We start from the raw sequence: 113509 nt of genomic DNA on the forward strand, positions 1-113509 counted from the left end.
GGAGTAATGGTCATGACCAATCCCAACAAAGACGCTGTTTCGGTACTCAACGACCTGATCGAATTCAGCAAGGATGGCGAGAAGGGTTTTAAAACCTCGGCCGAAGATGTGAGCAATCCTGAGCTGAAAACCTTCTTCCTCAAGCTCGCCAGCGATTGCGGCACCGCGGCTTCCGAACTGCAGCATCAGGTGCGAGCCCTGGGCGGCGATCCAGAGACTTCCACCAGCATCAGCGGTGATCTGCACCGCAAATGGGTCGACCTCAAGTCGAAGCTCACCGGCAAGGATGAAGAAGCCGTGCTCAATGAGGTGGAGCGCGGTGAAGACCACGCCCTGAAGGCCTACAAGCATGCGCTGGAGAAACTCACCAAGCTGACCCTGGCACCAGGTAGTGAGGTCTATGCCTTGGTCGAGCGTCAGTACCATGGCGTGCAGCGCAACCATGATCAGGTCAAGGTCTTGCGTAACAACGCGCGGGCGCGCTCTTAAACCGCCGTTTCCACCCGGTTGCGGCCGTTGCGTTTGGCGCAGTACAGCGCTTCGTCAGCATTGCCCAGCAAGGTCGCCAGGTCTTGCTGGGTATCGGGGGTGTAGCAGCCAATGCCAATGCTGACGGTCACCGGGGCGGTGTCATCACCGAACAGCGGCAAGGCTTCGATACTGCGACGAATACGCTCAGCCAGGATCTGCGCGCCCTGGCGTTCGGTCTCTGGCAATACCACCAGAAACTCTTCGCCGCCGTAACGCGCGGCCAGGTCGGCCGGGCGGCGGATGCTGCGAGCGATGGCGCTGGCCACCTGACGCAAGGCGTCGTCACCGCCCTGATGGCCATGACGTTCGTTGAACGCTTTGAAGTGATCGACATCCACCATCAACACTGCCAGCGGTCGCTGGTTGCGTTGTGCCCGTGACCATTCGCGGCGCAGCACCTGGTCGAGTTGGCGACGGTTGGCAAGGCCGGTAAGGCTATCGGTGGCGGCCAGTTCTGCCAGGTCTTGCTCAGCGCAATGGCGACGACGCAGCTCGCGGCCCAGCAGCAAGGTCAGCCAGAGAATGCCCACGCACAGCACCCCCGTGGCACCGCCCACCAGCAAGGCGGTGCGCCGCCATGCCTCGAACACTTCGTCACTGGAGCGCGCCACCACCACGATCAGCGGCAGGTCGGCGACCCGGGCAAAAGTGTAGAGCCGGGGCTTGCCGGTACTCCCGGAGAAACCGGCAAAGCTGCCGCTACCATCGGCGATCAGGCGTTTGAAGTTGGGGCGGTCGGCGAAGTTGGCGCCGACCCGTGCTTCTTCGGGGATGTTCGATTGCCGTGCCAGCAGCACCCCGTCGGTGTTCATCAGGTTGATGCTGCTCTCATTACCGATGTCCAGGCGTTTGAACAAGTCGGTGAAGTACGACAGGCGCAGGGCGCCTGCAGCCACCCCGGCAAAGTCGCCGTTGGCATCGGAAATGCGCCGGCTGAAGCTGATGCACCAGTCCAAATCGCCCAGGCGTGCCTTGAACGGTGGGCTGATCACCATGCCCAGGTCGGCATGTTGGCGATGCGCCTGAAAGACTTTGCTGTCGGCAAAGTTGGCCTGGCGCGGCGTCATGCTGGTGGAGTCGGCCACCACATTACCTTGCGCATCCAGCCAGAGCATGTCGCCACGCACCGGCATGGCGAAGGCCTGATTGAACAACAGATTTTGTCGCAGCGCAGGCGACAGGGTATTCAGGTCGGGCTGTTGCACCGCCCAGATCAGGCCGCGGAGTGACAGGTCGTAGAGTTCGACATTGCGCTGAATGTCGCTCTCGATCAGTTGCACGATGTTGCTCGCCGAACGGCTGGCGCTTTGTTCAACGTTGATCCGCTCGCGCATCAGCAGGTAGCTGACGATGGCGACAATGGCGAGCACCGCAAGGCAACTGCCCAGGTTCAGGATCAGCTCCGGATGAGACTTGTAAAGTGCCGATCGCTGGGATCGAGAGGGCAAAGTCATGGTCGCTGCAGCGGAAAACCCCGAAAAGAGTGGCGGCGCAGGTGCGCGGCGGCGGTATTTTAGGGGGCACAGGATTGTCGGACAAGGACTTTGGTCGGCGGGAGGATAGAGCTGGCGAGATCGCCAGCTCTGGTACGGCAAGGATCAGAAAATGTTCAGCGGGTAATCGATGATCACCCGGTACTCGTCAACATCGTTGTCGATCTGCGAGTAACCCTGGCTGCCACGGTGGCTGGCCCAGCGCAGCAACACCGAGAGGTCTTTGAGCTGGCCTTCCTGGAAGACGTACTGCAGGTCGAAGTCGCGTTCCCAGTGCTGGGCGTTTTCGCCTTCGGGGTTATACCAGTGCTCGCCGTAGCCGACGCTGTTGGGATCGACCTTGGTCAGGTCCAGCTCACCGCGGGAGTAGGAAATGATCGAGGTCAGGCCGGGAATGCCCTGACCGGCGAAGTCGTAGGCGTATTTAAGCTTCCACGAGCGCTCGTTGGGGCCGTTGAAGTCCGAATACATCTGCGAGTTGTCCAGGTACACGCTGTCGCCCTGGTTGATGTAGTCGAATGGCGTGTTGCCGTTGACCCGCTGGTACACCGCGGTCAGGCTGTTGTAGCCGACGTTGACGGTGAAGTGCAGGCTGTAGGTGTTGTTGTCGATGTTGCCCAGCAGCGCCTGGCCGGTGTCCTGGGTGTGGTAGAAGTGCAGGCCCGGGTTGAGGCTGACCAGGTCGTTGACCTTGTAGGTGTAGTCGAGGTCGAAGTAGTACTGGTTCCAGATGTCCTTGAGCTCGGAGGCGTACAGGCTCGAGGTCAGGTTCGGCGTGCCGCTCCAGGCCATGCCGGCCCAGCTCAGGTGGCTGCTCTCACGGTCGTCCGGCAGGGCGCCGTAGAACGTATCGATACGGCGGTGGCCGCTCTGGTTGTACGGCTTGGTGAAGCTGGCTTGACCGCCTTCAAGCATCAGGCCCTCGATGCTGTTGTTGGTCAGGCTCACGCCGCGGAAGGTTTGCGGCAGCATGCGCGACTCACCACCGGCGATCACCGGGTTGGTCAGAAACAGGTCGCCAGCCTTGAGTTCGGTGTCGAACGCTTTGAGTTTGACCGCTGCACCCGCCGTCGAGAACGAATCGGGGGCTTTGCCCGGTTCGCCATCGCCCTGGGTGTTGATCGGCAGGATGCTGCTACCGGAAGTGCCTGCGCCGCCGTCGAGTTTCAAACCGAGCATGCCATGCACATCCAGGCCGAAGCCGACGGTGCCTTGGGTATAACCCGATTCAAATTTACCGAGAAAGCCCTGTCCCCATTCCCGATTGTCATTCACGCCACGGTTCAACTGGTTACGGTTGAGGTAGTAGTTGCGTGCATGCACGTTCAGGCTGGACCCTTCGATAAAACCGTCGGCCTTTTCCTCTTCGGCCTGTACGTTGAAGGGGATCGTTGCAGCCAGTGCAACGAACAGGGGGGTGAAGCGTAAAGCAGTGTTCACCGGGTGGTACTCCTTGAGGTGAAAGTAAGGCAGTTTTTATTGTGCGAAAGGTGATCTTGTTTTGAACAAACGAACCCGCAGACCGGTACTTTTCGACACACGAAAAAAAGCCGCTAATAAATAGCGGCTTTGAAAGACAACCGTACTGGCGCTCAAGTCACCTGTGCGATCACCAAAGGAGTCGAAGGGTACAACGGCGTGTCGCTCAGCTCTCGGCGGCGTCACGCGAGGAAGCCTTGGAAACGGTCTGTTCTGCGGTCTCGGAGGCTTGCTCGGACTGGGCGGCAAAGGCCTCGCGCGCTTGTTCGTGAACAGCGGCCAGTTCAGCATTGCGAGCAACGAACGCCTGGGATTCCTCGGCCATGGCCAGAGGCGACAATAACAGGGAAGACAGGACGAAAACGCTGGCAACACCCATACTGTTGGACATTTGAAACAACCTTCTTGCGGTGTAAGTGTTAAGTAGGTCCGAGTAAATTAGTCGGAAACACCGGCAAGAAAAAGTTACTTTTTCGAGAAGTACTATTGCGTTTAGGGTAATAGTCGATCATCTGGTGGGAGCGGGCTTGCCCCGCGATGCATTTTGCCTGACACACCGCAATCGCGGGGCAAGCCCGCTCCCACAGGGGTTCAGGTCGGCAGCACAATTCCGAAGGTGTTGGCCCCCGCCTGGCTACGCACGAACACGCTGCCACCATGCATCAGCGCAATGGCCTTGACGATCGCCAGCCCCAGGCCGTGGTTGCCACTGCCGCTGCTGCGCGCCGCATCTACTCGGTAGAAGCGTTCGAACAGCATCGGCAAATGTTCCTGATCGATAGCCGGTCCCGGATTGCTCACGGCAATGCTGATCTGCCCGTCTTGCTGCTCGATCCGTACCTGTATCACCTGCTGTGGCGCGGTGTGTTGCACGGCGTTGTTCAGCAGGTTGATCAACGCCCGGCGCAGTTGCGCCTTCTCGATATGCGCCTGGGCATCGCCACTGACCTCAACCCGTACCTGGGCATCCTCAAGGATGTAATCCAGGTAATCGAGGGTTGCCGCCACTTCGTCAGCCAGCGAACTGCAGGTCAGTGCGGTGGCTTTGCTGCCCTGGTCGGCGCTGGCCAGGAACAGCATGTCGTTGATGATGGTGCGCAGGCGTTCCAGTTCTTCCAGGTTCGATTGCAGCACCTCGAAGTAATGCTCGGCACTGCGTCCCCGGGTCAGCGCTACTTGGGTCTGGCCAATCAGGTTGGTCAGCGGCGAGCGCAGTTCGTGGGCCACGTCGGCGTTGAACGCTTCAAGGCGTGTATAGGCTTGATCGACGCGCTCCAGTGTGGAGTTGAAGGCGCTGGCGAACTGCGCCACTTCCGGCGGCAGGTCGGCTAGCTGCAGGCGCCCGCTCAGGCGTGGTGGCGCCAGTTTCTGCGCTTCGGCCGAAAGGCTGCGCAGCGGCCTCAGGCCGATCCGTGCCACCCAGTAGCCAAGCAAGGAGGCCAGCAACACACCGAACACCGACAGGCTGATAATCGCCACCAGCAGGGTGTGTTGGGTTTGCCAGAAGGTCTCGGTGTCGATGGCAATCAGAAAGCGAAGCGCTGGGCGCACACCCATCGGCGGCAGTTCACTGACCAGCACTTTGTACGGGTAGGGGCTGTCGGCCAGGCGCAGGTCGCGCATGCCCAGCGAGCCTTGGGCGAAGTCACGGAGGCTGGCGTCGGGTTGGCCGAACTCGTACGGGCTGTGCCCACTGACCACCCAGAAACGGATGCGGCGGTCTTCTTCACCCAGCAGGTTGAGCTTGTTGGTGATCTTGGCCCAATGCTCGGGTGTGTCGTAGCGGGTCAGCGATGATTCCAACACGCTGAAGCGCGCTTCCAGTTCGGCAGCCGGCAACAGGTCGAGGCTGCGGTCTACCTGTTTGTACAACGCGCTGCCGATCAGCAGGAATACACCTAGCGCCACCAAGGTGAACAACGCGCTCAGGCGCAGGGCGATGGAGTTAGTCGGCACGGCTTTCCAGAACATAACCCATGCCTCGGATGGTGTGCAGCAGCTTGGTCTCGAACGGGCCGTCGAGCTTGGCCCGCAGGCGTTTGATCGCCACTTCGACAACGTTGGCGTCACTGTCGAAATTGATGTCCCAGACCAGCTCGGCGATGGCGGTCTTGGAAAGAATTTCGCCCTGGCGCCGGGCCAGGACGCTGAGCAGCGAGAACTCTTTGGCGGTCAGTTCCAGGCGTTGCCCGGCACGGCTGGCCTTGCGGCTGATCAAGTCTACCCAGAGGTCGGCGACCTGGATCTGTACCGGCTCGTGGCTACCGCTGCGGCGGGTCAGGGCTTGCAGGCGGGCGACCAGTTCGAGGAACGAGAACGGCTTGCCGAGGTAGTCATCGGCGCCTTCGCGCAGGCCGTGAATGCGGTCTTCCACGCGTTCGCGGGCGGTGAGCATGATCACCGGGGTTTGCTTGCGCGCACGCAGGGCACGCAGCACGCCGTAACCGTCCAGGCCGGGAAGCATGACGTCGAGGACGATCACCGCATAGTCACCTTCCAGCGCCAGGTGCAGGCCATCGATACCGTCGCGGGCCAGGTCGACGGTAAAGCCTTGTTCAGTCAGACCGCGGTGCAGGTAATCGGCGGTCTTTTCTTCATCTTCAATAATCAGCACACGCATAGTCGTTTCTCAACTGGCAGTGGCCTGCGCCACTTTTTCAGGCGCCTGACGCCGGTGGAACAGCCGTTCCAGGGCCAAGTATATGATCGGTGTGGTGAACAGTGTCAGCGCTTGGCTCACCAACAAACCGCCGACCACGGCGATGCCCAGCGGCTGGCGCAGCTCCGCCCCGGCACCCACGCCGAACATCAGCGGCACCGCGCCGAGCAGCGCGGCGAGGGTGGTCATCATGATCGGCCGGAAGCGGGTCAGGCAGGCTTGATGGATGGCCTGCTCGGGGCTCATGCCCAGGGTGCGTTGAGCATCGAGGGCAAAGTCGATGAGCAGGATGCCGTTTTTCTTGACGATCCCAATCAGCAGGACGATGCCGATCAGGCCCATGATGCTGAAGTCCTGGCCGCTCAGCCAGAGCAACGCCAAGGCGCCGAGCCCGGCGGAGGGCAGGGTGGAGATGATGGTCAGCGGGTGCACGAAGCTTTCGTACAGCACGCCAAGGATGATGTACACCGCCACCAGCGCCGCGAGGATCAGCCAGGGTTGGCTCGACAGCGAACTCTGGAAGGCCTGCGCTGCGCCCTGGAAGTTGCCAATGATCGAGTCGGGCATGCCCAGCTCGCGCTGGGTGCGTTCGAGGATCTGCACCGCATCGCCCAGCGCCACGCCGGGGGCCAGGTTGAACGACAGGTTGGCCGCCGGGAACAGGCCGTCATGGCTGATCGACAACGGCCCGGTGCTCGGTGGTGCGACTTTGGCCAGCACCGACAGCGGCACCATTTCGCCGCTCAGCGGTGAGCGCAGGTAGAAATAGTTCAGGCTTTCCGCTTTGCCGCGCTGGCGGGCGTCGAGTTCAAGGATCACCTTGTACTGGTTGGTCTCGGTCTGGAACTCGCTGATCTGGCGTTGGCCAAAGGCGTCGTAGAGTGCCTGGTCGATGTCGGTGGTGGTCAGGCCGAAGCGCGCAGCGGCGCGGCGGTCGATATCGATGCGGGTGACGCTGGCGCCCAGTTGCAGGTCGTTGGACAGGTCGCGAAAGGCCGGATTGGCCTTCAGGCGTTCGGTCAGACGTTGGGTCCACAGGTTCAGGGCGGCACCGTCGTTGCTCTTGAGCACGTACTGGTATTGACTGCGAGTGGGCCCGGAACTGAGGTTGATGTCCTGACCGGCGCGCAGGTACAGCACCACGCCCGGCACCTTGGCCAGTTTCGGGCGCAGGCGATCGATGAACTCGCTGGCGGAAACATCGCGGTCGCCCCGGTCTTTGAGGGCGATCCAGAAGCGGCCGTTGGCGATGGTCTGGTTGCTGCCGGTGACCCCGACCGCATGGGAGAAGGCTTTTACCGCCGGGTCGGCCTCGATGACTTTGGCCAGTGCCTGGTGTTTTTTGATCATGTCCGGGTAGGAGATGTCGGCAGCGCCTTCGGAAGTGCCGAGGATGAACCCGGTGTCTTGCACCGGAAAGAAGCCTTTGGGTATCGCCACATAACCCACCACCGCCAGCGCCAGGGTCACGGCGAAGATCCCCATCATCAGTCGTTGGTGCGCCAGGGCCTTGATCAGCACCCGCTCGTACCAGGCCAGCAGGCGCTCGCCGAAGCTGGCCTTCTGCTGCGCGCGGTGTTGCGGGCGCTCCATGAACAGGGCGCAGAGGGTCGGTGCCAGGGTCAGTGACACCACCACTGAAATCAGGATGGTCGAGGTGGCGGTGAGGGCGAATTCCTTGAACAGACGCCCGACCACACCGCCCATGAACAGCAATGGAATGAACGCCGCCACCAGCGAAAAGCTGATCGAGACCACGGTGAAACCGATCTCTCCGGCCCCCTTGATCGCCGCCTCGCGTTTGCTGTCGCCCGCCTCCAGATGACGGTGGATGTTCTCCACCACCACGATCGCATCGTCGACCACAAAGCCTACGGCAATAACGATGGCCACCAGGGTCAGGTTGTTCAAGCTGAAGCCGAACAGGTACATCAGGGCGAAGCTGGCGGTCAGCGAGACACCGAGCACGCTGGAGACAATCAAGGTTGCCGACCATTGCCGCAGGAACAGCGCCATCACGCCGATCACCAGGGCAACGGCGATCAGCAGGGTGATTTCCACTTCGTGCAGCGAGGCGCGAATGGTCTGGGTGCGGTCGTTGAGCACGGAAACCTGGACCGAGGCGGGCAGCATTTGCTCAAGCCGTGGCAACGCCTCCATCACGCCGTCCACGGTTTCGACAATGTTGGCGCCCGGCTGGCGGAACACCACTAGGTTCAGGCCCTGCTGCTCGCCGGACCAGGCTTTGACGTAGGCGTTTTCCGCGCCGCTGATAACCTTGGCGACATCCTTCAGGTGCACTGGCGCGCCGTCGCGGTAAGAGACGATCAGCTGGGCATATTCATCCGGGTGGAACAGTTGATCGTTGGTGGCCAGGGTCGAGACGCTGCTGTCGCCATACAGCGCACCTTTGGCCAGGTTCAGGCTGGTCTGCTGGATGGCCTGGCGCAGATCGGCGAGGGTCAGGCCGAGGGCGGCGAGTTTTTCCGGCTGCGCTTGCACGCGGATCGCCGGGCGCAATTGGCCGGTAATGTTGATCAGGCCGACCCCTTCGATCTGGCTGAGCTGCCTGGCCAACAGGGTTTCGGCGTAGTCACTCAATTCGTTGGCGGGCATTTGCGCGGAACTGACGGTGAGGATCAGCACCGGGCTGTCGGCCGGGTTGACCTTGCGCCAGGTTGGCGGGCTGGGCATGTCCTGAGGCAGGCGGGCGGTGGCGGTATTGATTGCCGCCTGAACTTCCTGGGCGGCAGTGTCGATGCTTTTTTCCAGGCTGAACTGCAGGATCAGGTTGGTCGAGCCCAGCGCGCTGCTGGAGGTCATCTGGGTCATGCCGGGAATGGCACTGAATTGCACCTCCAGCGGGGTGGCCACTGACGAGGCCATGGTCTCGGGACTGGCGCCGGGTAATTGCGCGGTCACCTGAATGGTCGGGAAGTCGGCCTCGGGCAAGGGCGCGACCGGCAGACGCGGGAAGGCGATAACCCCGAGCAGTACCAGGGCGAAGGTCAGCAGCAGCGTGGCAATCGGGCGGTCGATACACCAGGCCGAAATCGAGCCACGGCTGTTCATGGCTGCTCCCGGCGATTGACCACTTCTTCGGTGGCAGCGTTGTCGGCAGCCACCTCCACCGTGGCGCCCGGCTTGAGCCGTGACTGGCCATCGGAGACCAGCGTGTCACCTTTGCCGATCCCGGCGATGATGTTCAGTGTGCTGTCTTGATACAGCACTTTGACCGGCACACTTTCGACCTTGTTGCCAACCAAGCGGTAAACGAAGTGGCCGTCGATTCCGCGTTGCACCACTTGCGGGGGTACCACCAGGGCATCCTGGTCCAACGCGGTCTGCAGTTTCAGGGTCACCAGTTGCCCGGGCCACAGGTGTGCATCGGGGTTGGCGAACTCGGCTTTGACCCGAATGGTCCCGGTGTTGGCAGCCACCTGATTGTCGATCAGGGTCAGGTGCCCTTCAGCCAGCAACGTGCCGCTGCTGTCGCCATCGCCCTCCAGATAGGCCTGCACAACGGCCGGCGGTTGCGCATGCAGCAGCCCCTGCAAGGTCGGCAGCATGGCTTGTGGCAGGGAAAACTCGACACCGATCGGGTCGATCTGGGTGACGCTGAACAGGCCTTGGGTATCGGTCACCCGTAGGAAGTTACCTTCATCGACGTTGCGGATACCGACCCGGCCGGTCACCGGCGACGCAATCTGCGTGTAAGACAACTGCACCTGGGCTGCAGCAATCGCCGCCTGATTGCCCAGCACCGTGGCTTGCAACTGATTGAACAGGGCTTGCTGTTGATCCAGGGTCTGGCGCGATACGCCATTGTCGGTGCTGAGCAGCTTGTAGCGTTTCAGATCGACACCGGCCACCTGCAACTGCGCCTGGCTCTGGCCTAACTGGGCCTTGGCCTGCTCCAGACTGGCGCGTATGGCGCGGTCATCGATGGTTGCCAGCAGGTCCCCCTGCTTGACCCACTGCCCCTCCTTGACCAGCAAGCGGGTCAGCACCCCTTCAACTTGCGGGCGGATGACCACACTGTGCAGCGACAGCACCGAGCCAATGCCGCTGACATAGCGCGGCACATCCTGCTGCTTGACCGCGACGACCCGCACCGGCACGGCGGGGTTGTGCGCGACTTTCTCATCCCGCGCGCCACCGAACCACCACAAGGCGGCCCCGGCCAGCGCAAACAAGGCAGCACAGATCACAACAGAGCGGGTCTTGATACGCATACAAAAAGTCTCAGGGCGATCCTTACTGTATAGCGGCTGGATCGGGTCAGCAGCGTGACCGCTAACTGACAGCGCTGACAGAAACCCGGTAGGAGCGGGCTTGCCCCGCGATTGCGGTGTGCCAGCCAAATCGCTTCGCGGGGCAAGCCCGCTCCTACAGGAAACGGTGGTGGCAAAGTGCCAAAATCCTGCGCTGGATCAAGGAATCGCGCTTATTTGTCACTAGAGTCGTATGCCCTGCCGATTCTCCCAAAAAACAACGAGTGCCTCCGATGAAGTGCAATATGCCTGTGACCGGTCGCAATGTGGATTATCCCGGTGACGCCAACATCCTTTCTACTACCGACCTCTCCAGTGGGATCACCTATGCCAACGACGACTTCGTCAAGGTCAGTGGTTTCAGCCGTGAAGAGTTGATGGGCAGCGCCCACAACATCGTGCGTCATCCGGATATGCCGCCTCAGGCATTCGAACAGATGTGGCAAACCCTCAAGCGTGGCCAGTCATGGATGGGGCTGGTGAAAAACCGTTGCAAGAACGGTGACCACTATTGGGTCAGTGCCTTTGTTTCGCCGATCGCCAGCCAGGGCCAGACCGTGGAGTACCAGTCGGTGCGCACCAAGCCCAGTGCCGAGCAGATCGAAGCCGCCGAGCGTTGTTATGCACAGCTGCGCAGCGGCAAACGGCCTTGGTGGCAGCGCTTGCCGGTGCTGGGGCTTGGCTGGCAATTATGGGCGGGGGTGACGCTCGGGGTGATGCTGGCCACCGTGCTCAGCCGTTTTCTCCTGCCGGTGTTGCCCTGGCAAGGCCTGGTGGAAGTGCTGCTGGCCAGTGGCTTGAGCGCGCTGGTGATCCTGGCCGTGCTCAAGCCGTTCCAGCGTTTGTGTGCCGAGGCCCTGAGCATCGCTGACAACCCGCTGAGTCAGCAGTTGTACACCGGCAGGCGCGACGGCATCGGCCAGATCGATTTTGCCTTGCGCATGCTCAAGGGCCAGCTCGGCGCGGTGGTCGGGCGGATTGGCGATACTTCCCGGCGCCTGGCCGGGCATACCGGTTCGCTGGCGCAGTCACTGCACAGCAGCCATAGCAGCCATCTGGAGCAGCAGGGCGAAGCGGATCAGATCGCCACGGCGATCCATCAGATGGCGGCCAGCGTCGCCCAGGTGGCCAACAACGCCCAACAAGCCTCGCAAGCAGCCGATCAGGCTGAAGACGAAACCCGCGCCGGCCACCAGTTGGTCGACCTCAATCGCAGCGCCATCCAGAACCTGGCCGACTCGCTGGGCGCCGCCACCGAGGTTATCCACAACCTGCAAAATCACAGCAGCGAGATTACCGGGGTGGTCGAAGTGATTCGCGGGATTGCCGAGCAAACCAACCTGTTGGCGCTCAACGCCGCCATCGAAGCGGCCCGCGCCGGTGATCAGGGCCGTGGTTTTGCCGTGGTCGCCGATGAAGTACGCGGCCTGGCGCAGCGCACGGCGCAATCGACCCATGAGATACAGCGGATGATCAGCGTGTTGCAGGGGGTGGCGCGCGATGCGGTGCAGGTGATGCAGCAGAGCAGCGAGCATGCCGATCACAGTGTCGATCAGGCCCGGCAGGCCGCCAGTGCGCTGGATGGCATCAGCCTGCGGGTCAACCAGATCAGCGAGATGAGTGTGCAGATCGCCGCGGCGGTGGAGCAGCAGAGCCAGGTCAGCGAAAGCATCAACCGCAACATCATCAGTATTCGTCAGGCCAGCGAGTCAACCGTGCAGGTCGGTCAGCAAAGCCACCTCAGTGCCAGTGACGTCGCGGCGCTGGCCGAGGATTTGCGCCGCCTGGCTGCGGAGTTCTGGCGGCGCTGTCACTGAGGTTTTTCAGAAACCGATAAAGGCGTAGTGCCCGGCGGCTTCGCTGTACACCTGGGCACCGTTGGCCTGCAGTTGTTCGCACAGTGCCGGGTCAATCACATGCAAGGTCCAGGGCGTGATCGGCGCTTGTGTGTCTACTTGCTGCAGTGCCTGATCCAAGGCTTGGGTGTCGGGCAGGTAGGCGGTGAAACCGTTGCCTTTCAGGGCACTGGTGTCGATACCCAGGGCCTGGCAGATGGCGACTTTACTGCGGATATCGTCGCGGTCGGCCTGGCGTGAGCGTTCAATCAATTCGGCCAGGCGCCGGTCGACCAGCTGTTGGCCATGTATCAGCACCGGGCCGCTTTGCCAGGCTTCACTGGGGCAGTCTTTGCCTTCAGGGCGCAAGGGAATATGCGGGTTGATTTCCATTGGGTAAATGCGGCACACCAGCGGCCGGCTGTCGTAGATGGTGCACAGGTCGTTGGCGTCCAGGTTGCGGCAACGCTCGGGGTTGAAGGCCGCGAAGGTGATCGCCACCTGCACCTCGGTGCTGCCACAAGGTACCGGCCAGGAGCGGCGCAAGGCGTGTTCGCGTTGATCGGCAGGCAAGCCCAGGCCGTTGGCCAGGAAGGCTTCGATCAGGACGATGACCTGGCCACCCGAGCCCGTCCACTGGCGCGCTTCGCTCAAGGTCAGGGGCACATGGTGGCCAGTGCAGCACTTGCCACAGCCGGTGCAGTCGAAGCGGATATCAGCGGTTTGTGCGGTATTCACGGTTTGGCGGGGGCCCATTCAGTCACGAAGGCCAGGTTGCGCTGGCGCTCGTACAGGCACAGTTCGGTGCCTTTGCGGTTGTTCATGTGTTTTTGCGGGTAACGGCCTTCCAGCAGCAGTGCGCTGTAGCCGACGCGGTCGTCGAATTCGGCAGGCTCGCCCAGCACCTTGACGTTTTTCAGGGTGCTGGCGGCGATGCAGCGCTCGCTCATCTGTGCGTTGTGGTCGTTCCAGGCTTGATCGCTGGAGGCGTGGGCCAGGGAGGTCAAGGCGCTGCAGGCAAGCAGCAGGCTAACAAAGGCTTTCATGAGCGGTACCCCGGTAGGCGATGGGCTCAATTGTGCCTGAGGTTCAGGCACATTCAAGCACGCCGCTCATGAGGTGTGTTTCAGCTTTCTTCGAAGGCAACCGCGCGCGCCGCGACGATCAGGCAGTCGGTCAGTTCCGGTGAGGAGAACTTGGTCAGCACGGCGTTGGCTCCGGCGAGCCGCGCCTTCTCACTGTTCATGGCGCTGTCCAGCGAAGTGTGCAGCAGCACGTAGAGGTGTTTGAAGTCCGGGGTTTCGCGCAGGGTACGGGTGAAGGCAAAGCCGTCCATCTCGGACATTTCGATATCCGAGACCACCACGTTGATCTCCTGGTCAGTGCCTTGCAGCTCCAGCAGGGTGTTGATCGCATCCTTGGCACTGCGTGCAGTGTGGCATTCGATCCCCAGGCCGCGCAGGGTGTGCACCGATTGCTGCAGGGCCACCTGGCTGTCATCGACCACCAAAATGTTGGTGGCAGCCAGCACGGCGGCATCATCGGCGCTCAGTTCGCTGCTGATGGGGTCATGGGCAGGCGGGGAGATGCCATGAATGACTTTCTCGATGTCCAGCACCTGCACCAGGGTGTTGTCGACCCGGGTCACGCCGGTGATAAACGACTTGTTGCCCGAGCCATAGGGCGGCGGTTTGATGTCGGTGCTCAGGCAGTGAACGATCTTGCTCACCGCCTGCACATGCAGGCCCTGCTTGGAGCGGCTGATATCGGTGACGATCAGGCAGCCGCCCTGTGGGTCGAGCAGCGGCTGTTCGCCGATGGCGCGAGACAGGTCGATCACCGACAGCGAGTTGCCGCGCAAGGTCGCCACGCCTTTGACGTGCGGGTGCGACTCCGGCAGTTTGGTCAGCGGCGGGCAGGGGATGATTTCACTGACCTTGAGCAGGTTGATCGCCATCAGCTTGCCGCTGCGCAGGGTGAACAGCAGCAGCGACAGCGAATCGGCGCGGGCATTGTGCGAGGCCATAGGCACCTTCAGGACAGATTCAAAGGGGGGATATGCCGGGTTATCGACCCGCCAGCCCGTGGCTTTAATCGGTTGGCCAAATCAGCGTAGACCCAGACGTTTGGCCAGGCGACCGAGGTTGGCCCGGTCCAGGCCCAACTCGCGGGCGGCGCTGGCCCAGTTGTGCTGATGGCGTTCCAGGCAGCCCTGAATGAGCTGGCGTTGGTAGTCGTCGAGGGCCTGGCGCAGGTCACCCATAGGCAACGAGGTGATTGCCGGCCCCGCCTGCGGTTCAGGGCTGGCCTGCGCTTCGACCGGCTTGAGGTCCAGGTCAGCGGCGTCCAGCGTCAGAATTTTCGGGCGCTGGCGGTGTTGGCCCAGGGCTTTGAGCGCCGAGCGGCCGATCAGGTGCTCCAGTTCGCGCACGTTGCCGGGCCAGTCATAGGCCAGCAATGCCGCCTGTGCTTCTGCGCTCAGGCGCAAACTGCCCAGGCCCATGCGTGAGCGGTTCTGTTCGAGGAAGTAACCGCTGAGCAGCAACACATCGCGCCCGCGTTCACGCAGGGCTGGAACCAGCAGCGGGTAGACACTCAGGCGGTGATAGAAGTCGGCACGGTAGCGCCCGGCGCGCACTTCGTCTGCCAGGTCACGGTTGGTCGCGGCGATCAGGCGCACATCGACGCGGTGCTCCTGGTCCGAGCCCAGGCGTTGCAGCTGACCACTTTGCAGCACGCGCAGCAGCTTGGCTTGCACGGTCAGCGACAGTTCACCGACTTCATCGAGAAACAGCGTACCGCCGTTGGCCAGTTCGAACTTGCCACGGCGTTCACCGACCGCGCCGGTGAAGGCACCGCGCACATGGCCGAACAGCTCGCTTTCCACCAGGGTGTCGGGCAAGGCGGCGCAGTTGAGGCTGATCATCGGTTTGTCGGCACGGCTTGAAGCCTGGTGGATGGCCTGCGCTACCAGCTCCTTGCCGACGCCGGTTTCGCCGTTGATCAAGACGGTCAGGTCACTGCTGCCAACCAGTTGGATTTCTTCAAGCAGGCGCTTTTGCGCTTTACTCTGGCCGATCAGTTCTTTGTATTGCTGGCCGCTGGCCTGGCGATAGACCTCCGCACGCTCATGTTCATCTTCGGCGCGTAACGCCAGGCGTTCGATGCGCTCGGCCACATTGACCGTGGCGGCGGCGAGGCTGGCAAAGGCTTGCAGGGCATCGAGTTCGACCTGCTGAAACTGCTCAGGGTCCAGCGCATCGAGGGTGATCAGGCCCCAGGGTTGCTCATCGACGAACAGCGGGCAGCCCATGCAGTCGTGGACTTCCAGGTGCTGGTGCAGGCCTTCGACCAGCCCGTCATACGGGTCGGGCAGCTCGCTGTCGCTGGCAAAGCGGGTGGGGGCGCTGTGGCTGAGAATGGCCTGGAAGCGCGGGTGTTCGTTGACCTTGAAGCGGCGCCCGAGGGTGTCGGTACTCAAGCCATCGACCGCCAGCGGCACCAGCCACTCGCCATCCAGACGCAGCAGGGCGGCCGCGTCGCAAGGCAGCAGGCTGCGCATGGCTTCCAGCAAACGCCGGTAGCGCTCGCGCTCGGGCAGGTCGCGGGCCAGATCGCTGACCAATGGCAGTAAGGCGGTGAGTAGGGATTTTGCAGTCATAAAGACTCCTGTTGGTCTTATTGACTATATATCAGGGCTAGTCTTTATGACTCATATATTTTTAAGCCATTGATTTTAAACAATAAAAAAGTTGGCACAGAATCTGAATTAGCTCAGGCATTCATCAGAAGCCACAGGCTCAGGAGTCATCCATGCTCAATGCCCAGGATCGTGCAATCGTTAAAGCCACTGTTCCCCTGCTGGAAAGCGGCGGTGAAGCGCTGACGACTCACTTCTACAAAATGATGCTCAGCGAATACCCGCAGGTGCGTCCACTGTTCAACCAGGCTCACCAGGCCAGCGGTGATCAACCGCGCGCCCTGGCCAACGGCGTACTGATGTATGCCCGGCACATCGACCAGCTGGAACAGCTGGGTGGCCTGGTGGGGCAGATTATCAACAAGCATGTGGCCTTGCAGATCCTGCCGGAGCATTACCCGATTGTCGGTAGCTGCCTGTTGCGCGCCATTGAAGAAGTGCTTGGTAAAGAAGTTGCCACCCCTGAAGTCATCGCCGCGTGGGGCGCTGCTTACCAGCAACTGGCCGATATCCTGATTGGTGCCGAGGCCGAGGTTTACGCCCAAAAAGAGGCCGCACCGGGCGGCTGGCGCGGTGCGCGTGAGTTCAAGCTGGCGCAGCGAGTGGAAGAAAGCAGCGAGATCGTGTCCTTCTACTTCGCCCCGGCGGATGGCGGCGCGATTCTCAAGGCCGAACCGGGCCAGTACATCGGCCTGCAGTTGATCATCGATGGCCAGGAACAGCGTCGCAACTATTCGCTGTCGGCGCTGAGCGATGCCGGTCAGTACCGGATCAGCGTCAAGCGCGAAGCCGGTGGCAAGGTGTCGAACTACCTGCACGAGCAACTGGCCGTGGGCGACAGCATCAAACTGTTCCCGCCATCAGGCGAGTTCACCCTGAGCGCCAGCGACAAACCACTGGTGCTGATCAGCGGTGGCGTCGGTATCACCCCGACCTTGCCGATGCTCGAAGCTGCACTGGAAAGTGGCCGGGTGGTGCACTTTATCCACTGCGCACGCAACGGTGCGGTACATGCCTTCCGTGATTGGGTCGACGGCCTGGCGGCGCGTCATCCGCAGGTGAAGCGCTTCTACTGCTACGCCGAAGACGATGGTGTCAGCGAGCCGGCAGATGCCCTGGGCCTGCTCAGTGCAGAACAGCTCAACGCCTGGCTGCCTGCGGAGCGTGACCTGGACGCCTATTTCCTTGGCCCTAAAGGCTTCATGGCGACCATCAAGCGTCATCTCAAAGGCCTCGGTGTGCCTGAACAGCAGAGCCGTTACGAGTTCTTCGGCCCGGCGTCGGCGCTGGAATAAACCGGTTTTCGCACTTTACGCTTGAAAGGACAAGGCACAGCCAGCGATGGCTGTGCCTTGCGGCATTTGGCCGCCTTCTCAAACAGGGCGTCTGGCCTTTTAACTGCATGCAGATAAACCGTCATGCGTGTGGCGCATCATCCTTTCAGCCGTATCAAGGAAACCGAAATCGTGAGCAATAACTGGGCAGATAAAACGCGCAAGGGCTTGCATAGCTCGGCTGATTCGTTGGGCAATTTGTGCGTTGAAGCATTCCACTACCTGGCGCTGTTCGGCATTGGTGCGATTACGGCCTATGCTGCGGTGGCGACCTTCATCGACATGCTCAGCAAAGGGGGCGTGAGTGTCGATGACATTCTCTTGCTGTTTATCTACCTCGAGTTGGGGGCGATGGTTGGGATTTACTTCAAGACCAACCACATGCCGATCCGCTTTCTGTTGTATGTGGCGATTACTGCATTGACTCGCCTGCTGATCGGCGATGTTTCGCACCACAAGGCGCCGGATGTTGGGCTGCTGTATGTGTGTGGCGGTATCTTGCTGTTGGCATTTGCGATTCTGGTGGTGCGCTATGCCTCGTACCAGTACCCCTCGACCAAAGCGATTGATGCCAGCGGCAAAGAGATCGAAGAAAGCAAATAAAACTGTCTTGCACCCTCGGTGGGAGCGGGCTTGCCCCGCGAGGCGATGTGGCTGGTAAACCGCAATCGCGGGGCAAGCCCGCTCCTACCGGCCATAAAAAAGGCGAGCCCAGTGGGCTCGCCTTTTTACCGTCTGCGTCAGGTTGTTCAGCTAATGCTGCGAGCTTGTTCGTTCTCCAGGAATTCTTCCTGCAACAGCCCGTCGTTCTGGGCGCCGTTAACGCTTTGTTGGGCAACCGCACGTTTGCTGCGCAGTTTGCCGTAGAAGTGCTCCAGGGCATGGTTGAGCTTGGTCGCAGCACCCTCGACAGCCTGGTCGAGCGATGCGCAGGTGTGGCTCACGGAAATCGGTTGATGGCCTTTTGGGCGTGCCTCCATCTGGCAGCGTTTGTCGTGCGGACCTGGCTTGGCGCCATTCTCGTCGCGCAGGTGAACCTCAATGCGGGTGAGGTCTTCATCAAATCGTTCGAGCGTGCTTTCTACGGTGCTACGGACCCACTCTTCCAGTCGAATGTTGCCTTGAATATGGTTGTCGCTATTGACTTGGATTTGCATAGTTCAATCCCTTATTCAGCTAGCTCGCAAGAGAATCGATGGGGCCTTTGCGGCCTGTGGAAACCATCGCCTCTTGACTACAAGGTCAGGCACTTGGCGCAACATTTCAAGTCCTTTTGAAAGATAAATTTCTTGTTGCAAAAAGCCCGGCGTCGGCCGGGCTTTTGCATGCGCTGGATCAAAACGCGACGGAAGTCTGCAGGTATACCGTACGAGGCTCACCGACATACTTGCCCTTGTTGTTGTCGTCAAAGGAGCGTGTGTAGTACTGGTGATTGAAGATGTTCTTCACCCCAACGGCGACGTTCAGGTTCGACAGTTGCGGGCCAAAATCATAGCCCGCGCGGCTGCTGAACAGCATGTAGCCGGGGATGCGTCCGGTGCTGCCGTCGGCACTTTCGCTCGAGGTGTTGGCGTTGTCGGCGTACTGGTCGCTCTGGTAGGTGCTGTCCAGATTCAGCTGCCATGGGCCCTCGGTGTAACCGATGCCCAAGGTGCCTTTGTGGCGTGAGGAGAACGGCACACGATTGCCCTTGTTCGGCCCGTCTTCGCGGATTTTCGCATCGACAAAGGCATAGGTCGCATACACGTCGAATCCGGCCAGGGCCGGGTTCAGGCCTTCGAGTGCGTACTTGACGCTGGTCTCGATACCCTGGTGGCGGGTTTCGCCACGGGCAATCACCGAATCGTTGGTCTGGTTGCTTTCGTACTGGTTGTCGAAGTTGATCAGGAACGCGCCGATTTCGGCCTGCAACACCCCATCGTCATAGCGTGTACCCAGTTCCCAGGTGCGCGCTTTTTCCGGTTTGACTTCGCCGCTGCTGACCCGGTTGGGCATCTGGCTGTACTGCACGCTGCCGAACGAGCCTTCGGTATTGGCGTACAGGTTCCAGCTGTCGGTCAGGTGGTACATCACGTTCAGCGCAGGCAGTGCGGTGTTGTAGTCGCCCTGGTAGCGCACGCCGCTGATTTTATTGGCCTGCTCGGAGTCGATCATTTCGTAGCGGATGCCCGGGGTGATGGTCCACTGGCCAATGTCGATGCGGTCATCGAGGAAGATCGCGTGAGCATCGGTGCTGCCCCGGGTGTCTCGGTCTTTGCGGCTGGCGGTGGTAGGCAGTTGATCGGCGCTGATCGGCTCACGGTAGCGCAGTTCGTGGCTGGCTTCGTTGACGTAGCGGTAGCCGACACCCACTTCGTGCCAGCTTTCACCGAGGGCGAAACCTTGCGAAAAGCGTGTCTCGATGCCACGTACCCAGTACTCGCGTGGCGACAGCGAAATGAAGCTGCCCTGGTCCAGGTAGCCGCTGCGCAGGGTCTTGGTGAAGAAGCTGTTGACGCTGAACTGGCGGGCGTCTTCCTTGTAGTCGTAACCGAAGTTGAACATGGTCCGGCGGCCCCAGAACTTGTCTGACAGACGCGTCGACTGATACGGGTCGGCATCGTAGTCGGCGACGCTCAGGCCACCGGGCATCTGCGCTTCACCTTCGTAGTACTGGGCCATGGCGTGCAGGCTGTTGGCTTCGTCGAGTTGCAGCTTGCCTTTGAGGATCAGGTCGTCGATCTGTGTGTCGCTGTGTTCGCGCCAGTCGCCGCCACGGGTGCCGGAGTAGAGCAGGGCGCCGCCCAGGCCGTTGTCGTTGGTGCCGCCAGCGAGCAGGTTGGCGCTGGTCTTGAAGCCGTCATGGCTGGACGACGGGCTGGTCTGGGTCTGGAAACCGGCCTTGACGGTCGGCTCATCAGGAATCGCCCGGGTCACGAAGTTGACGATGCCGCCGACGTTCTGTGGGCCGTAGCGGACCGCACCGCCACCGCGTACCACGTCCACGGCGTCCATGTTGCCCATGCTGATCGGCGCGAACGACAGCTGTGGCTGGCCGTAAGGGGCGAAGGGCACCGGGATGCCGTCCATCAACACCGTGGAGCGCGAGGCCAGGCGCGGGTTGAGGCCGCGAATACCGAAGTTCAGCGCCATGTCGTGGCTGCCGGTGCCGTTGTTGTCGGGGGCGTTGACCCCGGGAATACGGTTGAGCACTTCGCGGGCGGTGGTGGCGCCCTGGCGCTCGAACTCTTCGCGACGAATCACATCGCGGGCGCCGGGGTGTTCGAAGACGTTGTCTTGCTGAGCAACGCCCAGCCAGTCACCGACTACGGTCGAGGTTCCCAGCTCTACCGGGGCATTGGCCGCCGTTGCCGGTTGCAGGCTGAAGGCGTTTTCACCTTCGGCGCGCGCTTGCAGGCCTGTGCCTTGCAGCAATGCATCCAGCCCCTGCTGCGGGCTGTATTGACCCTGCAGGCCGGGGCTTTGCACACCGCTGGTCAACTGCGAGCCAAACGAAATCAGCACGCCACTTTCTCGCCCGAACTGGTTCAGCGCGTTTTCCAGCGACATTGGTGCAATCTGGTAGCTGCGTGCGGCGGCCTGTTCAGCCATGGCGGGAACGGCGGCAACGCTCAGGCCGATACCGAACAGCAGTGTGCGAAGGGCCTGGGCCAACGGGCTTGGTCGAAGGGGCATGCAAGGTGTCCTTGAGAAGGTCAAAGCAAAGGGTTCTGCCTTCTCTGTCACGCGAGATGAAAAAACAGCTCAGCGGATTTGAATTTTTTTCAGGCCCGGGCTTCGACCGTCACCCAGTAGCGGGTAAAGCGTCGCACCCGTACTGGCAGGGCGACTTCCAGCAGGTCGAGAATGCGCTCGCTGTCGGCCAGCGGGTAGCTACCGGAAATCAGTAGTTCGGCCACCTCGGGGGCGCAGTTGAGCTGGCCGCGTCGATAGCGGCCCAGCTCGTCGAGGAAGTCGCCAAGGCGCATGTGCGCGGCCACCAGCATGCCATCGACCCAGGCTCCGGCATTGCTGTCGATTAACTGCGTAGCCTGCCATTGCGGGCCGTTGAAGCGGGCCTGACGACCGGCGCCCAAGGGCTGACCGGCAAGGCTGGCGCTGCCCTGGTGCACACTGAGCTGGCTGTACTGCGGGTACTGGCGCAGGTTGTAGCGGCCCTGCTCGAGCTGCAGCAAGCCGAAGTCAGTCAACAAGCGAAGCGGGCGGGCATCGTCGGCGACGGTCAGTTGAATTTCACCCTCAAGCAGGTGCACCAGGCGTTGCATTGCGTCGAAGCGCACGTCGGCGGCACTGCGGGTATTGAGGTGCAACAGGCTGCCATCGTCGAGTGGCTGGCGACGTCGCTCACCCACCGGGCTGCGGTAGTCGGCGAGCAGGGTTGGCAGCGCGTTGTGCTGCTGCAAGGTCAGGCCCAGGCTGCCGCCCACACCGAGAATCAGCAGGGTCTTGAGCGCCCGGCGGCGGCTGGCCGAATGCGGCGCCTGCAACGCGGCATGGGCCAGCGGTGACGACAACCCGCGCAAGCGCTGGTTGACGTGCTGGATATGCTCCCAGGCCCGGCGGTGTTCTTCATGGGCTTGCAGCCACTGCTGCATGGCCTGCTGCTGACGCGGGTCGAGGGCACCGCTCTGCAGTTCGATCAGCCAGTGCACGGCTTGCTCGGCCACCTGCGGCGAGAACGTCTGTTGGGCGTTGTTCACAGGGCAAAGTAACAGCGCATGGCTGCCTTGTTCAGGTAACGCTTGACCGTGGCCAGCGAGATGTTGAGCTGTGCGGCAATCTCGCCATAACTCAGGCCGTCGACCTGGGCCAGCAGGAAGGCGCGCTTGACCAGCGGCGCCAGGCCATCGAGCAGACGGTCAAGCTCCAGCAAGGTCTCGAAAATGATCGCCCGGTGTTCCTCCGAGGGCGCCAGTTCTTCTGGCAATTGCGCCAGCGCCTGGTAGTAGGCGCGCTCCAGGTCCTGACGGCGGTAGTGGTTGAACAGCACGCGCTTGGCCACGGTGGTGAGGAACGCCCGTGGCTCGTTGAGTACCGGCGTTTCGCGGGCCTGCAGCAGGCGCATGAAGGTGTCTTGTGCCAGATCCGCTGCATTGTCCGGGCAGCCCAGGCGCTGACGCAGCCAGCCGGTCAGCCAGTTGTGATGGGCGTGGTAAAGGCCTTCGAGCAAGGAAGAAGGGGAGGCACTGGGCACCGTGAACACTCCGGCGCCAGGATGCGCAACAGAATAAGAATTGTTCGCATTGTAGTGTTTTCGCTGCCGGTTCGGCAATCAGACGCTGACTGGCGGCAAAACCGGAGGGCTGAAAATGTAAATAACGTAAATAAGCTGTACTCTCATTTGAGAATAAATAGCATTCGCTCCCTGAGAACCTTTACCCAATCTTTACACACTCAGGGAGAGCTCTACGTGTACCCGCTTTTTACCCGATCCTGTCTCGCGCTCACCCTTTGCTCGCTGTACACCAGCCACGCCAGTGCCGATCAGCAGAAACCGATGGAACTGGACAACGTGGTGGTCACCGCCTCCGGTTTCTCCCAGCAGATCAAGGACGCGCCGGCGTCGATTTCGGTAATTACCCGCGAGCAGATCGAGAACAAGTCCTACCGTGATGTCACCGATGCCCTGAAAGATGTACCGGGCGTGGTGGTTACCGGTGGCGCCAGTTCCAGCGATATCAGCATCCGTGGCATGGCCTCCAAGTACACGTTGATGCTGGTCGATGGCAAACGCCAGGACTCGCGGGCCACCCGTCCGAACAGTGACGGAGCCGGGATCGAACAAGGCTGGATGCCGCCCCTTGAGGCGATCGAGCGTATTGAAGTGGTGCGCGGGCCGATGTCGTCGCTGTACGGCTCCGACGCCATGGGCGGGGTGATCAACATCATCACCCGTAAAGTCACGCCGAACTGGTATGGAGGCGTGCGCAGCGAAGCCACCTTCCAGGACCGCTCCGATTCAGGCGACTACAACAGCACCAGCGCGTTCGTCTCCGGGCCGTTGATCGAGAACCTGGTCGGTTTGCAGCTTTATGGGCAAACCTCGAACCGTGACGAAGACGACTTTGCCAACGGCTTCAACGAGCAGAGCACCGACAGCGGTACCGCCAAACTGTCGTTCACTCCTGATGAACATAACGACATCACCTTCGAGGCGGGCAAGTCCGAGCAGGAACGTAATGCGCACAAAGGAAAGTCGGCGCGTTCTTCCGACAGTTTCAGTGACTACGAGCGCACCAACTTCGCGATCAGCCACTCCGGGCGTTGGGACAGCATCACCACCGACAGCTACCTGCAACGCGAGAAGATCGAGAACCCGGGTCGGCGCATGGAGTTGGAGAACACCGTGCTCAATTCGCAGGTGTCATTCTTCAGTGATTCGCACATCACCACCTTTGGCGGCTCGTACAAATACGAAGACCTGAGCGATGAAGGTAACCAGCTGGCCGCGGCCTCCGACGTCAACCAGCTGACCCGTTGGTCCTGGGCATTGTTTGCCGAAGATGAATGGCGTCTGACCGAAACCTTCGCCTTGACCGGCGGCATTCGCATGGACAAAGACGAAAACTACGGTACGCACTGGTCACCACGTTTGTACGGGGTGTATCACCCGACCGAGCACTGGACCGTCAAGGGCGGCGTCTCCAGCGGCTATCGCTCGCCGGATATCCGCGCGGCAGTGGATGACTGGGGGCAGATCACCGGCGGCGGTGGCGATCCGGCAATCATCGTCGGCAACTCCAACCTCAAGCCAGAGAAAAGCCTGAGCCAGGAGATCGGCGTGATCTGGGACAGCCTGGAAGGCTTCTCCACCGGCTTGACCGTGTTCAACACCGACTTCAAAGACAAGATCACCGAAACCCGGCGCTGCACCGACAGCACCGGCGGTGCCTCGGGTCAGTGCCAGATCGGCGGCACCTCGTACAAGTTCATCAGCGACCGGGTGAACGTCGATGAGGCGCAAATGCGTGGTATCGAAGCGACCCTGGACTGGGAAATCACCCAGGCGCTGAAACTCGCCACCAACTACACCTTCACCGACTCCGAGCAGAAGAGCGGCCCGCAGAAGGGCAAGGCCCTGAACCAGATGCCGCGGCACATGGTCAACGCCACCCTCGACTGGCAGACCACCGATCAGCTGGGGACCTGGGCGCGCCTGAACTATCGCGGCAAAACCTCCGACTACCTGGGGCGCACCACCATGTCCGATGGCACACCGTCGTACACCTTCGTTGACCTCGGTGGCACCTATCGGCTGACCAAGAACGTCAAGCTGCTGGCTGGCGTGTACAACGTGTTCAACAAGGAAGTCGACTACGAGAACTACCAGACCGTGCTCGATGGTCGTCGCTACACCGTAGGTATCGACCTGTCGTTCTGACGTAGTGGGCTGCGGCTTTGCTTGTGAGAATATAAATCATTATTATTGGTGACTCTTCACAAGGAATGGATGCCATGAAAAGCAAAGCCGCCGGCTTGCCCCTGAGTTATCGCCTGGCTGTGACTTCACGCTGCCTGGCCGCCGTATTCGGTGGTTATCTGCTGGCGGCCATGGCCAGTGTCTGCGTCACCTTGCTGGCACCGATGCCGAAAGCTGAAGCGGTGCTCAGCGGCATGATGCTGTCATTCCTGTTCTACCTGGTGGCGTTTCTCTGGTGCTTTGCCAGTCGCAGCGCCTGGCAGGCCTGGCAGGGGGTGTTGCTGCCGAGCCTGGTGCTCGGGGTGATCAACGGCCTGGCCTACTGGATGAAGAGCTGATGAAAGAGGGCTTTCGCCAGGCGATGTCCTGGCTGCATACCTGGACCGGACTGATTTTCGGCTGGCTGCTGTTTGCGATTTTCCTGACCGGGACCATGTCTTACTTCAAGGAAGAGATCAATCACTGGGCCAAGCCCGAGGTCAAAGCGCGGGCGCTGGAGCCAATGACCAGCCTGGCCTTGGCGCAAGACTACCTGCAGCAGCACGCACCCAACGCGCGCAGCTGGTTTATCCGCCTGCCCGAGGCGCGTGAACCGGGCTTGAGTGTCGGCTGGAGCGCCGCAGGGGCCGGGCCGCGCGGCTTCATCGACAAAACCCTCGACCCGGCCACCGGCGCTGAGGTGCAGGCGCGGGAAACCCGCGGCGGTGAGTTCTTCTATCGCTTCCACTTCCAGCTGGAAATGCCACACCCCTGGGGCCGCTGGTTGTCGACCTTTGCCGCGCTGATCATGTTCATCGGGCTGGTCACCGGGATCATCATCCACAAGAAGATCTTCAAGGAGTTCTTCACCTTCCGTCCCGGCAAGGGCCAGCGCTCCTGGCTGGACGGGCATAACGCGATTGGCGTTCTGGCGTTGCCGTTTCACTTGATGATCAGCTACAGCAGCCTGGTGATCTTCATGTCGCTGGTGATGCCAGCGAGCATCATTGCCAGCTATGGCGACAACACCCGCGGCTTTTTCAATGACCTGTTCGGCGCGCCTGAACAGCTCAAGGCAGCTGGCACTGCCGCGCCGCTGTTGCCATTGCCGACGCTGTATCAGCAAGTCCAGGAGCAGGCGCCCGGCACTCGCGTGGGCTGGATTGAAGTGCAAAACCCCGGTGATCAGCACGCTCGCGTGCGCTTCTCGTACCATGGCGGTGATCGTATTGCCTACAAGCGTGGCGGTGGCTGGACCTTCGATGGCGTCAACGGCAACCTGCTCGGCGGTAGCAAAGCCGAATCTGCGCCGGTGCTGATCGTCGGCGGCATGTACGGTTTGCACATGGGCAAGTTCGCCGAGCCCTGGCTGCGCTGGTTGTACTTCTTCTTTGGCGTGCTCGGCACGGCAGTCATCGGCACCGGCCTGGTGATGTGGCTGGGCAAGCGTCAGCTCAAACATGCCAAGAGCGGTACGCAGCCGTTCGAGTTGCGTCTGGTGGAAGTGTTGAACATCGCCAGCATGAGTGGCTTGTTGCTGGGCGTGGCGGCGTTCTTCTGGGCCAACCGTTTACTGCCGGTTGGCCTTGAAGGCCGGGCGGGTTGGGAGGTCAACAGCTTCTTCCTGCTGTGGCTGCTGGCGCTGGTACACGCCAGTGTGCGCCCGGGCCGTCGCGCCTGGGCTGAACAACTGTGGCTGGCGGCGCTGCTGTGGGCTGGCTTGCCGCTGCTCAATCAGTTGACCACCGATCAAGGCCTGATGCAGTCGATTCCAGCCGGTGACTGGGCCATGGCCGGCTTCGATCTGACCGCACTGGGCTGCGGCCTGTTCTTTGCCTGGGGCGCGCGCACGATGCAGCGCCCGCCGGTGGTCGCCGCTAAGCGCGCGCCTAAGGCGGCAAAAGCCGCCAACGCCACCCTGATCGAAAGTGAGGCCAGTTGATGCTCGCCGTTACCCTGTTCGGTTTTGCCGGCTTTGCCTGCCTGTGCCTGGCCATGGAAAAGCACTACAAGGAGCTGCTGGGCAGCACACCCAGCGTTATGCGCCTGCGTGTGCTGCGGGTCGGCGGCTGGTTGTTGCAACTGCTGGCCCTGTCTTTGGCGGTGCATTACAGCGGTTGGGCCATGGGCCTGGTTGAATGGTCTGCGGTGTTGATGGCTGGCGTCACCTTGTGGGTGTTCCTGCTGCCGTATCAACCACGGCTGTTGCTCGGGCTGCTTGGCCTGAGTCTGGTGCTGGGGCCGGTGTTGTTGATACTGCCCCAGTAACTTATGGCCGGAAGGCTGCCCGGTACTCACCGGGCGTCGCGCCTAGCGCCTGGCGAAAGCGGTTACTGAAATGGCTGGCACTGGCGAAGCCGCAGCGCAGGGCGATGTCGCCCAGGGCCAGGTCGCCGAAGCGCAACAACTGCCGTGCCGTGGCCAGGCGCCGCGCCAACAGGTATTGGTGCGGCGGCAGGCCGAAGCTGGCACGGAACATCCGCGCGAAGTGGTATTCGGATAGGTTGCACAGTGCCGCCAGCTCACCCAGGCTCAGCGGCTGGTCGAGATGCGCTTCCACGTAATCACTCAGTAGACGGCGTTGATGCGCGGCCAGGCCACCTTTGAGGCGCAAGCCCTGACGCAGGCCAACCTGGCTGAGCACGGCATGGTCGAGAATCTCGTGGGCCAGGGTGCTGGTCAGCAGGCGTTCGCCCGGTTCGTCCCATTCCATGGCAATCAAGTCACGAAAACGCTGCGCCTGCGCGGGGTCGTCGAGGAAGGTCGCTTCCTGCAATTGCAATTCGCGCGGTTCGCGGTCGAGCAGGCGGATGCAACCGAGGGCGAACTGTTCCTGGCTGATGTACAGGTGGGCCAGGCGGATCGAGCCATTGACCACCCAATGCGACGCCGAGCCTGCGGGCATGATGCACAGCTTGTCTGGCGCGCCTTTGTGGCTGGGCTGATCGCGGCGGAAGGTGCCGGTGCCGTCGGCGATATAGCACGACAAGGTGTGGTGCGTCGGCGCTTCGTAGTCGCGGGCATCGTGGCGGTTGTTCCACAGGGCTGCGGCCAGGCCATCGCCCAGTTGCGCGCTGTGTTCCAGACGGGCGTGGGGCGAGTCGTGCATGGCTTTGAAAACTTGCAGTTGATCCAATGCGTTCATCAGCGACTCCTCTGACCGCCATCCTACGCTGGCGGGCAACGTCTGACAGCAGTGGTACATGTAAAAGCGCAAGAATCTGCAAGCGCGCACGCTGCTGACGGCAGGAGACTTAAGGCCTGAAGTCGAGGAGTGTGGCCATGAACCTGTCGTTGTATCTGCTCACCGTATTGATCTGGGGTACCACCTGGATCGCCCTGAAACTGCAGTTGGGCGTGGTCGCCATTCCGGTGTCGATTGTTTATCGCTTCGCCCTGGCGGGGCTGATTCTGTTTGCCATCCTGCTGCTCAGCCGGCGTCTGCAGCCGATGAACCGGCGTGGCCACGGGATCTGCTTGGCGCAGGGCTTTTGCCTGTTCTGCGTGAATTTCATGTGCTTTCTCACCGCCAGCCAGTGGATTCCCAGTGGCCTGATTGCCGTGGTGTTCTCCACCGCCACCTTGTGGAATGCGCTGAACGCGCGGGTATTTTTCGGCCAGAAGATTGCCGCTAATGTCCTGGGTGGCGGGGCGTTGGGTTTGATCGGCTTGGGCCTGTTGTTCTGGCCGGAGCTGGCGGGCCATACCGCCAGCCGTGAAACCGTGATTGGCCTGGCCCTGGCCTTGCTCGGCACCTTGTGTTTTTCGGCCGGCAACATGCTCTCGAGCTTGCAGCAGAAGGCCGGTTTGCGGCCGATGACCACCAACGCCTGGGGCATGCTGTACGGGGCCGGGATGCTGGCGGCGTACTGCCTGGTTAGCGGCATTCCGTTCGATATGGAATGGAACACGCGCTACATCGGCTCGTTGCTGTACCTGGTGATTCCGGGGTCGGTGATCGGTTTTACCGCCTACCTGACGTTGGTCGGGCGCATGGGGCCGGAGCGTGCGGCGTATTGCACCGTGCTGTTCCCGCTGGTGGCGTTGAATGTATCGGCGTTGTATGAGGGCTATCAGTGGACAGCCCCGGCCTTAGCGGGGTTGGTGCTGGTGATGTTGGGCAATGTGCTGGTGTTCAGAAAACCCAAGCCTGTAGGAGCGGGCTTGCCCCGCGAGGCGATGTGACAGACAGACCGCAATCGCAGGGCAAGCCCGCTCCTACAGCGCGAGGCGACGTGACAGACAGATCGCGATCGCGGGGCAAGCCCGCTCCTACAAGGCTATTACTTCCAGACCTGCGGGTTAACCAAATCCCGCGGCCGCTCACCCAGCAGGGCGCTGCGCAGGTTGTCGATGGCGCGGTTGGCCATGGCGTCACGGGTTTCGGCGGTGGCCGAGCCCACGTGCGGCAAGGTCAGGGCATTGGGCAGCTGGAACAGCGGCGATTCGGCCAGCGGCTCTTTCTCGTACACGTCCAGGCCAGCGCCGCGAATGGTGCCGTTGCGCAGGGCTTCCACCAGTGCCGCTTCGTCAACCACCGGGCCACGGGACACGTTGATCAGGAACGCGCTGGGTTTCATCAGTTGCAGTTCGCGGCTGCTGATCAGGTGCTTGGTCTGCGCGCCCAGTGGCACCACCAGGCACACGAAATCGGCTTCGGCCAGCAACTCGTCGAGGCTGCGGAACTGGGCGCCGAGTTCCTGTTCCAGCGCGGTCTTGCGTGAATTGCCGCTGTAGATGATCGGCATGTTGAAGCCAAAGCGGCCACGGCGAGCGATGGCCGCACCGATATTACCCAGGCCGACAATACCAAGGGTTTTGCCATGCACATCGCTGCCGAACTGCGCCGGGCCTACGGTGCCCTGCCATTGCCCGGCCTTGGTCCAGGCGTCGAGTTCGGCGACGCGCCGGGCGCTGCCCATGAGCAGGGCAAAGCCCAGGTCGGCGGTGCTTTCGGTGAGTACGTCGGGGGTGTTGGTCAGGGCAATGCCGCGTGCATTGAGGTAGTTCAGGTCGTAGTTGTCGTAGCCCACCGAAACACTCGACACCACTTCCAGCTTGGCGGCAGCGGCCAATTGCGCTTCACCGAGCTTGCGGCCCACACCGATCAGACCGTGCGCTTCGGGCAAGGCTTCATTGAACTGCGCGCTGATATCGCCGAGCTTGGGGTTGGGGACGATTACGTTGAAATCTTGCTGCAGGCGTTCGACCATCGCCGGGGTGATGCGGCTGAAGGCAAGTACGGTCTTTTTCATCGACGAAATCTCTGCTGGCGGGGGAGAATGGGTAGCACGCTATCATTCTCCACTGCCTCTGTGCAGCAAGATTTCTGTACTGACCCCTGGTAGGAGCGGGCTTGACCCGCGAAGCAGTTTCAATGACACACCGCAATCGCGGGGCAAGCCCGCTCCCACCGAGGGCAGCCCGGCCAGATGTCAGTTGGCGATCAGCAACTCGTGGGTCTTGAGGTCGGCCTCGTGGGCGGCGAGGATTTCCGGCAATGAGTTGCGCAGGTACTCAACCCAGGTTTTGATCTTGGCATCCAGGTACTGGCGCGACGGGTAGATCGCATACAGGTTCAGCTCCTGCAGGCGGTAGTCCGGCATGACCCGTACCAGCGAGCCGTCACGCAGCCCGTCTATGGCCGAATAAATCGGCAATACGCCAACGCCCATGCCACTGCGGATCGCGGTTTTCATCGCGTCGGCCGAATTCACCTGGAATGGCGCCTGGGTGATGTTGACCATCTCCTGGCCTTCCGGGCCGTCGAACAGCCATTTCTCCAGAGGGATCACCGGGCTGACCATGCGCAAGCAGGCGTGCTTGAGCAAGTCGCTGGGTTTATGCGCGACGCCGTGCTGTTTCACGTAGTCGGGCGAGGCGCAGACGATGCTGTAGGTAATGCCCAGGCGCTGGGAGACAAAGCCCGAGTCCGGCAGCTCGCTGGCCAGTACGATGGACACGTCGTAGCCTTCGTCGAGCAGGTCCGGCACACGGTTGGCCATGGTCAGGTCGAAGGTTACGTCCGGGTGGGTTTCGCGGTAGCGGGCAATCGCATCGATGACGAAATGCTGGCCAACGCCCGTCATTGAATGCACCTTCAACTGCCCGGCCGGACGGGCATGGGCGTCGCTGGCCTCGGCCTCGGCTTCTTCGACATAGGTAAGAATCTGTTCACAACGCATCAGGTAACGCTTGCCCGCTTCGGTCAGGGCGATACGTCGGGTGGTGCGGTTGAGCAGGCGCGTTTGCAGATGGGCTTCAAGATTGGAGACCGCCCGCGAGACGTTGGCGGTGGTCGTATCCAGTTGCACGGCTGCGGCAGTGAAGCTGCCGACTTGCGCTACGCAACTAAAAGCACGCATGTTTTGCAGGGTGTCCATGGGTCGCTCTCAAAGTAGACGACAAATTGTGACATGAAGTAACCGAGGCGGTCTTCAGACTAAAGCCGGATTATCGCTGTTTTCGTAACAAAGATTCGCAGTAATACACGCTTATCGCCAGTGCAGCGGCCCCCTAGAATTGCGTCTCCAAGCGTCATCCACCTATTACGTCAGGAATTCGCAGCTGTGCCGCGTCGCATCATCAGAGCGCTCAATGCGCTCAGTGTCTGTGCCTTTAGCTTGACCTTGAGCGGCTGTATCGGAACCTGGGGCATTGCCCCGCAAAGCAAGACGCTGCAAGCCAATACCCTGACCACCTCCGAGGCGATCCGTGAGGCCGGCAAGGATGCCCACTGGCCTGACCAGCAGTGGTGGCGCGCCTATGGCGACCCACAACTGGACCGCTGGATCGCCTTGGCCGTGGACAACAGCCCGAGCCTGGCCATGGCCGCCGCCCGGGTGCGTGAGGCCAAGGCCATGGCCGGCGTGGTCGAGTCGGCCGAAAAACTGCAGGTTAATGGCGAGTCGACCCTCAAGCGCCATAACTGGCCGGAAGATCAGTTCTATGGCCCGGGCGCCTTGTCGGGCGCCAACACCTGGGACAACAACGCCGCGCTGGGCTTCAGCTACGCCCTCGACCTCTGGGGCCGTGAGCGCAATGCCAGTGAGCAGGCCGTGGACATGGCCCACATGAGTGCGGCGCAGCTACGCCAGGCGCAGCTTGAGCTGCAGAACAACATCGTCAAGGTGTACATCCAGCTGTCGCTGCACTTTGCCCAGCGCGATATCGTCAAAGCCGAACTGGCGCAGCAAGAGCAGATTCTGGCCCTGGCCGAACGGCGTCTGGCTGGTGGCATCGGTACCCATTTCGAAGTCAGTCAGGCGCAAACCCCGCTGCCGGAAACCCATCGTCAGCTCGATGCCTTGAATGAAGAAATCGCCCTGGCGCGTAACCAGCTGGCCGCATTGGCCGGTAAAGGGCCGGGCGAGGGCGCACAATTGCAGCGTCCGCAACTGGCCCTTGGCGCGCCTTTGAAACTGCCCTCGGCGTTGCCTGCAGAATTGGTCGGCCAGCGTCCGGACGTGGTCGCCAGCCGTTGGCAAGTGGCGGCGCAGGCGCGCGGTATCGATGTCGCCCACGCCGGTTTCTTCCCCAACGTCGACTTGGTCGGTGGCCTCGGCTTCATGGCCACCGGCGGGGGGGCGCTGGAGTTTCTCACCGGACGCAAGTTCAACTACAACGTCGGCCCGGCCATCAGCCTGCCGGTATTCGATGGCGGCAGGCTGCGTTCGCAATTGGGTGTGGCCTCGGCCGGTTATGACATCGCGGTGGCGCAGTACAACCAGACCGTGGTGAACGCCCTCAAGGGCATTGCCGACCAGTTGATTCGCCGTGAGTCGATGAACGAGCAGCAGCACTTTGCTGCCGAGTCGGTGGCTTCTGCGCAGAAGACTTACGACATCGCCTTGATCGCCTTCCAGCGTGGCCTGACCGACTACCTCAATGTACTTAACGCGCAGACCTTGCTGTTCCGTCAGCAGCAGATCCAGCAGCAGGTCCAGGCCGCGCGCCTGAGTGCGCACGCCGAGTTGGTTACCGCGCTGGGCGGTGGCTTGGGCGCCGGTAATGATGTGCCGGACGAAGACAAGCAACAGGCGCCGAAAACCCCGGCTACCCTGGCGATTTTCGATAAGCCGGACCACGCCGAATGAGCGCACTGACACTGCCTTGGCGCTGGTTGGCAAGCCTGGAATGGCGCCGCGGCTTCTTCGAGTGGGCACGCACCGACGGCGTGACCTGGGTGTACATCTTCAAGGTGCTCAGCGCGGCGTTCCTGACCCTGTGGCTGGCCATGCGCCTGGAATTGCCGCAGCCGCGCACGGCGATGATCACCGTGTTCATCGTCATGCAGCCGCAGAGCGGGCATGTGTTTGCCAAGAGCTTCTGGCGCTTGCTCGGCACCTTGGCCGGCTCGTCGATGATGGTGCTGTTGATTGCCTTGTTTCCGCAGAACACCGAGTTGTTCCTGCCGAGCCTGGCGATCTGGGTGGGCCTGTGCTCGGCCGGAGCCATGCGCTACCGGACCTTCCAGGCCTATGGTTTCGTACTCGCCGGTTACACCGCGGCCATGGTCGGCCTGCCGGCCTTGCAACACCCCGACGGCGCGTTCATGGCGGCGGTCTGGCGGGTGCTGGAAATCTCTTTGGGGATTCTGGTCTCGACCCTGGTCAGCGCTGCGATCCTGCCGCAGTCGGCCAGTGCCGCCATGCGTAATGCCCTGTATCAGCGCTTTGGTGTGTTCGCCGGTTTCGTTGTCGAGGGGCTGCGCGGCGACAGCCAGCGCGACCGCTTTGAAAGCAGCAACGTGCGCTTTATCGCCGAGGCGGTCGGGCTGGAGAGCCTGCGTAATGTCACTGCCTTCGAAGACCCGCACATGCGCCGGCGCAATGGCCGTCTGGGGCGGATGAACAGCGAGTTCATGGCCATCACCACACGCTTCAACGCCTTGCACCAGTTGCTTGAGCGCTTGCGCCTGCGTGGCCCGCTGCAGATCGTCACGGCAATTGAACCCGGCCTTGCGGCCCTGGCCGAACTGCTCGACGCCTACTCAGGGCGGGCCCTGACCAGCCCGGACGCGGCACGCCTGGCCGAGCAACTGGCAGCTTACAAGGAAGGCTTGCCGGAGCGGGTACGCAGCCTGCGTGCGGCTTATGTCGAAACCGGGCCGAGCGATGCCGATTTGCTCGATTTCCATACGGCTTATGAGCTGCTCTATCGCTTTGTCGATGACCTGCACAACTACGCCCTGACCCACGCCTCGCTGGCCGAGCACAACCATGCCCGTGAGCAGTGGGACGAGCCTTATGTGGCGCAAACCAACTGGATGGTGTCGCTGGCCGCCGGGTTGCGGGCATCGTTTATCTTGCTGGTGCTGGGCAGCTTCTGGATCCTCACCGCCTGGCCGAGCGGGGCGATGATGACCTTGATCGCTGCCGCTACCGTCGGCTTGTCAGCAGCGTCGCCGAACCCCAAGCGCATGTCATTCCAGATGGCCTGCGGCACCTTGCTCGGCGCCTTCATCGGCTTTTTCGAAACCTTTTTCGTGTTCCCCTGGATCGACGGCTTTCCGTTGCTGTGCCTGGTGCTGGCGCCGGTGTTCGTGCTCGGTGCATTTCTGGCGTCGCGCCCGGCCTATGCCGGGGTTGGTCTGGGCCTGCTGATCTTTTTCGCCACCGGTTCGGTGCCAGACAACCTCACGGTGTACAACCCGTACAACTTCATCAACGACTACATCGCCATGGTCATCGGCATGCTGGTGTGCGCTGCCGCTGGCGCGATCATCCTGCCGCCGAACAGCCGCTGGTTGTGGAGCCGCCTGGAGCATGACTTGCGTAGCCAGGTGCTGTTCGCTATTACCGGGCGCCTGCGCGGCCTGGGCTCGGCGTTTGAAAGCCGTACCCGCGACCTGCTGCACCAGGCCTATGGCCTGGCCGCCGGTAAACCGCAGGTGCAGAGCAGCCTGCTGCGCTGGATGTTCCTGGTGCTTGAGGTTGGGCACGCGATCATCGAGCTGCGCAAAGAGCAAGCGATCCTGCCGGTGCACCCGTGTTATGCCGAGTCGCAACCCTGGCGCCAGGCCATCCGGGTCATGGGCCGGGCGCTGGCGCGGTTGTTCCTGCAACCGAGCGCGAGCAACCACGAACGTGCCCTGGTTGCGGTAGACCACGCCATCAGCCGCGTGCTGGCCACCGACGAACCGTTCGCCCGCCACTTCGACACCTCGGCCCTGCGCCGGGTGCAGAGTTACCTGCATTTCATCCGTACCTCGTTGCTCGACCCCCAGTCGCCGCTGGCTGCATTGGCCCCGGCCCAAGGACTGCCCCATGCCTCGTGAAATCGCCTTCCACGGCGTCTACATGCCGACCATGACCCTGATGTTCCTGTTCGCCGCCGGGCTGGCCTGGGGCCTTGACCGGTTCATTGCCAGCTATGACGGCTACCGCTTTTTCTGGCACCCGGCGTTGCTGCGCCTGTGCTTGTTTATTTGCTTGTTCGGATCCATCGCCCTGACTCTCTACCGTTGAGACCCCTGTTGATGAAAAAGTTTTTCAGCCTGATCGCCACCTTGCTTGTACTGGCTGCTGCCGTGGTGATCGGCCGCCAGCTCTGGGTGCATTACATGAACACCCCCTGGACCCGCGACGGGCGGGTGCGCGCCGATATCATCAACGTTGCCGCAGACGTGCCGGGGTATGTGGTCGATGTGCCGGTGCGCGACAACCAGTTGGTGAAGAAGGGCGACCTGCTGATGCAGATCGACCCCGAGCACTACGAAGTGGCGGTGAAACAGGCGCAGGCGCTGGTGGCCTCACGCAAGGCCACCTGGGAGATGCGCAAGGTCAACGCGAACCGACGTGCCGACCTCGACAACCTGGTGATCTCCCGCGAGAACCGTGACGACGCCAGCAACATCGCCAACTCGGCCCTGGCTGACTACCAGCATGCCCAGGCGCAGCTAGCCGCGGCTGAGCTGGACCTCAAGCGTACAAAAATCCTTGCCACCGTCGACGGCTACGTCACCAACCTCAACGTGCACCGCGGCGACTATGCGCGCACCGGCGAGCCGAAAATGGCGGTGGTCGATAAAGACTCGTTCTGGGTGTATGGCTTCTTTGAAGAAACTAAACTGCCGCGGGTGAAGGTTGGGGATCAGGCTGAACTGCAAATGATGAGCGGCGAAGTGCTCAAGGGTCATGTCGAGAGTATCTCGCGGGGTATTTATGACCGCGACAACCCGGAGAGCCGTGAACTGATCGCCGACGTCAACCCGACCTTCAACTGGGTGCGCCTGGCCCAGCGGGTGCCGGTGCGCATCCATATCGACGAAGTGCCGGAGGGCTTTTTGCTGGCTGCCGGTACCACCTGTACGGTGGTGGTGAAGCCGTCGCAGGGCAAGCCAGCTCCCACAGAAGGATGACATCCAACCCCGTGGGAGCGGGTTTGCCCCGCGATAAGTTGTTCAGACAGACCGCGAATCGACCAGCACCGGGCACGCCACCTGATCAATCACCTTGTTGCTGATCGACGGATCAAGCAAGCGCCCCAGGCGGCTCAGGTGGCGGTGGCCCATGATGATCAAGGCGCAGCCGAGCCGCTGTGCTTCACTGACAATGACCGTCACCGGCTCGCCCTGAACCAGACTGCCGTCACTGTCGAAGCCCATGTCCCGCAGTTGTTGTGCTACCGACTGCACGGCAAGGTTGGCATGCCGCTGTTCGTCGCTGGCCGCCGGGTATTCTTGCTGTTCGTACGCGCCGATGGCGCCCACGGCAAACGCTGCGTCGATGGCCAACACAACATGCAGACGGTGACGAGCGGGCTGGCAGTACTGTTGCGCAAGGTCCAGCAAAGTCTGCGAGGCACTGGAGCCATCGATGGCGATCAACACGGGACTGAGCATGCGCGGCTCCACTGGCCAATGGTTAGCCGGGTATTGTTGGTCAGGTGGCGCTGCGGATAAATGCCCCGGCATGCATTGTGTAGTTGTGTGCGGCGCAACTCGGTGGCTGCTGTCGAGCTGTTAACATCACGGTTTATTAGCCCAAGGAAAATCGCCCATGCAGATTCCGGATATGAACCTGTTGGTTGCCCTCGACGCCTTGCTCGATGAGGGCAGTGTGGTGGGTGCGGCACGGCGCATGAACCTGAGCCCGGCGGCGATGAGCCGCACCCTTGGGCGTATCCGCGAGGCCATCGGCGACCCGATTCTGGTCCGCGCCGGGCGCGGGCTGGTGCCGACGCCACGGGCATTGGCCCTGCACGATCAGGTGCGGGCGCTGGTCGAGCAGGCCGGGCTGGTGTTCCGCAGCCGTGAGGAAGTTGACCTGGCGACCCTGGATCGGGCGTTCAACATCCGCACCAACGATTTGTTCATTGCCCTGTACGGCGCGCAGTTGCTGCGCACCATGCACGAACAGGCACCGCATACGGTGCTGCGCTTTGTACCGGAAGGCGGTGGTGACGACGACTCGGTGCTGCGCGACGGGCGCACCGACCTGCTGGTCAGCTCGACCATCGACCTCGGCCCCGAGATCAAGGTGCAGAGCCTGTTCAACACCATCTACGTGGGCCTTGCCCGTCAGGACCACCCGATCTTCGACGGCGAAATCACCCCCGAGCGATTTGCCGCCTATCCGCAGATCAGTGTCTCGCGGCGTGGCCGCGCCAACGGCCCGATCGATCTGGAGCTTGCCAACTACAAGGTGCAACGACGGGTGGCGCTGATCACTCCGAGTTTTCATTCGGCGATGTTCTCCCTGCCCGAGTCCGACCTGTTGCTGCCGATGCCGGCCAATATCCTCTCCAGTGTGACCAAGCTCGGCCTGCCACTGCGTTCGTTCCGCATCCCGCTGCCGATGGAGCGGGTGACGGTGATGCAAGCCTGGCATCCACGCTTCGATAACGACCCGGCCCATCGCTGGTTGCGCCAGACCCTCAAAGCCTGTTGCAGCGAGAGCCCGTAACGCGCGGAATGCGTTTGCTGCACTAGTAAACTGCCGATATGTCAGTTTTCGACAACATTGACCCTTCAATAGACTTCTCCCGGTAGTTGTTACCCCCCGGAGATGTCTTACATGAGTTCGTTGACTGCGCTGCCCAGCGTTGCCGCGCCTGTGGCCAGCCCTGCCGCGCCGAGTGCGTTTGGCCCGCGCATCGTGGTCGGGCTGCTGGGTGTGTTGCTGGCGGTGTTGTGTGCTGGCCTCAACGAGATGGTCACCAAGGCCTCTCTGGCCGACATCCGTGGTGGCCTGTTTATCGGTGCCGATGAAGGTGCCTGGCTGATCGCGGTGTATGCCGCTGCGTCGGTGTCGGCGATGGCCTTTTCTCCGTGGCTGGCGGCGACGTTTTCCCTGCGCCGTTTTACCCTTTGTGCCATCAGCGCGTTTGCCTTGTTGGGGCTGTTGCAGCCCTATGCCCCGACTCTTTCCAGCCTGATGCTGTTGCGTACTTTGCAGGGTCTGGCATCAGGGGCTTTGCCTCCGATGCTGATGAGCGTTGCCCTGCGTTTTCTGCCGCCGGGTATCAAGGTCTATGGCCTTGCCGGTTATGCCCTGACCGCCACGTTTGGCCCGAACCTCGGCACACCGCTGGCCGGTTTATGGACTGAATACGTCGGCTGGCAGTGGGCGTTCTGGCAGATCGTGCTTCCGTCGCTGCTGGCCATGGCCTGCGTTGCCTGGGGCCTGCCGCAGGACCCGCTGCGCCTGGAGCGTTTCAAGCAATTCGACTGGCGCGGCGTGCTGCTGGGGTTACCGGCGATCTGTTCGCTGGTGATCGGCCTGACCCTCGGTGACCGTATGGGCTGGTTCAATTCCCCGCTGATCTGCTGGTTGCTGGGTGGCGGCCTGCTGTTGCTGGTGTTGTTTCTGTACAACGAGTGGTCCGAGCCGTTGCCGTTCTTCAAGCTGCAGATGCTTAAGACCCGCAACCTCACGCATGCACTGGTGACCTTGTTCGGCGTGTTGATCGTGCTGACCGCGGCGATCCTGATTCCTTCCAGTTACCTGGCGCAGATCCAGGGCTACCGCCCGGCGCAGACTGCCCCGGTGATGCTGCTGGTGGCCGTGCCACAGTTGCTGGCGCTGCCATTGACTGCAGCCTTGTGCAACCTGCGCGCGGTGGACTGTCGCTGGGTGTTGGCCTGCGGCCTGGGCATGCTGGCGCTGTCGAGCCTGCTGGGCAGCCAGCTCACCAGCGCGTGGATTCGCGACAACTTTTACCTGCTGCAGATGCTGCACATCTTCGGCCAGCCGATGGCGGTATTGCCGCTGCTGATGCTCGCCACCGGCGGCATGACCCCGCAGGACGGCCCCTTCGCATCGGCCTGGTTCAACACCGTCAAAGGCCTGGCCTCGGTGGTCGCCGCCGCGCTGATCGAGGCGCTGACCACAGTGCGCCGACATTTTCACTCCAACCACCTGGTCGACAGCCTGGGCAATTCGCCGCTGGCCGACAGCCAGGTGCCGGGCTTGGCCAAACGCATTCATGAGCAGGCGCTGGTGCTGACGTCTGCCGACCTCTACCTGTGCATGGCCGTGCTCGCCGTTGCCTTGATTGCGCTGATTCCTTTTGTGCCTACACGAATCTATCCACCGCGTACCGTGGCTTAGGCTATGTACGAAAAGTATGGTCATCCATCGTTGTGGGAGCGGGCTTGCCCCGCGATCTGCCGCAACGCGGCAGCAAAGCCTGAATTCGCGGGGCAAGCCCGCTCCCACAAAACTTTTCGTACAGAGCTTAGGTTGCTGTTCTGAGAGAACCCCATGACGACAATAACGACCCACCGAAAAACCGCCTTGATCGTTGCCACGCTGGTGCTGGCTGGCCTGCTCGGCGCAGGCGTGCCGCTGCTGCTGGGCGGTGATGAACAGAGCACCAACGATGCCTATGTGTCTGCCGACTACACCGTGGTCGCGCCGAAAGTGGCCGGTTTCATCACCCAGGTGCTGGTTGAGGACAACCAGCAGGTCAAGGCCGGGCAAGTGCTGGCGCTGATCGATGACCGCGATTATCAGGCGGCGCTGGCGGCGGCGCAGGCGCAACTGCTGGTGTCTACTGCGCAGCAGCACAATGCCCGGGCGACCCTGGAACGCCAGGCCTCGCTGATCGCCCAGGCGCAAGCAGCGGTCAGCGCGGATCAGGCCGAGATGGCCTTCGCCAACCATGAGCTGACGCGCTACAGCCGCCTTGCCGAACAAGGCGCCGGTACCGTGCAGAACGCCCAGCAGGCGCGCAGCCGGGTTGACCAGGCCAGCGCACGCCTGAACAACTCGCAAGCGGCGTTGGCAGCGGCACGCAAACAGGTCGATATCCTCCGCGCGCAAATGGACAGCGCCGAGGGCAGCCTCAAGCATGCCCAGGCCAGCCTGGAACGGGCGCAACTGGATGTCTCTTACACCCGCATCGTTGCGCCCATCGACGGCATGGTCGGTGAGCGGGCGGTGCGCGTTGGCGCCTACGTCAATCCCGGGGCGCGGCTGCTGTCGGTGGTGCCGCTCGAGCATGCCTACATCGTCGGCAACTTTCAGGAAACCCAACTGACCCATGTGCAGCCGGGGCAACCGGTACAGATCCGCGTCGATACCTTCGCCGATCAATACCTGCACGGTCGGGTCGAAAGCATCGCCCCGGCCACTGGCGTGACCTTTGCCGCGGTCAAACCCGACAATGCCACCGGCAACTTCACCAAGGTGGTGCAGCGTATCCCGGTGAAGATCGTCTTCGATGCCGATCAACCCTTGCTGCAGCGCTTGCGCGTCGGCATGTCGGTGGTGGCGACCATCGATACCCGCGCCACCCTCAGCAGTGGTAATGAGGTCAGCGCACGATGAAAGCTGCCTTCGCCGCAAGTCCCTTGCTGCTCAGCCTGTTGGCCGGTTGTACCTTAGGGCCGGATTTTCAAACTCCGGCAAATCAGGCCCCGGCCAACTGGGCGCCGTTGCAGGAAACGCCAGCGCCGAGTCAGGCCTTGGCCGAACCGATGGCGCAACGCTGGTGGGAGCAGTTTGACGATGCCAGGCTCAGTGCCCTGATCGAGCGCGCCAGCCAGCGCAACCTCGACCTGCAGATCGCCAGCGCGCGCCTGCTGCAGAGTCGCGCGCTGCGCACCAGCATCGCTGCCGAGCAAACCCCTGGCGTCGATCTCAACGCCGGTTACAGCCGTGCCCGCAACAGCGCTGAAGGCCTGAGCGATCCGTCCGGCAAGGGCGGCAAGTCGGCGTTCAATCTCTGGCAAGGCGATCTGGTCGCCAGCTGGGAACTGGACTTATGGGGGCGTGTGCGGCGTCAGGTCGAAGCCGCCGATGCGGTGGTTGAAGTGGCCGAAAACGACCGTCGTGGTGTGTTGCTGGCGTTGTTGGCGGAAACCGCCGGTAACTACATCCAGTTGCGTGCGGTGCAGAGCACCCTGGCGGTGACCCGAGAGAACCTGGAGGTCTCGCAGCACAGTTTGCGTCTGTCGCAGATGCGCCTGCGCGACGGGGTTGCGACCGCCCTGGATGTGGCCCAGGCCAGCGCTCAGGTGGCCTCGATCGAGGCACGCTTGCCCTCCCTGGAAGAACGTCAGGCGCAACTGATCAACGCCTTGAGCCTGTTGCTGGCCGAGCCGCCACGCAGCTTGCAGGCCGAATTGCTCGCACCGGCAGCGATGCCCGCGCCGCAGCAACGCTTTGCGATTGGCGTGCCTTCCGAGTTGGCCGAGCGCCGCCCGGACATTCTCCAGGCTGCTGCCCAGTTGCATGCAGCCACTGCCAGCATCGGTGTGGCCAAGGCGGATTTTTATCCGAGCATTCGTTTGTCGGGCAATGTCGGTTTTCAATCGATGCAACTGTCTGACTTTGGCGGTTGGGATTCACGTCGTTTCGGCATCGGGCCGCAATTGAGCCTGCCGATTTTCGAAGGCGGGCGGCTGCGCGGCGTGCTGCAGTTACGCGAGGCACAACAGCAAGAGGCCGCCTTGCACTACCAGCAAGTGGTGTTGCGCGCCTGGCACGAGATTGATGATGTGCTGCGCCTGTACAACGCCAGCCAGCTACGCCGCGACCTCCTGGCCGAAGCGGTGCGCCAGAACCGGATTGCCTTGCAGACGGCGCAACAGCAGTACGTGGAAGGGGCCGTGGACTTTCTCAATGTGCTGAGTGTTCAGGGCGCCTTGCTCGCCAGTGAAGAGCAGTGGGTCGAGAGTTCGGCGGCGGTGTCGCAGTCGTTGGTGGGCTTGTACAAGGCGCTGGGCGGAGGCTGGCAGGCGTTCGACCCTGCCAGCTTGAGCGCTGTCGTTACAACGGGCGGTTAAGGCCGAAACGCTTTTTCAGCACCGCATCCAGCAGCGCCTGCGGCAGCAGGCGCGCCATCAATGGCAGCGCGCGGCTGCCGTTACCCAGACGCACCAGGCTTGGCGTCGGTGTTTTTGCCACGGCCGCCAGCAGGCCTTGGGCAAAGTCGCTGGCTGAGGTCGGGTGATCCTGCGAGGCGCGGGCGCGTGCATGAATCTGCTCGCGCAACGGCCACCACGGCGAATCGGCAGCCAGCACCTGTTCCGCCTGGCTCTGGGCGTTGTCGGCAAACTGCGTGGCGATGGCGCCCGGCTGTACCTCCATGACCCGCACGCCCATCGGCGCCAGTTCCAGGCGCAGCGCATCGCACAAGGCATGCACGGCGGCTTTCGACGCGCAGTAGGCTCCGGCAAACGGTGTGACCAGTACCCCGGAAACGCTGCCGATGTTAACCACCAGCCCTTTGTTGCGGCGCAAGGCCGGGAACAGCGCGCGGGTGACGCCGACCAGGGCAAACACGTTGGTCTCGAACTGGCGCTGCATGGCCTCGACACCGCCATCGAGCAGCGGCCCCATGGCGCCGTAACCGGCATTGTTGATGAGGATGTCGAGGCCGCCATGGGCCGTTTCGATCTCAGCGCTCAGGTGTTGCAAGGCCTGCGCATCGTTGACGTCCAGCTGGCGGCCGGTAAAACCTGCGGCCTGCAGGCGCGCGACATCGTCGGTTTTGCGTGCGGTAGCCCAAACCTCATAGCCGGCCTGTTTGAAGCACTCTGCCAGGGCGCGGCCGATACCGCTGGAGCAACCGGTGATGAGAACGATGGGCATGGACGATCCTTCGCGAGGCGGGGGAGGGAAGCCCGATCATACGCAGCTCGCCCGTCGACGCAAATGCCAGCGGTGCTGTGGGAGCGGGCTTGCCCCGCGATTGCGGTGTGTCAGTGGAATTGCATCGCGGGGCAAGCCCGCTCCTACGGCTAATTGCTGAAGCTGCCGCGCAGTTGTTCCGCGTGAAACTCCACCGATTGCGGGCGATAACCAGAGCGCAGCGGTGGCAATGGCAGGCAGTCGCTCCACTCGGCGCCTGGCTGCAGTTCGCCGGGGCCGCGGTAGCGCGGTGCGCTGTAGGTGTTTTCGCTGAGGTTGACGCTGTCGCCCGGTGCATAGGCGGCGACGCGCCAGCGCAAGGTTTGCAGCGGCACATCGTTGCCGTTTTTCAGGTGCACGCGCAGTGGGCGGTCAGCCGGGCATTGCTCGGGGGCGTAGGTCAGGCGCAGGTCCAGGCGCGCCAGTTGGCGGGTTTCGCGGTTGTCCTGCCAGACTACCCAGAGGGCCACCATTGCCAGGCCGAAAACGGCCGCCAGGGAAATCGGCAGGGCTTTGGCGGGGTAGCGCAGCAACAGCACCAGCCAGGTGAGGATGAGTAGGGCACCGATGATCATGGACACGGCCTTGTGGTCGGAAATGCTTTTATCCTAACCAAAAAGCATCGCGGGGCAAGCCCGCTCCCACCGGTTCAGACACAACCGGTGGGAGCGGGCTTGCCCCGCGATAAAGCGCTTACTGCGCGATGGACTTGATCGATACCCCACGCTCAATCGGCGTCGAGCGCCCGTAGATATCTTCGAAACGCTCGATATCGTCCTCACCCAGGTAGCTGCCCGACTGCACCTCGATGATCTCCAGCGGGATCTTGCCCGGGTTGCGCAGGCGGTGCACCGAGGCAATCGGGATGTAGGTGGACTGGTTCTCGGTCAGCAGGAAGACGTTTTCGTCACAGGTCACTTCAGCGGTGCCCGACACCACGATCCAGTGTTCGGCGCGGTGGTGGTGCATCTGCAGCGACAGGCTGGCACCCGGTTTGACCGTGATGTGCTTGACCTGGAAACGTCCGCCCATGTCCACCGAGTCATACGAGCCCCACGGCCGATACACTTCGCAATGATTTTGCGTTTCGCTACGGCCCTGTTCGTTGAGGGTGTTGACCAGTTGCTTGACGCCTTGCACCTTATCTTTGTGAGCAATCATCATGGCGTCTTTGGTCTCGACCACGACGATGTTCTCCAGGCCGATCACTGAGACCAGTTTGCCGTTGCCGTGGATCATGCAGTTGCGGCTGTCTTGTACCACCACATCGCCTTTGGTGACGTTGCCGTTGCTGTCTTTGTCATGCACCTCCCACAGCGACGACCAGCAACCCACATCGCTCCAGCCGGCACTGAGCGGTACCACGCAGGCGCGCTGGGTTTTTTCCATCACCGCGTAGTCGATGGAGTTATCCGGGCAGCAGGCGAAGGTGGCGTCGTCGATGCTCAGGTTATCGCCGTCTTCTTCACTGCGCTCAAGGGTCAGCAGGCAGGTGTCGTAAATGTCCGGGTCGTGCTTTTTCAGCTCTTCGAGGAAGCGGCTGGCACGGAACAGGAACATGCCGCTGTTCCAGAAGTAGCCACCGGCCCGGACGAATTCAGTGGCGCGTTTCTCGTCGGGCTTTTCCACGAACTGGGCGACCCGGCTGACGCCTTCGGGCAGCAGCGCGTCCTGGCTCGATTTGATATAGCCGTAGCCGGTTTCCGGTTTGCTTGCCGGTACGCCGAACAGCACCATCTCGCCACGCTCGGCGGCCACGGTGGCCAGGGCCAGGGCGCGTTGCAGGGCTTTCTGGTCGTCGATGACGTGATCCGCTGGCAGCACCAGCATCAACTCGTCACGCCCTTCATTGAGCAGCTTCATCGCCGCCAGCGCGACGGCCGGTGCGGTGTTGCGGCCAAAGGGTTCGAGCAGAATCGCCTGGGTTTGCAGCTTCAGGTTCTGCAATTGCTCGGTGACGATGAATTTATGGTCCTTGTTGCAGACCACAATCGGTGTGTCCATGCCTTCGAACACCAGGCGCGACAGGGTTTGCTGGAACAGCGTGTGCTCGCCGGTCAGGGCCAGGAACTGCTTGGGGAATTGTTTGCGCGACAGGGGCCACAGACGCGAACCGCTACCACCGGACAGGATGACTGGAATCATGAGTGTTCTCCGAAGTTTGAAAAAGGCAGTTGATTAACGGGTCGATACCGGGCGCTTGACCCAGACCGGCGACAGCGAGTCGCCGGAACCGGTGACGTAGAGCACCGCTGCTTCGCCGCGCTCCAGCGCCACTGGCTTCAGGTCGCTGACTTTTTTGTCGCCTTCGTACAAGGCCAGGCTGACCTTGACCGGATTGATTTCACGCTCGCCGCGGGACTTGGCTGCCACCGGCTTGACCACCTCGGTCTTGCCGTCGGCGGTTTTCAGGGTCAGGGCCTGGTTGCTGAGGTTCTGCACGCGTACCAGGGATTTCTGTTTGTTCTTGAACGGCGGTTCTTCAACCAACTGCGGCGCGCCGGCCGCGTTGTTGACCAGTGTGTAGTAGTGGTCGGCGGCAAGCTTGACCGGCAGGCTCTGGCTACCGAGCTTGGCGCTGTAGTCGCCTTGCGGCATGAAGCTGAAGTCGCTGCTGGCCTGCGCTGCGACGTCATTGATCTGGGTGTTGCCGACGCTGGCGCTGACCGCCTGGTTGCCGGCGTTGTAGATGCGCACGAAGGTTGAACCCTTCGGCGCGCTCGGGCCGTACAGGGCGGCATCGGCGCCGGCCCAGGCCTGCAGCGAGAGCAGGCTCATGCCGGCAGTCAGGGCAAAGGCTTTGGCAATACGGTGCTTGGTGGTCATGTGCGTTACCTCTCAGTGTTCCGTCCGATTGGACGACAGGGCCAGATCGTGATTGGCATTACGGGTTTTCTTCAGCTGGGCGATCCACTGTGGATCGAAGTCGCTGAGGTCGTTCTTCATTGGCAGATAGCGTTCCGGGAACTCCCAGATCAGCACTTGCGGGGCGCTGTCTTTGAAGGCCGCGCTTTGCAGGTACTTGAGCATCGGTAGCAGCGGGCCATGGCCGTCTTCGGCGTAATTGACCACGTCACTGCGCAGGGCTTGCTGCAAGGCGCCGAGGAAGTTCCAGTTGGGGTTAGCGCTGTAGCTGGTGCCTACCAGAGCCACCGGGATTTGGTTGTCAGCAAACAGCGCGTCAGGGTTTTGTGCTGCGCTCTGCGCCGGGCGGGTGCTGCGTGCCTGCAGGGTGTCCGGTGGCGGCAGCAGGTTGCTGAACAGCGGGTCGAGCGGCAGGAAGTTGGTCAGGTCGCCTTTGTACGGCGCGCCGGGGCGCTGTTCGGTAATGAACTGCTGCGGTTCGCCGCTGAGCAGGTTCTGGCGGCTGACCGCTTCAGCCAGGTGCTGGGCGGCCACTTCGGCGCCCAGCGGCGTCCAGTGCGTATCGGTGCGCAGGAACACCTGGCCACGATTTTTCGCGGTGGTCAGCGGCGCCAGCAGGTCCGGGGCAAACACGCCGGCCTGACGGGCCTGGGCATGGAACTCGTTGTACAGGTCGTCGTGCAGGCTGGCCGGAGTTTGTTCACCCAGGTACTCGCTGTACAAGCGCGCCTTGGCCGGAACGATCGCCAGCACCAGTTGCACGCCGCGCTGTTGCAGGGTGTCGCGCACACCACGGATCAGGGCGAGGTTTTCCTGTTCGAAATGATCGCTGTTGGCGACCGGTTTGAACTCCTCGTCGCTGAACAGCCACTGCTCGCGGCCCAGTACCACGCCAGGGCGACCTTCGTTGAACAGCTTGAAGTCCAGCGCTGCCCACAGGTTGGTGCCGATGCGTTTGAGCGGAAACTGCTCGTCGTAGTGGGTTTCGGCGGCTTTTGCCAGCTTGCCGTCGAGCACACTCATTTGCGCGGTGCGCTGGAAGCTACCCAAGCCGCCCAGCGACCACAGGCCCAGGCCCAACAGCAGGGCGAGGAACAGCACGGAATAGAGTTTGCGTAATGATCGGGTCATGGTCGCCTCACTCAGAACTGGAAGTAGAGAAACGGTGAGTAGCTTTGCGCCGAGAGCTTGAGGATCGAGGCGACAAACAGCAGCAGCACCAGGGCACGGGTGGCGTACAGCCCCCAGTCCAGGCTCAGGCTGCCGTCAGCATGCACGGCCACCGGCTGCGCCTTGGGTTCGGGCTTGGCGTTGCGATAGAAGTCGCGCAGGCCGAAGAACGCCAGGCTCGCGTAGGCCACCAGCAGGGTGGCGACTTGCAGGCCGGTGAGGTTGGCGCGATTGAGTTCCGACAGCTGCCAGTCGGCGAAGCTGAACATGGCGCCGTACATGCGCGCAGCGACATCGAGGTTCTCGGCGCGGAAGATCACCCAGCCGATCACCACCAGCAGGAAGGTGAAGGCCCATTTGACCGGATTGAAGCGCTGCGGGTTGGTGTCCAGGCCCAGGGCGCGCTCGATGGCCAGCCACATGCCATGCCAGGCACCCCAGATGATGTAGGTGAAGTTGGCGCCATGCCACAGGCCGCCCAGCAGCATGGTCAGGAACAGGTTGCGGTAGGTGGCGAAGGTGCCGCCACGGTTGCCGCCCAGGGTGATGTACAGGTAGTCGCGCAGCCAGGTCGACAGGCTGATGTGCCAGCGCCGCCAGAACTCGGTGATCGACTGGCTGATGTAAGGCTGCTTGAAGTTTTCCATGAAGCGGAAACCCATCATCAAGCCCAGGCCGATGGCCATGTCGCTGTAGCCGGAGAAGTCGAAATACAGCTGCGCGGTGTACGCCAGGGCGCCCAGCCAGGCGTCGCCGGTGCTCGGGTTCTGCAGGGCGAAGCAGTGGTCGGCGACCACCGCCAGGGTGTCGGCGATGAATACCTTTTTGATAAAACCCTGCATGAACCGCGTGCAGCCCTCGGAGAACTTGTCGAGGGTATGGGTGCGGTGATTGAACTGATCGGCCAGGTCGCGAAAGCGCAGCACGGGGCCGGCGATCAGGTGCGGGAAGATCGCCACGAAGGCCGCGAAGTCGATCAGGTTGCGCGTGGCTGGGGTGTCGCCGCGGTACACGTCGATGATGTAGCTGATCGATTCGAAAATGTAGAACGAGATACCGATCGGCAGCAGCACGTGGGTGAGGATGAACGGCTCAAGCCCGAACGAAGTCATGATCGCGTTGAGGCTGTCGACCCCGAAGTTGGCGTATTTGAAGTAGCCGAGGATGCCCAGATCGACGGCCACCCCGAGCAACAGCCAGCGCTGCGCCGATTGGGTACGCACACCGGCGGCACCGACTTTCAGGCCGATCCAGTAGTTCCACAGGGTAACCCCGGCGAACAGCGCCAGGAAGTCCACGCGCCACCAGGCGTAGAACAGGTAGCTGGCCAGCAGCAACAGGGCGTTGCGATAGCGTTGCCCGCTCAAGTAGTACAAGCCGAGAAAGATCGGCAGGAACAGGAACAGGAACACATTGGACGAAAACACCATCCCGATCTCTCCTTGTCGTTATCCATATAGGGGCAGCAGCCCCCCAAACCCCCCGTGAACAATCACCGGGGAAACCGTTGCGGTGGGAGCGGGCTTGCCCCGCGATTGCGGTGTGTCAGCGACATCGCATCGCGGGGCAAGCCCGCTCCTACCGGTGTTCGTAAACTCGGGTCAGGTCGCCGCCCAGGCGGAAGTTTCTGAACGGCTGCATGTCGTGCTTTTTCTCCAGGGCATCGGCACTGCAGCGGTAGAGGCTGCACCAGGGTTCGAGCCAGGCGTATTTGCTCTCGACTTTCAGGTCGTTCATGTTCTGTTTTTCGCCGCTCTTGGCCTTGAACGGGCCAGGATCCTTGGCCCCGGACAGCACCCGATCACCCAGGCGTTTCAGGGCGCCATGGTTTTCGGGGCGCACATCGACGCCATTGGCCTGGGCGAAGCTGGCGATCATTGCCAGCGGTGGCAGGGCATAGTTGTGGTAGGCCAGGGCACGTTGCTTACGCTTGAGCTCGTTGGGTAAGAAGCCCTGGTCATCGACCTGGTTGGCGGCGACCCGGTACTCTTTCACCGACCAATCGAACAGGTCGCGGCGGTCGGTGGCGACGGCGGTGGCCATCACCGACCAGGCAGCCCAGTAGGAGTGATTGTTGATCTTCTCCAGGGGCAGGTTGCTCCAGTCGTTGACCACTTGATCGGCCAGGCGGGCAAACCATTTTTCGATCAGTTCGGCTTCTTGCTGGTGCGCCGCCAGCGGCTGGGAATTGGAGAACTTCAGGTGCAGCCACGAACCGCTGAGGCTGCCTAGCGCCCATTTGCGCATGGACTTGCCGGTGTGGTTGTAGTCGTTCGACATCAACGCATCGGCACGCGCCCAGGTACCCAGCCATTTCAGGGTGCAATCGAGTTGCTGCGGGCGGCCGTCGCGCATGTACTGCATCACCTGTTTGCTGACCCCGCGCTCCAGCGTGGTGATGCTGGCGGTGGAGTCGCGGAAGGCTTTTTCCGAAGCCTTGTTCAGGGTCGCACGGGCGCTGTCCGAGCCTTCGTACTTGCTGCGAAATTGCAGCTTGCCGGTGTAGGGCTTGGGCACAGCTTCGCAGGTGTAGTTGCCAGGGCCGGTTTTGAGTTTCTCGATGCCGGCGTAGTAACCCGGTGGCGGGACCAGCCCGGCGGCGTGTGCAGCCGGACCAAACAGGGCCAATGCCAATCCAAGTGCCTTGAGGTGTGAACAGGCACTGTGGGAGCGGGCTTGCCCCGCGATAGCTGTTCCGGCTTTTTCGCGGGGCAAGCCCGCTCCCACAGAGGTGGGTAGGATATTGAGCATGTTCATTAGTGGCTCACTTTCGTTGGCACAGCGTGGCTTCGACGTTCTGGGTGCCGCTTTGCGGGCCCTGGACTTCCACTGCGAGCAAGGTCTGGCTGGCCCAGTCCTCGTCTTCGCGCAACTGGAAGGCGAAGCGGCCATCGGTGTCGGCGGTTTCCGGCTTTTCGATTTTCAGGTCTTCGTGACGGCCATTGAGGTACCAGAGGGTAGCCTGCAGGACCTTGACCGAGGTGTCTTCGAAGCGGATATCCAGCTGGTGACGCTTGTTGGTCAGGTCTTTGATCACCCCACCTTTGCCGTTGACCATCAGCTCGTTCTTGCCCGACTTTAGGGCAGTCTTGGCGTGCATCAGCGCCGGTTTGCCCTCGCAGCCGTTATCGAGCAGGGCGAGCATCTGCCGCCAGATGGTTTCCTGGTCCAGGCGATACAGTGGTGAGAATTCCCAGATGAGGATCTTCGGCGGATTGTTCTTGAAGTCGTCGCTGCCCAGGTACTGGATCATCGAGCCTTCAAGGCCGCCACCGGGGAAGGCGACGTTGAGCACGTCGGCGCCGATGTACTGTTCAAGGAAGCCGGAGAAGTTGTAGTTCTTGCCGCTGTGGCTGGTGCCGACCAGGGTGATTTTTGGGTTACCGGAGTCGCCGAACAGGTCGTCACTGCCACTTTCGCCTTTCGGTTCGGTGACGAACTGGTCCATGTACTGCACCGCATAGCTGGTGCCGCACAGCTGCCCGGCAACGTTGTGCAGGGTGCCGGTTTTACCCATGCGTCCGGACTTGTGGCTTTCGAATTCGCGGCGCGGAATGTCGGCGAAGGCCGGCATGTTGTGCACGGTGTCGGCGACGATTTTCGCCGCCCGCTCAGCGCCGTATGGCGTCCAGTGCTGGTCGCCACGGAAGTAGAAGTCTTTGCCCTGGTCTGCTGCGGCCAGTTGCTCGTTGGTCAGGGGCGACAGGTCCGGCACGTTGTAGCCCATCTTGCTGAAGCGGGCGAGCATCGCCTGATAATTGCCCAAAGCTTTCTCGTAGTTGAACGCGGCTTTCTCGGCGGGGTTGAGCATGTTGCGGTTCACCAGGCCACGGGTGGGCTGATACACCACCACCAACTCGATACCCCGCGCCTTGAAGGCGTCGTGCAGCTGCTGTAGGCGTTTGTAGCCGGCCGGGGTGGTCTGGAATTCGGTGCGCAGGTCTTCACGGGTACGGAACAGCCAGTCGCCCTGCGCCTGCACCAGGGTGGTGAAGTTCTGCTGATAGCGTGTGGTGTAGCGACTGGCGTCGTGCGCTTCGGGGCACAATTGGCAGCAGGGTTCGGCGCTGAAGCTTGGGGCCTGCGCCGTTTCGGCCTGCGCGCCGTTGCTGAGCGCCATCAGGGCCGCACTCAGGCCCAGCAGTTTCATCAGGTGTGGGGTCATGTCGTGGCTTCCTCAATCCGCCATTTCGGTCTGGCGTTCGACCGGGTCGATCAATACGGCTTTCTGCTGGCGCACCATCAGGTCGAGGATTTCGTCCTGACGTTCCCCCAGCACACCGGAAAAGCTGATACCGCTGGCCTTGCTCGGGGCCAGCATCGAGACCCGGTACAGCTCGACGCTCAACGGCGAGTCGATCGACAGCGGCCCACTGCGGTTGGCTGCCAGCTCGCCACCGACGACGATCAGCGAAACCTTGGTGTCGAACGGGTCGAGGGCGATGTCGCGATCGGTGTCGGAGAGGTCTTTGATGTGCCCGTACACACCCACCAGGCCGTTGGCCATGGCGACGTTTTCGTACAGGCGGATGTTGACGCTGTTGCGCACGCGAATGCCGTGGCGGCGGTTGCTGATGACCTTGTTGCCCCAGATCAGGTTGTCGCCGCTCTCATACAGGGTGATGCCGTCGGTGTGGTTGCGGTAGATCTCGTTGTAGGCGATCAGGTTGTTGACGCTGTTACGGTCGATCACCACGCCCGAGAGCTTGTTGTCGTAGCTCTTGTTGTTGATGATCCAGCTGTCGTTGACCTCACGGGAAATAATGATCCCGTGCTTCTTTTTCGTGCCATAGACGGTGTTGCCGGCAATGATCAGCCGGTGCGAGCGGTCGTGCGGGTCGATGCCGTAGACGATGTTGTCGCGGTAGGTGCTGTCTTTGACCACAAAGTCGCTGGTTTCGTAGCAGTAGAAGCCGTACCACATGTCGCTGAACTCGGAGCCGATGATCCAGCCGGTCGGCTCCGGGCGGCCCATCTGCTTGGCCATGTTCGGCGTGTACTGGGAAATACTCACGCCGTAGGATTTACTTTTGGCGTAGCCGAAGCTGGCCATCTGGCTGTTGACGATATACGTCTCGGTACCGCCCCACGACAGCAGAAACGGGCGGAACTCATTGGCTGAGCGGAAGGTGGCCGGGCCGTTGTCCTTCTCGCGCCAGCCGGTGACCTTGGTGTCGGTGACGAACAGTTTGCCGTCGTTGACGATAAACGAGCCGCCTTCCTGCGACAGGCGCAGCGCTTTGACCTTGGCGTCGATTTCCAGCACACCTTTGGCCCCCACCACAATCGGCAGGCGCGCCAGGTACACCCCAGGCGAGGTTTCGCTCAGGTACTGCTTGGGCACGCGCTTGCTCAGTTCGGTGAAATCGACATGGCCGTCATCGATGAAAATCGCCTGGGGAATGCCGTGCTGACGCGCCACCCATTCGGCCATTTTGTTGTCGCCACCGATGAACTCCTTGAGCGCGTTTTCTTGCAGCATGCGCCGCACCGAGACCTTGCCCTTGTGCGCACGCTGGATCTTGTTCTGCACCGCCTCGGCGGTATAGCCAGACAGATCGGGCAGGGTCGGCGCTGGAATCTGCAGCGGTTCGATCGGCGCACTGCTGACGGTGTAGGTCTTGGCCTGCTGCAGCCCTTTGGCCACCGGTGCAGCCGCCTGGGCGTTGGCCAGGGCGATGCTGCTGGCCAGCAGCAGGGTGCCGGCCAGCAAGCGCTGCAGGCTATTTGTTTGAAGGCTCATATCAGTGCACTCCCGGCATCAGAACCGCCAGATCACGTCGACGAAGGCGCGATGCATGTACGAGTCGGTGTCTTTGCCATAGGCGTCGCCTGGCTTGAACACACCGGCACGCAGGCGTACCAGTGCCGATGGCTCATCAACCGACTGGCTCAGGGCCGCTGGCAGCAGACCTTGTTTGAAGTACTTGGTGACCACCACGTCCATTTCCTGGCCGAGGTCTTTCTCGCCCTGAATCAACGGACGGTTGATGCCGTTGTCCTCGACCACGGCGTTGATGCCGCTGCTGCCGATGTTCTGGTCGCCATCGACGCGCCAGAACTTGTGGTAGATCAGGCTGGCGTCGTAGTCGTCACGCAGTTGCCAGGAGGTGAACAGGGTCGCAGCCTGCAGGTTGCCCAGTTCGCCACGGAAGGCTTCGCCGAAACGGTGCACACGTGAACGGGTGCCGGTGAAGTTCGAGCGGTTGCTCTCCAGCCCGGTTTGCTCGTAGTTGCCGGAACCATCGCTGCCACCGCCGCCGCTCCCGCGGGCATAGGCGGCACCGACTTGCCAGTTCGGGTCCAGGCGCAGGCGGATGCCGAGGTCGGTGGCCCAGGCGTTGACGTCGCCACTTTGTTTGCCGCTGGCGACCTGTTCGCCGTTGACCGTGGTGGTGTTGAGGCTGTCGCGATCACCGCTGAGCCAGGTCACGCTACCCCAGTAGTTGACGCGGTTCTGGTTGCGCCAGTTGTAGGCGTCGCTGTTGGCTTCAAGGCCGAGCCAGGTCAGGTCGCCGGTGCGGGTCTTGTCCAGCTCGTCCACGCGTTCGCCAGGATTTTTCAGGTTGCCGTCATCATGGGTGTGGTGCGCGCGCAGGCCCACCCAGTGGCCGGGCGTCCATTGCGTGGCGATGTCGCCGTACACGTGCAGGCGGTCCTTGTCTTCCGGGGCCAGCTCGGTGAGGTCGGTGCGGTATTCGCTGAAGCGCTCGGCAACCCCGAGGTTGGCACGCAGCAAGGTGGTGTCGAAGGTCCAGTTCAAAGCTTCGATGTTGGTGTCGCGCCACATGCCGTCTTCATTGCGCAGGCGTTGGCGACCGAAACGCAGTTGCTCGCCGGGGTAGGCGGTCAGGCCGCTGTAACCGACCCAGAATTCACGCATCGCCAGGTAGCTTTTGTCGGCCTCGCGACCGTCGGCATTGCCGCTGTCGGTTTCCGCTTCGTCGCCGGACTGGCGCAGGGTGTCGGTTTCGATGATGTCGGTGGCGGTAACCGCTTGGCCCATGGCAAAGGCGCTCCAGTTGCCGCGTTCGCCATAGACCCAAGGGCGCAGGTCCAGACCCAGGCCATTGACGTCACCGCCGGAACGGGTGCCGAGGTCGCGATCGTCTTCCGATTGGCCGGTGATTTTCACATCGAGGCCGAAGTTCTTTTCAGCGGTCATGGCCGCCAGGGTCGGGCACGACCACAGCAGGGCGAAGCCCAGGCCGAGGCCGGCTTTCATCCACGGATTGAGTGTCATAGGGAGTCCTCGCCTTGTTCGGGTGCTGGCACGGCCTGCAGGGCCAGGGCGTCGATGCCTTGGCCGCGGGCGCCACGGGCCTGGCGCTCCTGTTGCAGCAGGCGCTGGCCTTGGGCCTTTTGCGCCGGGGAGAGTTGCTGGTCGAGCTGGGCAGCCAGCTCACGCGATTGATCGCTGGGGTTGGCTTGTGCCAGTTGGCTGAACACCCAGGCATTGACCGGGTCCTGGCGGATGCCGTGGCCTTCGCTGAACAATTGGGCCAGGGCATAGTCGGCGCTGAGCTGGCCACCACGGGCGGCGGTCAGCAGGTGGTCGACGGCTTTTTGTGGCTCGACAGTGCCCAGGTAGCCGCGGCGGTACAGCTGCCCCAGGTAGTAGTGGGCGCTGATTTCGCCAGCGTTGGCCGCGCTGAGCAGGTGGGTTTCGGCCTTCTCGGAATCGGCCGGCACGCTTTTGCCTTCGTAGTACAGGCGCCCGAGCAGCAGCTCGGCACGCGGCAGTTGGGCGCTGCGGCCTTTGTCGATGTAGGCCAGCAACTGCTCGCTGTCACCCAGTTCGGGGAAGTCGTAGAGCAGCTGCGCCAGGCTGACCCAGGAAGCGGGGTTGGCCGGGGCAATCTGTTCGAGCAGGGCCTGGGCGGTTTTCTCGTCGGTCGGGCCAAGGCTGCGGTCAGCCAGAACGCGGGCCACACTGTCGACCCGCGTGGCCGGGATCGCGCCGCGTTGGTAAGCGCTGTTCATCTGCGCCAGCAGGGCGGCCTGCTGCTCAGGTTGGCTGCGTTTCTGGTAAACCGTGGCCAGCTCGAGGTAGCAGATGTCGGTGCTGCTCAGTGCTGCCTTGCAGATCCGCTCGACCTCGGCCAGGTGCTGGTCGTAGGTGTTCTGGGTGCGGTACAGCAGAATCTGCGCCAGGCCCGCTTCCGGGTAACCGGCGGCGCGCCACTGATCGATCTGCTGTTGCGCGTTGGTGCTCGGGAAGCTCTGCGGGTATTGCAGGTAGAGCATGGCCAGCGGGATCAGGGTATTGCTCTCACCGTTGGCGAAGGCTTTTTTCAGCAGGGTTTCGGCTTCTTCGCGTTCGGCTTGCGAGGCATCCGGCTTGGCGGCCAGCAGGCGGCCAAGGCGGGCCTGGGCGCGCGGCGAAATCGCTGCGGCGGCGCGGTAGGTGGCCTCGGCTTGCTTGAGCTTGGCCGGGTCGAGGGTTTGTACCTGAATGTCGGCCAGGCCTACCTGCGCTTCGCTGTAGCCGAGATCGGCCAACTGCCGGTAGTTCTGTTCGGCCAGCGCGGTGTCGCCGCGCTTGAGGGCTTCATTGGCCAGACGCTGGTCGGGCAGCCCGGCGCAACCGGCCAGGCTGATGGCCAATGCCAGCCCTAGCACCACACACCGGTGGGAGCGGGCTTGCCCCGCGATTCGGGTTGTCAGGCTGCAAACGCTATCGCGGGGCAAGCCCGCTCCTACAGGGGGAAAGGTGGTGGTCATGGGCTTGTCCTCTTAGAGCCCACGGGCCACGGCTTTGTCGATCAGCCAGTCCAGCGATGGACCGCTGTCGCTGTCTACCGCAACCGGGCGGCCCACCAGTTCAGCGGGCAGGGCACCTTGCGGTTTGATCTGCACGCGAATGTCCGAGGACAGGTCTTCGCTGTTCAGGCTGGTGCTGCTGACGATTTCGCCAGTGCGCCAGGCTTCGTCGCCAGCAATCTGGAAGTTGACCTGGGTACCCGGCTTGACGTCGTTGAACTGGCGATAGCTGAAGCGCGCTTCGATGGTCGGGTTGGCGGTACGTGGGATCAGCTGGAAGATCACCTGACCTTTGCTGGCGTACTGGCCGTCATCCACCAGTTGGCGGCTGACCACGCAATCGCACGGGCTGGTCAGGGTGCCGCTCATTTGCTTGCCGAACAGTTCTTCCACCTTGCTCGGCTCAAGCTGTTGGTCGTCGAGGTGACCTTTGAGCATGTCCAGCATGCTGGTGCTGAACGAGGCCAGCGGCGCTCCCTTGAGCACACGGCCACCGTCTTCGACCAGGCTTTGCACGGTACCGTCGCGAGGCATGGTGACGTTGGTGGTCGGCACGCTGACCACACCCGCCTGGGCGTGGCTGACGAAGTACACGCCGTACACCGACTTGGCAATAAAGCCGAACGCCGCCACGCCAACCACGAACACGCCAAGGCTGAAGGTCACTGCGCGCAGGCGGCCGAAGGCACTCATGCCGGCGCCGGCGTCTTTCTGCTTGCGGGCTTTGGTGAAGTTGTCGCGCTGCAGGGTGCTCAGTACGTCGCCGACGGTAATCAGCTCACCCGACAGGTGTGAGGTGATGATGTGGCGCAAGGTGGCGATGTCACGTGGCTCGAGGTTCTGGAACTGCACGCCGGTGCGCCCGCTGGCGCTGTCGAACGAGCGCACCTGGAACTCGATGTCCATGGCCAGACCGAGCTTGTCGACGGTGAACTGCAAGCGGCCGCGCAGCACTTCGCCAACTTTCAGCGGGTGCTTGGCATGGAAGCTCAGGCCCCCGGCAGACAGGTCGTCAACCTTCACTTCCAGGGTTTCGCGGCTGCTGCCCAGGTAGCGCAACTTGGCTGGGATACGCACCCGGGCGTGCTGACGCTGGGCTTCTGACTCATGCACGACATTGACGTTCACGGCGGTATTCATGGCGATTTGTTCCTGTTTAATCCAATCGGGTTCCGGCTCACACGACCATGAACAGCACAGCAATGAAGATGCTGGCCGCCGAGAAGGTCATGGTCCGGGAGGACCAGGTGTTGAACCATTGTTGAAAGCTGGCGAGATCGCGTTTGAGTGCAGTGGGCTGGCGGGTCCAGGACTGCTTGTCGAGGCGGAAGAACACGTAGATCTTCATGATCGCGCCGACGATCTGGTTGTAATAAAGAATCAGCGGGTAGGCCGGGCCGATGTTGTGCCCCGAGCACAGCAGCATCAGGGTCAGGATCAGGCGGGTGATGCCGATCCACAGCAGGTACACCAGCAAAAAGCCCAGGCCGAATTGCAGGCTGGCAATCACTGCCACGGTCAGGCCGAGCAGGCTGGTCCACATCGACACGCGCTGGTCGAACAACACCACGCTGGTGAACAAGCCCAGACGGCGGATACCCAGGCCCAGGGCCCGTGAGTTCTGCCGCAGGTTGTTGCCGTACCAGCGGTACATCAGCTTGCGGCTGGCTTTGATGAAGCTTTTTTCCGGCGGGTGCTCAACCGTGTTGATCGCTGCATCTGGCACGTAGAAGGTGTCGTAGCCCAGGCGCATGAGGCTGAACCAGCTGGACTTGTCGTCGCCGGTGAGGAATTTGAAGCGGCCCAGGCGCCAGTGCTGCAGCGAGTCGTTCTCGACGTCGGCAATGAACTCGGGGTTGGTCACCACTGCGGCGCGGAACACCGACATGCGCCCGGTCATGGTCAACACGCGCTTGGACAGGGCCATCGAGCACATGTTGATGTGGCGTTGGGCGAAGCGCAGCTTGTGCCACTCGCTCATGATGTAGCCGCCGCGCACTTCGCAGAATTCGTTGGTGGTCAGGCCGCCAACGTTGGCGAACAACTTGAACCACGGCACGGTCTTGCGCACCACACCTTCGCCCAGCACGGTGTCACCGTCGATCACGGCCACCACGGCGTTGTCGTCGGGCAGGTGACGGGAGATGGCGCGAAAACCGTAGGCCAGGCCGTCACGCTTGCCGGTGCCGGCGATCCGCACGAAATCCAGGGTGACGCGGTCGGGCGGATTGAATTTTTCCCAGAGACTCTTCACCAGCAGTTCGTCGGACATTTCCACCAGCGAACAGACCACGGTGGTTGGGTAACCGCAGGCAATCGCCTCGCGAATCACCGAGCTGTAGACCTGGGCAGTGGTCAGGGCGTCGATGCGAAAACTGGTGACCATCAGGTAAACGTGGGACGGATCGGCGGCGCTGCCCAGCTTGCGCACTTTGCGCCGCAGCATCGGGTAGACCACGTAGAGGAACACCATGCCGCGCACGAAGTGGGTGGCGCCCATCGAGTAACGCCAGATACCGACCGCACCGACGAGGAAAATGAAATCCTTCGAGTCGGGATCGAAAATGGAGTTGGGCAAGGCCAGGGCGATCAGCATGAGCAGGCTCACGTAGAACAGCCAACCGGCGACCTGTAGCAGGCCGTGCTTGAGCCTTTGCATGTTCTGCATCCGTATCCAGTGAAAAAGAGAAGGGGCAGGGCCCGAAGGCCCTGCGCCGCCTGCCGGGTTACCAGCAGATGCCTTCGGTGCGGGTGGCAGGCGAGCTGGTTTTGCTCATGAAGCCGACCAGGTCGATGACCTGCTTGCCTTCGGGGGCCTGCTGGGCAAGGGCGCGGAACTTCTCGTCGCGGTTACCCAGAATGATCACGTCGGCGTGGTGGATGACCTGGTCGAAGTCGGCATTGAGCAGCGACGAGACGTGGGGGATCTTCGACTCGATGTAGTCTTTGTTCGCCCCGTGAACGCGGGCGTACTCGACGTTGCTGTCGTAGATGTTCAGCTCGTAGCCTTTGCCGATCAGGCGCTCGGCCAGCTCTACCAGCGGGCTTTCGCGCAGGTCATCGGTACCGGCCTTGAAGCTCAGGCCGAGCAGGGCGACTTTGCGCTTGTCGTGGCTTTCGATGATGTCGAAGGCGTTTTGCACCTGCGATTCGTTGCTGGTCATCAGCGAGTTGAGCAGCGGTGCCTTCACGTCCAGGCTGCTGGCGCGGTAGGTCAGGGCGCGTACGTCTTTGGGCAGGCACGAGCCGCCGAAGGCAAAGCCCGGGCGCATGTAGTACTGCGACAGGTTCAGGGTTTTGTCCTGGCAGACCACATCCATCACTTCGCGGCCATCGACACCCACGGCTTTGGCAATGTTGCCGATCTCGTTGGCGAAGGTCACTTTCGCCGCGTGCCAGACGTTGCAGGTGTACTTGATCATCTCTGCCACTTCGATGGCCTTGCGGATGATCGGTGCGTCGAGTTCTTCGTACAGCGACTGCAGAACGTCGCCGCTGGCGGTGTCCAGTTCGCCGATAACGGTCATGGGCGGCTGGTCGTAATCTTTGATGGCGGTACTTTCGCGCAGGAACTCCGGGTTGACCGCAACACCGAAATCAACCCCGGCTTTTTTCCCCGAGCAGTCTTCCAGAATCGGGATCACCACATTTTTCACCGTGCCTGGCAGTACCGTGCTGCGTACCACGATGGTGTGGCGGCTGGACTTTTCGCGCAGCACATAGCCGATTTCGCGGCACACCGACTCGATGTATTCCAGGCCCAGGTCACCGTTCTTTTTGCTCGGCGTACCAACGCAGATCATCGACAGATCGCTGTCACGGATGGCTGCGGCAAAGTCGGTGGTGCCACGCAGGCGACCGGTGTTGATGCCTTGTTGCAACAGTGCTTCCAGCCCGGGTTCGACAATTGGCGACTTGCCCTGATTGATCAGGTCGATCTTGGTCTTGGAAACATCCACACCAATCACGTCATGACCCCGTGCGGACAGGCAACCGGCACAGACTGCACCTACATAACCCAAACCAAAGATGCTGATACGCATCGCTATCACCTCATGTGTTTATCATGCCGGCTCAACTAGCAGAGCCAGACCGGATTGATTAACCAGCAATTTACGGGCGAGCGGAGTTGTGGCAAAAAGATGTCACTTCACCGATCGCAGGCATATAAATAGGGAGTGCAAAGGTAATTCGCACTCAAAGTTGGCAGTCAATGGCCAAAGTTATGGACGTGCCCTGAAATGCAGCCGTCTTTATTGCAGCGCGGTATTCCGATACTGCAGTGCTTGCTCTTTCAAGTGGATTAAATCCTTTGAAATCAACCACTAGGACGAATTGTTAGGGCGCGGCTCTCCTGCTCTTGATTGAAAGTACGCTTGTCGACTTCCAAGTTTCAGTTGTTGTGCTGCACACAGGTTGTGCATCGCAACTGTTTTGTAAGTCATCTCTTACATACGGTGCGAGAATCGTTACGGGTGGTATGAGCGATGCGCGAGGGGATAAGTTCCGAACGCGGTTCGCTGAAGGTGAAAGATTTCTAAATATTTTTTCAAGTGCCATTACTTCCACTTTGATAGCACTTGTTGGTTTCGACCCTGTATATAAAGGGCGAACTCGGGGTGGGATGTTTTTGTGCCAGTACTGAAATTATTTTTCGAATTTTTTCAAAATAATTGCGCTTCGCCGGTGAGATTTTCTGCCGATTCATCGCTCGACTGAATGCTGGCGTTATGTGCATGGCCAAAATGTCCATGACGCTCCGAGACTGGACACCTAGGTGTTCGCGTCGCACGGCCTGGACTTATGGCGGGAGCAGGTCCGGCTCAAGCCCAGGGGTGCCCAGGTGTTTTTTGTCCGCATTCTGGTGTACGAAAAATCAATCTAACTCACTGATAAATAACATAAATAATTTTTGTGGCGAGTCGCGTGCGAAGGCCATTCCGGATTCGCCGCGAAGGCGCGAAATTCAAGGCACGAGCGTCGTACACTCGCGCTCGCACATTCATATTCTCGGACAAGCAAGCTGCCACGCAGACGCCCATTGGCTGAGGCGCGCGGCCGGTGCATGAGCGTGGAAATCGCCAGAAAAAAAACAACAGTGCAATACACCTACTCGTGAGGCTTCCATGTTGAAATTGGTGTTTCGAACCACTCCATCAATGATCATCGAGCAGGGTGCTTCAACCCGGCTCGCCAGCCACGTACGCGCGTTGGGCGGCACCTCGGTTCTGTTGGTAACCGATGCCGGGGTGATTGCTGCGCGGCTGCTGGATGCGGTGCTTGCCGGGCTGCAGGAGCAGGGGGTCAGTGTCACCGTGTTTTCCCAGGTGCAGGCCGACCCGCCGGAGTCGGTGATCGAGGCCGCAGTCAGTGCCGCCAAAGCCTGTGGCGCCGATTGTGTGGTGGGCCTCGGTGGCGGCAGTTCGCTGGATGCCGCCAAACTGGCGGCCCTGTTGGCGCGTAGTGGTGAATCCTTGAGCGAGGCCTATGGCATCAACAACGCCAAGGGCCCGCGCCTACCACTGATTCTGGTGCCGACCACGGCAGGCACCGGTTCGGAAGTGACGTCGGTGTCGGTGGTAACCACCGGCGCCGGAGAGAAGAACGTGGTGTATTCGCCGCTGTTGCTACCCGATCTGGCCGTGCTCGACGCCCAGCTCACGTTGGGCCTGCCACCGCACGTCACGGCGGCAACCGGTATCGATGCCATGGTGCATGCCATCGAGGCCTATACCACCAAGCACCTGAAGAACCCGATTTCCGACGGCCTGGCCAAGGAGGCACTGAGGTTGTTGTCGGGCAGCCTGTTCAAAGCCTGCCAGGACGGTAGCAACCTGCAAGCGCGCGAGGACATGCTGCTGGGCGCCTGCCTGGCGGGCATGGCCTTCGCCAACGCTCCGGTGGCGGCGGTGCATGCTCTGGCGTATCCATTGGGTGCTCGCTTTCATGTGCCACACGGGCTTTCCAATGCCTTGGTGCTGGGCCCAGTGATGCGCTTCAACCTTGAGGCGGTGGCACCGCTGTATGCGCAACTGGCCGATATCGTTCTGCCAGGCACTTTGGGTAGCGATACAGAAAAAGCCACGGCACTGGCCAGCTATCTTGGCAGCCTGGCCGGGGAACTGGGACTGGCAACCTGCTTGCGTGACCTGGGCATCGCCGAGTCCGACATCGAGGCACTGGCAGTTGATGCGATGAAGCAGCAGCGCTTGCTCAGCAGCAACCCCCGGGAACTTGGTCTGGCCGATGTGCGTGCGATCTACCGGGAGATCCTGTGAGCGGCTAACGCAATCGCCTTGAATGCCATGTGCCTTATGGTGAATACCAAGTAACTGCGGACCGCCACCGCCAGTTCAGCCTTGATGGCACGTTTTTTCCGATGACATTCGTAAAGACCGGGAGATGGCCGAGTTTTTGGTGTACCAGACCTGGAGGGTGCAACTGGTAAAAATGTCAGGTTACGTCTGCCCAGGGATGGAGTGAAATGAGCGCTCACATACGTATCTGAGGGCGTGACGATGGACCGTATTTCAGCATGGGAGCAAGTATTCCTTCCGCATTCAGGTGAGTTTAGCCTTGATAGTCCTGAGCTTTTGGCGGATGGCTATTACTATTCGACAGGGGTAGCGGAGCAGTGCCTCGCAGTCTGGAAACATCATCAGGACGGTTCGCCAGCAAGCGAATTCGGTACGCAGGGAAAGAGCGAAATTGCCTGGCCGGGGGAAGAGGGATTTTGGCCGGATATTGCGCTGATTGGCGAGCATTTGTACGGTGGTGCAGCCTTGCGAGGCAGTCAGAATTTCGTCCTTTACCGCTTGGACAGTACAACCGGAGCGCTGGATTTAAGCTTTGGCAATAAAGGCTTGAAGATCATTCCGTACCCCGACGAGCCTGGGGTGCCCTCAGATCAGTATCCTGACACTGAGAACGTCGCTGACTACAACCAGAAACCTGGCGCGGAACCGTTCAACGTTGAGCTGCAAGGCCGTGCACCGCAGGTACCAGACAACAAGTTCCGTCAGGCGGTGAACTCGGGGTTGGCCCAGTTCGACAGCAGTGGCGAGTTGGATCGTTCATACAATGAGGTAGGGATGCGGCGCTTCTTCGTCCGCAACGGCCGCTTGCATTTCACCCTCCGATTAGCTGCGCGTCATGACAATGGCCAACACGCGGGATTCTACTACGGTGGTATGTATCGCTATCTGGGTGATGATGTGCAAGCGTGGGTAGGGGCTGTTGATCAGTATGGCAGCGTGGTTACCGATTTCGCCGATAACGGTGTTTGGATTGTTTCTCGGTTACCTGGCTTGCCCGATATCGCTCACGTTTCCACTCATGCCATCCTGCAGACTCGCAACCACCTCTATTGCGGTGGAACCGTGGGTGATGATGCCTTTGTCCTGCGTCTGAACCTGGATGGCAGTGTCGACAGTACCTTCAACAATGGTAACGCGGTGCGTTTTGAGGGTGGATTTGACGAGGAGCGCACCCGTACCTTTGACCTGGCTGAGGACGGTGACGGTGTGCTGGTTGGATTGCGGCCACAAACACAAGCAAGCATGCTCCGTTGTCTGGTACGGCTCGATGGCGCAGGGCAGATTGACAGGCAGTTCGCACAAGAGGGCTATTTGATGTTCCCTGAAAACTGGCCTGTGGATAAGCTGCTGGTCAGAGAAATTGGCGGGCTCAGGACGTTGGAGATTTGCGCTCCAGGCTACATAGGGCGCTATACCCTCGCTCCCAATCGCTCGATGTAGCCGGTCCAGGGGCGCCGCCAGAGGTGTATTGAGCTTCTGGCGGCGAGGAACCAAGCCCGGGCCGTCAGGCGTCCGGATGATCGCGCAGGAATACCAGGTTGTCTGGCTTCGACTGCTCGGCACTGTAGTAGTAACCCTGCACATCGAACTGCTTGAGCTGTTCAGGGTCGTTGATGCGCTCCTGGATCACGAAGCGGCTCATCATGCCGCGGGCTTTCTTGGCGTAGAAGCTGATGATCTTGTACTGACCGTTTTTCCAGTCGCGGAACTCGGTGTTGATGATCCGCGCCTTGAGGGCGTTGCGCTTGACCGCACTGAAGTACTCGTTGCTGGCCAGGTTGAGCAGCACGTCGTCACCTTGTTCGGCCAGGGCCTGGTTCAGCCATTCGCTGATGCGCGTGCCCCAGAAGGCATACAGGTCTTTACCGCGGGCGTTGGCCAGCTTGGTGCCCATTTCCAGGCGGTACGGTTGCATCAGGTCGAGCGGGCGCAGCAGGCCGTACAGCCCCGAGAGCATGCGCAGGTGCTGCTGGGCGTAGCTGAAGTCGTCTTCGCTGAGGCTTTCGGCATCCAGACCGGTGTACACATCACCCTTGAACGCCAGCAGGGCTTGTTTGGCGTTGTCTGGGGTGAACGCCGGCGTCCAACTGCCAAAACGCGCGGCATTGAGGCCGGCGAGTTTATCGGACAAGTGCATCAGCTCGCTGATTTGCGCTGGCGACAGTTCGCGCAGTTGCACGATCAGTTCCTGGGAATCGTCCAAATACTGCGGCTGGGTGTAGCGCTGGGTTACCGGCGGGGTGTCGTAATCGAGGGTCTTGGCGGGGGAAATCACCGTCAGCATCGGTCGGGCTCCTGAAATCGTGAGCCCGATTCTACGGGGCGAGCGCGCGGATCTCCACCTATGAGCTCGATAGCCACAGACCATCCCGACGCTTGACGCTATAGTGCGCGGCGAGGAAACCGGAGAGTTCGACCGTGCGCATTGCTTTTCTACTACTGAGCGGCCTGTTGAGTGCAGCGGTGCACGCTGCACCTGTGGCGCCGACCACCTTCGATCGCGCCTACTGGCCCGAGCAACTCGAAAGCCCGACTTTGTTCGATGTCGCTTCGCGTGCCGAAATCCTGGGGTTTGCCCAGGCCCTGGAAGCCAGTGAAGCACTGGATGAACCGGCGCTGGCAGCGCGCCTGGGGCTCAAGCAGATCAACCTGGCTTCGATCAACCAGGTGCGCGAGCGTCTGTGGCAGCAGTTGTGGCGCAACTATGCGCTGGCGCAGCAAAGCTGCGAGCAGGATGCATCGTTCTGCTATGCCATCGACTCGCAAACCGAGCTGCGCCAGCAGGCGGCCAAATTCGAAGTGGCCAGCGACTCGTTCTACGCCGGTTGGGCCGAACCCAGCCGCGAATTTCACCAGCGCTACCTGAACGAATTGTTGCGAAAAGCGGCGCTGTTTCCGCAAAACGCCAGCGAAATTGCGCGTTACTCCGAGATCGAGCGCAACGGCGATGAACTCAATGACCGCCTGTTCATGCTGACTTTCGACGCCGGCCCGAGCCTGGGTACCGAAGCCTTGGCCGACTACCTGCGCCGGCAGAAACTCGCGGCGACCTTCTTTGTGCTGGGCAACAGCCTGCAAACCCGCCGCGACAAGACCTCCCTGACACAATTGCGCGCTCTCTACAAAGGCCAATGCGTTGGCACTCAAGGCTGGCAATACCGCTCCCATGGCCAATGGCAGGACTGGCAAAATTCGGTTATACGCAGCCAGGCGCAAGTGCAGGCAGATTTGCCCGAGCAATACGTGCCATTGTTCAGGCCGCCCTATGGCCAACGCCGCGCCGACAGCCAGGGTTTCTTTGCCAGCCAGGGGCTTGAAGTGGTGCTGTGGAACATTGATGCCCAGGACCTGAGCGCGCTGAGCGCCGAACAATCGGCGCAACGGGTATTGACCCTGATGCTGCTGTGGCGGCGTGGCGTAATTCAGTTCAACGATGCGCAACCGAAGGCTCAGGAAGCGCTCGCCTGGCTGCTCAAGCAAACGGCACAAAGCGGAATTGGCTGGGAAGACTGTCGACACTACGCCGCGCGGGGCTGAAAACTCGCCGCTAAAAACGTGCAGCTGATTTATGACTGTAGCGGTGCTTAGACCCTGCGCCAAGCGCAAAATGCCCTGTCGAAAAATAAACTTCAAAAATACGTAAAAGTGCTTTTTTCGGTCATGGGTTTTGCGGTATCAAGAAGACAGACCGCCGAACCCTGCAGCACAGGTGGCGTCATTGGGCACCCATTCTGTGAGGGCTGCTTCCCACCCGTAACGACGCGGACACGGGAAGTACCGGCGGCCACTTCACGGCGCAACACCGTTCAGGTTTTGCGTTGTATGGCTTCCACAAAGGTGACCGAGTATGGATGATCAAGGACGCACCAATTCCTCCAACCAGCCAATCCTTTATGTGCTCGATACCAATGTACTGATTCACGATCCCAACGCCTTGCTCAATTTCGAGGAGCACCACGTCGCTATCCCGATGACGGTGCTGGAGGAGCTCGACAAACTCAAGACCGGCAAGCAGACCATCGCCGCTGAATGCCGCCAGGCCATCCGCCTGATCGACCAGACACTGGGCGATGCCACACCCGCTGACGTCGAGCAGGGCGTGCCGATCCAGCGTGGCAAGAGCGGGCCCAAGGGCTTTCTGTCTATCCTGATGACCGCGCGCAACGAACCGAACCGTCTGCTGCCGGAAACCCTCAACGACAACATCATCATCAACCAGTTGCTGGAACTGCGCAGTCGGCGCAAAGACCTCGACGTGGTGCTGGTGACCAAAGACATCAACATGCGCCTCAAGGCCCGCGCGTGTGGGATCGCGGCCGAGGACTACAGCACCGACCAACTGGTTGACGACGTGTCCCTGCTGTCCAAGGGCTATCACAGCGTTACCGGCTCGTTCTGGGACCGCGTCAGCAAGGTCGAGACCCGCCAGGAGCGTGGCCGTACCTGGCACCGGGTGCAGATGACCGACAACCTGCCAGCGGTGCACATCAACGAGTTCATCATCGATGAGCAGGGCTTTGTCGGCTGGATCAAAGGCATCCGCGAAGACGAACTGCTGCTGCTCGACCTGCACCAGGAACCGCTGCTGCATCAGGAAGCCTGGGGCCTGAAACCGCGTGATATCCATCAAAGCCTGGCGTTGTTCGCGCTGCTCGACCCGGACATTCACCTGGTCAACCTGACCGGCGCGGCCGGTTCCGGCAAAACCATCCTGGCCCTGGCGGCGGCGATCGAACAGACCATGGTCAGCAAGCGTTACCGGCGCATCATCGCCACCCGTAGCGTGCAGGGGCTGGATCAGGAGATCGGCTTCCTGCCCGGTACCGAAGCCGAGAAAATGGAGCCTTGGCTCGGCGCGATCACCGACAACCTCGAAGCACTGCACATGGATGATGAAAGCACCCACGGCAGTGTCGACTACATCCTTGAGCGGGTACCGCTGCAATTCAAATCGCTGAACTACATTCGCGGTCGCAGCTTCCAGCAAAGCCTGATCCTGATCGACGAATGCCAGAACCTTACGCCGCACCAGATGAAAACCATCATCACCCGTGCCGGTACCGGTTCGAAAGTGATCTGCCTGGGTAACCTGGCACAGATCGACACCCCTTACCTGTCCGCCACCAGCTCGGGCCTGACCTACCTGACCGAGCGCTTCAAGGACTTCCCTAACGGCGTGCACATCACCCTGCAGGGTGTGCCGCGTTCGATTCTGGCCGAATACGCCGAATCGCATCTGTAACCCTTCATCACCGGGCGGCCAGGCCGCCCGGCTTTTTTCGCTGCGAATTCCTGACTCCTGGGTTTACACTCAGCATTCCTGAACAGGAGGAAGGCTGTGCTGACTCATCTCGATTCCCAAGGTCGGGCCAATATGGTCGACGTCACCGAAAAAGCCATGACCTCGCGTGAGGCTGTGGCCGAAGCGCGGGTGCGCATGCTCCCGCAAACCCTGCAAATGATTGTCGATGGTGAGCATCCCAAGGGCGACGTGTTCGCGGTTGCGCGCATTGCCGGTATTCAAGCGGCGAAGAAGACCAGTGACCTGATCCCGTTGTGCCACCCGCTGATGCTGACCAGCGTTAAAGTCGAACTCAGCGCTGAAGGCACCGACACCGTTCACATCGTTGCGCGCTGCAAGCTGGCCGGGCAGACCGGTGTGGAAATGGAAGCCCTGGCCGCTGCCAGCGTGGCGGCGTTGACGATCTATGACATGTGCAAGGCGGTTGACCGCGGCATGGTCATCGACAGTGTACGGGTGCTGGAAAAGCTCGGCGGCAAGAGCGGCCATTACCAGGCGGACGCTGCGCAATGAAGGTTCAGGTGATGTACTTCGCGCGGTACCGGGAGGTGCTGGGCTGCGACGGGGAGACCCTCGAAGGTGAGTTTGCCACCCTCGACGCAGTGCGCCGGGCATTGCTGGAGCAAGGCGAGCGTTATGCGGTACTGGCTGAGCAAAACCTGATGTGCGCGCGCAATGAGGAGTTGTGCAAGCCTGAAGAGCCGGTCAGTGACGGCGACGTAGTGGCGTTCTTCCCGCCCGTGACCGGAGGTTGAGATGAGTGTTCGAGTGCAGACCACCGCGTTTGATCCGGGCGCTGAGGTCAACGCCATGCACGCCGCCAACGTCGGTGTTGGCGCGGTGGTCGGTTTTGTCGGCTATGTGCGCGACTTCAATGATGGCCGGGAAGTGGCGGGCATGTTCCTTGAGCATTACCCGGGCATGACCGAAAAAGCCTTGGCCAAGATTGTGCTTGAAGCCGAGCAGCGCTGGCCGCTGCTCAAGGTCGAGGTGCTGCACCGCATCGGCGCCCTCGAACCGGGCGAGCCGATTGTGTTTGTCGGCGTCGCCAGTGCCCATCGCCAGGCAGCGTTCGATGCCTGCAACTTCATCATGGATTATCTCAAGACCCGTGCACCGTTCTGGAAGAAAGAACAGACCGCTGACGGCCCGCGTTGGGTCGAAGGCAAGCAGAGCGACGAGGATGCTGCAGGACGCTGGTAGCTAGACACATCGTATCGCGGGGCAAGCCCGCTCCCACCGAGTAGGAGCGGGCTTGCCCCGCGATACAGGCCCACCGACACACCAGTGCTTGAGTTTTTGTACAACAAAGTCCAGTATGGAATTATAAGTACAAAATAATTCCAGGCGGACGCGTGCCTGCCCCCTTTTCTCTGTCTTGCAACACACCTCCAATAACGAGCGAGAGAGACCCAGCATGAAGAAGTTCACCCTGATCAGTGGTCTGGCCCTGAGCCTGTTGACCAGCAGTCTGTTCGCTGCCGAAGACACATTGCGCATTGGCATTGAAGCGGCCTACCCACCCTTCGCTTCGAAAAACGACAAAGGTGAGATCGTCGGCTTCGACTACGACATTGGTAACGCCTTGTGCGCGCAGATGCAGGTCAAGTGTGTGTGGAACGAGGTGGAGTTCGACGGCCTGATTCCTTCGCTGAAGGTGAAGAAAATCGACGCCGCGCTGTCGTCGATGACCATCACCGACGAGCGCAAGAAGTCGGTCGATTTCACCCACAAGTACTACTTCACCTCATCGCGCCTGGTGATGAAGAAAGGTGCGCAGGTCGATGACCAGTACGCCAGCCTCAAGGGCAAGTCGGTAGGGGTGCAGCGCGCGACCACCACCGATCGCTACGCCACCGAGGTGCTGGAGCCCAAGGGCATCACCATCAAGCGCTACAGCAATAACGAAGAAATCTACATGGACCTGGCATCCGGACGGGTCGATGCGATTTTCGCCGACACCATTCCCCTGGATGATTTCCTGTCGATGCCACGCGGCGCTGATTACGCCTTTGTCGGCCCGGAGCTCAAAGACCCGAAATACGTCGGTGAAGGCGCCGGGATCGCCGTGCGCAAGGGCAACGAGGTGCTGGTGAGCAAACTCAACAAAGCCATCGACGACCTGCGCGCCAACGGTGAGTACCAGAAAATCCAGGCCAAGTACTTCAAGTCGGACATCTACGGCGACTGATCGCCAGCCTCAAGGCCTGAAGCTTTTCAGGCCTTGAGTTCCTTCAGGTGTTTGTACACCGTCGCACGTCCCATCCCCAACACATTGGCCACGTAGTTGGCGCTGCTCTTGCCCTTGAAGGCGCCTTCGGCGTGCAAGGCCAGCACCAGCTCGCGCTTGTGATCACGGGTCAGCAGATTGAGGCTCAACTGGCGCTGGCGTAACCAGGCGTTGAGGAAGGTATTGATCCGTTCCTGCCAGTCGTCGCGAAACAGCGCATCGGGCTGGGGAATCAGCTTGCTCGGTGACAGGAACAAGTCCAGCGCCGCTTTGGCGTTTTCAAACAGGGTGATGTTCAGGTTGATGCACAGCACCGCCTGCGGGGTGCCGGCCGCATTGCGCAATACTGTGCTCAGCGAACGGATTTTCTGCCCGTCCCAGTTGAGCTTTTCATAAGGACCGATGTTGGTTTCCTCGCTGCCGGTCTCGAGCATGTCTTCCAGTGCAGCGTCATCACCGACCTGGCGTTTGGACAGGTTATTGGCGATGTAGTCGATCTTCTGGCTGCGCAAATCGTGCAGCACCACCTCGGCATGGGGGAAGAACAGCGTGGCGATGGCATCGGCAATGGCCCGGTAATTATCCAGGGCAGGGTCGGGGCGGGGTGTCGACATTCGGGCAGGCTCCAAGCGGTGTCAGCGCCCTTGGCACAAGGGCGCTGCGAGTGTGCCGTAATCGCTGCGGCGCGTCACCTTTGCAGGCGTTGCGGTGACAGGATCCGGGCGTCCAGGCCAAAGCCCTTGAGAGCCTCGGGCAGGTCTTCGCCGCGAACCAGCGCGGCGCTGGCCTGACCCATTGCCGGTGAGGTCTGGATGCCGTAGCCACCTTGCGCCGCGACCCAGAACAGCCCGGGCACCTGCGCATCGAACCCGGCGACCAGATCGCCATCGCTGACGAAGCTGCGCAGGCCGGCCCAGGTGCGGGTAGGGCGGCGAATGCTCAGGGTGGTGGCTTCTTCGATCTGGTAGATGCCCATGGCAATGTCCAGCTCTTCAGCCTGCACGTCATGCGCGTCGACCGGGTCGGCATTGGCTGGCGAGCCGAGCAACATGCCGGCGTCGGGCTTCATGTAGAACGACTCGTCGAGGCTGACCAGCATTGGCCAGGCATGCGTGTCGATGCCTTCCGGCGCGGCGAAGATGAACGCCGCGCGGCGTTTGGGCTGCAGGCCAAGGGGCTGAGCCCCGGCCATCACCCCGAGCTGGTCGGCCCAGGCGCCAGCGGCGTTGATCAGCACCGGGGCGCTGAACAGGCCACGGCTGGTCTGCACCTGCCACAAGCCATCGCTGCCGCGGCTCAGTTGCTGAACTTCACAGTCGCTGTGCACTTCGCCCTGCTGGCGGCGGATACCGCGCAGGTAGCCCTGGTGCAGGGCATCGGTGTCGATGTCACTGGCGCTCGGGTCGTAGAGGGCGCCGTGGACTTTGTCGCGACGCAGTACCGGCACGCGCGCGCAGGCCTGGTCGGCGCTGAGCAGTTCGACTTCGGGCACGCACGCCTTGGCACTTTCATACTGGCGTAGCAGTTCTTGCGGGTCGCCAGTGAGGTCGACGGTCATTTCACCGCGCGGGCTGAGCAAGGGGTGTTCGGCAAAGCCTGCCGGTGGATGATCGAAGAACGCGCGGCTGGCCAGGGTCAGTGCGCGCACTTGTGGTGTGCCGTAGGCGGCGGTGTACAGCGCTGCCGAGCGACCGGTGGAGTGGTAGCCCGGTTGCGACTCGCGTTCGAGCACAATCACCCGGCCGTGGCTGGCCAGCCAGTAGCCGGTGGAAGCGCCAGCGATACCGGCGCCGATGATGATGAAGTCAGCCTGTTGCATGAAGCTCTCCTCAGTCGGCACGCGGCAAACGGTACAGGGCGTTGGCCAGGGCGATGTCTTCCAGGCCCAGGCCGATGGAGCGGAAGAAGGCGTGGCGCTGGTAAGTCGGGAGCGGCGCCTGATTGCTCAGGACCTCTGGCAGATCACCGACGATGGCCTCTGCCTGCCAGCCGTGCTGTTCGGCGGCAATGCGCATCTCGCCTGCGCTGCCAGGGGTGGTAACCCGGTAGTCACAGTACACATCCATGGTGGCAAGGCTGGCGGGCGGCACTTCATGGGCGCGCACGGCATTGGTGCTGATAGAGGTGATCAGGGCGGGTTTGCTCAAGGTAGCCGGGTCGATGACCGGGGTGGCCGACGAGGTACACAGCATGATCACGTCGGCATCGGCTACCGCTTGTTCGAGGCTGTCGCTGAGCACCAGGCGTGGGTCGAGGTCGGTCAGTGCCTGGCGCTGTTCGGCACGTTGCTCGGCCAGGCTCGGGGAGTACAGGCGGATGTCCTGCCAGGCGCGCAGGCCGCGCACATAGTGCAGGTGCGCGCGGGCAATCGGGCCGCTGCCAATCAGGGTAAGGCGCCGGGCGCCGCTGGCTGCGAGGGCGTCGACCGCAACGGCGGTGGTCGCGGCGGTACGCGCGGTGGTCAGTTCACCGGCGTCGCACAGCAGCAGGGGCTGGCCGCTGTCCATGGACATCAGCAAGGTCCAGGCAGTCACCAGCGCGCCTTGTTCGCGGACGATGTAGGGCGAGGTTTTGACCCCGTATACCCGCTGTTGCGCCAGCACACCGCCGTAATTGATGAAATCGCCCTGGCCCGCCGGGAACTCCACCAGTTGCTGGGGCGGTTGTACCGCTTGCCCGGCCGCCAGGTCACGGAACAGGGTACGCAGGATCTGCGGGACATCCACTTGCGTCAGCAGGTGGCGGGCGTGCTGTTGATCGATGACGAGAGGCGCGGACATACGAGACTCCAAATAAACTATTTTGTCTATTATGGACTCTTTGTATATTTGAGCAATATCCGGCTGTACAAAAGCATCGCGGGGCAAGCCCGCTCCCACAGAGATGATCCTGTAGGAGCGGGCTTGCCCCGCGATTACTGAAGCAAAAATCAGTGATGCTTGCGCGGTACCGGCTTGAGCAACTCGGTCGGCGGCATTTCGCAGCTGATCTTGCGGCCCAGCAGTTCTTCGATCGCTGGCAACTGGTAGGAGTCATCCTCACCGGCAAAGCTGATCGACACGCCGCTGGTGCCAGCACGCCCGGTACGGCCGATACGGTGTACGTAGTCGTCCGGATCTTCCGGCAGGGTGAAGTTGATGACATGGCTGATGCCATCAATGTGGATGCCACGCCCGGCCACGTCGGTAGCCACCAGCACGGTAATGCGGCCTTCGCGGAAGTTTTCCAGGGTCTTGATGCGCTTGTGCTGGGGCACGTCGCCCGACAACTGGGCGGCATTGACGCCATCACGCACCAGACGTTCTTCGATGCGCCGCACTTCATCCTTGCGGTTGGCGAAGACCATCACCCGTTCCCACTTGTTCTCGGTTACCAGGTTGTACAGCAGCTTGTACTTGTCGCTGCCAGCCACGGCATAGACGTGCTGTTCGACCGTTTCGCTGGCGACGTTTTCCGGTTCGATCTCGACGATCGCCGGGTTGGTGGTCCACTGCTTGGCCAGGTTCATCACGTCTTCGGTGAAGGTGGCCGAGAACAGCAGGGTTTGCCGTTCGCTCTTCGGTGGGGTCTGGCGGATGATCTGGCGTACCTGCGGGATGAAGCCCATGTCGAGCATGCGGTCGGCTTCGTCGAGCACCAGCACCTCGACCATGTCCAGGTGTGCTTCACCACGCTGGTTGAAGTCGAGTAGACGGCCAGGGGTGGCCACCAGGATGTCGCAGTGGCGGGCTTCAAGCGCCTTGAGCTGCTTGTCGAAGTCCATGCCGCCGACGAAGGTCATCACGTTCAGACCGGTGTACTTGGTCAGCGCCGCAGCGTCTTTGGCGATCTGCACCACCAGCTCGCGGGTCGGGGCGATGATCAGCGCCCGTGGCTCGCCCATGTAGCGCTCTTTCGGCGGTGGGGTCTGCTGCAGCTGGCTAATGATCGAAATCAGGAAGGCCGCGGTTTTACCGGTACCGGTCTGGGCCCGGCCAATGGCGTCCTGGCCACGCAGGGTATAACCCAGCACTTGCGCCTGAATCGGCGTGCAATAAGGAAAGCCCAGGTCGTGGATCGCATGCATCAGCTCGGGCGAGAGCTTGAAGTCATGGAAACGGGTCTTGCCTTCTTGTGGCTCGACCACGAAGTCTTCCAGCTTCCAGGTGGAGGCTGCAGGTTTTGGTTTGCGTGCGCGGCGAGGCTTGGGCTCGGCAGGCTTTTCGCTGCGTGCCGGTGCGCTGGCTTTAGCCTCGGTATTGAGCGGGGCGGCCGGGGCAGGGGCCTGGGGCGCTGCGGGTGGCTGCTCTACGGGGGCAGCGGCTTCGACGGCGAGTTGCTCAACCTCGCTCTTGCCGAACATTTTTTTGAGTGCTTTGAGCACGGTCATCTCATCAATTGGTTAAGGAATGTACGCCGGCCAGTGTAATGCAAGAATCGGGCGCGGCGTAGTGGATTGCATGGGCAACTACCGACCTGTGCGTTTTTAGCGCAGACGGCTGCTCAGCCAGTCAGCAATATCCTGTACTTCGTGTGGCAGTACCTCATGCTCCATCGGGTACTCCTTCCACTCGGCGTCGACCCCCCAGTGCTTGAGGTGTTCGTAGGCGCTGCGGCCCATCGCTGGCACCACTACCGGGTCGTGCACGCCGTGCAGGCACAGGGCCGGCGTACGTTGCTGGCACGCGCTCAGTTCGCGCTCCTGGGCAAAGGTGGGGGCATAGGTCGACAGGGCGATCACGCCACCCAGCGCTTCTTGCCACTTTATATAAGCCGTGTGCAGCACCACCGCGCCGCCCTGGGAGAAGCCAGCGAGGATGATGCGGGCCAGGTCGATGCCTTTGGCCTGTTCGGCCTTGATCAAGGCGATCACCTGATCAGCCGACGCCTGCAGTTGCTCTTCGTCGATGGCCCGGGCCGGGGTCATGGCTTTGATGTCGTACCAGCTGGGCATCTCGTAGCCGCCGTTGATGGTCACCGGGCGGGTCGGGGCCTGAGGCATGACGAAACGGGTGCTCAGCAGCACTTCCTGCAAGGCCTCGGCCACCGGCAGGAAGTCGTAACGATCAGCGCCCAGGCCGTGCAACCAGATCACACAGGCATCTGCAGTTTTTTGTGGTTCAAGAATCAGCGGGTTTGGCATGACTGCTCCGAAAGTGTGCGCGCGCTCTTGTTTGCGTGCATGAAATGAAGGCGCGTTGAGTAAATCCGGGAAGAACCTGTCGCAACGGTGCAAGTTTTCCTATTGACGTTAACTGAAACGCTTTAGCCGCTCAGTGTGGTACGCGCTTTGCTATGAAACTCCTGATGCGAGGTTACACGTTTTGGACGGTAACACCCGTTAGCGGTCCCCAAGGCTGTCACAGAACAGCGCATTGCGCCAATTGACCCAAAAACAAGCCAACACGGGTCGGATGCGCCTCATAAGGGTGCGGTGCAATCCCGGCTCACACAACAAGAGCAAAACTGGAGGTTTGAATGAAGATGTTGAAATCCACCTTGGCAGTGGTTACCGCTGCAACCGTGCTGGGTATCAGCGGTATGGCACAGGCAGGTGCAACCCTGGATGCGGTGCAGAAGAAAGGCTTCGTTCAGTGTGGCGTGAGTGACGGTTTGCCGGGTTTCTCGGTACCTGATGCCAAAGGCACCATCGTCGGTATCGACGCCGACGTCTGTCGCGCCGTGGCCGCTGCGGTATTCGGTGACGCCACCAAGGTCAAATTCAGCCAGCTCAACGCCAAGGAACGTTTCACTGCGTTGCAGTCGGGCGAAGTCGATGTGCTTTCGCGTAACACTACCTGGACCAGCTCCCGCGATGCAGGCATGGGCCTGGTGTTTGCCGGTGTTACCTATTACGACGGCATCGGTTTTCTGGTTAACAAAAAGCTGGGCGTTTCCAGCGCCAAAGAGCTGGACGGTGCAACCATCTGCATCCAGGCCGGTACCACTACCGAACTCAACGTCTCTGACTACTTCCGCGCCAATGGCCTGAAATACACCCCGATCACCTTCGACACCTCCGACGAAAGCGCCAAGTCGCTGGAGTCCGGCCGTTGCGACGTGCTGACGTCCGACAAGTCGCAGCTTTACGCACAGCGCTCCAAGCTGGCCGCGCCGACTGACTACGTGGTACTGCCGGAAACAATCTCCAAGGAGCCACTGGGCCCGGTAGTGCGCAAAGGCGATGAAGAGTGGTTCAGCATCGTCAAATGGACCCTGTTCGCCATGCTCAACGCCGAGGAAATGGGCGTCACCTCGAAAAACGTCGAAGCTGAAGCCAAGTCCACCAAGAACCCTGACGTCGCGCGCATGCTCGGCGCCGACGGTGAATACGGCAAAGACCTGAAACTGCCTAAGGACTGGGTCGTGCAGATCGTCAAGCAGGTCGGCAACTACGGCGAAGTGTTCGAGAAGAACCTGGGCAAGGCAACCCCACTGCAAATCGACCGCGGTCTGAACGCCCTGTGGAACAACGGCGGCATTCAGTACGCGCCACCGGTGCGCTGATGGCTGCGGCCAGCGACGGTTTTGGCCGTCGCTGGCTGTTCGGTTCCCTTTCTTTCGGGGCATTACATGCAAAATCAAATCGGCGCACCCAAGGGGCTCTCCTTCAGCGATCCACGTGTGCGTGCCTGGCTGTTCCAGATTCTCACCGTGGTCGCGGTGGTGGGGCTGGGCTGGTACCTGTTCCACAACACCCAGACCAACCTGCAGCACCGGGGCATCACTTCAGGCTTCGACTTTCTTGAGCGCAGTGCCGGCTTCGGCATCGCTCAGCACCTGATCCCCTATACCGAGCAAGACAGCTATGCCCGGGTATTTGTCATCGGCTTGCTCAATACCCTGCTGGTGACCTTTATCGGCATCGTGCTGGCCACCCTGCTGGGGTTCATCATCGGCGTCGCCCGCTTGTCACCGAACTGGATGATCAACAAGCTGGCCACCGTGTATGTCGAGACGTTCCGTAACATTCCACCGCTACTGCAGATTCTGTTCTGGTACTTCGCGGTGTTCCTGACCCTGCCGGGACCGCGGGGTAGCATCAACATCAACGACGCTTTCTTTATCAGCAACCGGGGCCTGAACATGCCCGGTGCTTCCATGGCCGACGGATTCTGGCCATTCGTTGTCAGCCTGGTGCTGGCCATCATCGCCATCGTGGTAATGGTGCGCCTGGCCAACCGCCGTTTCGAAGCCACCGGCGAGCCGTTCCACAAGTTCTGGGTTGGCCTGTTCCTGTTCTTGGGTATTCCTGCGCTCAGCGTGTTGCTGGCAGGCAGCCCGGTGCACTGGGAGATGCCGCAACTCAAGGGCTTCAACTTCGTTGGCGGCTGGGTGTTGATCCCCGAACTGTTGGCCTTGACCCTGGCGCTGACCATCTACACCGCAGCGTTCATTGCCGAGATCGTGCGCTCGGGGATTCGTTCGGTCAGCCATGGCCAGACCGAAGCCGCCCGTTCGCTGGGGCTGCGTGAAGGCCCGACGCTGCGCAAGGTCATCATTCCCCAGGCATTGCGAGTGATCATTCCACCGTTGACCAGCCAATACCTGAACCTGGCGAAGAACTCTTCGCTGGCGGCCGGTATCGGTTATCCGGAAATGGTCTCGCTGTTCGCCGGGACCGTGCTCAACCAGACCGGTCAGGCCATCGAGGTTATCGCCATCACCATGAGCGTCTACCTGGCCATCAGCATCAGCATTTCCTTGTTGATGAACTGGTACAACAAGCGCATTGCGCTGATCGAGCGGTGAGGACACGCGCATGACTACCCATGTTTTCAAACCTGATATGCCGCCACCGGTGAAAACCGTCGGCGTGCTGGCCTGGATGCGCGCCAACCTGTTCTCCAGCTGGCTCAACACCCTGCTTACCCTGTTTGCGCTGTACCTGGTGTGGCTGATCGTGCCGCCACTGCTGCAGTGGTCGATTTTCGACGCCAACTGGGTTGGCACCACCCGTGCCGACTGCACCAAGGAAGGCGCCTGCTGGGTGTTCATTCAGCAGCGTTTTGGCCAGTTCATGTACGGCTACTACCCAAGCGAACTGCGCTGGCGCGTTGACTTGACCGTGTGGCTGGCAGTGATTGGCGCGGCGCCGTTGTTCATCAAGCGCTTCCCACGCAAGGCGATCTACGGCCTGTGCTTTCTGGTGCTGTACCCGCTCATCGCCTTCACCCTGCTGCATGGCGGTTACCTGGGCCTGAGCACGGTACCGACCAACCAGTGGGGCGGCCTGATGCTGACCCTGGTGATTGCCACAGTCGGCATCGTCGGTGCCTTGCCGCTGGGCATTCTCCTGGCGCTGGGGCGGCGTTCGAACATGCCGGCGGTGAAGGTGGTGTGTGTGACCTTCATCGAGTTCTGGCGTGGCGTGCCGTTGATCACTGTGTTGTTCATGTCGTCGGTGATGCTGCCGCTGTTCCTGCCTGAAGGCATGAGCTTCGACAAGCTGTTGCGGGCGATGATCGGGGTCATCCTGTTCCAGTCGGCGTACATCGCTGAAGTGGTGCGGGGCGGTCTGCAGGCCATTCCCAAGGGCCAGTACGAAGCGGCTGCGGCCATGGGCCTTGGCTATTGGCGTGCGATGGGCCTGGTGATTCTGCCGCAAGCCCTGAAGCTGGTGATTCCCGGCATCGTCAACACCTTCATTGCCCTGTTCAAAGACACCAGCCTGGTCATCATCATCGGTTTGTTCGACCTGCTCAACAGCGTCAAACAGGCAGCTGCCGACCCTACCTGGCTGGGCATGGCAACCGAGGGCTATGTGTTCGCCGCCCTGGTTTTCTGGATTTTCTGTTTCGGTATGTCCCGCTACTCCATGCATCTGGAGCGCAAGCTGGACACAGGCCACAAGCGTTAGGAGTGTTCCCATGAGTGAAGCGATCAAACAGCCTGTGAGCCCTGAAGGCATTATTCAGATGCAGGGTGTGAACAAGTGGTACGGTCAGTTCCACGTATTGAAAGACATCAACCTCAATGTTCGCCAAGGCGAGCGTATCGTGCTGTGCGGGCCGTCGGGTTCGGGCAAGTCCACCACCATCCGCTGCCTCAACCGCTTGGAAGAGCACCAGCAGGGTCGCATTGTGGTCGATGGTGTGGAGCTGACCAACGACCTCAAGCAGATTGAAGCGATCCGTCGTGAAGTCGGCATGGTGTTCCAGCATTTCAACCTGTTCCCGCACCTGACCATCTTGCAGAACTGCACCCTGGCGCCGATGTGGGTGCGCAAGATGCCCAAGCGCAAAGCCGAAGAAATCGCCATGCATTACCTGGAGCGGGTGCGGATTCCTGAGCAGGCCAACAAGTACCCGGGGCAGCTGTCCGGTGGTCAGCAGCAGCGGGTGGCGATTGCCCGTGCGCTGTGCATGAAGCCGAAGATCATGCTGTTCGACGAACCGACCTCGGCGCTTGACCCGGAGATGGTCAAGGAAGTGCTCGATACCATGGTCAGCCTGGCTGAAGACGGCATGACCATGCTCTGCGTGACCCACGAAATGGGCTTTGCCCGGACCGTGGCGAACCGGGTGATCTTCATGGACAAAGGGGAGATTGTGGAGCAGGCAGCGCCGGACGACTTCTTCGACCGGCCGCAGAATGAGCGGACCAAGTTGTTCCTGAGCCAGATCCTGCATTGATGCTCGGCCTGTAGGGGCGGCGGTGCGGCGACCCGACTTGCCCCGCGATTGCGATCTATCTTCGACATCGCATCGCGGGGCAAGCCCGCTCCCACAGGGTTAGTCTTCTTGGGCCACTGGTGCAGGCGCCGGCGGTGGGCGCAGGCCGATTTCGGCGGTCAGCTTCAATTCCTTGCCATTGCGGATGACTTCAATCGCCACTTTGTCGTTGGGTTTGATCCGCGCCACCTGGTTCATCGAGCGACGGCCATCACCGGCCGGTTCACCGTTGATGCTCAGAATCACATCACCCAACTGCAGCCCCGCCTTTTGCGCCGGACCGTCGCGGAAAATACCCGCCACGACAATTCCCGGGCGCCCTTGCATACCGAACGACTCCGCCAGTTCCTGGCTCAGTGGCTGCACTTCGATGCCCAGCCAGCCGCGAATCACCTGACCGTGTTCGATAATCGACTTCATCACCTCCAGTGCCAGCTTGGTTGGAATGGCAAAGCCGATTCCTTGCGAACCCCCGGACTTGGAGAAGATCGCAGTGTTGATGCCGGTGAGGTTACCGTTGGCATCGACCAGCGCACCGCCGGAGTTGCCGGGGTTGATCGCCGCGTCGGTCTGGATGAAGTCTTCGTAGTTGTTTAGGCCAAGCTGGTTTCGGCCGGTGGCGCTGATGATACCCATGGTGACGGTCTGGCCGACGCCAAAGGGGTTGCCGATGGCCAGGGCGACATCGCCGATGTGAATGTTGTCGGAGCGGCCGATGGTGATCGATGGCAGGTTTTTCAGATCGATCTTCAGGACTGCCAGGTCGGTTTCCGGGTCGCTACCAATGACCCGCGCCAGGGTTTCACGGCCATCTTTAAGCGCCACGACGATCTGGTCGGCACCGGCGGTCACGTGGTTGTTGGTCAGCAGATAGCCTTCCGGGCTCATGATCACCGCCGAACCCAGGCTCGATTCCCAACGGCGCTGCTTGGGCAGGTTGTCACCGAAGAAGCGGCGGAACTGTGGGTCTTCGAACAGCGGGTGGGTGGTTTTGTTGACCACCTTGGTGGTGTACAGGTTGGCCACCGCGGGTGCCGCTTTGCTCACCGCGTCGGCATACGACACCGGGCCTTGCATGATGCGCTTGGTCTGCGGCGCCTGCTGCAGGTTGACGTCCTGGCTGGGCAGGCCGACCCATTGCGGAAAACGCTGGATGATCAGCAGGGCGATCAGCACGCCAACCAACAGCGGCCAGCCAAAGTAACGCAAAGCCTTGAACATTGAACGAATCCTGGGTGTGGGCAGAGGGCCGCCAATCTGCGTGGGAGCGAGCGCGCGCGATCATACTGCGCCCAAAGCGGCGCACAAACAGTTAAATCGTAACGCGAGCTGTGAATACAGCGTGCAGGCCCCCAAGCAGCCGCCATCGGTTTCCCCAAACCCGGCGACGGCCCATAATGACGCTCATTATACGGGGCCTTGCGCCGCGCTGAACTGCTGATTTGAGGAGTCTTTTCATGGCTGTTGCCCTGAGCACCCTGGTTGAGGAAGCTGAACGTTACCTTGGCAGCGCAAAAATCCAGGATTACTGCCCCAATGGCCTGCAGGTCGAGGGCCGGCCGCAGGTCACCCGCATCGTCAGCGGCGTGACCGCCAGCCAGGCACTGCTCGACGCGGCCGTCGAAGCCGATGCCGACCTGATCCTGGTGCATCACGGTTATTTCTGGAAAGGCGAAAACCCGTGCATCACCGGGATGAAGCAACGCCGCCTGAAAACCCTGCTAAAGCATGACGTCAGCCTGCTGGCCTACCACTTGCCGCTGGACCTGCACCCCGAAGTCGGCAACAACGTACAACTGGCCCGTCAGCTGGACATCACCGTAGAAGGCCCGCTGGACCCGGACAACCCGCGGGTGGTCGGCCTGGTTGGCTCGTTGGCCGAGCCGATGTCGGCGCGCGATTTTGCCCGCAAGGTGCAAGAGGCCATGGGCCGTGAGCCGTTGCTGATCGAAGGCGAGCAGATCATTCGCCGGGTCGGCTGGTGCACCGGCGGCGGGCAGGGCTACATCGACCAGGCGATTGCCGCTGGCGTCGATCTGTTCCTCAGCGGTGAAGCCTCCGAGCAAACCTTCCACAGCGCACGGGAAAACGGCATCAGTTTCATTGCGGCCGGTCACCACGCTACCGAGCGTTATGGCGTGCAGGCGTTGGGTGATTATCTGGCGCGGCGCTTCGCCCTGGAGCACCTGTTCATCGACTGTCCGAACCCGATCTGAGGCTAAAACGGCAGGGCATATTCTTATACTGTTTCGTTCTAGTTGGGCGCCTAAATAGAATCGAGTGCTGTGATACAGTGGTCCGCTCGAACACGGCCCGCTGGCCGTCCATAAGATCGTATTTCCGTGAGTAGCCATGGTCGACAAACTGACGCATTTGAAACAGTTGGAGGCGGAGAGCATCCACATCATTCGTGAGGTGGCCGCCGAGTTCGATAACCCGGTGATGCTGTACTCGATCGGCAAGGATTCGGCCGTGATGCTGCACCTGGCGCGCAAAGCCTTCTTCCCGGGCAAACTGCCGTTTCCGGTGATGCACGTCGACACCCAGTGGAAATTCCAGGAGATGTACCGCTTCCGCGACAAGATGGTCGAGGAAATGGGCCTGGAGCTGATCACTCACGTGAACCCGGACGGCGTCGCCCAGGGCATCAACCCGTTCACCCACGGTAGCGCCAAGCACACCGACATCATGAAGACCGAGGGCCTCAAGCAGGCGCTCGACAAGCACGGCTTCGATGCCGCCTTCGGTGGTGCGCGTCGTGACGAAGAGAAGTCGCGTGCCAAAGAGCGCGTGTACTCGTTCCGCGACAGCAAACACCGCTGGGACCCGAAGAACCAGCGTCCGGAGCTGTGGAACGTCTACAACGGCAAGGTCAACAAGGGCGAATCGATTCGCGTGTTCCCGCTGTCGAACTGGACCGAGCTGGACATCTGGCAGTACATCTACCTGGAAGGTATCCCGATCGTACCGCTGTACTTCGCCGCTGAACGCGAAGTGATCGAGAAGAACGGCACCCTGATCATGATCGATGACGAGCGCATCCTCGAGCACCTCTCGGATGAAGAAAAAGCCCGTATCGTCAAAAAGAAAGTGCGCTTCCGCACCCTTGGCTGCTACCCGTTGACGGGTGCGGTGGAGTCTGAGGCCGAAACCCTCACTGACATCATCCAGGAAATGCTCCTGACCCGCACTTCCGAGCGTCAGGGCCGAGTCATCGACCACGATGGCGCAGGCTCGATGGAAGACAAAAAACGTCAAGGCTATTTCTAAGTTAGGGTCAGACCATGTCGCACCAATCCGAATTGATCAGCGAGGATATCCTCGCCTACCTGGCCCAGCACGAACGTAAAGAACTGCTGCGCTTTTTGACCTGCGGTAACGTCGATGACGGTAAGAGCACCCTGATCGGGCGCCTGCTGCACGACTCGAAGATGATCTACGAAGACCATCTGGAAGCGATCACCCGCGATTCGAAGAAAGTCGGCACCACCGGTGACGATATCGACCTGGCGTTGCTGGTCGACGGCCTGCAGGCCGAGCGTGAGCAGGGCATCACCATCGATGTCGCCTACCGCTATTTCTCCACCGCCAAGCGCAAGTTCATCATTGCCGACACCCCGGGCCACGAGCAGTACACCCGCAACATGGCCACCGGTGCTTCCACCTGTGACCTGGCGATCATCCTTGTCGATGCCCGTTACGGCGTGCAGACGCAAACCCGCCGTCACAGCTACATCGCGTCCTTGCTGGGCATCAAGCACATCGTCGTGGCGGTGAACAAGATGGACCTCAAGGGCTTCGACCAAGGCGTGTTCGACAGCATCAAGGCCGACTACCTGCAGTTTGCCGAAGCCATCAACATGAACCCGAGCAGCCTGCACTTCGTGCCGATGTCGGCGCTCAAGGGTGACAACGTGGTCAACCGCAGCGAGCGTTCGCCGTGGTACACCGGCCCGGCCTTGATGGAAATTCTCGAAACCGTGGAAGTGGCGGCCGATCGCAACTTCACCGACCTGCGCTTCCCGGTGCAGTACGTGAACCGCCCGAACCTGAACTTCCGTGGCTTTGCCGGTACCCTGGCCAGCGGCGTGGTGCACAAGGGCGATGAAATCGTCGTGCTGCCGTCGGGCAAGAGCAGCCGGGTCAAATCCATCGTCACCTTCGAAGGTGAACTGGAGAACGCCGGCCCGGGCCAGGCCGTGACCTTGACCATGGAAGACGAGATCGACATCTCCCGTGGCGACCTGTTGGTGCATGCCGACAACGTGCCACCGGTGACCGATCAGTTCGATGCCATGCTCGTGTGGATGGCTGAAGAGCCGATGCTGCCGGGCAAGAAATACGACATCAAGCGCGCCACCAGCTATGTGCCGGGCTCGATTGCCAGCATCGCCCACAAGGTCGATGTGAATACCCTGGAGCAGGGTGCAGCCAGCGCGTTGCAGCTCAATGAAATCGGCAAGGTCAAGGTCAGCCTCGACGCGCCGATCGCGCTGGACGGCTATGACAGCAACCGCACCACCGGCGCCTTCATTGTCATCGACCGTTTGACCAACGGTACCGTGGGCGCGGGCATGATCATCGCGCCTCCGGTCGTGCCACACGGCACTGTCGGTCAGCACGGCAAGCTGGCACATGTGGCTACCGAAGAGCGCGCCCTGCGTTTCGGCCAGCAACCTGCCACTGTTCTGTTCAGCGGCCTGTCGGGCGCCGGTAAGAGCACCCTGGCGTATGCCGTGGAGCGCAAGCTGTTCGACATGGGCCGTGCGGTGTATGTGCTCGATGGCCAGAACCTGCGTCATGACCTGAACAAAGGTCTGCCACAGGACCGTGCCGGGCGTACCGAGAACTGGCGTCGTGCTGCGCATGTTGCGCGTCAGTTCAACGAAGCGGGCTTGCTGACCCTGGCGGCTTTCGTTGCTCCGGATGCTGAAGGTCGTGAACAGGCCAAGGCACTGATCGGCAAAGAACGCTTGCTTACCGTTTACGTCCAGGCTTCGCCAATGGCCTGCCGTGAGCGCGACCCGCAGGGTCTGTACGCAGCCGGTGGCGACAACATCCCGGGCGAAAGCTTCCCGTACGACGTGCCGCTGGATGCCGACCTGGTGGTCGACACCCAGAACGTCAGCCTGGAAGAGGGCGTCAAGCTGGTGCTGGAGCTGCTGCGTCAGCGTGGCGCAATCTAAATAGCGGCATCATCGCGGGGCAAGTCCGCTCCTACCGGTAGGAGCGGGCTTGCCCCGCGATGCGTTCAGATATGCTTCTCTGACACCGGAATCACCCGTTTCTCCTTCACCGCCTTGAACGAGAAACTCGAGTAAATCTCCTTCACCCCCGGCAACGTCTGCAACACCTCGCGGGCGAACTCGCCAAACGACTCAAGATCCCGCGCCAGGATTTCCAGCAGGAAGTCATAGCGCCCGGAGATGTTGTGACAGGCAACGATCTCTGGAATCTCCATCAAGCGCTGCTCGAAGGCCCGCGCCATCTCCTTGGAGTGCGAGTCCATCATGATGCTGACAAACGCCGTGACGCCAAAGCCCAGCGCCTTGGGCGAGAGAATCGCCTGGTAACCGGTGATATAGCCGCTGTCTTCCAGGAGTTTGACCCGTCGCCAGCACGGCGAGGTGGTCAGGGCGACGTTGTCGGCCAGTTCGGAAATAGTCAGTCGTGCATTGTCTTGCAGGGCGGCGAGCAAGGCGCGGTCGGTACGGTCGAGGGTGGCAGGCATGTTTTGCCCTCCGTGGCCTGAATTCATAGGTTTTTTGTTAATAACCACGCTGAGCGGTGGTTATATTTGGAAAAAAATCAGCACCTCAGTGGCATAAGCTTATAACAAACCACAAGAGGCTGTTGTCATGAGCGGCTCCACCAAGGATTCAGGTTTCGCGACCCGTGCCATTCACCACGGCTACGACCCACTGGCGAATCAAGGTTCGCTGGTCCCTCCGGTCTACCAGACCGCCACCTTCGCATTTCCCACGGTTGAATACGGAGCTGCCTGCTTTGCCGGCGAGCAGGGCGGGCATTTCTACACGCGAATTTCCAACCCCACCCTGGCCTTGCTGGAACAGCGCATGGCCTCGCTTGAAGGCGGGGAGGCCGGGTTGGCCCTGGCCTCGGGCATGGGCGCGATTACCGCGACGCTGTGGACCTTGCTGCGGCCGGGTGATGAGGTGTTGGTCGGGCGCACTTTGTACGGTTGCACCTTCGCCTTTCTGCACCACGGCATCGGTGAGTTCGGGGTCAAGGTTCGCCATGTCGACATGACCGACCTGCAGGCACTTGAGGCGGCGATCAGCGGGCAAACCAAGGTGATCTACTTCGAAACACCGGCCAACCCGAACATGCAGATGGCCGATATTGCGGCGGTGGCGACTATTGCCCGCAGCCGGGGCATCACGGTGGTGGTCGATAACACCTACTGCACGCCCTACCTGCAGCGGCCGCTGGAACTGGGCGCTGACCTGGTTGTGCATTCGGCGACCAAGTACCTCAGCGGGCATGGCGATATCACTGCGGGCCTGGTGATCGGACGCAAGGCACTGGTTGACCGGATTCGCCTCGAAGGCCTGAAGGACATGACCGGCGCGGTGATGTCTCCACAGGATGCTGCTTTGCTCATGCGTGGCATGAAGACCCTGACCTTGCGCATGGAGCGTCACTGCAGCAACGCCCAAACCATCGCTGAATATCTGCAGCAACACCCGGCGGTGGAGCTGATCAACTACCCCGGCCTGCCCGGTTTCCCTCAATACCAACTGGCCCGGCAGCAGATGCGCTTGCCTGGTGGCATGATCGCCTTTGAGCTTAAAGGCGGGATCAGCGCCGGGCGCCGCTTCATGAACGCCCTGCAATTGTTCAGCCGCGCCGTCAGTCTCGGTGATGCCGAGTCGCTGGCCCAGCATCCGGCGAGCATGACCCATTCCAGCTACACCCCCGAAGAGCGTGCCCAGTACGGCATCTCTGAAGGGCTGGTGCGCTTGTCGGTCGGGCTTGAGGATATTGAGGATCTGTTGGCTGATATCGAGCAGGCCCTGAAGGCCTGTGCCTGAACCCGTCACGGATGAGGTCCAATGCAATGGTGGCAATGATGAGCCTTGTGTCAGGTGATGGTATGCCGCGTGGCCTGGGTGATGATCCACAGGCCGACAGCGACCCGGGCGAAACGGCTGAGTGGCTGGATGCGCTCGATTCGACCCTGCAGCACTGTGGCCCTGAACGCGCGCGATTCCTCCTCGAACAGCTCCAAGCGCATGCCCGTGAACTGGGCCTGGAGCGTGGCGCGCCGGCCTACTCGGCGTACCGCAATACCATTGCGGTGGAGCAGCAGGGCGCCTATCCGGGGGACCTGGAGCTTGAAGAACGGATCACCAGCCTGTTGCGCTGGAACGCCCTGGCCATGGTGGTACGCGCCAATCATGCCTATGGTGACCTGGGTGGGCATATCGCCAGTTACGCCTCGGCTGCGGAAATTTTCGAAGTCGGTTTCCAGCACTTTTTTCGCGGTGAGTCCGCTGCCGGGCAGCGCAATGCCGATCTGGTGTTTTTCCAGCCGCATTCGGCACCTGGCATTTATGCCCGGGCATTCCTTGAGGGGCGCCTGAGTGAAGCGCAACTGGCCAGTTACCGCCAGGAAGTCGCGGGTAATGGCCTGTGCTCTTATCCACACCCTTGGCTGATGCCCGACTTCTGGCAGTTTCCGACCGGCTCCATGGGCATTGGCCCGCTCAATGCGATCTATCAGGCGCGGTTCATGCGCTATCTGAAGCACCGCCAGTTGCTGGACACCGACGGGCGCCATGTCTGGGGTGTGTTTGGCGATGGCGAGATGGATGAGCCTGAGTCGATTGCCGGCCTGACCCTGGCAGCACGGGAGCAACTGGATAACCTCACCTTTGTGGTCAACTGCAACCTGCAGCGTCTGGACGGCCCGGTACGGGGTAACGGCCAGATCATTCAGGAGCTCGAAGCCCTGTTCAGCGGCGCAGGCTGGAACGTGATCAAGGTGCTCTGGGGTTCGGAGTGGGACGCACTGTTCGCCCGGGATCATGAGCATGTGCTGCTACGTCAGTTGGCGGCGACCCCGGATGGCCAGTTCCAGAACCTCGGCGCCAAGGATGGTGCCTACAACCTTGAGCATTTTTTCAATCAGCACCCGGCGCTGCAGAAGCTGGTTGAGCACATGAGCTCCGCCGAGATCAACGCGCTCAAGCGTGGTGGCCACGACTTTCGCAAGCTGTACGCCGCGTTTGCCGCGGCCAAGGCCTGCAAGGGTCGCCCCAGCGTGATTCTGGCCAAGACCAAGAAAGGTTACGGCATGAGCGCTGCGGGTGAGTCGCGGATGACCGCGCACCAGGCCAAGAAGCTGGATGTCGAGGCCTTGCTGGCCTTCCGTGACCGCTTCCACCTGCCGCTCAGTGATGCTCAGGTGGAACAGTTGCAGTTCTATCGCCCGGCCGAAGACAGCGCCGAACTGCGGTACTTGCGTGAACGGCGCGCGGCGCTCGGCGGCCCGTTGCCCGCCAGGCGCAGCGAGGTACGCCCGGTGCCGGTACCGGCGCTGGAGGTGATGGGGGGCTTTGCCTTGCAGGCTGACGGCAAGGAGATGTCGACCACCATGGCCGCGGTGCGCATGCTTAGCGCCTGGCTCAAGGCTCCGGAGCTGGGGCCGCGCGTGGTGCCAATCGTAGCCGATGAGGCACGCACCTTCGGCATGGCCAGCCTGTTCCGGCAGATCGGCATCTATTCGCCGCAGGGGCAGTGCTATGAGCCCGAGGATGCCGGTTCTCTGCTGTCCTACAAGGAAGCCCGTGACGGTCAGTTGCTGGAGGAGGGTATTACCGAAGCCGGGGCTATTTCGTCGTGGGTGGCTGCGGCCACCTCCTATGCGGTGCACGGCGAGCCGATGTTGCCGGTGTACATCTACTACTCGATGTTCGGCTTCCAGCGCGTTGGCGACCTGATCTGGGCTGCCGCAGACCAACGTGCCCGCGGCTTGCTGCTGGGCGCAACGGCAGGCCGTACTACCCTCGGTGGAGAAGGGCTGCAGCATCAGGACGGCTCGAGCCTGGTGATGGCCGCAATGGTGCCCAACTGCCGGGCCTGGGATCCGTGCTTCGCGGGCGAGCTAGCGGTGATTCTGGAACACGCGGCAAGGCGCATGCTCAGCGAGCAGTGCGACGAGTTTCATTACGTGGCGGTAATGAACGAAAACTATCCACAACCCTCCCTGCCTGCGCAGGTGCATCAAGAGGTTTTGCGCGGCATGTACCGTTACGTTGAACAACGCGTTGCAGCTGCCAGAGGGCGCGTGCGTTTGTTGGGTTCTGGCGCGATTTTGCGTGAAGTCATTGCTGCCAGTGAACTGTTGGCGAGCGAATGGCAGATCGACAGTGAAGTGTTCAGCGTCACCAGCTTCAGCGAACTGGCACGTGAGGCGCGGGATATCCAGCGCGCTGATCGCCTGGGTCCGGATACCGGGGCAATCAGTCATGTGCAGCGCTGTCTGGGCGGCAGTGATCCGGTGATCGCCGCCAGCGACTATGTGCGTGCCTGGCCACAGTTGATTGCCGAGTATGTGCGGGCGCCCTATGTCACCTTGGGCACTGATGGGTTTGGCCGCAGTGACACCCGTCAGCAGCTGCGACGCTTCTTCGAGGTTGATCGCTTCAGTATTGTGTTGGCCAGTTTGCACAGCCTGGTGCAGCAAGGGGCAATGGAGCGTTGGGTGCTGGATCAGGCGTTGGCGCGTTATGGTCACAGCGCAACGACTGCCCCTTGGTACAGCTAACCGCAGGTAGGAGCGGGCTTGCCCCGCGAAGCGATTTGGCTGGCAAACCGCAATCGCGGGGCAAGCCCGCTCCCACAAAGTTTAAGACAGCCTTGCAATAAAAAGCCCCGCCGATTGGCGGGGCTTTTTGTCAGTTACGCTTGAGCCCGTAGTGCTCATCCAGCATGCCCGGTGCGTTCGGCGCTTTCGGCGCGTAGTCACGCGGTACTTCGGCATCCTTGGGTGGGGTCAGGCGGTCACGCGGAGCCTGGGTGGCTTCCGAGTGCAGCGAGGCCAGCAGGCGCTGGCGGGTCAGTTCGTCCAGGGCCAGGCGGTTGGCGCCATCGGCCAGGTGGTCCTGAACTTCCTGGTAACTTTGGGTCAGCTTCTTGACCAGCGCAGCCGTACTGTTGAAGTGAGTAACCACCTCGTTCTGGTAGCTGTCGAAGCGTTCCTGGATATCATCCAGCTGACGCTGAGTGCTGCTCGGCGCGGCATTGGGCAGCAAGCGGGCGACCAGGAAACCAACGACAACGCCCACGACGAGGGCCAGGGTCGGCAACAACCAAACTAAGAGCGAGAGTTCCACGAGTCCTTCCTCTATAAACGGCTTTGCTTTACGTTAACGGCTCGGACCTGCGCTGTATACCGCGAACGATCGCAAATATCTCAGACAGAATCATTCAGCTAGACGAGTCGACCCTTTCCGAGGTCACGGAGTTTACCTTTGCTTATCCGCGAAACCCCAGTAATGATCGATGGCCCGGTCGGCCAATTGGAAGCCTTGTACCTCGATGTTGCCGAGCCGCGTGGCCTGGTGCTGCTGTGCCACCCCAACCCGGTGCAGGGGGGGACCATGACCAATAAAGTGGTGTCGATGCTGCAGCGCACCGCTCGTGATGCCGGTTACATTACCTTGCGATTCAACTACCGTGGCGTTGGCGCCAGTGCTGGCAGCCATGACATGGGCAGCGGCGAGGTAGACGATGCCCAGGCAGTGGCGGCCTGGCTGCTCGCTAAATATCCGGATTTGCCGCTGACCCTGATGGGCTTTTCCTTCGGTGGCTTTGTTGCGGGAAGCTTGGGCGGGCGCCTGGAGGCTGCGGGCCAGCCGCTCAAGCAGCTGTTCATGGTGGCGCCGGCGGTGATGCGTTTGCAGGATCACGATGCCCTGCCATTGAACTGCGCCCTGAGCGTTATCCAGCCGGAAACCGACGAAGTGATCGATCCACAGCTCGTCTACGCCTGGTCTGACGCACTCACACGCCCCCATGAGCTGCTGAAAGTGGCAGAATGCGGACACTTTTTCCACGGCAAGCTCACCGACCTCAAAGCGCTGGTGCTGCCACGCCTTTCGAATTGATTGAAGTCTGATAAGCGATTACCCATGACTACGCGCATCCTTACCGGTATCACCACCACGGGCACGCCTCACCTGGGCAACTACGCCGGTGCCATTCGCCCGGCGATCCTCGCCAGCCGTGAGCCAGGCGTCGACTCGTTCTACTTCCTGGCCGACTACCACGCCCTGATCAAATGCGATGACCCGCAGCGCATCCAGCGCTCGCGTCTGGAAATCGCCGCGACCTGGCTGGCCGGTGGCCTGGACCCGGAACGGGTAACCTTTTATCGCCAGTCCGACATCCCGGAAATTCCTGAACTGACCTGGTTGCTGACCTGCGTCGCCGCCAAGGGCCTGCTCAACCGTGCGCATGCCTACAAGGCCTCGGTGGACAAGAACCTGGAGAACGGCGAAGACCCGGATGCCGGCGTCAGCATGGGCCTGTACAGCTATCCGGTGCTGATGGCTGCCGACATCCTGATGTTCAACGCCAACAAGGTGCCGGTCGGTCGCGACCAGATCCAGCACGTGGAAATGGCCCGTGACATCGGCCAGCGCTTCAACCATCTGTTCGGCCAGGGCAAGGAATTCTTTGCCATGCCGGAAGCGTTGATCGAAGAAAGCGTGGCGACCCTGCCGGGCCTTGATGGCCGCAAAATGTCCAAGAGCTATGACAACACTATCCCGTTGTTCACCAGCGCCAAGGACATGAAAGACGCGATCTCGCGCATCGTCACCGACTCGCGTGCCCCTGGTGAAGCCAAAGACCCGGACAATTCGCACCTGTTCACCCTGTTCCAGGCCTTTGCCACTACGGCACAAGCCGAGGAGTTCCGTAGCGAACTGCTGCAGGGCCTGGGTTGGGGCGAGGCCAAGCAGCGCCTGTTCCAACTGCTCGACGGTCAACTGAGCGAGCCGCGCGAGCGCTACCACCAACTGATCAGCCGTCCGGGCGATCTGGAAGACATCTTGCTGGCGGGCGCTGCAAAAGCTCGCAAAGTGGCCACGCCGTTCCTTGAGCAACTGCGTGAAGCGGTCGGCCTGCGTTCGTTCCGTGCCATCGATCAGGGTGCTGCCCAGGTCAAGAAGAAGGCTGCCAAGGCCGCGCGTTTTGTCAGCTTCCGCGAAGACGACGGCAGCTTCCGTTTCCGTCTGCTGGCGGCCGATGGCGAACAGTTGCTGCTGTCGCGCAACTTTGCCGATGGCAAGACTGCCGGTGCGGTGAGCAAGCAGTTGCAGCAGGGCGGTGAGCTGGACGTACGTACCGAAGGCCTGGGTTTCAGCCTGTGGCTGGAAGGTGAATGTGTTGCCGAGGGGCCGCAGCTGGCCGATGAAGCGGCACGTGACAACGCCATCGACAGCCTGCGCGCAGCCTTGCAACCACAGCAGGACTAAACGGCCAGACGCAAGTCTGATTGCCATTATCCGGGGCCGTCGCTACAGTGACGGCCCGCTTTTGTTACCTTGCTAACGAATTATGACGCCCCTAGAACGATATCAAGCAGATCTGAAACGTCCCGAATTCTTCCATGACGCGGCGCAGGAAACAGCGGTGCGTCATCTGCAGCGCCTGTACGACGATCTGATCGCGGCGCAGAACAACAAGCCCGGGGTATTCGGCAAGTTGTTCGGCAAGAAGGATCAGGCGCCGGTCAAGGGCTTGTACTTCTGGGGTGGGGTAGGCCGCGGCAAGACCTACCTGGTCGATACTTTCTTCGAAGCGCTGCCGTTCAAGCAGAAAATGCGCACGCACTTCCACCGCTTCATGAAGCGGGTGCACGACGAAATGAAGACCCTCAAGGGTGAAAAGAACCCCCTGACGGTCATCGCCAAGCGTTTTTCCGATGAAGCACGGGTGATCTGCTTCGACGAATTCTTCGTTTCCGACATCACCGACGCGATGATCCTTGGCACCCTGATGGAAGAGCTGTTCAAGAACGGCGTAACCCTGGTGGCGACCTCGAACATCGTGCCTGATGGTTTGTACAAAGACGGTTTGCAGCGCGCCCGCTTCCTGCCAGCGATCGCCCTGATCAAACAGAACACTGATATCGTTAACGTCGACAGCGGCGTTGACTACCGCCTGCGCCATCTGGAACAAGCCGAGTTGTTCCACTTCCCGCTGGACGAGGCCGCACACGAAAGCCTGCGCAAAAGCTTCCGCGCCCTGACTCCGGAGTGCACCCAGGCGGTCGAAAACGACGTGCTGATCGTCGAGAACCGTGAAATCCGTGCCCTGCGTACCTGTGATGATGTCGCCTGGTTCGATTTCCGCGAACTGTGCGATGGCCCGCGCAGCCAGAACGACTACATCGAGTTGGGCAAGATCTTCCATGCAGTGTTGCTCAGCGACGTTGAGCAGATGGGTGTGGCCACTGATGACATCGCGCGGCGTTTCATCAACATGGTCGACGAATTCTATGACCGTAACGTCAAGCTGATCATCTCGGCTGAAGTTGAACTCAAAGACCTGTACACCGGCGGTCGCCTGACCTTCGAATTCCAGCGTACCCTCAGCCGCTTGCTGGAAATGCAGTCCCACGAATTCCTCGCGCGGGCGCACAAGCCCTGATTCATCGCGGGGCAAGCCCGCTCCCACCGGTGGGAGCGGGCTTGCCCCGCGATAAATTCCTCAAGCCTCCTGCATGAACTGCTGCCGATACTGATTCGGCGACAGCTCGGTGTGCTGCCTGAACAGCCGCGCAAAGAAGCTGGCATCGTCATAGCCCACTTCATAGCTGATGGTCTTGATGCTCTTGCGCGTGCCTGACAACAAGCCCTTGGCCGTTTCGATCCGCAGCCGCTGCAGATAGTGCAGGGGTTTGTCGCCCGTCGCGGTCTGGAAGCGACGCATGAAGTTGCGGATGCTCATGCCGTGATTGCGGGCGACGTCTTCGAAGCGGAACTTGTCGGCAAAGTGTTCTTCGAGCCACTGCTGGATTTGCAGGATGATCAGGTCCTGGTGCAGTTTCTGGCCGCCAAAGCCCATGCGTCCCGGGGTGTAGTTGCGCTGGACTTCGTAGAGGATGTCACGGGCAACCGCCTGGGCCACATTGGCGCCGCAGAAACGTTCGATCAGGTAAATGTACAGGTCGCAGGCTGAGGTGGTACCGCCGGCGCAGTAGAGGTTATTGGCGTCGGTCAGGTGCTTGTCCTGGTTCAGGATGACCTTGGGGAAGCGTTCGCTGAACTGGTTGAAGAAGCGCCAGTAGGTCGTTGCTTCCTTGCCGTCGAGCAAGCCCGATTCGGCCAGCCAGAACACGCCACTGGCCTCGCCACAGAGCACCGCGCCGCGCGCGTGTTGTTCGCGCAGCCAGGGCAGTACTTGAGGGTAGCGCTGGCAGAGCGCGTCGAAATCGTCCCAGAAGGCCGGCAGGATGATCACATCGGCGTCTTCCAGGCCGCTGTCCACCGGCAGCACGACGTCGCTGAAACTGCGCACAGGCTGCCCGTCGGGGCTGACCAGGCGAGTCTCGAATATCGGCTTTAACCCCACGCCCAGCTGCTTGGCATAGCGCAGGCTGGCGAGGTGGAAGAAGTCCTTGGCCTGCGTCACTGTGAAGGCAAAGACGTTATCGATGGCCAGTATGCTGACGCGCCGCAAGGACGCAGAGGGTTGGGTAAACATCATTTTCGTTGTTCTTATAGGGGAGAGTGGTCAATCACCGGCTGGATCGTCTTATTTTTTGGCTGTTGTGTCTACCCTGGGTTGTTGGCGGCAACTCACTCAGCGGTGGGAGCGGGCTTGCCCCGCGAGGCAATGTGACTGACACGCCCAGATCGCGGGGCAAGCCCGCTCCCACCGATTGTTAAGGCGCGGGGTTGGGCTGATCCTGATGAATGGCCTCGATGCCCGCCAGCAGCTCGTCAGACAGCTTGAGGCTGAAGCTCGCCAGGTTGCTGTCCAGTTGCTCCAGGCTGGTCGCGCCGATGATGTTGCTGGTCACGAAGGGCTGCCGGGTGACAAAAGCCAGGGCCATTTGCGCCGGGTCCAGGCCGTGCTCGCGCGCCAGTTGCACGTAGCGGCTGCAGGCCGCGACGGTCTGCGGGTTGGAGTAGCGCGAGAAGCGGCTGAACAAGGTTAGGCGGCCCTTCGCTGGCCGCGCGCCGTTCTCGTATTTGCCCGAGAGCATGCCGAACGCCAGGGGTGAGTAGGCCAGCAGCCCGCATTGTTCGCGGATAGCGATTTCCGCCAGGCCCACTTCGAAACTGCGGTTGAGCAGGTTGTATGGGTTCTGGATCGAGACTGCGCGGCTCCAGCCACGGCTCTCGGCCAGTTGCAGGAACTTCATGGTGCCCCACGGGGTTTCGTTGGACAGGCCGATATGGCGGATCTTGCCCGCTTTCACCTGTTCGTCGAGTACTTCCAGGGTTTCTTCCAGCGGGGTGAAGTGGTCGTTTGGCAGGTGCTGGTAGCCGAGCTTGCCGAAGAAGTTGGTGCTGCGCTCAGGCCAGTGCAGTTGGTAGAGGTCGATCCAGTCGGTCTGCAGGCGTTTGAGGCTGGCGTCGAGGGCGGCAACGATGTGCTGGCGGTTGTGCTTGAGCTGGCCATCGCGGATGTGGTTGATGCCATTGCCAGGGCCGGCTACCTTGCTGGCCAGGATCCAGTCGGCACGATCACCGCTGCGTTTGAACCAGTTGCCGATGATGCGCTCGGTCGCGGCATAGGTTTCCGGGCGGGGCGGCACCGGGTACATCTCGGCGGTGTCGATAAAATTGATGCCTGCGGCTTTGGCGCGGGCGATCTGGCTGAAGGCCTCAGCCTCTTCATTCTGCTCGCCCCAGGTCATGGTGCCCAGGCACAGTGCGCTGACATTGAGGTCGGTACGGCCCAGCTGGCGGTAGTCCATCGGCGTCTCCCTGGCAAAAGAAGCATAAAAGCAGGTTGAATTTTTTTTCGCAATCTGGATAATTCGGCCCCTCTCCGTGTGTGGGAGTGATGCCCCCCACATAGAAGAACCCTGCCGAATATTGGACGCGCTGACCCGAGCCCCCGATAGCGTCCGTGTGCGGCTGTGTCCTTGTATTGTCAAGGTACGCACTATCCAGTAAGATCTGCCGTCTTATTTTCGCTGGGCGGCCCCTGAGGCTATAAAGAATGAAAACTTTTACTGCTAAACCGGAAACAGTAAAGCGCGACTGGTTCGTAGTTGACGCCGCTGGTCAGACCCTGGGTCGTCTGGCTACCGAAATCGCTAGCCGTCTGCGTGGCAAGCACAAGCCAGAGTACACTCCTCACGTTGACACCGGCGACTACATCGTCGTCATCAACGCCGAGCAGATCCGTGTGACTGGTGCCAAAACTTCGGACAAGATGTACTACTCCCACTCCGGCTTCCCGGGCGGTATCAAGGAAATCAACTTCGAGAAGTTGATCGCCAAGGCCCCTGAGCGCGTGATCGAGACCGCGGTTAAAGGCATGCTGCCTAAGAACCCACTGGGTCGCGACATGTACCGTAAGCTGAAAGTCTATGCGGGCGCTACTCACCCTCATACTGCTCAGCAGCCCCAAGAACTGAAGATTTAACGGAATAGTTCATTATGTCGGCGACTCAAAATTACGGCACTGGCCGTCGCAAGACCGCAACCGCTCGCGTTTTCCTGCGTCCAGGTACCGGTAACATCTCCATCAACAACCGTTCTCTGGACGTGTTCTTCGGTCGTGAAACCGCGCGCATGGTAGTTCGCCAGCCGCTGGAACTGACCGAGACCACCGAAAAGTTCGACATCTACGTCACCGTTATCGGTGGTGGTGTCAGCGGCCAGGCCGGTGCAATCCGTCACGGTATCACCCGTGCACTGATGGACTACGACGAGACTCTGCGTGGCGCTCTGCGTCGTGCTGGTTACGTTACCCGTGACGCTCGTGAAGTTGAGCGTAAGAAAGTGGGTCTGCGTAAAGCGCGTAAGCGTCCTCAGTACTCCAAGCGTTAATTTCGCTTCGGCGTTCAAAAAAAGCCCGGTTCCTGGTGGAACCGGGCTTTTTTTATGTCTTGAATAAGTATGTTGGTCTTTACTGTGACAACTTGCCGCATAGACGCAAGTCAAGAGCTACAAGGGATTGCGGCTTGGTCGCGGGCTAATCACCTTGTCAGAGAAGGGTCTTTTCATTACCATGCGGCAAATTTTTAGCAGTTCAGAAATTACTTAGTAGATGCCTGTTGTAACAGGCCATAAAGCTGATGGGAGAGGACTGAATGAGCAATGACGGCGTCAATGCAGGCCGGCGTCGCTTCCTCGTAGCAGCCACATCCGTGGTGGGTGCTGCAGGAGCGGTGGGGGCTGCGGTCCCGTTCGTGGGGTCATGGTTCCCCAGTGCCAAGGCGAAAGCCGCAGGTGCACCGGTGAAGGTCAATATTGCCAAGGTGGAGCCAGGTCAGCAGATGATTGCTGAATGGCGTGGCCAGCCGGTCTTCATCGTCCGTCGCACCGAAGAGATTCTTGGCAACCTCAAGAAGATCACCGGTGACCTCTCCGACCCTGAATCCAAGGCATCGGTTCAACCGACGTACGTCAACCCGGAAAACCGTGCGATCAAGCCGGAAATCCTGGTACTGGTCGGTTTGTGCACCCACCTGGGCTGCTCGCCAACCTTCCGTCCTGAAGTCGCCCCGGTCGACCTGGGTCCCAAGTGGGTCGGCGGTTACTTCTGCCCATGCCACGGCTCCCACTACGACCTGGCGGGTCGCGTCTACAAGGCCCAGCCGGCGCCGCTCAATCTGCCAGTGCCGCCGCACTCTTATGAGTCGGACGACATCATTGTCGTTGGCGTCGATCAGGAGAACGCGTGATGAGTAAGTTCATGGATTGGGTTGACGCCCGCTTCCCCGCGACCAAGATGTGGGAAGACCACCTCAGCAAGTATTACGCACCGAAGAACTTCAACTTCTTCTACTTTTTCGGCTCCCTGGCACTGCTGGTGCTGGTTAACCAGATCGTCACCGGCGTCTGGCTGACCATGAGCTTCACGCCGTCGGCCGAAGAGGCATTCGCCTCGGTCGAATACATCATGCGTGACGTCGAATACGGCTGGATTCTGCGCTACCTGCACTCCACCGGCGCCTCGGCGTTCTTCATTGTCGTTTACCTGCACATGTTCCGCGGCCTGCTGTACGGCTCGTACCAGAAGCCTCGCGAACTGGTCTGGGTGTTCGGCATGCTGATCTACCTGGCGCTGATGGCGGAAGCCTTCATGGGTTACCTGCTGCCGTGGGGCCAGATGTCCTACTGGGGTGCCCAGGTGATCATCTCGCTGTTCGGTGCGATTCCGGTAATCGGCGATGACCTGACCCAGTGGATCCGTGGTGACTACCTGATTTCCGGCATCACCCTGAACCGCTTCTTCGCCCTGCACGTTGTGGCCCTGCCGATCGTGATTCTCGGTCTGGTGGTGCTGCACATCCTGGCGCTGCACGAAGTGGGTTCGAACAACCCTGATGGCGTCGACATCAAGAAGCTTAAAGACGAAAACGGTGTGCCGCTCGATGGCATTGCCTTCCACCCGTACTACACCGTTAAGGACATCGTCGGCGTCGTCGTGTTCCTCTTCGTGTTCTGCGCAGTGGTGTTCTTCTTCCCGGAAATGGGTGGTTACTTCCTGGAAAAACCGAACTTCGAGCAGGCTAACGCCTTCAAGACTCCTGAGCACATTGCACCGGTCTGGTACTTCACGCCGTTCTACGCGATCCTGCGGGCCGTTCCCGACAAGCTCCTGGGTGTCATCGCCATGGGCGCTGCGATTGCCGTGCTGTTCGTCCTGCCGTGGCTCGACCGCAGTCCGGTCAAGTCGATGCGCTACAAAGGCTGGATGAGCAAGATCTGGCTGCTGGTGTTCTGCATTTCGTTCGTGATCCTGGGTGTGCTGGGCGTACTGGCGCCAACCCCGGGCCGTACATTGCTGTCGCAGGTATGCACCTTCCTGTATTTCGCCTACTTCATTCTGATGCCGTTCTACACCAGGCTTGAGAAGACCAAACCGGTTCCGGAAAGGGTGACTGGCTGATGAAAAAGCTATTTGCAGTAATGATCCTGGCATTGATGCCAACACTGAGCTTTGCCGCCTCCGAGCACGGTCCGGTCCTCGACAAGGTCGATATCGACCTCGCCGACAAGGCTGCCATGCAAGATGGGGCGCGCACCTTCGCCAACTATTGCATGGGCTGCCACAGCGCCAAGTTCCAGCGTTACGAGCGGGTTGCCGATGACCTGGGTATTCCTCACGAGCTGATGCTCGAGAAGCTGGTATTCACCGGCGCCAAAATTGGCGACCACATGAAGATCGGCATGCAGCCGCAAGACGCCAAAACCTGGTTCGGTGCGGCACCGCCAGACCTGACCCTGGTTGCGCGTGTTCGTGGTACCGACTGGCTGTACACCTACCTGCGCAGCTTCTATGAAGACAAGTCGCGTCCGTACGGGGTGAACAACAAGGTTTTCCCGAACGTCGGTATGCCTAACGTGCTGGTTGGCCTGCAAGGTAACCAGGTTATCGGGTGCAAGCAGATTCAGACGGTTGTCGATGGCAAGAAGCAATTCGACCCGCTGACCGGTTCGCCGTTGACCCATGAAGCGTGCGACCAGCTGACCGTGGAGCCGAAATCCGGTACCCTGACCGAAGAGCAGTTCGACGAGAAGGTCAAGAACCTGGTGACCTTCCTGGCCTACTCGGCCAACCCGGTCAAACTGGAAAGTCAGCGCATCGGCACCTACGTGCTGCTGTACCTGGCCTTCTTCTTCATATTCGCCTACTTGCTCAAGCGCGAATACTGGAAGGACGTGCACTGATCACGCAGTAGTTTCTGGTAGTTGAACGCGCCCTGGGGTGCCTCCGGATATCGGAGGTGCCCGCAGGGCGCGTTTGCATTTGTAGCTTCTATAATTTCATCTGCGAGGAGGACCACTATGGGCGTGACCAACCGGTTAGCCTGCTACTCCGACCCCGCTGACCATTATTCTCATCGGGTGCGCATCGTTCTCGCCGAGAAGGGTGTCAGCTGCGAGATCATCAATGTCGATCCTGGTCGTCTGCCGCCCAAACTGGTCGAAGTGAACCCCTATGGTGGCGTACCGACCCTGGTCGATCGCGATCTGGCGTTGTATGAGTCGACGGTGGTGATGGAATACCTCGACGAGCGTTATCCGCACCCGCCATTGTTGCCGGTCTATCCGGTGGCACGGGCCAACAGTCGCTTGCTGATGCACCGTATCCAGCGCGACTGGTGTGCGCTGGTTGATCTGATTCTCGACCCGCGGACCAAGGACGCCGCCCGTGCTCAGGCGCGCAAAGAGCTGCGCGAAAGCCTGACCGGGGTGTCACCGCTGTTTGCTGACAAGCCTTGTTTCCTCAGTGAGGAGCAAAGTCTGGTCGATTGTTGTCTACTGCCCATACTCTGGCGTCTGCCGGTGTTGGGAATTGAACTGCCGCGGCCGGCCAAGCCGTTGCTCGATTACATGGAGCGACAGTTTGCCCGCGAAGCTTTCCAGGCAAGCCTGTCCGCTGCTGAACGTGAAATGCGCTAGGTTTTAAGGAGCTGTCGATGAACTCCAGTCGCCCCTATTTGGTACGTGCACTCTATGAGTGGATCGTCGATAACGACTGCACCCCCCACATACTGGTCAATGCCGAGTACCCGGCGGTACAGGTGCCTCAGGGCTTTGCCAGTGATGGTCAGATTGTCCTGAATATCTCGCCCAGTGCAGTGCGTCATCTGCACATGGATAACGACGCGGTGAGCTTTGAGGGTCGCTTTGGTGGCGTTGCTCATACCCTGTTTGTGCCAGCCGGAGCGATTCTTGGTATTTATGCCCGGGAAAACGGTCAGGGCATGGTCTTTGAGCTTGAGCCGCCGCTGCTGGAAGACGATGAGTACGAAGAAGACGAGGGCGTTGAGCCGGACGATGATGGTCCGCCAGCGGGTGGGCAGCCGCCGCGTCCAAGCGGGCGTCCTAGCCTGAAGGTTGTGAAGTAACCCAACTGTCTTGCACCACCGGTGGGAGCGGCGGTGCGGCGACCCGACTTGCCCCGCGATTGCGGTCTGACCGTCGCACCATAATCGGGGGCAAGCCCGCTCCCACAGGATAAAAAAAGGCGATCCATCTGGATCGCCTTTTTTTTGTCCGGCCTGATTACAGGTCGGTGATGGTGCGAACCTGGTCTTTGTTGACGCGGGTTACTTTGCCATCGAGTTGTTCGAACTCGTAGAAGCCGGAGCTGCGCTCGTAGTGAGGTGCGTCGATTGCCTGGAACTCGCGGCCGTCGTTGAGGGTAATCAGGCTGGGGGTGGAGCAGCCGGCCAGGGTGGCGAAAGCGCCGATCAGAAGGGTCGACAACAGGCCGTTTTTCATGGGTACTTCCTTGGCTATGAATGATCGCGGGGCAAGCCCGCTCCTACAGGTGGGAGTGGGCTTGCCCCGCGAAGGGTGGATTAATCAATGTACTCGAACAGCTTGACGATCTTCTGTACGCCCGACACGCCCTGCACCAGGCTGGTGGCGCGGGCCGCTTCCTGTTGGGTCAGCAGGCCGAGCATGTAGACGATGCCGTTCTCGGTGATCACCTTGATCCGCGAGCCGGGGATGTTGGCATCGGTGAGCATCTGGGTCTTGATCTTGGTGGTCAGCCAGGCGTCGTTGTTGCGCGCCAGGATCGAGGAGGGCGGCAGTACCTGCAGCTCGTTGTGCACCTTCTTCACTCGCTGAACCTGGCCTGCGGCTTGTTCGGCCAGGCTTTTCAGGTCGGCGCGTGGGGTTTGTCCGGCGAGCAGGACGATGCCATTGAAGCTGCTGACAACGATGTGCGAGTTCTTGTCCAGGTCAGGGCTGGCCTTGGCAACGTTGACCGAAACCTTGGTTTCGATCAGCGAGTCATCGATTTTGCTGCCGAAGGTGCGGGTGCCCCGGTCATCTTCAATCGGCGTGTCGCGGGTGGCGGTAAGGACCGAGCTGCAGCCGGTCAGGCTCAGGCACAGGGTCAGGGCCATCAGGCCGATGTGCTTAGGGGTCATTCTTCACTCCCGAACAATTGGCTGTCGATCAGATCGCAAAGGCAGTGGATCGCCAGCAGGTGGACTTCCTGGATACGTGCGGTGACGTTGGCCGGTACGCGAATCTCGACGTCTTCTGGCAGCAGCAGCGAAGCCATGCCGCCGCCGTCGCGTCCGGTCAAAGCTACGACAATCATTTCGCGATCATGTGCGGCCTGGATCGCTTGAATGATGTTTGCCGAGTTACCGCTGGTCGAAATTGCCAGTAGCACGTCACCGGGCTGGCCCAGGGCGCGGATCTGCTTGGAAAAAATTTCGTTGTAGCTGTAGTCGTTGGCAATCGAGGTAATGGTCGAACTGTCGGTGGTCAGGGCGATGGCTGGCAAGCTTGGGCGCTCGCGCTCAAAGCGGTTGAGCAGTTCGGAGGAGAAGTGCTGGGCGTCGCCGGCCGAGCCGCCGTTGCCGCAGGCAAGCATTTTGCCCTCGTTGAGCAGCGCATTGACCATGACCTGACTGGCTTGCTCGATGTGGGGTGCAAGGACTTCCATCGCCTGTTGCTTGGTGTTGATGCTGGCCTGAAAAAGCTGGCGAATTCGGGATTGCATGTCCATCAGTGAGACCTTAAGTAGGGCGGCTGGCCGGGCGTGTCGGGAGTGTACAGAAAAGGTCCCGGCACATGACTGTGCAGCCCGCGAAGCAAAGAGCAAAAAAGGTTATAGGGGTAAACGTGCAGGGTCTGGGCGGGCTCAGCATTCAAAAGCGTTTTTCAGCCATTGGAGCGCTTGGCCCGAGTGGCCTCTGCCTTGCACGGCGATTACATCGAAACGGCAGGGGTGGGTGGCCCAGCGTGTTTCCTTGTGCAGAAAAGATTCGGCGGCGAGCACCAGTCTGTTCTGCTTGCGCCCGTCGATACTGCCGAGCGCACCGCCAAAGTTCGCATGCAACCGATAGCGAACTTCGACGAATACTACTGTATCGCTGTCGAGCATGACCAGATCAAGCTCACCACCTTTGCATCGCCAGTTCTGCGCCAGCAGGTTCAGGCCTTGCCCTTGAAGGTACTCAAGGGCGTGCCGTTCGGCGGCCTGGCCGGCGTGCTGGCGCGAACTGTCGGGCATCAGCGCGGGGTATCAGGCAGACGCTTGATTTGCCCGCCAGAGAACTCTGCCCAAGGCAGCTGGCGCTCGATACGCTGGTTAGGGTTCATGCTCAGGCTGCCGGAGAAGCCTTCGATGCGGTTGTCTGGCAGAGCCTTGAGCTGCCCCAGGCGTGGCGCCAGGCTGTAGGCATCGATACCCATGGCATACAGGCGGCCGAGGCTGCCAGCGGCTTGTGGCCACTGGCTGACGACCTGCTGGCGCAGGTTGTTGGTGGTGTCAAGCAGCCACGGGGTTTCGCAGAAGCGAATGCCGTTCATGTCGTTGTACTGGTTGACGTCACCGCTGGCGCTGTACAGGTGCGAGGTGGCGTAGACCGGAACGTCACCCGCGTACTGGAAGTTCAGGGTCGGCTTGATCTGCTGGCCTTGCTGCGGTGTGGCGGCGAGGAAGATGAAGTCGATGTCCTGGCGGCGCGATGGCTGGGCCGAGACGCTGCCGCCTACGGCGTCTTGCAGGCTCTTGGCGCGGCCTTCGCTTTGGCGCAGCTGGAACAGGTCGGCGATCTGCTGGGCCAGTGCTACGGGCTGGTCGATATGTTCAGCGGCGAGCAGGGTGCCGCCGCGGGCTTCCCAATCCTGGCGGAAGGCCTTGAGCACGCGATCGCCCCATTCGCCACGCGGAACCAGGGCAACGGCGCGGACCATGCCATCGGCGTGGGCGCGGCGCGACACTTCGCGGGCTTCGTCTTCGGCGGCGAGACCGAACTGGAACAGTTGCGCCGGGCCTTTCTGGCCAGCGTCGCTGTAGTTCAGGGCCAGGGTGGTGATGGGCAGTTGCGGGCGAGCGGCAAGCTGCTTGACCAGTGGTTTTTCCAGCGGGCCGACGACCAGCTGGGCGCCAGCGGCCTGGGCCTGGCGGTAGAAGTCATCCAGGGACGTCAGGCGTGAGCTGTCGAATACTTCGATGGCCGGTGGTTTCTGTCCGGCTTGCTGGGCCTGGAAGTGCGCGGCCATGAAGCCATCGCGCAGGGCGCGGGCAACACCGGCCAGTTGGCCTTCCTGTGGCAGCAGCAGGGCAATCTTGGTCAGCGGTTGGCTGGCCATTTCCTTGAGCTTGACCAGCGGCAACGGCAATTGCAGTGCAGCAGGATGCTCAGGGTGTTGGCTGCGCCAGGTATCAATGGCGGCTTGCTGCTGCTCCAGGGTGCCGGCGCTTTTTACCGCCAGGGCCAGGCTGGCCCAGCCGGCCAGTGGCTCGCTGCCGGCGCTGGCGCTTTGCAGTTGTTCGGCAGGCAGGGCGGCGACCAGGTTCCAGATGGCGTCCTGGTTGGCGCTGGCGGCGTTGCCGGTCAGCAGCGGTGCCAGGTCTACGCGGGTCTGGGCGGCGGCCAGGGTCTGGCCATTGGCCTCTTGTACGTTGGCCAGGACGCTGCGGGTGCGTCGTTGCTGATCTTCGGGCAGCTCACCCAGGCGCGCCAGGCTTGGATGGCTCAGGGCGGTCAGGGCGGCTTTGGGTTGATTGCGGCTCATGGCCAGTTCAGCGCTCAGCGTGCTGGCGAAGATCTGTTGGGCCGGCTTGAGCTGATCGACCGGTACCTGCTCGAGGATTCGCGCTGAGCGCACATTGTCCTTTTGCTGATACGCCAGGTCGGCGGCGCTCAGGCGCAGCAACGCGGCGTCTTCCGGGGTCTTGCTGGTGTTGGCCTGTTCAAGCAGTTGCTCGATGCTGGCGTCCGGGGTGCGCGGCAGTTCGCCGAGGCTCGACGAGGGCGAGCTGGCGCAGGCTGCCAGCAAGGCGGCGAGGCAAAGGGCTGTGAACAGCCGCAGGCAAGCGATCATGTAAAGGTCCTGTTACTCGATCAAATTAACGGGCAATTGTACCCAAGCACTGGCCGGGGCGCGATGTTGCTGGTGTTAATCCTTCAATATAGGTGGTGCAAAGCAGTCTGCAGGCGGTCCAGGTTACGCATTGTTGCCGTCAGTCGGGCTACAATGGCGCTTTGTTCAAATGACAGGTGTGTGCTGTGACTGATGTTCCAGGGGCTTCCCATTCCACTGCCGGCACGCTTTACGTGGTGGCCACGCCGATCGGCAACCTGGATGACATGAGTGCGCGGGCACTGAAAGTGCTCAGTGATGTGGCGCTGATCGCCGCTGAAGACACCCGTCACTCCGTGCGTTTGCTGCAACATTTCGGGATCAATACGCCGCTGGCGGCCTGCCACGAGCACAACGAGCGGGATGAGGGCAGCCGCTTTCTCACGCGTTTGCTGGCGGGTGACAACGTGGCGCTGATCTCCGATGCCGGCACCCCCCTGATTTCTGACCCGGGCTACCACCTGGTGCGCCAGGCGCGGGCTGCCGGCATTGCCGTGGTGCCCGTGCCAGGGGCCTGCGCCTTGATCGCGGCACTGTCGGCGGCGGGGCTGCCATCGGATCGTTTCATCTTCGAAGGCTTCCTGCCTGCCAAGGCGGTCGGCCGCCGGGCGCGTCTGGAGCAAGTAAGGGAAGATCCGCGTACCTTGATTTTCTACGAGGCGCCGCACCGGATTCTTGAATGCCTGCAGGACATGGAGACAGTGTTCGGCCCCGAGCGCCCGGCATTGCTGGCGCGCGAGCTGACGAAAACCTTCGAAACCCTCAAGGGCTTGCCGTTGGCAGAATTGCGCGCGTTCGTTGAAGCAGACAGCAACCAGCAGCGTGGTGAGTGCGTGGTGTTGGTCGCTGGTTGGACTGCACCGGAAGATGAGCAGGCGGTCAGCAGCGAAGCGATGCGCGTGCTTGATCTGCTGTTGGCCGAGATGCCGCTCAAGCGCGCGGCGGCTTTGGCGGCGGAAATCACCGGCGTGCGCAAGAATGTGCTGTATCAGGTGGCCTTGGAAAAACAGAAAGACAAATAGTGGCTTTGTACTACTATTGGTTTTATCGCTTGTTCTTGGGCCTCCGTACCGTTAACCTTTGCGGCGGAGAGTCGATCGGACAGTCGCTGCCTTCTTTTGTTCCGCAAAAGAGGGGGGAGGAAAGTCCGGGCTCCATAGGGCAGAGTGCCAGGTAACACCTGGGGGGCGTGAGCCTACGGAAAGTGCCACAGAAAATAACCGCCTAAGCACTTCGGTGCCGGTAAGGGTGAAAAGGTGCGGTAAGAGCGCACCGCACGACTGGCAACAGTTCGTGGCTAGGTAAACCCCACTCGGAGCAAGACCAAATAGGGTTCCATATGGCGCGGCCCGCGTTGGAACCGGGTAGGTTGCTAAAGGCGTCCAGTGATGGCCGTCGTAGAGGAATGACTGTCCTCGACAGAACCCGGCTTACAGATCGACTCTCCGCTTTTCCCTCTCCTGCTTGAATCGATAGCAGATGCGCCTTCGTAATATCGAAAAAATCTTACTCTTAATAAATCACTTTAACTTCGGGCTCTATTTGTCTGAATGAGTTTGATTTTTTTTGTAAGAAATCTCCCAAGGTTGTCCTTCCATCTTCCTACAATGCGCTAAATCTCCGTTCTGTAAGGGATTTCCTTATAGGCGTGCCTTGACGGTGTGGTAGGCGGATTCCTATAGTGTGCGCAAGTGGCAGAAAGTGGCATGAAGTGGGTTTTCTGATCACAAAAAAGCTAACAAGTGGGGAATCGCAGCCGTGTTCCGCGGAGCCAACGCCATCAACCTCGACGCAAAGGGCCGTCTCGCAATGCCGAGCCGGTACCGTGACGAGCTCGATTCGCGTAGTTCCGGGCAGTTGATCGTGACCATCGACGCGGTTGACCCCTGCTTGTGTGTATACCCGCTCGATGAGTGGGAACTGATTGAAGCCAAGTTACGCGCGTTGCCGTCATTGCGTGAAGAGAACCGTCGCCTGCAGCGTTTGCTGATCGGCAATGCGGTGGATCTGGAGCTTGATGGCAGTGGGCGTTTCCTGGTGCCTCCGCGTTTGCGCGAATACGCCAAGCTCGACAAGAAGGCGATGCTGGTGGGGCAACTGAACAAATTTCAGCTGTGGGATGAGGATGCCTGGAACGCAGTTTCGGCAGCCGACCTTGCAGCTATTCAACAACCGGGCGCCATGCCTGATGAACTGCGTGATTTGATCCTGTGACTATAAATAGCGGCTTTAACCACATCACCGTACTGCTTGACGAAGCCGTCGAGGCTCTCGCCGTACGCGCCGATGGCTGCTATTTGGATGGCACCTTCGGACGCGGCGGCCATAGCCGCCTGATTCTCAGCAAGCTCGGGCCGCAAGGGCGGCTGCTGGGTTTCGACAAAGATCCTCAAGCGATTGCCACCGGGCAAGCGCTGGCGGCCGAAGACGGCCGCTTTGTCATTGTGCAGCGCAGTTTTGCCGAGCTCGGTGCGCAAGTGCGCGAGCTGGGTATCGACGGCAAGGTCAGCGGCATCCTGCTTGACCTGGGGGTGTCTTCGCCACAGTTGGACGACCCTGAGCGTGGCTTCAGTTTCCTCAATGACGGCCCGCTGGACATGCGTATGGACCCAAGTCGCGGCGTGAGCGCTGCCGAGTTCATTGCCACGGCGCCTGAAGAAGAAATTGCCCGGGTATTCAAGGAATACGGTGAAGAACGCTTTGCCAAGCGCATGGCTCGCGCGGTGGTATTGCGCCGCGAGCAAACTCCTTTCACCCGTACCGCAGACCTGGCCGAAGTGCTCAAGGTCGCCAACCCTGCCTGGGAAAAGGGCAAGAACCCGGCGACCCGTGCGTTCCAGGGCCTGCGTATTCACGTCAATAACGAGTTGGGCGACCTCGAAGCCGGTCTTGAAGCCGCACTTGATGCCCTGGAAATCGGTGGCCGCCTGGTGGTCATCAGCTTCCATTCGCTGGAAGACCGCATCGTCAAACTGTTCATGCGCAAGCTGGTCAAGGGCGAGGCCGACAACCTGCCGCGCAACCTGCCGGTTCAACACAAAGCGTTTGAACCTCGTATCAAAGTACATGGCAAAGCGCAGTTCGCCTCTGAAGCTGAACTCAAGGCCAACCCACGTTCGCGCAGTGCTGTGATGCGCGTTGCCGAGAAGCTGCGGTGAGCCGCCTGTTCGCCAAGCCTTTGCCAGGCGGAAGCTTCCTGATGCTTCTGCTGTTTATTGCCGTGCTCGTTTCTTCGGTGGCGGTGTCGTACAGCGCGCACTGGAACCGCCAACTGCTCAATGCCCTGTATGGCGAACTCAACGAACGTGACAAGGCCCAGGCCGAATGGGGTCGGCTGATCCTTGAGCAAAGCACCTGGACGGCACACAGCCGTATCGAGAACCTCGCCAGTGAGCAGCTGAAAATGCGCATCCCGGCCGCTGACGAAGTGCGGATGGTGGCGCCATGATGAAGCTCGAAGGTGCACTCTATCCGTGGCGGTTCCGTGTGGTCATTGCCCTGCTGGCGTTGATGGTCGGCGCGATTGCCTGGCGCATCATCGACCTGCAAGTGGTCGATCGTGACTTCCTCAAAGGCCAGGGCGATGCCCGTAGCCTGCGCCATATCCCGATTCCTGCACACCGCGGGCTGATCACCGACCGTAACGGTGAACCGCTGGCGGTCAGTACGCCGGTCACGACCTTGTGGGCCAACCCCAAGGAAATGCAAGCGTCCAAAGAACGCTGGCCAGCGTTGGCTGCTGCGCTCAAGCAGAACCCGCAGCAATTGGCGCAGCGTCTGGAGCAATCGGCCAACAAAGAATTCATCTACCTGGTGCGTGGCTTGACCCCGGAACAGGGGCAAGTGGTGCTCGATCTCAAGGTTCCTGGTGTCTACGGCATCGAGGAATTTCGTCGTTTCTACCCGGCCGGTGATGTTGCCGCGCACATGGTTGGCTTTACCGACCTGGATGACCATGGCCGTGAAGGGGTGGAGCTGGCCTACGATGAGTGGCTGGCCGGCGTGCCCGGCAAGCGGCAAGTGATCAAGGACCGGCGTGGCCGGCTGATCAAAGACATTCAGGTAACCAAAAACGCCAAGGCCGGAAAGACCTTGGCGTTGTCCATCGACCTGCGCCTGCAATACCTGGCCACGCGCGAGCTGCGCAATGCCATTGCCGAGCAGGAAGCCAAGGCCGGCAGCCTGGTGATTCTCGATGTGAAAACCGGTGAAGTGCTGGCCATGGTCAACCAGCCCACCTACAACCCCAACAACCGTCGCAGCATGTTCCCGGCGGCCATGCGTAACCGCGCGATCATCGACGTCTTCGAGCCTGGTTCCACGGTCAAGCCGTTGTCCATGAGTGCGGCCCTGCAAAGCGGGCGCTGGAAGCCGACCGACAAAGTCGAAGTCTATCCGGGCACCTTGCAACTGGGGCGTTACACCATTCGTGACGTGTCCAGGAGTGAGGGGCCGATCCTTGACCTGACCGGCATTCTGATCAACTCCAGTAACGTCGGCATGAGTAAGATCGCCTTCGATATCGGTGGTGAGTCGATCTACCGGGTGATGTCCCAGTTGGGTCTGGGCCAGTACACCGGTCTGGGCTTCCCGGGTGAGCGGGTCGGTAACCTGCCCAATCACCGTGAGTGGCGCAAGGCTGAAACGGCGACCTTGTCTTATGGCTATGGCCTTTCGGTAACCGCGCTGCAGCTGGTTCACGCCTACGCGGCGCTGGCCAACGACGGCAAGATGGTGCCGCTGAGCATTCTCAAGGTCGACAAAACCCCAGAGTCCACGCAGGTTGTGCCGGTCGAAGTCGCCAAGACCATTCAAGGCATGGTGCAGCAAGTGATCGAAGCGCCGCGCGGTGTATTCCGCGCCCAGGTGCCGTTCTACCACGTCGGTGGCAAGAGTGGTACGGCGCGTAAGGCGACCATTGGCTCCAAAGGCTACACCGAGAATTCCTACCGCTCGCTGTTCGCTGGCTTCGGGCCGATGAGCGATCCGCGTTACGCCGTGGTCGTGGTGATCGACGAGCCGAGCAAGGGTGGCTACTTCGGTGGCCTGGTCTCGGCCCCGGTATTTAGCAAGGTCATGTCTGGCACGTTGCGCCTGATGAATATTCCGCCGGATAACCTGCCGCCGGCGACTCCACAGCAGCAAGCCGATGCTGCGCCCGCCAAAGGAGGGCGCGGTTAATGACGATGCCATTGAGTAAACTTTTCGCCCAGGCCAGCCGCGATCCGTTGATCCGCGAGTTGACCCTGGACAGCCGTAAAGTACGCCCGGGCGACCTGTTCCTGGCGGTGCCGGGTGCGCTGGTCGACGGTCGTGAGCACATTGCCGATGCACTCAAGCGTGGGGCGGCGGCGGTGGCTTATGAGGCTGAAGGTGCCACCGTACTGCCGATCACTGAAGTCCCATTGATCCCGGTGAAGGGCTTGATCGCACAGCTTTCGGATATAGCCGGGCGCTTTTATGGCGAGCCAAGCCGACAGTTGAATCTGGTCGGTGTGACCGGTACCAACGGTAAAACCAGCGTCACTCAGTTGGTGGCGCAAGCGCTGGACAAGCTTGGTCAGCGTTGCGGCTTGATCGGCACCTTGGGTACTGGGTTTTATGGCGAACTGCAAAGCGGTCGCCTGACGACGCCGGATCCGATTGCGGTGCAGGCGACACTGAATGATCTGAAAAAGGGCGGTGCCAAGGCCGTAGCGATGGAGGTTTCCTCGCATGCGCTGGAGCAAGGACGGGTTGCGGCGCTGGACTTCGATATTGCGGTGATGACCAACCTGTCGCGTGATCACCTGGACTATCACGGCAGCATGCAGGCCTATGAAGCCGCCAAGGCACGTCTGTTTGCCTGGTCGAGCCTGAAATGCCGGGTAGTTAACCTGGATGACGATTTCGGTCGTCGTCTGGCGGCTGAAAAGGGCGAATCGCGTCTGATCAGCTACAGCCTCAAAGACAGCAGTGCTTCTCTGTACTGCCGCGAAGCGCATTTTGACGATGATGGCGTGCGCGCGGTGATTGTCACTGCACAGGGCGAACGCACCTTGCGTAGCCGCCTGCTCGGCCGCTTCAACTTGAGCAACATGCTGGCCGCCGTCGGCACCTTGCTGGCGCTGGACTATGCGCTGGATGAAATCCTCAAGGTCACCCCGCTGCTGGAAGGGCCGGTCGGCCGTATGCAGCGCCTCGGGGGCGGTAGTAAGCCGCTGGTGGTCGTTGACTACGCCCACACACCGGATGCCCTGGAGCAAGTGCTGCAGGCTCTGCGCCCGCACGCCAAAGGCCAGCTGCTGTGCTTGTTCGGTTGCGGTGGTGATCGTGATCGCGGCAAGCGCCCGTTGATGGCCGAAGTGGCCGAACGCCTGGCCGACCGCGTGCTGGTCACCGATGACAACCCGCGCACGGAAGACCCACAACAGATTTTTGCCGACATCCGCCCTGGTTTTGCCAATGCCGATGCCGTCCAGTTCGTCGCCGGGCGTGGTGCGGCCATTGCCCAGCTGGTCGCTGGTGCAGGGGTTGATGATGTGATTGTCCTGGCCGGTAAAGGGCATGAGGACTATCAGGAAATCAACGGCGAGCGCCACGATTTCTCCGATCTGGTCGAGGCCGAGAAAGCCCTTGCTGTCTGGGAGGCTCCCCATGCTTAAGCCTTTGACCCTCAGCCAACTGACCGCGCCACTGCAAGGCCGTCTGCTGGGTGCTGATGCTCAATTTGATGGTGTCAGCATCGACAGCCGCGCAATCGTTGCCGGGCAATTGTTTGTTGCCCTGGCCGGGCCGCGCTTCGATGGCCACGACTATTTGAATGAGGTTCAGGCCAAAGGCGCCGTTGCCGCGCTGGTCGAGCGTGAAGTGCCCGGCAGCAGCCTGCCGCAGTTGCTGGTTGCCGATTGCCGTCTGGCCCTGGGCCAGTTGGGTGCGCTGAACCGCGCTGCGTTCGACAAGCCTGTCGCCGCCATCACCGGTTCCAGCGGCAAGACCACGGTCAAGGAAATGCTCGCCAGCATTCTGCGCACGCGTGGCCCGGTTCTGGCAACCCGTGGCAACCTGAACAACGACCTCGGCGCGCCACTGACCCTGCTCGAAATTGCGCCTGAGCACACTGCCGCAGTGATCGAACTGGGTGCCTCGCGCATCGGTGAAATCGCTTATACCGTCGGTTTGACCAAGCCGCAGGTGGCGGTGCTCAACAACGCCGGGACCGCGCATGTCGGCGAGTTCGGCGGGCCGGAAAAAATTGTCGAAGCCAAAGGCGAAATCATTGAAGGCCTGGATCAGGATGGCACGGCCATATTGAATCTGGATGACAAGGCCTTTGGCATCTGGAAACAGCGTGCTGGCAAGCGCCGTGTGCTGAGCTTTGCCCTGAGCAACCCGGCTGCTGACCTGTACGCCGCGAACATTGCCCCGGATCAGCGCGGTTGCCCGGCATTCGATCTGCACAGCCCGATGGGTGTCGAGCGGGTTCAACTGAATTTGCTCGGTACCCACAACGTTGCCAACGCACTGGCCGCCGCGGCTGCCGCACATGCCTTTGGTCTGACGCTGGACGGTATCGTCGAGGGCTTGAATAACGTGCAACCGGTCAAGGGCCGCACTGTCGTGCAGATGGCTGCCAACGGTGTACGGGTGATCGATGACACTTACAACGCAAACCCCACCTCGATGTGCGCTGCCGTTGATATACTTGCCGGCTTTTCCGGGCGCACCGTTCTGGTGCTCGGGGATATCGGTGAATTGGGCCAGTGGGCCGAGGAAGGCCATCGGCAGGTAGGCGAGTACGCCAAAGACAAGGTATCGGCACTCTACGCGGTGGGCCAGAACATGGCACATGCGGTAGCAGCGTTCGGTGCCAATGCCCGACATTTCGCTAATCAAGCTGACCTGATCGACGCCGTTCGCGCCGAACAGGCCACCAATACCACTATTTTGATCAAGGGCTCGCGTAGCGCTGCGATGGAGAACGTCGTAGCGGCTTTGTGTGGTTCCAGCGGGGAGAAACATTAATGCTGCTGCTGTTGGCTGAGTATCTGCAACAGTTTTACAAAGGCTTCGCGGTCTTCCAGTACCTGTCCCTGCGCGGGATTCTTGGTGTACTGACCGCGTTGTCGCTGGCCCTGTGGCTGGGCCCGTGGATGATTCGCACCCTGCAGATTCGTCAGATCGGCCAGGCAGTTCGTAACGACGGCCCGCAATCGCACCTGTCCAAATCCGGCACCCCGACCATGGGGGGTGCACTGATTCTTTCGGCGATCGGTATCAGCACCTTGCTGTGGGCCGACCTGACCAACCGCTACGTCTGGGTGGTGTTGATCGTTACCCTGCTGTTTGGCGCGATCGGCTGGGTCGACGACTACCGCAAAGTCATCGAGAAGAACTCGCGTGGCTTGCCAAGCCGCTGGAAGTACTTCTGGCAATCGGTGTTCGGCCTGGGCGCCGCGATTTTCCTTTATGTAACTGCACCGAGCAGCGTCGAAACCACGCTGATCGTACCGATGCTCAAGGATGTCACCATCCCGCTGGGTATTGGCTTCGTGGTGCTGACCTACTTCGTGATCGTCGGTTCGAGTAACGCGGTGAACCTGACCGACGGCCTCGATGGCCTGGCAATCATGCCAACGGTCATGGTCGGTGGTGCGCTGGGTATCTTCTGCTACCTGTCGGGCAACGTGAAATTTGCCGAATACCTGCTGATTCCGTACGTGCCGGGCGCCGGTGAGCTGATTGTGTTCTGCGGCGCTTTGATCGGTGCCGGCCTGGGCTTCCTGTGGTTCAACACTTACCCAGCCCAGGTGTTCATGGGCGACGTCGGTGCGCTGGCACTGGGCGCTGCTTTGGGCACCATCGCCGTGATCGTTCGTCAGGAAATCGTCCTGTTCATCATGGGCGGCGTGTTCGTCATGGAGACCTTGTCGGTGGTGATCCAGGTCGCTTCGTTCAAGCTGACCGGCAAGCGTGTGTTTCGTATGGCCCCGATCCATCACCACTTTGAACTCAAGGGTTGGCCCGAGCCGCGGGTGATCGTCCGTTTCTGGATTATCACCGTGATTCTGGTGCTGATCGGCCTTGCCACCCTGAAACTGAGGTAGAAACGCGTGTCACTGATCGCTTCTGACCACTTCCGCATCGTTGTCGGCCTCGGCAAGAGCGGCATGTCCCTGGTTCGCTTCCTGGCGAACCGGGGCGTTGCCTTTGCGGTCGTCGACACCCGTGAACAACCGCCGGAACTGGAAACCCTGCGTCGCGATTACCCGCAGGTAGAAGTGCGCTGTGGTGAGCTGGACGTAGAGTTCCTGTGCCGCGCCGACGAGCTGTACGTCAGCCCAGGCCTGGCCCTGGCCACTCCGGCGCT

102 protein-coding genes, 1 other RNA gene and 1 pseudogene (1 of these 104 only partly in view) are annotated in these 113509 nt (G+C 61.1%); 55 read left to right on the plus strand and 49 right to left on the minus strand.

What is annotated here, in order from left to right:
* Positions 1–12: 12 nt before the first annotated feature.
* Positions 13–489, plus strand: a complete 477-nt coding sequence (locus ACVWSC_RS04540; RefSeq protein WP_442112238.1) for a PA2169 family four-helix-bundle protein — start codon at positions 13–15, stop codon at positions 487–489.
* Here ACVWSC_RS04540 and ACVWSC_RS04545 read toward each other — a convergent pair.
* The 7 genes from ACVWSC_RS04545 to ACVWSC_RS04575 all read right to left on the minus strand — a co-directional run bounded on the left by ACVWSC_RS04545 (position 486) and on the right by ACVWSC_RS04575 (position 10397).
* The gene (locus tag ACVWSC_RS04545) at positions 486–1979 is read right to left on the minus strand and encodes a diguanylate cyclase domain-containing protein (RefSeq protein ID WP_442114253.1); all 1494 of its coding nucleotides are present in this window, start codon (positions 1977–1979) and stop codon (positions 486–488) included. The two genes, ACVWSC_RS04540 and ACVWSC_RS04545, sit on opposite strands and share 4 nt — an antisense overlap.
* 150 nt (positions 1980–2129) lie before the next feature.
* On the minus strand, positions 2130–3464 hold the full coding sequence (locus ACVWSC_RS04550; protein WP_442112239.1) for an OprD family porin: 1335 nt from the start codon (positions 3462–3464) through the stop codon (positions 2130–2132).
* Between the two features lie 205 nt (positions 3465–3669).
* Entirely contained in the window at positions 3670–3894 is a 225-nt protein-coding gene (locus ACVWSC_RS04555; RefSeq protein ID WP_442112240.1) for a hypothetical protein, read from the minus strand.
* A gap of 200 nt (positions 3895–4094) precedes the next feature.
* On the minus strand, positions 4095–5474 hold the full coding sequence (locus ACVWSC_RS04560; protein ID WP_442112241.1) for a heavy metal sensor histidine kinase: 1380 nt from the start codon (positions 5472–5474) through the stop codon (positions 4095–4097).
* A complete protein-coding gene (locus tag ACVWSC_RS04565; RefSeq protein ID WP_442112242.1) occupies positions 5449–6123 on the minus strand; it encodes a heavy metal response regulator transcription factor in 675 nt (224 codons plus the stop codon). The genes ACVWSC_RS04560 and ACVWSC_RS04565 overlap by 26 nt, the downstream gene beginning before the upstream one ends.
* A gap of 9 nt (positions 6124–6132) precedes the next feature.
* A complete protein-coding gene (locus tag ACVWSC_RS04570) occupies positions 6133–9234 on the minus strand; it encodes a multidrug efflux RND transporter permease subunit (protein ID WP_442112243.1) in 3102 nt (1033 codons plus the stop codon).
* The gene (locus ACVWSC_RS04575) at positions 9231–10397 is read right to left on the minus strand and encodes an efflux RND transporter periplasmic adaptor subunit (RefSeq protein WP_442112244.1); all 1167 of its coding nucleotides are present in this window, start codon (positions 10395–10397) and stop codon (positions 9231–9233) included. The genes ACVWSC_RS04570 and ACVWSC_RS04575 overlap by 4 nt, the downstream gene beginning before the upstream one ends.
* A gap of 284 nt (positions 10398–10681) precedes the next feature.
* On the opposite strand from ACVWSC_RS04575, the pseudogene ACVWSC_RS04580 reads away from it, so the two are divergent.
* Together ACVWSC_RS04580 and ACVWSC_RS04585 are read left to right on the plus strand one after the other, a co-directional pair.
* Positions 10682–10951 (plus strand): annotated as a pseudogene (locus tag ACVWSC_RS04580) (PAS domain-containing protein); the annotation flags it as partial.
* A 201-nt stretch (positions 10952–11152) separates the two neighbouring features.
* Positions 11153–12253, plus strand: coding sequence for a methyl-accepting chemotaxis protein (locus tag ACVWSC_RS04585; RefSeq protein ID WP_442114254.1), 1101 nt, complete (start codon positions 11153–11155; stop codon positions 12251–12253).
* Between the two features lie 6 nt (positions 12254–12259).
* Here ACVWSC_RS04585 and ACVWSC_RS04590 read toward each other — a convergent pair whose 3' ends face one another.
* The 4 genes from ACVWSC_RS04590 to norR all read right to left on the minus strand — a co-directional run bounded on the left by ACVWSC_RS04590 (position 12260) and on the right by norR (position 15932).
* A complete protein-coding gene (locus ACVWSC_RS04590) occupies positions 12260–13027 on the minus strand; it encodes a YkgJ family cysteine cluster protein (protein ID WP_442112245.1) in 768 nt (255 codons plus the stop codon).
* Positions 13006–13317, minus strand: coding sequence for a hypothetical protein (locus ACVWSC_RS04595; protein ID WP_442112246.1), 312 nt, complete (start codon positions 13315–13317; stop codon positions 13006–13008). The genes ACVWSC_RS04590 and ACVWSC_RS04595 overlap by 22 nt, the downstream gene beginning before the upstream one ends.
* An 80-nt stretch (positions 13318–13397) precedes the next feature.
* A complete protein-coding gene (locus ACVWSC_RS04600) occupies positions 13398–14297 on the minus strand; it encodes a chemotaxis protein CheW (protein WP_442112247.1) in 900 nt (299 codons plus the stop codon).
* 81 nt (positions 14298–14378) lie between these two features.
* On the minus strand, positions 14379–15932 hold the full coding sequence (norR, locus tag ACVWSC_RS04605; protein ID WP_442112248.1) for a nitric oxide reductase transcriptional regulator NorR: 1554 nt from the start codon (positions 15930–15932) through the stop codon (positions 14379–14381).
* Positions 15933–16084: 152 nt separating this feature from the next.
* Here norR and hmpA point away from each other — a divergent pair, with 152 nt between their 5' ends.
* Together hmpA and ACVWSC_RS04615 are read left to right on the plus strand one after the other, a co-directional pair.
* A complete protein-coding gene (gene hmpA / locus ACVWSC_RS04610) occupies positions 16085–17266 on the plus strand; it encodes an NO-inducible flavohemoprotein (protein WP_442112249.1) in 1182 nt (393 codons plus the stop codon).
* A 171-nt stretch (positions 17267–17437) separates the two neighbouring features.
* Positions 17438–17908 carry a phosphate-starvation-inducible protein PsiE gene (locus ACVWSC_RS04615; protein WP_442112250.1) on the plus strand — a complete coding sequence of 157 codons (471 nt, stop codon included), beginning with the start codon at positions 17438–17440 and terminating at the stop codon, positions 17906–17908.
* Positions 17909–18054: 146 nt separating this feature from the next.
* On the opposite strand, the gene ACVWSC_RS04620 is transcribed toward ACVWSC_RS04615, so the two are convergent.
* The 4 genes from ACVWSC_RS04620 to ACVWSC_RS04635 all read right to left on the minus strand — a co-directional run bounded on the left by ACVWSC_RS04620 (position 18055) and on the right by ACVWSC_RS04635 (position 22499).
* Positions 18055–18462 (minus strand): HPF/RaiA family ribosome-associated protein, encoded by a 408-nt coding sequence (locus ACVWSC_RS04620; RefSeq protein WP_442112251.1) that lies wholly within the window; start codon positions 18460–18462, stop codon positions 18055–18057.
* 178 nt (positions 18463–18640) lie between these two features.
* Complete coding sequence (fecA, locus tag ACVWSC_RS04625) at positions 18641–20980, minus strand: TonB-dependent Fe(3+) dicitrate receptor FecA (protein ID WP_442112252.1); 2340 nt, start codon at positions 20978–20980, stop codon at positions 18641–18643.
* An 89-nt stretch (positions 20981–21069) separates the two neighbouring features.
* Positions 21070–22005, minus strand: coding sequence for a DUF4880 domain-containing protein (locus tag ACVWSC_RS04630; RefSeq protein WP_442112253.1), 936 nt, complete (start codon positions 22003–22005; stop codon positions 21070–21072).
* A complete protein-coding gene (locus ACVWSC_RS04635) occupies positions 22002–22499 on the minus strand; it encodes a sigma-70 family RNA polymerase sigma factor (protein WP_442112254.1) in 498 nt (165 codons plus the stop codon). The genes ACVWSC_RS04630 and ACVWSC_RS04635 overlap by 4 nt, the downstream gene beginning before the upstream one ends.
* A 216-nt stretch (positions 22500–22715) precedes the next feature.
* Between ACVWSC_RS04635 and ACVWSC_RS04640 the strand changes: the two genes are divergently transcribed.
* From ACVWSC_RS04640 to ACVWSC_RS04655, 4 genes are all read left to right on the plus strand, one after another.
* Positions 22716–24686, plus strand: a complete 1971-nt coding sequence (locus ACVWSC_RS04640) for a ligand-gated channel protein (RefSeq protein WP_442112255.1) — start codon at positions 22716–22718, stop codon at positions 24684–24686.
* 74 nt (positions 24687–24760) lie between these two features.
* Complete coding sequence (locus tag ACVWSC_RS04645) at positions 24761–25063, plus strand: DUF3649 domain-containing protein (RefSeq protein ID WP_442112256.1); 303 nt, start codon at positions 24761–24763, stop codon at positions 25061–25063.
* Positions 25063–26646 (plus strand): PepSY-associated TM helix domain-containing protein, encoded by a 1584-nt coding sequence (locus ACVWSC_RS04650; RefSeq protein WP_442112257.1) that lies wholly within the window; start codon positions 25063–25065, stop codon positions 26644–26646. Before ACVWSC_RS04645 ends, ACVWSC_RS04650 begins: the two co-directional genes overlap by 1 nt.
* Complete coding sequence (locus ACVWSC_RS04655; protein ID WP_442112258.1) at positions 26646–26972, plus strand: DUF3325 domain-containing protein; 327 nt, start codon at positions 26646–26648, stop codon at positions 26970–26972. The genes ACVWSC_RS04650 and ACVWSC_RS04655 overlap by 1 nt, the downstream gene beginning before the upstream one ends.
* 1 nt (position 26973) lies before the next feature.
* On the opposite strand, the gene ACVWSC_RS04660 is transcribed toward ACVWSC_RS04655, so the two are convergent.
* Positions 26974–27849 (minus strand): helix-turn-helix domain-containing protein, encoded by an 876-nt coding sequence (locus tag ACVWSC_RS04660; RefSeq protein ID WP_442112259.1) that lies wholly within the window; start codon positions 27847–27849, stop codon positions 26974–26976.
* Between the two features lie 137 nt (positions 27850–27986).
* Here ACVWSC_RS04660 and ACVWSC_RS04665 point away from each other — a divergent pair, with 137 nt between their 5' ends.
* Entirely contained in the window at positions 27987–28889 is a 903-nt protein-coding gene (locus ACVWSC_RS04665) for a DMT family transporter (RefSeq protein WP_442112260.1), read from the plus strand.
* Positions 28890–28987: 98 nt separating this feature from the next.
* Here ACVWSC_RS04665 and ACVWSC_RS04670 read toward each other — a convergent pair whose 3' ends face one another.
* Together ACVWSC_RS04670 and ACVWSC_RS04675 are read right to left on the minus strand one after the other, a co-directional pair.
* The gene (locus ACVWSC_RS04670; RefSeq protein ID WP_442112261.1) at positions 28988–29959 is read right to left on the minus strand and encodes a 2-hydroxyacid dehydrogenase; all 972 of its coding nucleotides are present in this window, start codon (positions 29957–29959) and stop codon (positions 28988–28990) included.
* 180 nt (positions 29960–30139) lie between these two features.
* Positions 30140–31087 carry a LysR family transcriptional regulator gene (locus ACVWSC_RS04675; protein WP_442112262.1) on the minus strand — a complete coding sequence of 316 codons (948 nt, stop codon included), beginning with the start codon at positions 31085–31087 and terminating at the stop codon, positions 30140–30142.
* A 186-nt stretch (positions 31088–31273) separates the two neighbouring features.
* On the opposite strand from ACVWSC_RS04675, the gene ACVWSC_RS04680 reads away from it, so the two are divergent.
* The 4 genes from ACVWSC_RS04680 to ACVWSC_RS04695 are packed head-to-tail and all read left to right on the plus strand — an operon-like array spanning position 31274 to position 36066.
* Positions 31274–32800 carry an efflux transporter outer membrane subunit gene (locus ACVWSC_RS04680; RefSeq protein ID WP_442112263.1) on the plus strand — a complete coding sequence of 509 codons (1527 nt, stop codon included), beginning with the start codon at positions 31274–31276 and terminating at the stop codon, positions 32798–32800.
* Positions 32797–34983 carry an FUSC family protein gene (locus ACVWSC_RS04685; RefSeq protein WP_442112264.1) on the plus strand — a complete coding sequence of 729 codons (2187 nt, stop codon included), beginning with the start codon at positions 32797–32799 and terminating at the stop codon, positions 34981–34983. The genes ACVWSC_RS04680 and ACVWSC_RS04685 overlap by 4 nt, the downstream gene beginning before the upstream one ends.
* Positions 34973–35173: a DUF1656 domain-containing protein gene (locus tag ACVWSC_RS04690; protein WP_442112265.1), complete on the plus strand. Its 201-nt coding sequence runs from the start codon at positions 34973–34975 to the stop codon at positions 35171–35173. Before ACVWSC_RS04685 ends, ACVWSC_RS04690 begins: the two co-directional genes overlap by 11 nt.
* 11 nt (positions 35174–35184) lie before the next feature.
* On the plus strand, positions 35185–36066 hold the full coding sequence (locus ACVWSC_RS04695) for an efflux RND transporter periplasmic adaptor subunit (RefSeq protein WP_442112266.1): 882 nt from the start codon (positions 35185–35187) through the stop codon (positions 36064–36066).
* A 42-nt stretch (positions 36067–36108) separates the two neighbouring features.
* Here ACVWSC_RS04695 and ACVWSC_RS04700 read toward each other — a convergent pair whose 3' ends face one another.
* Positions 36109–36549: a universal stress protein gene (locus ACVWSC_RS04700; protein WP_442112267.1), complete on the minus strand. Its 441-nt coding sequence runs from the start codon at positions 36547–36549 to the stop codon at positions 36109–36111.
* Between the two features lie 157 nt (positions 36550–36706).
* Here ACVWSC_RS04700 and ACVWSC_RS04705 point away from each other — a divergent pair, with 157 nt between their 5' ends.
* The 4 genes from ACVWSC_RS04705 (at position 36707) to ACVWSC_RS04720 (ending at position 41940) form a co-directional block, all read left to right on the plus strand.
* Positions 36707–37612: a LysR family transcriptional regulator gene (locus ACVWSC_RS04705; RefSeq protein WP_442112268.1), complete on the plus strand. Its 906-nt coding sequence runs from the start codon at positions 36707–36709 to the stop codon at positions 37610–37612.
* A gap of 111 nt (positions 37613–37723) precedes the next feature.
* A complete protein-coding gene (locus ACVWSC_RS04710; protein WP_442112269.1) occupies positions 37724–39259 on the plus strand; it encodes an MFS transporter in 1536 nt (511 codons plus the stop codon).
* Between the two features lie 162 nt (positions 39260–39421).
* Positions 39422–40480 (plus strand): HlyD family secretion protein, encoded by a 1059-nt coding sequence (locus tag ACVWSC_RS04715; RefSeq protein WP_442114255.1) that lies wholly within the window; start codon positions 39422–39424, stop codon positions 40478–40480.
* Positions 40477–41940 (plus strand): efflux transporter outer membrane subunit, encoded by a 1464-nt coding sequence (locus tag ACVWSC_RS04720; protein WP_442112270.1) that lies wholly within the window; start codon positions 40477–40479, stop codon positions 41938–41940. Before ACVWSC_RS04715 ends, ACVWSC_RS04720 begins: the two co-directional genes overlap by 4 nt.
* On the opposite strand, the gene ACVWSC_RS04725 is transcribed toward ACVWSC_RS04720, so the two are convergent.
* The 14 genes from ACVWSC_RS04725 to ACVWSC_RS04790 all read right to left on the minus strand — a co-directional run bounded on the left by ACVWSC_RS04725 (position 41924) and on the right by ACVWSC_RS04790 (position 59628).
* Positions 41924–42748 (minus strand): SDR family oxidoreductase, encoded by an 825-nt coding sequence (locus ACVWSC_RS04725; protein ID WP_442112271.1) that lies wholly within the window; start codon positions 42746–42748, stop codon positions 41924–41926. The two genes, ACVWSC_RS04720 and ACVWSC_RS04725, sit on opposite strands and share 17 nt — an antisense overlap.
* Before the next feature lie 149 nt (positions 42749–42897).
* Entirely contained in the window at positions 42898–43362 is a 465-nt protein-coding gene (locus ACVWSC_RS04730) for a multidrug transporter (protein ID WP_442112272.1), read from the minus strand.
* A 118-nt stretch (positions 43363–43480) separates the two neighbouring features.
* Positions 43481–44932, minus strand: coding sequence for a mannose-1-phosphate guanylyltransferase/mannose-6-phosphate isomerase (locus ACVWSC_RS04735; RefSeq protein WP_442112273.1), 1452 nt, complete (start codon positions 44930–44932; stop codon positions 43481–43483).
* A gap of 33 nt (positions 44933–44965) precedes the next feature.
* On the minus strand, positions 44966–45613 hold the full coding sequence (locus ACVWSC_RS04740) for an alginate O-acetyltransferase AlgF (protein ID WP_442112274.1): 648 nt from the start codon (positions 45611–45613) through the stop codon (positions 44966–44968).
* 12 nt (positions 45614–45625) lie between these two features.
* Complete coding sequence (locus ACVWSC_RS04745) at positions 45626–46783, minus strand: alginate O-acetyltransferase (RefSeq protein ID WP_442112275.1); 1158 nt, start codon at positions 46781–46783, stop codon at positions 45626–45628.
* Positions 46784–46794: 11 nt separating this feature from the next.
* Complete coding sequence (locus tag ACVWSC_RS04750) at positions 46795–48252, minus strand: MBOAT family O-acyltransferase (RefSeq protein ID WP_442112276.1); 1458 nt, start codon at positions 48250–48252, stop codon at positions 46795–46797.
* 148 nt (positions 48253–48400) lie between these two features.
* Positions 48401–49456, minus strand: coding sequence for a mannuronate-specific alginate lyase (locus ACVWSC_RS04755; protein WP_442112277.1), 1056 nt, complete (start codon positions 49454–49456; stop codon positions 48401–48403).
* Between the two features lie 130 nt (positions 49457–49586).
* On the minus strand, positions 49587–50987 hold the full coding sequence (locus ACVWSC_RS04760) for an alginate O-acetyltransferase (protein ID WP_442112278.1): 1401 nt from the start codon (positions 50985–50987) through the stop codon (positions 49587–49589).
* Between the two features lie 12 nt (positions 50988–50999).
* Positions 51000–52565 (minus strand): mannuronan 5-epimerase AlgG, encoded by a 1566-nt coding sequence (gene algG / locus ACVWSC_RS04765; protein WP_442112279.1) that lies wholly within the window; start codon positions 52563–52565, stop codon positions 51000–51002.
* Between the two features lie 18 nt (positions 52566–52583).
* Entirely contained in the window at positions 52584–54065 is a 1482-nt protein-coding gene (locus ACVWSC_RS04770; protein ID WP_442112280.1) for an alginate export family protein, read from the minus strand.
* Positions 54062–55546, minus strand: a complete 1485-nt coding sequence (algK, locus tag ACVWSC_RS04775) for an alginate biosynthesis TPR repeat lipoprotein AlgK (RefSeq protein WP_442112281.1) — start codon at positions 55544–55546, stop codon at positions 54062–54064. The genes ACVWSC_RS04770 and algK overlap by 4 nt, the downstream gene beginning before the upstream one ends.
* 12 nt (positions 55547–55558) lie before the next feature.
* Positions 55559–56725, minus strand: coding sequence for an alginate biosynthesis protein Alg44 (locus ACVWSC_RS04780; RefSeq protein ID WP_442112282.1), 1167 nt, complete (start codon positions 56723–56725; stop codon positions 55559–55561).
* A 37-nt stretch (positions 56726–56762) separates the two neighbouring features.
* Positions 56763–58253 (minus strand): mannuronan synthase, encoded by a 1491-nt coding sequence (gene alg8 / locus ACVWSC_RS04785; protein ID WP_442112283.1) that lies wholly within the window; start codon positions 58251–58253, stop codon positions 56763–56765.
* A 58-nt stretch (positions 58254–58311) separates the two neighbouring features.
* Positions 58312–59628, minus strand: coding sequence for a nucleotide sugar dehydrogenase (locus tag ACVWSC_RS04790; protein WP_442112284.1), 1317 nt, complete (start codon positions 59626–59628; stop codon positions 58312–58314).
* A 1083-nt stretch (positions 59629–60711) separates the two neighbouring features.
* Between ACVWSC_RS04790 and ACVWSC_RS04795 the strand changes: the two genes are divergently transcribed.
* Positions 60712–61863 (plus strand): iron-containing alcohol dehydrogenase, encoded by a 1152-nt coding sequence (locus ACVWSC_RS04795; RefSeq protein WP_442112285.1) that lies wholly within the window; start codon positions 60712–60714, stop codon positions 61861–61863.
* Between the two features lie 240 nt (positions 61864–62103).
* Positions 62104–63342, plus strand: coding sequence for a hypothetical protein (locus tag ACVWSC_RS04800; protein ID WP_442112286.1), 1239 nt, complete (start codon positions 62104–62106; stop codon positions 63340–63342).
* Between the two features lie 64 nt (positions 63343–63406).
* Here ACVWSC_RS04800 and yaaA read toward each other — a convergent pair whose 3' ends face one another.
* A complete protein-coding gene (yaaA, locus tag ACVWSC_RS04805) occupies positions 63407–64186 on the minus strand; it encodes a peroxide stress protein YaaA (RefSeq protein WP_442112287.1) in 780 nt (259 codons plus the stop codon).
* A 134-nt stretch (positions 64187–64320) separates the two neighbouring features.
* Here yaaA and ACVWSC_RS04810 point away from each other — a divergent pair, with 134 nt between their 5' ends.
* The 6 genes from ACVWSC_RS04810 to ACVWSC_RS04835 all read left to right on the plus strand — a co-directional run bounded on the left by ACVWSC_RS04810 (position 64321) and on the right by ACVWSC_RS04835 (position 69395).
* On the plus strand, positions 64321–65439 hold the full coding sequence (locus ACVWSC_RS04810; RefSeq protein ID WP_442112288.1) for a polysaccharide deacetylase family protein: 1119 nt from the start codon (positions 64321–64323) through the stop codon (positions 65437–65439).
* A 310-nt stretch (positions 65440–65749) separates the two neighbouring features.
* Positions 65750–67144, plus strand: a complete 1395-nt coding sequence (locus ACVWSC_RS04815; protein WP_442112289.1) for a PhoH family protein — start codon at positions 65750–65752, stop codon at positions 67142–67144.
* 96 nt (positions 67145–67240) lie between these two features.
* A complete protein-coding gene (gene moaC / locus ACVWSC_RS04820; protein WP_442112290.1) occupies positions 67241–67717 on the plus strand; it encodes a cyclic pyranopterin monophosphate synthase MoaC in 477 nt (158 codons plus the stop codon).
* Positions 67714–67959 (plus strand): MoaD/ThiS family protein, encoded by a 246-nt coding sequence (locus ACVWSC_RS04825; RefSeq protein ID WP_442112291.1) that lies wholly within the window; start codon positions 67714–67716, stop codon positions 67957–67959. The genes moaC and ACVWSC_RS04825 overlap by 4 nt, the downstream gene beginning before the upstream one ends.
* 1 nt (position 67960) lies before the next feature.
* A complete protein-coding gene (moaE, locus tag ACVWSC_RS04830; protein WP_442112292.1) occupies positions 67961–68407 on the plus strand; it encodes a molybdopterin synthase catalytic subunit MoaE in 447 nt (148 codons plus the stop codon).
* 214 nt (positions 68408–68621) lie between these two features.
* Entirely contained in the window at positions 68622–69395 is a 774-nt protein-coding gene (locus tag ACVWSC_RS04835) for an ABC transporter substrate-binding protein (protein ID WP_442112293.1), read from the plus strand.
* A 26-nt stretch (positions 69396–69421) separates the two neighbouring features.
* Here the strand turns inward: ACVWSC_RS04835 and ACVWSC_RS04840 are convergent, their stop codons facing one another.
* From ACVWSC_RS04840 to ACVWSC_RS04860, 5 genes are all read right to left on the minus strand, one after another.
* Positions 69422–70048: a helix-turn-helix transcriptional regulator gene (locus ACVWSC_RS04840; protein ID WP_442112294.1), complete on the minus strand. Its 627-nt coding sequence runs from the start codon at positions 70046–70048 to the stop codon at positions 69422–69424.
* A gap of 74 nt (positions 70049–70122) precedes the next feature.
* The gene (locus ACVWSC_RS04845; protein ID WP_442112295.1) at positions 70123–71253 is read right to left on the minus strand and encodes an NAD(P)/FAD-dependent oxidoreductase; all 1131 of its coding nucleotides are present in this window, start codon (positions 71251–71253) and stop codon (positions 70123–70125) included.
* A 10-nt stretch (positions 71254–71263) separates the two neighbouring features.
* Positions 71264–72214, minus strand: a complete 951-nt coding sequence (locus tag ACVWSC_RS04850; RefSeq protein WP_442112296.1) for an ornithine cyclodeaminase family protein — start codon at positions 72212–72214, stop codon at positions 71264–71266.
* Positions 72215–72363: 149 nt separating this feature from the next.
* Positions 72364–73797, minus strand: a complete 1434-nt coding sequence (gene rhlB, locus ACVWSC_RS04855; protein WP_442112297.1) for an ATP-dependent RNA helicase RhlB — start codon at positions 73795–73797, stop codon at positions 72364–72366.
* Positions 73798–73899: 102 nt separating this feature from the next.
* Positions 73900–74556 (minus strand): alpha/beta hydrolase, encoded by a 657-nt coding sequence (locus tag ACVWSC_RS04860; protein ID WP_442112298.1) that lies wholly within the window; start codon positions 74554–74556, stop codon positions 73900–73902.
* A 335-nt stretch (positions 74557–74891) separates the two neighbouring features.
* Here ACVWSC_RS04860 and ACVWSC_RS04865 point away from each other — a divergent pair, with 335 nt between their 5' ends.
* From ACVWSC_RS04865 to ACVWSC_RS04880, 4 genes are all read left to right on the plus strand, one after another.
* Complete coding sequence (locus ACVWSC_RS04865) at positions 74892–75920, plus strand: amino acid ABC transporter substrate-binding protein (RefSeq protein ID WP_442112299.1); 1029 nt, start codon at positions 74892–74894, stop codon at positions 75918–75920.
* A 66-nt stretch (positions 75921–75986) separates the two neighbouring features.
* Entirely contained in the window at positions 75987–77165 is a 1179-nt protein-coding gene (locus ACVWSC_RS04870) for an amino acid ABC transporter permease (RefSeq protein WP_442112300.1), read from the plus strand.
* Between the two features lie 10 nt (positions 77166–77175).
* Positions 77176–78273: an amino acid ABC transporter permease gene (locus ACVWSC_RS04875; protein WP_442112301.1), complete on the plus strand. Its 1098-nt coding sequence runs from the start codon at positions 77176–77178 to the stop codon at positions 78271–78273.
* 10 nt (positions 78274–78283) lie between these two features.
* Positions 78284–79048, plus strand: coding sequence for an amino acid ABC transporter ATP-binding protein (locus ACVWSC_RS04880; protein WP_274295875.1), 765 nt, complete (start codon positions 78284–78286; stop codon positions 79046–79048).
* Between the two features lie 99 nt (positions 79049–79147).
* On the opposite strand, the gene algW is transcribed toward ACVWSC_RS04880, so the two are convergent.
* The gene (gene algW / locus ACVWSC_RS04885) at positions 79148–80308 is read right to left on the minus strand and encodes a Do family serine endopeptidase AlgW (protein WP_442112302.1); all 1161 of its coding nucleotides are present in this window, start codon (positions 80306–80308) and stop codon (positions 79148–79150) included.
* A gap of 236 nt (positions 80309–80544) precedes the next feature.
* Between algW and ACVWSC_RS04890 the strand changes: the two genes are divergently transcribed.
* From ACVWSC_RS04890 to cysN, 3 genes are all read left to right on the plus strand, one after another.
* On the plus strand, positions 80545–81303 hold the full coding sequence (locus ACVWSC_RS04890; protein ID WP_442112303.1) for a Nif3-like dinuclear metal center hexameric protein: 759 nt from the start codon (positions 80545–80547) through the stop codon (positions 81301–81303).
* 136 nt (positions 81304–81439) lie between these two features.
* Complete coding sequence (gene cysD / locus ACVWSC_RS04895) at positions 81440–82357, plus strand: sulfate adenylyltransferase subunit CysD (RefSeq protein WP_133209497.1); 918 nt, start codon at positions 81440–81442, stop codon at positions 82355–82357.
* Between the two features lie 14 nt (positions 82358–82371).
* Positions 82372–84273 (plus strand): sulfate adenylyltransferase subunit CysN, encoded by a 1902-nt coding sequence (cysN, locus tag ACVWSC_RS04900; RefSeq protein WP_442112304.1) that lies wholly within the window; start codon positions 82372–82374, stop codon positions 84271–84273.
* Between the two features lie 65 nt (positions 84274–84338).
* Here the strand turns inward: cysN and ACVWSC_RS04905 are convergent, their stop codons facing one another.
* The gene (locus ACVWSC_RS04905) at positions 84339–84818 is read right to left on the minus strand and encodes an Lrp/AsnC family transcriptional regulator (protein WP_442112305.1); all 480 of its coding nucleotides are present in this window, start codon (positions 84816–84818) and stop codon (positions 84339–84341) included.
* Positions 84819–84945: 127 nt separating this feature from the next.
* Here ACVWSC_RS04905 and ACVWSC_RS04910 point away from each other — a divergent pair, with 127 nt between their 5' ends.
* Together ACVWSC_RS04910 and mdeB are read left to right on the plus strand one after the other, a co-directional pair.
* Positions 84946–86142 carry a methionine gamma-lyase gene (locus ACVWSC_RS04910; RefSeq protein WP_442112306.1) on the plus strand — a complete coding sequence of 399 codons (1197 nt, stop codon included), beginning with the start codon at positions 84946–84948 and terminating at the stop codon, positions 86140–86142.
* A 62-nt stretch (positions 86143–86204) separates the two neighbouring features.
* Positions 86205–88880, plus strand: a complete 2676-nt coding sequence (gene mdeB, locus ACVWSC_RS04915; RefSeq protein WP_442112307.1) for an alpha-ketoglutarate dehydrogenase — start codon at positions 86205–86207, stop codon at positions 88878–88880.
* Between the two features lie 130 nt (positions 88881–89010).
* Here the strand turns inward: mdeB and ACVWSC_RS04920 are convergent, their stop codons facing one another.
* Complete coding sequence (locus ACVWSC_RS04920) at positions 89011–89448, minus strand: Z-ring associated ZapG family protein (protein WP_442112308.1); 438 nt, start codon at positions 89446–89448, stop codon at positions 89011–89013.
* A gap of 138 nt (positions 89449–89586) precedes the next feature.
* Here ACVWSC_RS04920 and ACVWSC_RS04925 point away from each other — a divergent pair, with 138 nt between their 5' ends.
* The 3 genes from ACVWSC_RS04925 (at position 89587) to zapE (ending at position 92773) form a co-directional block, all read left to right on the plus strand.
* Entirely contained in the window at positions 89587–90222 is a 636-nt protein-coding gene (locus tag ACVWSC_RS04925; RefSeq protein ID WP_442112309.1) for an alpha/beta hydrolase, read from the plus strand.
* 24 nt (positions 90223–90246) lie between these two features.
* Positions 90247–91596, plus strand: coding sequence for a tryptophan--tRNA ligase (locus tag ACVWSC_RS04930; protein WP_442112310.1), 1350 nt, complete (start codon positions 90247–90249; stop codon positions 91594–91596).
* An 82-nt stretch (positions 91597–91678) separates the two neighbouring features.
* Positions 91679–92773 (plus strand): cell division protein ZapE, encoded by a 1095-nt coding sequence (gene zapE, locus ACVWSC_RS04935; RefSeq protein WP_442112311.1) that lies wholly within the window; start codon positions 91679–91681, stop codon positions 92771–92773.
* Between the two features lie 60 nt (positions 92774–92833).
* On the opposite strand, the gene ACVWSC_RS04940 is transcribed toward zapE, so the two are convergent.
* Together ACVWSC_RS04940 and ACVWSC_RS04945 are read right to left on the minus strand one after the other, a co-directional pair.
* Complete coding sequence (locus tag ACVWSC_RS04940) at positions 92834–93829, minus strand: GlxA family transcriptional regulator (RefSeq protein ID WP_442114256.1); 996 nt, start codon at positions 93827–93829, stop codon at positions 92834–92836.
* Between the two features lie 181 nt (positions 93830–94010).
* A complete protein-coding gene (locus ACVWSC_RS04945) occupies positions 94011–95051 on the minus strand; it encodes an NADP(H)-dependent aldo-keto reductase (protein WP_442112312.1) in 1041 nt (346 codons plus the stop codon).
* A gap of 248 nt (positions 95052–95299) precedes the next feature.
* Here ACVWSC_RS04945 and rplM point away from each other — a divergent pair, with 248 nt between their 5' ends.
* From rplM to ACVWSC_RS04980, 7 genes are all read left to right on the plus strand, one after another.
* Positions 95300–95728: a 50S ribosomal protein L13 gene (gene rplM, locus ACVWSC_RS04950; protein WP_038607182.1), complete on the plus strand. Its 429-nt coding sequence runs from the start codon at positions 95300–95302 to the stop codon at positions 95726–95728.
* A gap of 14 nt (positions 95729–95742) precedes the next feature.
* On the plus strand, positions 95743–96135 hold the full coding sequence (gene rpsI, locus ACVWSC_RS04955; RefSeq protein ID WP_036996798.1) for a 30S ribosomal protein S9: 393 nt from the start codon (positions 95743–95745) through the stop codon (positions 96133–96135).
* Between the two features lie 263 nt (positions 96136–96398).
* On the plus strand, positions 96399–96992 hold the full coding sequence (petA, locus tag ACVWSC_RS04960; RefSeq protein ID WP_133209521.1) for a ubiquinol-cytochrome c reductase iron-sulfur subunit: 594 nt from the start codon (positions 96399–96401) through the stop codon (positions 96990–96992).
* A complete protein-coding gene (locus tag ACVWSC_RS04965) occupies positions 96992–98203 on the plus strand; it encodes a cytochrome b (RefSeq protein WP_133209523.1) in 1212 nt (403 codons plus the stop codon). The genes petA and ACVWSC_RS04965 overlap by 1 nt, the downstream gene beginning before the upstream one ends.
* Complete coding sequence (locus ACVWSC_RS04970) at positions 98203–98985, plus strand: cytochrome c1 (RefSeq protein WP_442112313.1); 783 nt, start codon at positions 98203–98205, stop codon at positions 98983–98985. The genes ACVWSC_RS04965 and ACVWSC_RS04970 overlap by 1 nt, the downstream gene beginning before the upstream one ends.
* 117 nt (positions 98986–99102) lie before the next feature.
* The gene (locus tag ACVWSC_RS04975) at positions 99103–99720 is read left to right on the plus strand and encodes a glutathione S-transferase N-terminal domain-containing protein (RefSeq protein ID WP_442112314.1); all 618 of its coding nucleotides are present in this window, start codon (positions 99103–99105) and stop codon (positions 99718–99720) included.
* A gap of 17 nt (positions 99721–99737) precedes the next feature.
* Entirely contained in the window at positions 99738–100169 is a 432-nt protein-coding gene (locus ACVWSC_RS04980; protein ID WP_442112315.1) for a ClpXP protease specificity-enhancing factor, read from the plus strand.
* A 157-nt stretch (positions 100170–100326) separates the two neighbouring features.
* On the opposite strand, the gene ACVWSC_RS04985 is transcribed toward ACVWSC_RS04980, so the two are convergent.
* The 5 genes from ACVWSC_RS04985 to ACVWSC_RS05005 form a co-directional block, all read right to left on the minus strand.
* Entirely contained in the window at positions 100327–100545 is a 219-nt protein-coding gene (locus ACVWSC_RS04985) for a YgdI/YgdR family lipoprotein (RefSeq protein ID WP_442112316.1), read from the minus strand.
* Positions 100546–100625: 80 nt separating this feature from the next.
* On the minus strand, positions 100626–101204 hold the full coding sequence (locus tag ACVWSC_RS04990) for a BON domain-containing protein (RefSeq protein ID WP_442112317.1): 579 nt from the start codon (positions 101202–101204) through the stop codon (positions 100626–100628).
* Positions 101201–101794 (minus strand): phosphoheptose isomerase, encoded by a 594-nt coding sequence (locus ACVWSC_RS04995; protein ID WP_026001179.1) that lies wholly within the window; start codon positions 101792–101794, stop codon positions 101201–101203. Before ACVWSC_RS04995 ends, ACVWSC_RS04990 begins: the two co-directional genes overlap by 4 nt.
* A gap of 135 nt (positions 101795–101929) precedes the next feature.
* Complete coding sequence (locus tag ACVWSC_RS05000; RefSeq protein WP_442112318.1) at positions 101930–102301, minus strand: YraN family protein; 372 nt, start codon at positions 102299–102301, stop codon at positions 101930–101932.
* Positions 102301–104121, minus strand: a complete 1821-nt coding sequence (locus tag ACVWSC_RS05005; RefSeq protein WP_442112319.1) for a penicillin-binding protein activator — start codon at positions 104119–104121, stop codon at positions 102301–102303. The genes ACVWSC_RS05000 and ACVWSC_RS05005 overlap by 1 nt, the downstream gene beginning before the upstream one ends.
* Before the next feature lie 185 nt (positions 104122–104306).
* On the opposite strand from ACVWSC_RS05005, the gene rsmI reads away from it, so the two are divergent.
* The 10 genes from rsmI to murD form a co-directional block, all read left to right on the plus strand.
* Complete coding sequence (rsmI, locus tag ACVWSC_RS05010; protein ID WP_442112320.1) at positions 104307–105182, plus strand: 16S rRNA (cytidine(1402)-2'-O)-methyltransferase; 876 nt, start codon at positions 104307–104309, stop codon at positions 105180–105182.
* 67 nt (positions 105183–105249) lie between these two features.
* An RNA gene (gene rnpB / locus ACVWSC_RS05015) (RNase P RNA component class A) lies at positions 105250–105609 on the plus strand.
* A gap of 309 nt (positions 105610–105918) precedes the next feature.
* Positions 105919–106374: a division/cell wall cluster transcriptional repressor MraZ gene (mraZ, locus tag ACVWSC_RS05020; RefSeq protein ID WP_010220775.1), complete on the plus strand. Its 456-nt coding sequence runs from the start codon at positions 105919–105921 to the stop codon at positions 106372–106374.
* A complete protein-coding gene (gene rsmH, locus ACVWSC_RS05025; protein ID WP_442112321.1) occupies positions 106371–107318 on the plus strand; it encodes a 16S rRNA (cytosine(1402)-N(4))-methyltransferase RsmH in 948 nt (315 codons plus the stop codon). The genes mraZ and rsmH overlap by 4 nt, the downstream gene beginning before the upstream one ends.
* Positions 107315–107608: a cell division protein FtsL gene (gene ftsL, locus ACVWSC_RS05030; protein ID WP_442112322.1), complete on the plus strand. Its 294-nt coding sequence runs from the start codon at positions 107315–107317 to the stop codon at positions 107606–107608. The genes rsmH and ftsL overlap by 4 nt, the downstream gene beginning before the upstream one ends.
* Complete coding sequence (locus tag ACVWSC_RS05035) at positions 107608–109341, plus strand: peptidoglycan D,D-transpeptidase FtsI family protein (RefSeq protein ID WP_442114257.1); 1734 nt, start codon at positions 107608–107610, stop codon at positions 109339–109341. The genes ftsL and ACVWSC_RS05035 overlap by 1 nt, the downstream gene beginning before the upstream one ends.
* Positions 109341–110804 (plus strand): UDP-N-acetylmuramoyl-L-alanyl-D-glutamate--2,6-diaminopimelate ligase, encoded by a 1464-nt coding sequence (locus tag ACVWSC_RS05040; RefSeq protein WP_442112323.1) that lies wholly within the window; start codon positions 109341–109343, stop codon positions 110802–110804. Before ACVWSC_RS05035 ends, ACVWSC_RS05040 begins: the two co-directional genes overlap by 1 nt.
* Positions 110797–112164 carry a UDP-N-acetylmuramoyl-tripeptide--D-alanyl-D-alanine ligase gene (locus tag ACVWSC_RS05045; protein WP_442112324.1) on the plus strand — a complete coding sequence of 456 codons (1368 nt, stop codon included), beginning with the start codon at positions 110797–110799 and terminating at the stop codon, positions 112162–112164. The genes ACVWSC_RS05040 and ACVWSC_RS05045 overlap by 8 nt, the downstream gene beginning before the upstream one ends.
* Entirely contained in the window at positions 112164–113246 is a 1083-nt protein-coding gene (mraY, locus tag ACVWSC_RS05050) for a phospho-N-acetylmuramoyl-pentapeptide-transferase (protein ID WP_442112325.1), read from the plus strand. The genes ACVWSC_RS05045 and mraY overlap by 1 nt, the downstream gene beginning before the upstream one ends.
* Before the next feature lie 6 nt (positions 113247–113252).
* A protein-coding gene (murD, locus tag ACVWSC_RS05055; protein WP_442112326.1) for a UDP-N-acetylmuramoyl-L-alanine--D-glutamate ligase crosses the window boundary here: on the plus strand, positions 113253–113509 show its 5' portion. Its footprint extends 1090 nt past the window's final position; only the first 257 of its 1347 coding nucleotides appear in the window; the start codon lies at positions 113253–113255; its stop codon lies off the right edge, out of view.

This window comes from Pseudomonas sp. NUPR-002, from assembly GCF_056322725.1.

What these genes read in the sequence shown, in the direction of transcription:
- ACVWSC_RS04540 (WP_442112238.1), top strand. Translation starts at nt 13, where the DNA reads ATGACCAATCCCAACAAAGACGCTGTTTCGGTACTCAACGACCTGATC.
- ACVWSC_RS04555 (WP_442112240.1), bottom strand. Translation starts at nt 3,894, where the DNA reads ATGTCCAACAGTATGGGTGTTGCCAGCGTTTTCGTCCTGTCTTCCCTG.
- ACVWSC_RS04560 (WP_442112241.1), bottom strand. Translation starts at nt 5,474, where the DNA reads ATGTTCTGGAAAGCCGTGCCGACTAACTCCATCGCCCTGCGCCTGAGC.
- ACVWSC_RS04565 (WP_442112242.1), bottom strand. Translation starts at nt 6,123, where the DNA reads ATGCGTGTGCTGATTATTGAAGATGAAGAAAAGACCGCCGATTACCTG.
- ACVWSC_RS04570 (WP_442112243.1), bottom strand. Translation starts at nt 9,234, where the DNA reads ATGAACAGCCGTGGCTCGATTTCGGCCTGGTGTATCGACCGCCCGATT.
- ACVWSC_RS04575 (WP_442112244.1), bottom strand. Translation starts at nt 10,397, where the DNA reads ATGCGTATCAAGACCCGCTCTGTTGTGATCTGTGCTGCCTTGTTTGCG.
- ACVWSC_RS04585 (WP_442114254.1), top strand. Translation starts at nt 11,153, where the DNA reads ATGCTGGCCACCGTGCTCAGCCGTTTTCTCCTGCCGGTGTTGCCCTGG.
- ACVWSC_RS04590 (WP_442112245.1), bottom strand. Translation starts at nt 13,027, where the DNA reads ATGGGCCCCCGCCAAACCGTGAATACCGCACAAACCGCTGATATCCGC.
- ACVWSC_RS04595 (WP_442112246.1), bottom strand. Translation starts at nt 13,317, where the DNA reads ATGAAAGCCTTTGTTAGCCTGCTGCTTGCCTGCAGCGCCTTGACCTCC.
- ACVWSC_RS04600 (WP_442112247.1), bottom strand. Translation starts at nt 14,297, where the DNA reads ATGGCCTCGCACAATGCCCGCGCCGATTCGCTGTCGCTGCTGCTGTTC.
- norR (WP_442112248.1), bottom strand. Translation starts at nt 15,932, where the DNA reads ATGACTGCAAAATCCCTACTCACCGCCTTACTGCCATTGGTCAGCGAT.
- hmpA (WP_442112249.1), top strand. Translation starts at nt 16,085, where the DNA reads ATGCTCAATGCCCAGGATCGTGCAATCGTTAAAGCCACTGTTCCCCTG.
- ACVWSC_RS04620 (WP_442112251.1), bottom strand. Translation starts at nt 18,462, where the DNA reads ATGCAAATCCAAGTCAATAGCGACAACCATATTCAAGGCAACATTCGA.
- fecA (WP_442112252.1), bottom strand. Translation starts at nt 20,980, where the DNA reads ATGCCCCTTCGACCAAGCCCGTTGGCCCAGGCCCTTCGCACACTGCTG.
- ACVWSC_RS04645 (WP_442112256.1), top strand. Translation starts at nt 24,761, where the DNA reads ATGAAAAGCAAAGCCGCCGGCTTGCCCCTGAGTTATCGCCTGGCTGTG.
- ACVWSC_RS04650 (WP_442112257.1), top strand. Translation starts at nt 25,063, where the DNA reads ATGAAAGAGGGCTTTCGCCAGGCGATGTCCTGGCTGCATACCTGGACC.
- ACVWSC_RS04655 (WP_442112258.1), top strand. Translation starts at nt 26,646, where the DNA reads ATGCTCGCCGTTACCCTGTTCGGTTTTGCCGGCTTTGCCTGCCTGTGC.
- ACVWSC_RS04660 (WP_442112259.1), bottom strand. Translation starts at nt 27,849, where the DNA reads ATGAACGCATTGGATCAACTGCAAGTTTTCAAAGCCATGCACGACTCG.
- ACVWSC_RS04665 (WP_442112260.1), top strand. Translation starts at nt 27,987, where the DNA reads ATGAACCTGTCGTTGTATCTGCTCACCGTATTGATCTGGGGTACCACC.
- ACVWSC_RS04670 (WP_442112261.1), bottom strand. Translation starts at nt 29,959, where the DNA reads ATGAAAAAGACCGTACTTGCCTTCAGCCGCATCACCCCGGCGATGGTC.
- ACVWSC_RS04675 (WP_442112262.1), bottom strand. Translation starts at nt 31,087, where the DNA reads ATGGACACCCTGCAAAACATGCGTGCTTTTAGTTGCGTAGCGCAAGTC.
- ACVWSC_RS04685 (WP_442112264.1), top strand. Translation starts at nt 32,797, where the DNA reads ATGAGCGCACTGACACTGCCTTGGCGCTGGTTGGCAAGCCTGGAATGG.
- ACVWSC_RS04690 (WP_442112265.1), top strand. Translation starts at nt 34,973, where the DNA reads ATGCCTCGTGAAATCGCCTTCCACGGCGTCTACATGCCGACCATGACC.
- ACVWSC_RS04695 (WP_442112266.1), top strand. Translation starts at nt 35,185, where the DNA reads ATGAAAAAGTTTTTCAGCCTGATCGCCACCTTGCTTGTACTGGCTGCT.
- ACVWSC_RS04700 (WP_442112267.1), bottom strand. Translation starts at nt 36,549, where the DNA reads ATGCTCAGTCCCGTGTTGATCGCCATCGATGGCTCCAGTGCCTCGCAG.
- ACVWSC_RS04705 (WP_442112268.1), top strand. Translation starts at nt 36,707, where the DNA reads ATGCAGATTCCGGATATGAACCTGTTGGTTGCCCTCGACGCCTTGCTC.
- ACVWSC_RS04710 (WP_442112269.1), top strand. Translation starts at nt 37,724, where the DNA reads ATGAGTTCGTTGACTGCGCTGCCCAGCGTTGCCGCGCCTGTGGCCAGC.
- ACVWSC_RS04720 (WP_442112270.1), top strand. Translation starts at nt 40,477, where the DNA reads ATGAAAGCTGCCTTCGCCGCAAGTCCCTTGCTGCTCAGCCTGTTGGCC.
- ACVWSC_RS04725 (WP_442112271.1), bottom strand. Translation starts at nt 42,748, where the DNA reads ATGCCCATCGTTCTCATCACCGGTTGCTCCAGCGGTATCGGCCGCGCC.
- ACVWSC_RS04730 (WP_442112272.1), bottom strand. Translation starts at nt 43,362, where the DNA reads ATGATCATCGGTGCCCTACTCATCCTCACCTGGCTGGTGCTGTTGCTG.
- ACVWSC_RS04735 (WP_442112273.1), bottom strand. Translation starts at nt 44,932, where the DNA reads ATGATTCCAGTCATCCTGTCCGGTGGTAGCGGTTCGCGTCTGTGGCCC.
- ACVWSC_RS04740 (WP_442112274.1), bottom strand. Translation starts at nt 45,613, where the DNA reads ATGACCACCAAGCACCGTATTGCCAAAGCCTTTGCCCTGACTGCCGGC.
- ACVWSC_RS04745 (WP_442112275.1), bottom strand. Translation starts at nt 46,783, where the DNA reads ATGACCCGATCATTACGCAAACTCTATTCCGTGCTGTTCCTCGCCCTG.
- ACVWSC_RS04750 (WP_442112276.1), bottom strand. Translation starts at nt 48,252, where the DNA reads ATGGTGTTTTCGTCCAATGTGTTCCTGTTCCTGTTCCTGCCGATCTTT.
- ACVWSC_RS04760 (WP_442112278.1), bottom strand. Translation starts at nt 50,987, where the DNA reads ATGACCCCACACCTGATGAAACTGCTGGGCCTGAGTGCGGCCCTGATG.
- algG (WP_442112279.1), bottom strand. Translation starts at nt 52,565, where the DNA reads ATGAGCCTTCAAACAAATAGCCTGCAGCGCTTGCTGGCCGGCACCCTG.
- ACVWSC_RS04770 (WP_442112280.1), bottom strand. Translation starts at nt 54,065, where the DNA reads ATGACACTCAATCCGTGGATGAAAGCCGGCCTCGGCCTGGGCTTCGCC.
- algK (WP_442112281.1), bottom strand. Translation starts at nt 55,546, where the DNA reads ATGACCACCACCTTTCCCCCTGTAGGAGCGGGCTTGCCCCGCGATAGC.
- ACVWSC_RS04780 (WP_442112282.1), bottom strand. Translation starts at nt 56,725, where the DNA reads ATGAATACCGCCGTGAACGTCAATGTCGTGCATGAGTCAGAAGCCCAG.
- alg8 (WP_442112283.1), bottom strand. Translation starts at nt 58,253, where the DNA reads ATGCAGAACATGCAAAGGCTCAAGCACGGCCTGCTACAGGTCGCCGGT.
- ACVWSC_RS04790 (WP_442112284.1), bottom strand. Translation starts at nt 59,628, where the DNA reads ATGCGTATCAGCATCTTTGGTTTGGGTTATGTAGGTGCAGTCTGTGCC.
- ACVWSC_RS04795 (WP_442112285.1), top strand. Translation starts at nt 60,712, where the DNA reads ATGTTGAAATTGGTGTTTCGAACCACTCCATCAATGATCATCGAGCAG.
- ACVWSC_RS04800 (WP_442112286.1), top strand. Translation starts at nt 62,104, where the DNA reads ATGGACCGTATTTCAGCATGGGAGCAAGTATTCCTTCCGCATTCAGGT.
- yaaA (WP_442112287.1), bottom strand. Translation starts at nt 64,186, where the DNA reads ATGCTGACGGTGATTTCCCCCGCCAAGACCCTCGATTACGACACCCCG.
- ACVWSC_RS04815 (WP_442112289.1), top strand. Translation starts at nt 65,750, where the DNA reads ATGGATGATCAAGGACGCACCAATTCCTCCAACCAGCCAATCCTTTAT.
- ACVWSC_RS04825 (WP_442112291.1), top strand. Translation starts at nt 67,714, where the DNA reads ATGAAGGTTCAGGTGATGTACTTCGCGCGGTACCGGGAGGTGCTGGGC.
- moaE (WP_442112292.1), top strand. Translation starts at nt 67,961, where the DNA reads ATGAGTGTTCGAGTGCAGACCACCGCGTTTGATCCGGGCGCTGAGGTC.
- ACVWSC_RS04835 (WP_442112293.1), top strand. Translation starts at nt 68,622, where the DNA reads ATGAAGAAGTTCACCCTGATCAGTGGTCTGGCCCTGAGCCTGTTGACC.
- ACVWSC_RS04840 (WP_442112294.1), bottom strand. Translation starts at nt 70,048, where the DNA reads ATGTCGACACCCCGCCCCGACCCTGCCCTGGATAATTACCGGGCCATT.
- ACVWSC_RS04845 (WP_442112295.1), bottom strand. Translation starts at nt 71,253, where the DNA reads ATGCAACAGGCTGACTTCATCATCATCGGCGCCGGTATCGCTGGCGCT.
- ACVWSC_RS04850 (WP_442112296.1), bottom strand. Translation starts at nt 72,214, where the DNA reads ATGTCCGCGCCTCTCGTCATCGATCAACAGCACGCCCGCCACCTGCTG.
- ACVWSC_RS04860 (WP_442112298.1), bottom strand. Translation starts at nt 74,556, where the DNA reads ATGCCAAACCCGCTGATTCTTGAACCACAAAAAACTGCAGATGCCTGT.
- ACVWSC_RS04865 (WP_442112299.1), top strand. Translation starts at nt 74,892, where the DNA reads ATGAAGATGTTGAAATCCACCTTGGCAGTGGTTACCGCTGCAACCGTG.
- ACVWSC_RS04870 (WP_442112300.1), top strand. Translation starts at nt 75,987, where the DNA reads ATGCAAAATCAAATCGGCGCACCCAAGGGGCTCTCCTTCAGCGATCCA.
- ACVWSC_RS04875 (WP_442112301.1), top strand. Translation starts at nt 77,176, where the DNA reads ATGACTACCCATGTTTTCAAACCTGATATGCCGCCACCGGTGAAAACC.
- ACVWSC_RS04880 (WP_274295875.1), top strand. Translation starts at nt 78,284, where the DNA reads ATGAGTGAAGCGATCAAACAGCCTGTGAGCCCTGAAGGCATTATTCAG.
- algW (WP_442112302.1), bottom strand. Translation starts at nt 80,308, where the DNA reads ATGTTCAAGGCTTTGCGTTACTTTGGCTGGCCGCTGTTGGTTGGCGTG.
- ACVWSC_RS04890 (WP_442112303.1), top strand. Translation starts at nt 80,545, where the DNA reads ATGGCTGTTGCCCTGAGCACCCTGGTTGAGGAAGCTGAACGTTACCTT.
- cysD (WP_133209497.1), top strand. Translation starts at nt 81,440, where the DNA reads ATGGTCGACAAACTGACGCATTTGAAACAGTTGGAGGCGGAGAGCATC.
- cysN (WP_442112304.1), top strand. Translation starts at nt 82,372, where the DNA reads ATGTCGCACCAATCCGAATTGATCAGCGAGGATATCCTCGCCTACCTG.
- ACVWSC_RS04905 (WP_442112305.1), bottom strand. Translation starts at nt 84,818, where the DNA reads ATGCCTGCCACCCTCGACCGTACCGACCGCGCCTTGCTCGCCGCCCTG.
- ACVWSC_RS04910 (WP_442112306.1), top strand. Translation starts at nt 84,946, where the DNA reads ATGAGCGGCTCCACCAAGGATTCAGGTTTCGCGACCCGTGCCATTCAC.
- mdeB (WP_442112307.1), top strand. Translation starts at nt 86,205, where the DNA reads ATGCCGCGTGGCCTGGGTGATGATCCACAGGCCGACAGCGACCCGGGC.
- ACVWSC_RS04930 (WP_442112310.1), top strand. Translation starts at nt 90,247, where the DNA reads ATGACTACGCGCATCCTTACCGGTATCACCACCACGGGCACGCCTCAC.
- zapE (WP_442112311.1), top strand. Translation starts at nt 91,679, where the DNA reads ATGACGCCCCTAGAACGATATCAAGCAGATCTGAAACGTCCCGAATTC.
- ACVWSC_RS04940 (WP_442114256.1), bottom strand. Translation starts at nt 93,829, where the DNA reads ATGTTTACCCAACCCTCTGCGTCCTTGCGGCGCGTCAGCATACTGGCC.
- ACVWSC_RS04945 (WP_442112312.1), bottom strand. Translation starts at nt 95,051, where the DNA reads ATGGACTACCGCCAGCTGGGCCGTACCGACCTCAATGTCAGCGCACTG.
- rplM (WP_038607182.1), top strand. Translation starts at nt 95,300, where the DNA reads ATGAAAACTTTTACTGCTAAACCGGAAACAGTAAAGCGCGACTGGTTC.
- rpsI (WP_036996798.1), top strand. Translation starts at nt 95,743, where the DNA reads ATGTCGGCGACTCAAAATTACGGCACTGGCCGTCGCAAGACCGCAACC.
- petA (WP_133209521.1), top strand. Translation starts at nt 96,399, where the DNA reads ATGAGCAATGACGGCGTCAATGCAGGCCGGCGTCGCTTCCTCGTAGCA.
- ACVWSC_RS04965 (WP_133209523.1), top strand. Translation starts at nt 96,992, where the DNA reads ATGAGTAAGTTCATGGATTGGGTTGACGCCCGCTTCCCCGCGACCAAG.
- ACVWSC_RS04970 (WP_442112313.1), top strand. Translation starts at nt 98,203, where the DNA reads ATGAAAAAGCTATTTGCAGTAATGATCCTGGCATTGATGCCAACACTG.
- ACVWSC_RS04975 (WP_442112314.1), top strand. Translation starts at nt 99,103, where the DNA reads ATGGGCGTGACCAACCGGTTAGCCTGCTACTCCGACCCCGCTGACCAT.
- ACVWSC_RS04980 (WP_442112315.1), top strand. Translation starts at nt 99,738, where the DNA reads ATGAACTCCAGTCGCCCCTATTTGGTACGTGCACTCTATGAGTGGATC.
- ACVWSC_RS04985 (WP_442112316.1), bottom strand. Translation starts at nt 100,545, where the DNA reads ATGAAAAACGGCCTGTTGTCGACCCTTCTGATCGGCGCTTTCGCCACC.
- ACVWSC_RS04990 (WP_442112317.1), bottom strand. Translation starts at nt 101,204, where the DNA reads ATGACCCCTAAGCACATCGGCCTGATGGCCCTGACCCTGTGCCTGAGC.
- ACVWSC_RS04995 (WP_026001179.1), bottom strand. Translation starts at nt 101,794, where the DNA reads ATGGACATGCAATCCCGAATTCGCCAGCTTTTTCAGGCCAGCATCAAC.
- ACVWSC_RS05000 (WP_442112318.1), bottom strand. Translation starts at nt 102,301, where the DNA reads ATGCCCGACAGTTCGCGCCAGCACGCCGGCCAGGCCGCCGAACGGCAC.
- ACVWSC_RS05005 (WP_442112319.1), bottom strand. Translation starts at nt 104,121, where the DNA reads ATGATCGCTTGCCTGCGGCTGTTCACAGCCCTTTGCCTCGCCGCCTTG.
- ACVWSC_RS05035 (WP_442114257.1), top strand. Translation starts at nt 107,608, where the DNA reads ATGAAGCTCGAAGGTGCACTCTATCCGTGGCGGTTCCGTGTGGTCATT.
- ACVWSC_RS05040 (WP_442112323.1), top strand. Translation starts at nt 109,341, where the DNA reads ATGACGATGCCATTGAGTAAACTTTTCGCCCAGGCCAGCCGCGATCCG.
- ACVWSC_RS05045 (WP_442112324.1), top strand. Translation starts at nt 110,797, where the DNA reads ATGCTTAAGCCTTTGACCCTCAGCCAACTGACCGCGCCACTGCAAGGC.
- mraY (WP_442112325.1), top strand. Translation starts at nt 112,164, where the DNA reads ATGCTGCTGCTGTTGGCTGAGTATCTGCAACAGTTTTACAAAGGCTTC.